This window comes from Bacillus sp. FDAARGOS_1420, from assembly GCF_019344915.1.
In the GTDB taxonomy this organism is placed as follows: domain Bacteria; phylum Bacillota; class Bacilli; order Bacillales; family Bacillaceae_G; genus Bacillus_A; species Bacillus_A mycoides.
The window spans coordinates 1,384,116-1,499,458 of the sequence record NZ_JAHWJB010000002.1 but is presented as its reverse complement, the minus strand read 5'-3'; the positions used below and the strand labels follow the sequence as shown (position 1 = coordinate 1,499,458).

Sequence of the window (115,343 nt, the reverse complement as noted above, 5' to 3'; positions counted from 1 at the left end):
TGGTTATCTTGCATAAATCGTTCTAGCTGCCTGGAATAAATGCCTGTTGCTTCGAACACAATTTCAGGTGATTTGCCAGTTTCATTGGTAAGCTCATGTATCTTTTTTTGTAGCTCTTCAAATTCAGACTTTGAATGTTTGATTTCTTTTTCAAAGATACATTGTTTTTGTGCATTATAAATGACCATATAACTTTTACCCATACTGATATCAAATGCAATTACGTGTCTCATAAGGTTCCTCCTGACGTAAAGTTGAAGTCTTCATCTTACACTTATCGATTCCCATTTCTTATACACGATCTCGAGGACCAACATACTAAAAACTGATTCAAATAAGGTAAGTGAAGAAGGTCAGTTTTTTTTACGGATTCAGAATCCTAAAGCATACACGACCCTTTCTTCACTTCTACTATATAAAAAATAGTAGTGCGAACCAATGCCTTGGCCTGCACTACTAATCTTAGTATGTTTTCTTTTTTCAACTGTTCAATTGCTATAGGATAAGCCGGGTTCTTATCGACTGTTATAACACGTGGCTTTGAAACATGAAAAGACCGCAAAGCTTTCTTGAAAAAGCGCTTTGCAGCCTTATGATTTCTTGTTTTGCTTAGGAAAAAATCGATTGTTTTTCCTTTCGAATCAACAGCACGATACAGGTACATCCATTGACCTTTTACTTTAATATATGTTTCATCGACTTTCCAAGAGTCATTTGTTTGTTTGAGGTAACGTCGGTTCCGTTTGTCCAATTCAGGACCATACTGATGAACCCAACGCATAATCGTTGTATGAGAAATGGATAAACCCCGTTCCTCCATCATTTCTACCAAATCACGAAGGCTTAAATTGTACCACAGGTACCAACGTACAGTTAACAAAATAATATCAGGTTGATAGTGCTTCCATTTGAACAAATTTTTCTTTTCCATACCAATCACACACCTTTTTAGAGTAGTAGTATCAGTATGTCCAAGACTTAGAGATTACTTGCAATTGCCTTGAAGTTTTTGCACCAGAACCAAATATTGTCTATACATGAAGCGGATAAGCTTCATGTACAGGCAATATTACATATTAATACTTTAGGAAGTTATAAAATAAAGAGGTGGCTTTTAAATGTATAATGAGTCATTATATTATCCTTATATAAATTATAATCAATACTTCGATCGTCAATTCCCTGGTCTTCAAATTCCTGGTTTACCAGGAACATCAGGTTTTCCAGGTGGACCAGGTTTTCCAGGTGGACCAGGTTTTCCGGGTGGACCAGGTTTTCCGGGTGGACCAGGTTTTCCGGGTGGACCAGGTTTTCCGGGTGGACCAGGTTTTCCAGGTGAACAAAGTTCACAAGCTCCAACATCTCCTCCCCCATCATTTATTCCTCAACAATCAACTGCTTCACCATTTGCTGTTGATCCAGGAGCAATTTCATTCTGTTTATTTCGAAATACCTATATATGGCTTAGTAATGGTGAACAATTTTGGTATTTTCCAATTTTTGTAGGACCAAGGTCTGTTGCTGGTTTTAGATGGAACGGTAGGTTTTGGGTTATTTTTGGAATTGATACGAGAAGGATTATTTCATTTACATGCTTTTAAAAATTGTAGAGTAGCGATAAAGGCTTAATTATATAAACAAAAGAGGTATTAGAATGAAAAACTTTCAATCATTTGAGGGTACAATAACTATGATTAACGATTTTGTAACAGGATCAAATGAAGAAATGGGATGTAATAAGTTAATATCCGTAAATAATGGTTATGGAACTCTAATAAATTTTGTAGTGAAACCAAATACTTATTTTATTGACTATGCAACAGTAGTAATAGGAGATAAAATAAGTGGATTTTATGATGCTAACGCTCCTGTTCCTCTCATTTTCCCACCACAATTTCAAGCAATTGTTATGGCTAAATATACACCGCATCAAAATGTAAAAGTAGACTATTTTAATGAACAGTTGGAGAGTGGTGATGGAAAATTAAAATTAAATATTTCTCCTTCTACTCAAATTTTATTAACAAACGGTCAATTGTTTACAGGGAATCTTGTGAATCGAAATTTAATAGCTATTTACGGTTTTACAACAATGAGTATACCAGCTCAAACTACACCATATAAAATCATTGTTTTGTGTTAAAAGGGATGCAGACCGATGCTCATCAAGCTAACAAAAAGAAACACCCTATTAGCAAAGATGAGATTTCATTTTTAGAAATTGTCTTTGCCTATAAAATTCGGACTTATCTTAATTTCAATGTGAGAACTATTGGATTATCAATGGTTCTCACATTGTTTACATGTATTAAACGAAAGTTTGGTTTCTTCTTAAGACTCAAGCGTATAAACAAGCTTTTACATTAATATGAAGTCCAATCAATTAGTTTAGATTTTGAAAAATAATATTTTAATGAAATCCAATATATAAAACATGGTTATCAAGTCGGAGGAAGACACCTTAGGGCGTTTATTCTTTATTTTCAAAAAGACATGCTAAAAGAAAACGAATTTTGCAACAGAATGCTCTGAATCATCTTTTTCACTTAACTTAGTGTCCAATTTAGTGTCGCATCTCCAATTGCTGCGTAATTTTTCTGTCTAACTTTTCGGGTTCAGTTCATTATATTTTCTACTTTATCTTTATATACAACATATTCTTTCCCATCCACTACTGCTACCACCGCAACTTCATCTTTTGGATTGAATGACAGCCAATCAGCCCACATATTTGTATTTGGCCCTCCACCCCACATATTATGAACCGTTTTTTTAGTTAAATTCATAACTTTATAAGACGCATATACATTTGATCCAGTCTTTATTTCAAATGTATATGCGTTATGAATTTTTTTACAAAAGTAGAAAACGCTGGATGGACGAAGCTGATTCATAAAATCCTGTTCTTTTTTCTCTGCAATTTTTATCCCTTCTTGTAATGTGACAACATCTGTTCGTAATGTTTTCCAACTGTCTTTCGCTGCATTCAAGTTAGGGGTTAAGAATTTATATCTATTTTGATCCGCTTTTTGATCCGCTTTATCAATATGTCCCAGTACGCCCGAATATTGAGAGTCTAAATCATCCCATTGCGTGGACATATAAGTAAGAGAAGTAATAGCATTATCAATCGCACTATGCATATCACTAATATTATGAAACGCAACTCCTACTACACGATTTAATGTTATCTTATAATCTACATTCTGACGTAATTTTGCTAATTCCGGCTCTAGCCAGCCTAACTTACCTCTTGCATCACCTATCATTATCCCACCAGCAATCAATGTGGGAAGAAAGGGGATTTTTACCATGTCTAATCCCTTAGATTCTATGTCTTTCTGATAGTTTACTTGGCCTAAAAGGTCCTCCAGACGCTTTTGATCATCCTCAACCGCAGCTCCTTGGTTTTTTAAAATAGACTGCAAGGTCTCTTTATGGCTCCCAAATACTCTAACATCTTCTCCAATAGCATTTTTAAATTTAGTTAATTCTTCTATTAATACTTTTGCAGACTTTTGATTTTGTTGAATTTCCCCCTGTAAATCTGTAATCCCTTTTTTTAAAGTATCTCCATTCCCAGTATTGATCGCCTCTACTAATGTTTCATAATCATTTTCAAATTTTGTATCGTATTCAATAATACCTGTCAATGTATCTAAAAGCTGTTTTTTTACTTTCGTATTCCATGAAACTGCATGTCCTCTTGCATTCTTTTGATCTTGTACAATTTTACTAGGTAAATCTGCATACCCATTAATAGTAATTCCTTCAAAACTCACATCCGGATTATTAATTAACAAATAAGAATATTCATTCATAGATTTTACAAATAACCCAGCATCTTGCACAGTTTTTTCATCTGTTCTTCATTTGCTGAAAGAGACATATCTCCATTGTTAGTTTGTTCAATTTCATTTGCAAAAGCTGCTACTGGTGTAACTGCATAAGTTGTTGTCATAGTTAAAAATGTCGATACAGCGAGTATTTTATAAGGGATTTTTTTCATCATTTTATACTTCTCCTATATAGGTTTTGATTTTTAATTCTATTCTTCTTTAAAAGCAACGTCTTTCAAATTTTTAAAAAATCTGTAATACAGCACGGTTATCTTGGTATCTGGGTACAAATTTTATAAAGACGAAAGGCGAAGTCTTTAATGAGACTCCGCCTTTTTGATGTATAAGGAATTATTAATTGTTGCATTACTATTTAACAACGTAATCATAGATTCTCTATGTTTTAGGTGAGTTTGCAACAAAACTAATATTTTCTTATTTTTGCGGAGTAACAGGCTCCACTTTTAATTCTTTGATTCCTTCTTTTAAAGTGACCGCATCTGTGTGTAATGTTTTCCAACTGTCTTTCGCTGCATTCAAGTTAGGTTTTAAGAATTTAAATTTATTTTGATCAGCTTTTTGTGATGCAGTTTCAATATGTCCAAGTACTTCCGAATATTGAGAATCTAAATCATGCCATTGCGTGGACATATAAGTAAGGGAATTAATAGCATCATCAAGCGCCTTATGCATTTCACTAATATTATTGTAAGCCACTCCAACTACACGATTTAATGTTACTTTATAATCTACGGTCTGACGTAATTGTGCTAATAAAGGCTCTAACTTACCTAAATTATCTCTTGCAACACCCACTATGATACCGCCGATTATTGGTAGACCCAAAATGGCACCCTTCATTACATTAAACCCATCAGATTCTAATTGTTTATAATAGTTTACTGATCCTAAAACTTCATCTAGACGCTTTTGATCAACCTCAACATCTACACCTTGGTTTTTTAAAATCGACTGCAAGAGATCTTTATTGCTTCCAAATGCTCTAACATCTTGTCCAATAGAGTCTCTTAATTTAGTTAATTCTTCTATTAATTGTTGTGCACACTTTTGATTTTGTTGAATTTCACCTCGTAAATCTGTAATCCCTTCTTTTAAAGTATCTCCATCTCCTGTATTAATCGCATCTACCATTGTGTCATAGTAATTGTCAAATGTTGTATCGTATTCAATAATACCCGTCAATGTATCTAAAAGCTGTTTTTTCACCTTCGTATCCCATGTAACAGCATGTGCCCTTGCATTCTTTTGATCTTGTACAATTCTACCAGGTAAATCCACATATCCATTAATAGTAATTCCTTCAAAGTTCACATCTGGATTTTTAATTAACATATAAGAATAGGCATTCATAGATTTTGCAAATAACCCGGCCTTTTGCAAGGTTTCTTTCATCCTCTCTTCATTTGCTGAAAGAGCCGTATCTCCATTGTTAGTTTGTTCAATTTCACTTGCAAAAGCTGCTACTGGTGAGACTACAGAAGTTGTTGTCATAGTTAAAAGAGCCGATGCAACGATTAGTTTGTACGGGATTTTTTTCATCATTTTATATTCCTCAAATATAGGTTATGATTTTTAAATTCTATTCTTGTTTAAAAGCAATATCTTTCGAAATGAATTCTGCATCTTTATGAATATCATTCCAACTTTGTTTAGCAGCCTTTAAATCATCAGGTATTAACGAGAGTTTATGCTCTTGCATTTGGTCGATATTATCATACAAATCCGTATAATTAGCCCCCATTTTATTCCATTGTTGTTGAATATTCGTTAGAGACAGTATCGCTTGATCCACTGTCTGATACAGAAATGCCAAAGTGTCTTTCGCGTTAGTAAGCGAAATAACAGCTTGGCTAGCGAGATCAGCTTTTGTACTTAATTGTCCGATTTTGTTAGAAATTTCGTTATAGGAGTCCATATGCTTAGATGCCGTGACACCAGCTGCTGTACCGCCAGTCACAACAATCACTACCGCTCTTGCAATAGCGCCAATAACTAAAATGACTGCTCCTAATCCACCGCCAATTGACCATGCTAATACATTGTCAAAATGTTCTTTCTGAGTAGAATGTAGCTTCTCAATTTCAGCTTGAAGTTGTGGAATTAGCGCTTGTTGACCCGCTAATAGTGCCGTTAATCCACCTTTTCCATCTGGGCCGCCTACATTATTTTTAAAATCTGTAGAATTTGTATATAGTTTTGCTTTGAAGTCCTGTAACATCTTAATTACTTCTGTAACCTCTTTTGAATTTGTATTAATTGTAGTGATTAAATCATTTATACCCTCTTTTAAGCTTGCCTTATCTTTCTTTTGTACAGTATCTACTAATGTGTCGTAATAATTTTGAAATTGTTCATCGTAATTTACAATATTACGTGCTGTTTTTTGAATCTTTGGTTTCGCTGTATCTAGCCAATAATTAGCATTGATTCGCGACAGTTCCTGATTAAGGTGAATAGTTTTGATTAATTCTCCTCCTTCTGAACCTAAATCAATATTGGATAGATTTACATTCGGTTGTTTAATCATTGTTTTTGCGTATAAATCCATTACAAGAATATGAGATCCTGTTTCAGCCAATGCTTTCTTCAGTCCTTCAGGCCCTAATGTATAATTCTCTACTTTTTGTTCTTGAGCGGTCTTTTCTTGTGCAAATGCATGAATAGTGTTACCGGTAGTAGCAGTTATAACCGTTGCCAGAGTAGCTAAAGTCAACACTTTAAATGGAATTTTTTTCATAACTATTCTCCTTCTCATTCTTTCGCTAGATTCTTATAATTTTTTTAGATTTCCAAAAACATAATATTAGAATTCATAGACCTGTTCTTCAAGGTAACTTATTACATTTTTTAATTGTCTTAATGTATCTTTTTGAGACTGCTGGTTAGTTGTATCAACATTAGTAGATAATTTTGTAATGCTATTTTTTATTAGACCCAAATCTTCCTTATAGCGCTTTAGTAGGTCAAGTTCTACATCTACTTGATATGCAAATGTATGTAAATCATTTTGCATAATAAGTAACATTGATTTTTGTAAATCTGCTATTTTTAGGTTCTTAGTTAAATCATAAAATTTTTGGTTTTGTGTCTCTAAATCTGCTAAATGTGTTCGCTGTTCTGCTGTTAGTTTATTTACTTCAGCGAAAGCACTATATGTTTTCTTAATTTTTTCAGGGTCAATAACTTTCGTAAGGTCATACTCTTTTGTTTTTGCAACTGCAGCTGCAGCTATTTCAGCTTGTTTGCTTTTCTCAATTGCTTCACGGGCTTCTTTTTTGGTAGCTTCAATCTCTAGAGCAGATTTACCCTTTTCTTTCGCTTCTTGCTCTGCTTTTTTCTCTGCTACTAAAATAGAGTTGTTAATTTCTTTGCCTTTGTTATACGCTGCTACTGCTGTTTGAGCAGCAGGTTCAATGATATCTTTTGAAAGGTTATAGACTTCTTTGAATATAACAAACCCTTGTTCATTTAAAGCTCCTGGTAATAATGCTATTTGTTGTAAATCATTTTGAATTGATTTTTGGGTATTTTGTAATTCATTTTTTAGCTGATCTATTTTCCCTGTTCCATCTGAACTTAGTACACCCTGTGCTTTTGTAACATCCATATCGAGATCTTGAAGTTTTTTATCCAGCTGTAATTTAAGATCTGTTAATTCATTAATCTGTCTTTGTACGTTTTCTTGGTTCGTCATAGTCATATCTTGAAGAACCTCAAGTCTATCCAAAAACCCTTCTTTATCTTCTTTATTGTCTACAAACTCTTTTAATGCTGGGTAATAGTTATTAAATTTAGTTACAAACCCTTTACTTTTTTAATTTACTAGAATTAAATGTGGATAAAGTTCTGATGACCATTCCTTCATATCTTGCTTGATTAGGGATTGATTTGTATTTAAAGCTGGGACTTCTGCCAGCTGTACATTAGGGCTCATTAAACCTTGATCAATATATGTTTGGATTAATTTAGATTGTGCACCTAATTTTCGTAATGATGAGGAAATATCCATGCTTTCCTGTTGAGTTTCTGCATGAACGATTGGTATTGCGAGAGTATTGATAGGAATAGTCGCCCCAGTTACAATTGATGTTATAAAAAATCCTGAAATTATTTTATTTTTCATTCCGTACGCCCCTTTACTATTGTCTATTTACAATCTTATACATACATCTTGAACGACCTAACGCTAGGCTCTTTTTGTCACATGCTCTAGGAAGGAGAAATCTTTCGGATAGAGTGTTAAACCTCGTTATTATTTACTTCTCATAGAAAGTAAGGATGTTACTTTATGATAATTTTAATATTAAGTTTTTGGGATTTAATAATAAAATTTCATCACCTATATTTGAATTAACTGCCCAATGAAAAGTAAAATATTTATTTTTCTCTTGAGTTGCTGCTGGATTTACAGGAGTCCAGATAGATAGACTCATTGCTTCTACTGCTAACCCTGCCATGACCTTTTTGATAATAATTTCATAATATCTCTCCTAGTTTTGTCGACAGGGTCCTACAAGATTACAAAAGATGAATTTATACTGTACATTGCTTATACTTTTATTACGGAATAAAATCATTTTTGCTATGTAGAAACTTAAAACACTTTTTTTCAAATGTTATACTTTCGAGATTATAGATCTTTTCAGAAGTGACGCAACATTAAGAAAATTAACTTTAACATAATGTTACTTGCAACTTTACTGCACATTTATTAGTGCAATCTTCTCTCCCCTTGAGTGGTCATACCATTTACAACTTTATTAAAACATTAAATTTTTAATACGTAACTAGTAGAATTTTGTCGATTATATTCGATAATTTAACTATTAAATATTAATACAAACGAAAATGTTATACTTATAAAATGATTTTTTAATTTCATTTAAGTAATTATAGCAGTTACAACTTGATATACTTAGTTAAAAGGAGTCATTTTTAATATATATAAAATAGTTAATATAATTTAATCACACTCTGCATATCGATCCCCTTTATTTAGATATGCATCATTACATATTTCTCCATAGATAAAAACAACAAATAAACAATAAACACAAGACGAATAAACAACAAATAAAAAACAAATAAGCAACAAATAAGCAACAAATCCAAAAATCTGAGAACAGTACAGTAATAACTTCTACATTCATTTTCCCGAAAGGATTATCACCATTTATTAACCTAAGTGGTTTATATAAACACAATGTAGAAGAAATGAGTCAGTTCAGCAAATTTTTACCGAAACTTTTTGAAGAAAATTTGTAAGGCAAGTTAACAGCTTTACTTTTAATAAGTGATTAACAAGAAAACAAATCGGTCCCCAACATTTTAGATATGTCTAAAATGTTGGGGGCCTTTCAATATCAAATCAATCACTTTCCACTTTGCTTCTTCCTGGTAATGTACTCTTCCCTTCAAATGAAAAACACCGCCGTTGAATTGACATACTTAGTATGCGAATTCAGGAGGTGTTTTTTTCATGTACCACTATTCGGGTTCACTTCATTAAAATGGTGTATTTTCTAGTCAATTATTATTTTCTATCCTTTATTTCCTCTTCAATACTTGCCACAAATATATCCAGCGAAACAACTTCCGACTTCTCTTCCCCATATTTTCGTACATTTATAGATTCGCTTTCCATTTCCTTATCACCAACAACAAGAACATACGGTACTTTTTGCATTTGCGCTTCTCTTATTTTATATCCTAACTTTTCATCTCGCATATCTCGTTCAACCCGAATTCCAGCTTGTGCCAATTTGTCTGCAACCTCATCTGCGTATTGTACATGCACTGCATTTGAAACTGGAATTACTTTCACTTGAACTGGTGCTACCCATGCCGGTAACGCGCCTCCAAAGTGCTCAATTAATATCGCTAAGAATCGGTCTAACGAGCCTAAAACTGCCCTGTGAATGACAACTGGTCTTCTCTTTTCATTCTTCTCATCTATATAATTTAAATCGAATTTCTCTGGCATTTGGAAATCGAGCTGGATTGTTCCGCACTGATGACTTCTATTTAAAGCATCTTTAATATGGAAATCAATTTTCGGTCCATAAAATGCGCCGTCACCTTCATTTAGTCTATATTTATAATTCAATGAATGTAATACATTTTCTAATGCCGCTTCTGCTTGCTCCCACAATTTATCATCACCCATTGAATCTTCTGGACGAGTAGAAAGCTCTACTTCATACTGGAATCCAAAAGTTTTATATACGTAATCAATTTGCGCCATTACTGATTTAATTTCATCTTCAATTTGTTCTGGAGTTACAAATAAATGAGCATCATCTTGGCAGAAAGTACGAACTCTTAATAATCCGTTTAATGCCCCGCTAAATTCATGTCGATGCACTTGACCGAACTCACACATACGAATCGGTAACTCACGATAAGAATGTAATTTATTTTTAAACATAAGCATATGGCCTGGGCAATTCATTGGTTTTAACGCAAAACTTTTATGATCTACTTCCGAGAAATACATATTGTCTTTGTAATGTCCCCAGTGTCCTGATTTCTCCCATAATTCTTGATTCATCATAAATGGAGTACGCACTTCTTGATAATTGTACTCATTTTGAATTTCTCTTAAAAATGCTTCTAATTCATTGCGAATAATCTGTCCTTTTGGCAAGTAAAAGGGCATTCCCGGAGCCTCTTCCGAAAACATAAACAATTCAAGTTCACTACCTAATTTTCGATGATTTCTCTTCACAGCCTCTTCAACAAAATGCAAATAATTTTCTAATTCTTTTTGTGAAGCAAATGCAACGCCATATATACGCTGAAGCACTTGATTGTTACTATCGCCTCGCCAATATGCACCAGAAACATGAGCTAATTGAAATGCTTTCAAATAACCAGTAGATGGCAAATGTGGTCCTCTACATAAATCTACAAATTCACCTTGTTTATAAAGTGTTACACTCTCATCATTAGGAATTGCTTCTAAAAGCTCTAATTTCAAACTATCATTCATTTCTTGAAACAGTTTTTTTGCTTCTTCTCGAGAGATTTCAACTCGTTCTATCTTTACATTTTCATTTATAATATTTTTCATTTCTTTTTCGATTTCCGGTAAATCTTCAACATTTACACTACTTGCAAGATCCATATCATAATAAAATCCATTTTCAATAACTGGCCCTACTCCAAGCTTCACATCACCATAAATTCTTTTCACAGCTTGCGCTAATATATGTGCCGCAGAGTGTCTTGCAATTTTTACCCCTTCATCTGAATCCATAGTAATGATTTCTACTTTCGCACTTTCTTCAATGTTTCGTCGTAAATCAAAAGACTGCTCATTAACTTTTCCTGCGACTGCTTTCTTTTTTAAACTACTGCTAATCGAACCAGCAATTTCTTCCAAAGTAATACCTTTCACAAATTCTTTAACGCTACCATCTGGAAATTTAATTTCAATCATCTGTTCTTTCATTTTTCATCTCTCCATTTCATAATAAAAAGCACACTCATCCCTAAAATAGGGACGAGTGTGCTTTTACCCGTGGTTCCACCCAGATTCCCATCGCAAACATGCAATGGCTTCTTTTACGGTAACGTCGTTTACACGGCACTAGATACTTCATTTCCCCAGTGCAGCTCTAAGGTGGTAAGTTATTTTTCTGCGTTAGGAAGTTCTCAGCTTTCCTTCCTTCTCTGTATAACCGTTTAAAATAACTCGTGTCCTTTTCTTCGCTTATTATGAAATTAAATATAAAAAAGCATATTCATCCCTAGTAAATAGGGACGAATATGCTTATATTCGTGGTTCCACCCAGATTCCCATCACAAAAAACATAATGGCTTCTTTTGCGGGTAACGTCGCTTACACGGCACTAGATACTTGATTTCCCCAGTGCAGCTCTAAGGTGGTAAGTTATTTTTCTGTGTTAGGAAGTTCTCAGCTTTTCTTCCTTCTCTGTATAACCGTTTAAAATAACTCGTGTCCTTTTCTTTGCTTTTGTAAAAAATCCATTTATTGTTATTTAATATATCCTATTCATTTTATTTTTACAAGTGTTAAAAATATATTTTTTATTCAAAAAAAGAAACCAAAAACATTTTTGGTTTCCCCTTCTCTTTTTTACCAATCTTGTGGTTCGTAATTTAAGTCTGAAAATAGGCGTTTTTTCTCTTTTTTCGATAAATCTCTCCACTGTCCAACCGGTAAATTATTCAATTCAATATTCATAATTCTCGTACGTTTTAACGTATATACTTGATAACCTAGAGCTTCACACATACGACGAATTTGACGATTTAGCCCCTGTGTTAAAATAATTTCAAACTCATATTTTGATAACTGTGTTACTTCACAAGGAAGTGTTTTTGTATCTAAAATTTTAACACCTGCCGCCATTTTTTCTAAAAACTCCGGTGTAATCGGCTTATCTACTGAAACGATATATTCTTTCTCATGTTTGTTTTCAGCACGTAAAATCTCATTAACGATATCGCCATCATTCGTTAACAAAATTAAACCGTCTGAGTCTTTGTCGAGACGTCCGATGTGATTAATTCGTAAAGGATGATTCACTAAATCGATAATGTTACCTTTTACGGCTTTTTCACTTGTACATGTAATACCTACTGGTTTATTTAAAGCGATATACACATGGTCTCGAGCAATACGAAGTTGCTCTCCATTTACTCGTACGTCATCACCTGGATTTACTTGGTCACCAATTTTTGCAACCTTACCGTTAATAATTACTTTTCTCTCGTTAATTAACTTATCTGCTCCACGTCGAGACGCTTTTCCAGCTTCACTAATAAATTTATTGATACGCAAGTTAGGCACATCCTTTTCATAAAAAATTTCAAGCTCACACTGCTTCTACCGTACAATACAAAAGGGTAAGCCTCCTATTATAACTTAAATATATTAACATGAAAGGGTATATGACGTCTTCACTTAATTACATGTTTACAAGAAAATAAGTGGTCCTCTTTTCCTTTTCACCTCAAACTGTTTAGCAGTCAATAGATTAACCCTTGAATATAACATCATTTATTTACTTTTTTCATAGATAATATACCGATATAAGTTTGATTAATAATGCCTAAATAACTCACAATATGTGAAAAGCAAAAAGAATCCTTTTGAAAATATTCAAAATGGATCCTTCTTCAGCTAAAATAATACTAGTTTTTATACAAAAGTGTTCAATAATTATAATCTTTGATAGAAAACATCGTTCAACAAACAAAATAATCTCGAACTTCCTAATTTTTTACGCTTCAATATTTTCTTCACATACTCCAAAAAGAAGCCCTTGATTATCTATACAATAAGCAAAGTAGCCCATATTAGGAATAGCAGTTTTAGGTACAACTACTTGTCCACCATTTTCAATAACTTTATTTATGTACTCATCAACTGAAGATACTTCAATAGAATTAGTCGTCCTAGTAGCACCATCAGGGGATTTCATTAATCCACCATCGATACCGGGTCTATCACTCTCACCTGTAATTATGAACCAATATTCATGTGGCCCAGGCATTTTTTCAAACTTCCATCCAAAACTATTTGTATAAAATTGAATAGCTTCTTGAGGGTTTGGGACTTGCAATTCAAATCTTAAAACTCTACTCATTTAAATATCTCCCCTCTTATTCTTGTACAAAGTAATTATACAAGAACTAATGTTCTGTATCATTTTTTTCGAAACTAGCTACTTTAATAAGTTCTAACTTTATTTAGAAGCGGCAACAGACCATTCTTCCTTCCGAATAACTTTCTTTCCATTTATATTTTCAACATACTCATTTACATTTGCCAACTGATATAACTCTGGGCAAATTTCTTTCATATAACGTCCATGTACTATTTCATCTTGCCAATAAGTTAATACTATGTAACGATTTTCATTCTTTAAAGACTTCCCTACAACTCCACCTAATATCCCTTTTGCATTTTCCATTCCTTTATTCCAAATTGTTTCTTGCGTATGTAAAAAATTCTTTTCTTTTCCTTCTTTCACATCGCAAATTGCAACTCTTACAAATGACCCTTGTGCAATTACGTCTTTCAAAGGAGTTTCTGTTATATCATACAACGTTTGAAATAGTTCAATTTCACATGAAAGAAACGTATCTTTTTGATTACTATTTAAATAAATTGTATCGTGAGCCTCATTCATAAACGATTGATATGCATTTCGATCTTCCCATAAAGTATACACACAGGCTTCAGCTTCATTCCACCCACCAAATTGTCCATAGAATCCGTCTAAATACTGTAAATCACGCCATTTTTCTTGCGCATCAGAAAACAATTCCCTTTTCTCTTCTTCCACCTTACAAAATATTGTTTTTAATAGCATTTCTACTCCCCCTTACGATAAGACCCATTTCCCTCTTGTAATAATTTGTTTACATAATAAAATTATGTAAACAAATTATATCTGCTGTTATACTCCATACACAAATAACCATTTTTAGTCACTCTAAATCTATCAAACCACCAAATTGATTTTATTTCAAATAATTCGGAATTTAAAGGGGGTATAATCCTATACAGATTACATCTCACTCTTAACTCATTTACTATTTCAAAATAAAAAATGATTGCATTTCACTAATTGTATCTCTATAATGTTTTTATTGATTCTATACACAATCAATGCGTTTAAGTTTTTAATTTTATAATTCGGATGAACCATTCAGGAGAAGGTCTATTGATCTACCGACGGGGCAAAAAGTTGCTGAACCAACTTTGAAACTCTCAGGTCTTGTTTACAAGTAGAACTGCATGGGGACGAATCTCTGGAGAGACTCCCTCTCGCTTAATATAGCGCGGAGGAAAACGAGCACCGAAGGAGCAAATCCGCTACTATAGCGGATAATCTCTCAGGTAAAAGGACAGAGACAAGCGAAAGAAAATGCCGATTTGTATCGGTTTATTTTTCTATCCCTTGTTTCTCCAGAGACCATTTCATTTCCTTGAAGTGGTTTTTATTTTTTCTAAAAAAGGAGAATACAGATGGAGACAGTAAGTAAAGTATTAGAACAAATTAATCAGTATGTGTGGGGGTTACCAACTTTGTTGCTACTTGTTGGAACTGGTATCATTCTCACAGTGCGCTTAAAAGGTTTACAGTTTAGTAAACTAATATACGCTCACAAACTAGCTTTTAAAAAATCAGAGGATACATCATCTTCTGGAGATATTAGTCACTTCCAAGCACTGATGACAGCTATGGCTGCAACGATTGGTATGGGAAATATAGCAGGTGTTGCAACTGCTGTGACAATCGGTGGACCCGGCGCAATCTTTTGGATGTGGATTACTGCTTTATTTGGAATGGCAACAAAGTATGCCGAAGCAATCCTTGCGGTGAAATACCGTGTTAGTAATGAAAATGGTGAATACTCCGGTGGACCAATGTATTATTTAGAACGTGGTTTAGGGAAAAAATGGCTGGCTGTTTTATTTGCTATATTCGGCACAGCTGCTTCTTTCGGTATCGGTAATATGGTTCAATCTAATTCAGTTGCAGAGGCAATGCGAATCAATTTTGCTTTCCCTCCTGCATTAACTGGTATACTCATGTCATTCTTAATCGCCATCGTTATTTTGGGCGGTGTAAAAAAGATTGGTAGAGTTACTGGATATATCGTTCCTATTAAAGCATTCTTTTATATAATCGCTGGCCTTATTATTATTTTCTATCACTTTGATCAAATTCCAGAAGCATTTTCACTTATTTTTTCTGGTGCATTTCAAGGTACTGCAGCTGCTGGTGGTTTTATCGGAGCAACAGTTGCATCTGCAATTCAAATCGGAATGGCACGTGGTGTATTTGCTAACGAGGCTGGTTTAGGAAGTGCTCCTATTGCTGCGGCTGCTGCCAAAACAGATTCACCTGCAAAACAAGCTTTAGTTTCTATGACTGGTACTTTTCTAGATACATTTATTGTATGTACAATTACGGGGCTAGTATTAATTACTACAGGCGCATGGAAATCAGGTAAAACTGGTGTTGAAGCTACAACATTAGCATTCCAATCCGTATTCGGTACTGCTGGTAGTATGATTCTCGGTATCGCCATTATATTATTCGCCTACTCTACTATTTTAGGTTGGTCGTATTACGGAGAGAAGTGTGTTGCTTATTTATTCGGACAAGGTGCTGTACGATATTATAAAGCAATCTTTATCGTTATGATTGCTATTGGCGCTAATTTAAAATTAGGTGTTGTATGGACATTTGCCGATATTGCGAATGGACTTATGGCGATTCCAAACTTAATTGGTCTTATTGGGTTAAGTAGTGTAGTTGTCGCTGAAACAAATCGGTTTTTACAAGCAGAGAAATTGAAAGAAAGCAATAAAAAACAGGCAAGTTAATTTGTGTTTACAATAACTTCAGTTTAAATTCCACTATAAATATTGATTTTATATAGAATAAACCCATACATTTTAAAAAAGAAATTGTTCAAAATGTATGGGTTTTAATTTTAGATTTCTTATGTTTTGAAAAATTTTCTTTATTGTACGAAACGAATGTTTTGCTTCTTCATTTCCGATTCTCTATCAGCTTTTACAATCCCTTTTTCATTCATTTCATGTTTATTTATAGTTTTATATTTTACATACGTATGAAATTCCGTTTTAAATGGAAACGATGTTATTTGAATTGTTTCTTCATCCACCCATTCAGCTTGAATAGGCTTCTCCCCCTTACTATTAAACATTTTTGTTCCTTCAAAACCCTCTTTAAATAAATCAATTTCATCTTTCTTTTTTACACCAGGTTTATTCATACATACATATAAAGAAAGTTCATCACAAAACTTTAATAATCTATAATGTTTATCAAACATCGCATATTGTTCTTTTGTTAGCGTTTTCAAAATTCTTTTTTGTCGTTCCAATTCATGTTTATAAAAAGACATCATCTCTTCATCTTCCTCATTTAATGAAAATGATAAAAAGTGCTTACTACAAAGTAGCGCCCCGTATGGATTTGACTCTTCAATTGCATTCAAACCAATCGTATAAAAAACAAAGCGTAATGAACTTGGACAATCCATAAATGTATATGGAATATTTTTAGCATCATTCAAAATTGGTACTTTATCAAGCTCTATCCATCCTCTATCATGCTCATATATAGCATCAATTGTCTCTTTTAAGTATATTTTATCTTCAAAAAAATCTTCTATTATATGTCTTGCAATTTCACCAGCTAAAAAACCATGATCATGTTGACGAATTAATATACTTTCTTTCTCATTCTTTTCACGAAAAATCATCCGTATATTCCCCCTCATCCTCATATTACAGCTTGTTGTATGCATCAATTCTTAATTAATCCCTAATTATTAGCAGGGATTCAGTTTCTTTCAACGAAATTAACATAAATATACAGCATTCTTTCTAATCACAAAGTTAGCTTTATCTTTACTAACCATTATACTAAAACATTCATTCTAAAAAAATTTTTATGAGGTGAAAACATGAACAAAACAGAATTAGTTAAAAATGTAGCACAATCAGCTGATATTTCTCAAAAGGATGCTTCTGCAGCTGTACAATCCGTATTTGATACAATTGCTAATGCATTACAATCTGGCGATAAAGTGCAACTAATCGGCTTTGGAACTTTTGAAGTGCGTGAAAGATCTGCTCGTACAGGGCGTAATCCGCAAACTGGAGAAGAAATTCAGATTGCTGCTGGTAAAGTTCCAGCATTTAAAGCAGGAAAAGAATTAAAAGAAGCTGTTAAATAAACAAGAAACCAGCCATTTTATAGGCTGGTTTCTTGTTTATTGTTTATTTAAGCAGTTCCTTTATATTCTCTGCATGATACACTTCACAAATATAAAATACACATTTGCAGTTACTTACAATTTGATATTTTCTAGTTGGATAAACATTCGCCGCAACAGAACACCCATCAAACAATTCGATAATATTTCCAGATGGCTGATATCCTTCATATAATACGTTTCTTCTTATTTCCATCTTTTCTATAAGGTTTTCAACAGGAATATTTCCACTCTCTAATTCACTCTTTATTGTATCCGGTAAAAACGAAGTGTCCGCAAAAATTAGATTTTCAGATAATACCTTACCTTTATAACTAACATTGGATACGCGGTAAAGAAATGTTCCATTATTATCAAAGAAATTCTTTGCTTCTTTCGGAATGTATTGTCTATCAAGAGCTTCCTGTTCAAGTACATCAAACTGAACTGTATCTTTTACAAGTTTTTCTAAAGCTAGAATAGATGACGTATTTCTAGAAAACAACATATCTTTAATTGCCTGTACATTATAAGTTAATTCAGTTTTTCTATTTTCCGCTACTAACATGAGGAACACCTCTTCTATAAGAATTTTTATTAAAAATTAACGATGATTTAATAGCAATCCCGCGTCTAACTGCGTAATTTCAGTTACTTCTTTACTAAATATTGCAATGGAAGCCATATAATCTAAACTAGGTCTTACATCTTCCATCATTGTATTTTCTGCTAACTCTTGTCTATCTTTAAAAACCAACAATTTTGGAGGGTCATTTGGAGCTGATACTGTAATTTCTACTGGTGGGATCAATAGTCCTTCACCTGTCGCTTTCAGCACTGCTTCTTTTCGAGTCCAATATGTTAAAAATCCTTCTAGTCGCTGCTCATCAGGTAACTTCATAACTTGTGCTATTTCAATGTCTGTTAATACGCCCTCTGCCATTTTCATAACATCTACATTTGGATTCATTTGCTCAACATCAACACCAACAGGTGCAGATTTAGTAAATGCAACAACAACCCACTCACCCGAATGTGAGACTGATATTTGCGGCATACCTTCTGGTAATTGAGGTCTACCGTGTTGTAACTTACATACTGGACACATTCGATCAATCGGTACTTGAACTGGCGACATAGAAAGTATCTTTCCAAGAACTAACCTACTAATTACACAACCTATTATAAAACGTGCACGATCTGCTGAATGGTGATATGAATTTGCTTTCTCTCGCTCTACATCATTTAGTAAATTGTTATGCCATAATTGTAAATCTGAAATTTTCGCCCACCATATTTGACAACTATTCTCATTAAGAGTTAGTACAGAATCTACAACTTTACTCTCTATCATGTAAACTCTCTCCTTTTAAATGCCAATATCACTTTATTTTAAAAGAGTATTAGCATGCTACAACTCATTCATTTACAACTTCTTTCTCTTTTTGTAATACAGATAACGGCTTTTTATTCTTCTTTGACATTACCTCTTTATCGGAAATACGTAAAGAAAATAGTAATGCTATGAGTAAAAATATTGCTGATCCAATTAATGCTGCTTGATATGGTAAGAAATCTGACTGTGCATTATTCTGTACGCTATTACTTCCAAAACCAGATAGTATACTAGCTAAAATAGCAACTCCTATTGCAGATCCTAATCGGTTTTGCACATTGAATATAGTAGTTGCTCTCCCCATAGAAGGTGGTGCAATATTGTTAAAAGCAGAAAATTGAACCGCACCGACAGATTGACCTAAGAAAATACCAATGCCAAACAATAGTGCCCGAATTTGCCATGGATTCGTATCATGATTTACAAAACTTAATAAAATAAAGATAACCGCCGTACTTACTAATCCAATAGAGATTACTTTTCGAGCTCCTAATTTCTTATATGACCATGGCACAATCTGTGAAGAAATCATTAATCCAATCGCCTCTGGGAATGTCGTAAGACCGGATTCCAGCGCGGAAACTCCTATTACATTTTGATACATAAGCGGAAAAATAAATAACATTCCTAGTAAACCAGCTGATGAAAACAACGAAATAAGACTCATTTTTCTAAAGACCGGTTCTTTTAATAAGCGTAAATCTAACATCGGTTGCTTTACTTTCAGTTCTACAATAATAAACAATGTAATGAACACAATCCCAGCTATCCCAGTACTTATTATTTCTGGAGAAACCCAACCTTTTGACGGGCCTTGACTGAGTGCATAGATGAGCATCGCAAAACCTGGTGCTGAAAGAACAAAACCGAGAGAATCAAAACGACCAGCCGATTTTTCAATATGCTCTGCTAAAAATAGAAGTCCAAAGAGCAACGCAATGATACCAAACGGCAGATTAATATAAAATGCCCAGCGCCAAGACATTTGATCTACAAAGAAACCACCAATAATTGGTCCGATCGCTGGTGCTACAGCAATTGGAAGTACAATAAATCGAGAAATTTTTGGTCTTTCCTCTGGTGAAAATGTTCGGAATAACATCGCCATCCCGACTGGTGTTAAAAGCCCGCCGCCAGCACCTTGAATGATACGAAAAATGTTTAATGAAGTAATATCATTCGCAATTCCACATAATGCAGATGCAATTGTAAAAACGAAAAGGGCAGTTAAAAATACTTTTTTCGTACCAAAACGATCGCCTAACCAACCAGAAATCGGAAGAAAAACAGCTAAGCTAACTAAATACCCAACATTTACTGTCCCCATTGCAGATGGGGGCACTTGCAGTTCTTTACTTATCGTTTGCAGTGCTACATTCACAATCGTTGCATCCATCGCAGCCATAAACATCGCTGTTATATAAACGATGCTTACAACTACTTTTGGATTTATTTTTACTTTCATTATTGTTTTCCTACTAATATTTTTTCGCTAATTTGATTTTTTTTCGGCTCTAAATCATTCCAGTTAACTTCAACGTAGTCTAAGCAAACTTGTCTGCTAGCTTCTTCATGTACGACATTCCATCCAATTGGTACATCAAGAAAGGCAGGCCAGAGAGAATACTGGCCCTCCTCATTCATTAATACTTTATATGTGTAATTATCATTTTCAAATGGATTCGTCATACTTTACTTACCCCTTTCTTATTCTGCAAATATTTCGCTAGCACTTGTCCAATTTCTGTAAGTGGACCTGGCTGACATAAATCTTTATGTCTACAATCAATATCATGCTGCACGATTTCCCCGTCTAAATAATTTAGCCACGTATTTGGAGAAATAGGGTCAAACCAGTCTGGTATAACAGTAGATCTAAAGAATAAAATATCCCCGTTATAAACTTTTGGCACGTATTTCCCTAACAACCCTACTGAATTCACATATGTCTCTTTCAAGTTTAAAATAGTCTCTTCCTCAAGACTTGCTAATGCACTTCCATCTTTGCGAAGTATTGCAACCGCACTTTCCATAGTAAGTGGTTTACCATCCATGTTATCTGGATCATATCCACCTAAAGCAAGTAATGCGATTAACGCTTCTTCTTCAGTAGGTGCTTCCGTATTCGGTAAGAAGTGACCAGGATACGAATCCAGCATAACGAGTAATTCTACTTCTTCCCCTTCATTTTGAAGTTGCGCCGCCATAGCATGAACAACATTTCCTCCAAGCGACCATCCGAGTAAACGATACGGTCCGTGAGGCTGTATTTCACGAACGTGTTTTAAATAATCCGCTGCCATCTCCTCTAAGCTTTTTGGAAGTTCTTCATTTTCAGCGATACCACGTGCTTGTACACCATAGATTGGATAATCTGTTCCTAAAGATTTCATAAGTCCTGCATAACACCAACTTAATCCACCTGCTGGATGTACACAAAATAGTGGTAATTGATCTCCGCTTGCTCGTAATGGAAGCAACACATCAAGTGCACTTTGACCATTCCCCATTTCAAGTCTTTCAGCAAGACCTGCAACAGTAGGTGCTGCAAATAAAGTTCCGATATTCAGTTCAACCCCAAGTGCCTCTTTAATACGGCTCATCAGCTGCACCGCAAGAAGTGAATGACCACCAAGATCAAAGAATCCATCATCAATTCCAATTTGAGACACACTTAAAACTTCTGTAAACAAGTCGCATAGCATTTCTTCTTGCGGCGTTCTTGGTCCGCGGCTAGAAGATGATGCAATAAATTCTGGAGCTGGCAATGCCTTTCTATCTAATTTACCGTTTGGAGTTAAAGGTAACTCATTTACTACTACAAAAGCGTACGGAACCATGTAATCTGGTAAACTACCTCCTGCATGCTGACGCATTTCATTCGTATCAATCGTTTCATTATTTGATGCGACGATATAAGAAACTAATCGTTTATCCCCTGGTTGATCTTCCCGTACAATAACTGCTACTTGTTCAACTTTAGGATGTTTCATTATGACCGCTTCTATTTCCCCTAATTCAATTCGGAATCCACGAATTTTAATTTGATGATCTGCACGTCCTATATAATCTAACGTCCCATCTTGACGCCAGCGCGCTAGGTCCCCTGTACGATACATTCTTGTACCTGGCTTCCCAAATGGATCTGCGATAAAACGTTCAGCAGTTAATCCTGCTCTTCCTAAATATCCACGAGCCAGTCCAGCGCCTGCAACATACATTTCTCCAACTACTCCAGGTGGCATCGGTTGTAAATAGTTATCTAATACGTATACTTTAAGATCCGGTATACTGCACCCGATTAAACTATTTGCCCGTAAAGAGACGATGCTCTCATCTAATTCAATATAACTAACATGTACCGTCGTCTCCGTTATACCGTACATATTAATAAGCTTCGGTGAGTTATGAGGATGACGACTATACCAATCTTCTAATCGACTTAGTTCAAGTGCTTCTCCTCCAAACACAACATATCGTAAAGATAATTTCTGACCAATCTCTTCATTTTCGCGATCGGCTTGCATCAATTGATAGAACGCTGATGGAGTTTGGTTTAAAACAGTCACCTTTTCCTTAACAAGCAGTTGTAAAAATTCTTTCGGCGAGCGACTTACAGTATGTGGTACTACGACTAGACGCCCTCCATATAATAAAGGTCCCCAAATTTCCCAAACTGAGAAATCAAAAGCGTATGAATGGAACATCGTCCACACATCTTCTGCGTCAAATTGGAACCAATGATCAGTTGCTCCTAAAAGTCTTACTACATTTTGATGAGGTATCATAACGCCTTTCGGTCTACCTGTTGAGCCTGACGTATAAATAACATAAGCAATATGTGAAGGAGATAACGGCTTAATGCGCTCCATTTCATCAATATTATCTTCACTATATTTCTCAATTTCTTCTATTACTTTCACATCATCAACTAAAATCTGTAGTGCCTCATCACATTCAACTTCCACATCTGAATTTGTTAAAACACATGATGGTTTCGCATCGCGTAGCATAAATGAAATACGATCTGACGGATAATCCGGATCTAACGGAAGGTATCCCGCACCAGCTTTAAGAACAGCTAGTAAGCTTACAACCATGTTTAAAGATCTCGGCATCGCTAAAGCAACGAGTTGATCAGGACCGATTCCTTTCGCTATTAACAAACGAGCTATTTTATTCGCTTTTCTATTTAACTCTTCATAAGTTAGCTTTTCATCTTCAAAGACGACAGCAATAGAATTTTGATTTACATGAGCCTGCTTTTCAAATAATTGTGGCAATGTCATTTCAGGTACAATTTGAAAACCACCATTCCACTTTTCTAAAACTGTATTTCGCTCTGCTAAAGTTAATATTTCTAATCTACCAATTGATTGATCCGGATGTTTCTCTGCATCATCTAATAATAGAATGAATCGTTCTATTAGTTTTTGAACCGTTTCACGTTTATATAAATCGGTACTAAACTCTAACAATCCGTGTAAGCCATTTGGCGTACCATCAGCTCCATTACTTTCACTAATCTCAAATGTTAAATCAAATTTTGCAGAACCAACACTTTGAATTTCAAGGCTCGCTTCTAAATCCGGTACATCAAACGTTGCTTCTGGCGTATTTTGGAAAGCTAACATAACTTGAAACAGCGGATGACTATTTCGAGTTCGTACTGGGTTTAACACTTCAACAAGTCGTTCAAATGGAACATCTTGATTTTCATAAGCTGCAAGGTTTACCTGCTTCACTCTATCCAATAATTCTTTAAAGCTTGGATCTCCTGATGTATTTGTACGTAACACTAATGTATTTACAAATAAACCGACTATATCCGAGAGTACATCGTCGTTTCTTCCAGCAATCGGGCTACCTAATGGTATATCAGTTCCAGCACCTAATCTTGTAAATAGTGCACTAAGTCCCGCTTGCAACACCATAAACAAACTAACTCCATTTTTACGACCAAGCTCTACTAACCTACTATGCATACCTTTATCTATATGAAAATGAATTGTTTCTCCGCGATAACTTGTTTCAATTGGACGCTGATAATCTATAGGCAACTCCATTTGATCTGGTAAACCTTTTAATTCCTCTTTCCAAAAATCTAATTGTGTTGAAATAAGACTTTCTGGTGTCTTTTCATCACCTAGTAATTGCTGTTGCCAAAGTGAATAATCTGCGTATTGAACTGGAAGGGTTTCTAATTGAACACTATCACCTTGACATCGTGCTTTATAAGCTACTGTAAAGTCTTTCGTTAACGGTTGTAATGACCAGCCATCTCCTACAATATGATGTAAAAGAATTAGTAATACATGCTCATTTTCACTCACTTTAAAAAGTTGCAAACGAATTGCTGGTTCGATATCAAGATCAAAGCTATATCTTACAGCTTCAGACAGTGTACTTTCTAATTCATCCTTACATGTATTTGTTATAATCATTTTTAAATTCAATTTATCCATTTCTAGAATTCTTTGATATGAACTGCCAAGTGAATTCGGGAAAATCGTTCTAAGTGTTTCGTGTTTCTCAACTACATCATAAAAGGCACCTTGCAGTGCTTCCTCATTCAATTTTCCAGACATACGAATGACTAACGGAATATTATAAGTAGGACTTGGACCTTCTAAACAATTTAAGAACCATAACCTGCGCTGTGCAAATGAAAGTGGAACTTCATTTGGCCTACTTACTTTCTTAATAGCTGGTCTTGCGCTTTTTGCACGATCTAATTGTTTCGCTAATTCAGCAACAGTTGGTGATTCAAATAGCTTTCCGATCCCTAATTCTACACTTAACGTTTCACGAATTCTTGCCATTAAACGAGATGCAAGAAGCGAATGGCCACCCATTTCAAAGAAATTATCATCTATACTAATTCGCGAAACACCAAGTACTTCTGCAAATAAATCACATAGTATTTCTTCTTTCGGATTTCTAGCAACTCTCTCATTGTTCATTCCATTAAAATCAGGAGCAGGTAATTTCTTTCTATCAACCTTACCATTTGGTGTTAATGGTAATTCTTCTAGCACAACAAATGCTGATGGTACCATATAATTCGCTAAACTTTCTGAAACATAAGAGCGAATTTCTGAAAGATGAATCGTTTCCTTCTCTTCGGCAACGATATACGCAATGATTCGTTTATCATTTGGACGATCTTCTCGTACCATTACCACTGCTTGTTGTATATTTTCATGTTGTTGTAAAACCGTTTCAATTTCAGCTAATTCAATCCGGAAACCACGAATTTTAATTTGATGATCTGCACGACTAATGTACTCTAGCACACCATCGTTACGCCATTTCACAAAATCACCGGTGCGATACATACGTGCTCCTGGTTCTCCATAAGGATTTGCAACAAACCGTTCAGCCGTTAACGCTGGTTTTCCTAAATATCCGTTCGCAAGTCCTTCTCCTGCAATATATAATTCACCGATAACTCCAGGTGGAACAGGCTGTAACCCTGCATCCAAAGCGTACACCTCTGTATTCCAAATTGGTCTTCCAATAGGAGGTATACCATTTTCACTGTCATCAATGTTCATGAAAGTAGACCAAATAGTCGTTTCAGTTGGTCCATATAAGTTAGTTATAGAGCAACCTAATTCTTTTAATTTATTTGCTAAATGTGCTGGAAGTGCTTCACCACCAACGAGCACATTTAACCCTCGTAACCTCTCTGGATATTCAGTTACTAACGCTTGCCAGAGCGTCGGTGTAGCTTGCATAATTGTCGCTCTTTCTTCTAGTAAAAGTGTAGTTAACGCAAAAGGCTCTTGGATTACCTCTTTTTGAGCAATTGTTATACTTGCACCACTAATAAGAGGTAAATAAATTTCTAGAGCAGAAATATCAAACGCAAACGTTGTAACTGCTAATAAATGATCGTTTTCATTTAATGAAAACGTATGTTGCATGGCTAATAAGAAGTTACTTAAACCTTTCATAGGAACAATTACACCTTTTGGATTTCCAGTGGATCCTGAAGTGTAAATTGTATACGCTGGGTTTAAAAGTGATTCATCATTTTTAAATGGTATATTCATATGAGAATATGTTTTTAACACTATTTTCGTTTCTTCGCTATCTAATATGATTTTTTTAATATCATTTTCTATAACTAAAGAGGATGAAACAGATGAATGTGTTATGATATACACCGGTTTTGCATCATTTACTATATAACTAATACGTTCAACTGGGTATTCTGGATCTATCGGTAAATACGCTGCACCCGTCTTTAGAACTGCTAACATACTAACTACCATTTCTATTGATCTTGGAAATACTAAGGCAACAAACTGATTTGGTCGTATTCCTTCTTCTAATAAATAGTGTGCTAGTTCATTCGCTCGTTCATTTAGCTCTTTATACGTAAGTTTTATCCCGTTACAAGTAACTGCTATTTTATTTGGATTTTTTTGTACTTGTTTTTCAAATAATATAGGTAGATTAATTAGCTCTTCAGCTTTCTTCGTTTCATTCCATTCCAATAAAACTTTATGATTTTCTTCAGGAAGAGTAATGTTTATTTTTCCAATCGGCTCGTCTTTGTGATAATTATTTATCACTAATTCTAATAGATTCATAAATCTTTCTTTATGCAATGCTAGTTCCGTATCGCTATATACTTCCGGATTCGCATCAAAATGAATCATTAACTCATTTTCATCGAAACGTTTATATACATTTATCGATAAATCATCAACAGGTCCTGCTGATAAATTATGTGTAATACCACGATTTCCAGCAAAGTTAAGCCCGTAATCAAAAGGCATAACATTCACTAACGGCCCAAACAACCTTTGATTTTCACCTAGTAACTTTAAGTCTCTTCTTAATTCCTCATGACGATATTTATGATGATGACGTACGTCTCGAATTTCTTTAGAAACTTGCTGTATTAATTCTGCAAACGTTATATTTGGAGTTAACTTTAGACGAAGTGGAACTAAATTCATTACCATGCTAGGTGTATGAATAGATACAGAACCAAGACGCCCCATCATCGGTAAACCTAAAACAATATCATTTGCACCTGTTAATTTATGCATATAAATACTTGTTACAGCTACAACAAATTCGGGCCAACTCGTTAACGAAATATTAATATCTTCTAGTAAAGTTTTCGTACTAGCATTTGATAGATAAGCAGTTTCTCGTAAAAATCCATTTGATGTTCTCGGCGCTCGTTCTGCTAAACTTATAACTTCCGGTTCATCTGCAAACTTTTCTAGCCAAAAAGTACGATCTTCCTGAAATTGTTTAGATTCACGATACTCATTATCTTCTTGTACAATTTTTGCAAGAGAACCAAATGGCTTTTCATTCTTGTTTGTTTCTTCTATAAGTGATGTATACTCATTCGCTACCTTTTGGCTAAGAAGTGAAAATCCATAGCCATCCATCACAATGTGATGGATGCGCTGATACCAAAAGAAACGATTATTTTCAACTTGAATAAGTACTTCAGTAAATAATTTATCCTCTGTTAAATCCACGGGCATAGATAAATCATTTTTCATCCATACTTTAGCAGCTTCTTCAGGATTTTCCTCTTTACGAACGTCAATAAAATGCATATGAAACTTTGACGATTCCTCAATAACTTGCCATGGGCCAATTTCATCCTCTTCGAAACGAACATGCAGTGCTTCTGCTTCTTTTACCACTTTACGTACAGCTAACTCGAAAATTTCTTGATTAATATTTCCGTTTATTTCTATATATTCCCCAGTATTATAAATCGGATTAAGCGGATCTAATTGCTGCGCAAACCACATACCAAACTGCGCAGATGATAACGAATGACGAATCTTTTGACTGTTAGGCATTCTTTACTACCCCTTTATTATGTAGTCTATTTGTTACAGCACTTGTGCTGCTTGTGAAGATAGTAAACGGTACCAATCATCAACAGTTGGACGTTCTGCTAAATCTGCAAAAGTGATTTCTTTCCCTTCGCGGCGCCACTTCTCTACTAAACTCATAATTCTGACCGAATCAAGTCCTCTATTTAATAAGTCTTCATCAACTTCAATACTCTCTACTGGCTCACGGAGTAGTTGTGCAACTAGTTCATGTACTTCCTGTAAAGTGATTCCTTCACTGTCATCGCCTTTTACACTTTGTAAATCTTTTAATAGTAAGTTTGTTGATGTCGTTACTGCACATCTATTAGATGCATACTCCAATGCTTGTTTATGATGCTCTAGTGAAAAATCAGCAACTGCATCTGCTACAAAAAATGGCTGGATACCATCCATAAAGGCTTCACAAGCTGTTAAAAGGCAGCCAATATGCGCATAAATACCGCAAATAATAAGTTGATCTCTTCCCTGTTCATTTAAAATTTCTAATAGATTCGTCTTTTTAAATGCACTATATCTCCATTTTGTTAGGAATATATCATCCTCATCTGGAGTAAGTTCATCGACAATTTTCTTTTTATCTGGTCCAGCAGGAATACCGTCACCCCAAAAGTCTTGTAATAACCCTCGTTGTTCCAACGTTTGTCCACCAGGTTGTGCTGTATAAACAACTGGTATACCTAGTTCCTTACATCTTTCTCTTATCACCTTAATATTTGAAATTAGTTCTACTTTTGGCGATTCTGTATCGCTATATGCATCAAGAAAGTATTCTTGCATGTCATGGATTAGAAGAACCGCACGTTTCGGATTTGGCGTCCAATTCACTTTATTTTTTGGTAGTTCTGATTCAATTGGCATTTTATATACTGAAATAGATGGGATAGCCATCTAATCACTTCCTTCCAAATTTTAATAGTTTTTTATCGTTTTACTGTAATAAGTTTTTCAGCAATGGCTTTACGTAATTCTTTTTTGCTTACTTTTCCAACACCTGTTTGCGGGAATGATTCAATAAATTCAATTCGATCTGGAATCTTATAAGCCGCTATACCACGTGCTCTTAAAAACGTTTTTAATTCACTTACAGTTGGAGATTGTCCGCGAGCTATAACAAAAGCGCAAGTACGTTCTCCTAAATAATCGTCAGGCATAGATACAATTGCTACATCATGTACTGCATCATGCGCTAATAGATGATTTTCAACCTCTTCCGCAGCAACCTTCTCACCGCCACGATTAATTTGATCTTTATCTCTGCCTTCTACAATGATGTAACCTTGTTCATTTACTTTCACAAGATCTCCTGTACGATAAAATCCATCCTTTGTAAATGATCTTGCATTATGCTCTTCCGCTTTATAATAGCCACGAATTGTATATGGCCCTCTTGTTAATAAACTTCCTACTTCACCGGGCTTTACATCGTTATCATTTTCATCAACAACCCTTACTTCATCGAATGTAGACATCGGTCTACCTTGTGTATGAATAATGATTTCTTCAGGATCATTTAATCTTGTGTAATTTACTAACCCTTCTGCCATACCGAACACTTGCTGTAACGTACATCCAAATGTAGGGCGTATACGCTTCGCAACTTCGGCACTAAATTTCGCACCGCCTACTTGAATAACTTGCAAGCTCGATAAATCGTCGTTACGAGAAGATACCGCATCAAGCCAAATCATTGCTAATGGTGGAACGAGCGCTGTAATCGTAACTTTTTCTTTTTCTATAAGAGCAAATGACTCATCTGGACTACCTCCAGTTGCCAATACTACTTTTCCAGCCGCATAGAAAGTTCCAAATGTTCCTGGAGAACTCATCGGGTAATTGTGTGCTACTGGAAGAACTGCCATATAGACGCTTTCTGCATTTAAATTACAAATGTCAGCGCTAATACGTAAACTATAAATATAGTCATCATGTGTTCTAGGAATTAATTTAGAAAGTCCTGTCGTCCCTCCTGATAATTGGAGAAACGCAACATCACTTGGCTGAACTTCTGGTAACGGAACGGGATTCATGTAAAGTTCATTTATACTCACAAACTCTTCTTCTTCCCCTACTACGATTACATGTTGTAAAGTAGGCACTTTTTCTTTTACTTCTCTTGCTAGTTTTCGGTAATCAAAGCCGAGAGCCTTGTCTGAAATAACGTAAGCACTCGCCTCACCAAACTCACAAAAATAACTAATTTCACTGCTTCGATGTGAAGGTAGTGCAAAAACAGGAAGCGCTCCAATTCGAAATAGTGCAAAGCATATTTCGAAAAACTCTATAATATTAGGTAACTGGATTACAACTCGATTCTCTTTCTTTATTCCTAAATTCAGTAAACCTGAAGCTAAGCGATCTACCTGTTTATCAAGTTCACTATAGGTTATTTGTGAATTACCACTTACAATCGCAATTTGATCTCCATGTTTTTCAGCGCGTTCTTTTAACATCGAACCAAATGTTTCTCCAAGCCAACACCCTTCTTCTCGATAGCGATTGGCAAATTCTTTTGGCCATTCCGTATAACCTATTAACATTCTTTCTTCCCCCTATTTTTCATTCAGCGAATTATCTCTTAACCCTAAAGCCTTCAACATTGTTTGGAACTTAGCTGATGTTTCTGCTAACTCATCTTCTGGCTTTGATTCAGCAACAACTCCAGCACCTGCATATAAGCGAAGTGTATTCTCTTGCACTTCAGCACAACGAATTGTAACAATCCATTCGCCATCTCCATTTAGATCGCTCCACCCTAACATTCCTGTAAAGAATTCACGGTCAAATGGCTCAATTTTTTGAATAGCCTCTCTTGCTTCTTCCATTGGAGTTCCGCAAACTGCTGGCGTAGGATGAAGAGCAATTGCTAATTGTAAAGAAGAAGTATTTGGATCCTTAAGTTCACCTTTCACTTCTGTAGACAAATGCCACATTGCTTCACTATGAATAACTGATGGTTTTTCTGGCACATGCAATGTATGACAGTACGGACGAAGCGCAGCAGCAACCGCTTCAACTACTACCGCATGTTCATGTAAATCTTTTGGAGAAGAAAGTAATTCTTCTGCTCTTCTTTTATCTTCTACTGGATCCTCACTTCGTGGTCTTGAGCCAGCCAACGGATTTGAAATTACTTGCATACCACTACGTGAAACAAGCAATTCAGGGCTTGCTCCAATTAACGTCTTATTGTTCTCGTTTTCATCTTTCGGTAAATTCACAGCAAATGTATAACCGTGCTTATTATGCTCTGCTAATTCGCGAAGTAGTTTTTGTTGATCAATTTTCTCGGAAAACTTAACATCCAACGATCTAGATAGAACGATTTTCCTTAAATCTCCATCCTGAATTTTTGCTATTCCTTGCTTCACACCATCCATATAAACTTCAGGAGCTGGAACCGGTGTCATTTCAAATGTTAGTTTCTCATTTCGTTTTATCTCATTTGTTGTCTCTAACTGTAAACGCTCAGTAATTCTACTATGTTCTGATACGATAAGTTGAACTTCTTTTCTACGATCAAAAGGCAAAGCACCAACAACGATAGGATTCGGATTTCCGGCTTGTTTTGCATTACTTAATACCGCTTGTACAAGTTCTGGAAAGCTTTCAATTTCACGATGTTTCACTGTAGTAAACTCTCCTTCTGCTAATATTGTTCGAGTTGGTGAAGCGAAAAAGAATGAAGATTCTGTCTTATAATCTTCTAAAAGTTCTTCTGACAGTTCCTTTACGGCTGTAAGTTCATTCATAGTATAATAACCTCCTGAATTTTTTATTAAGCTCCTAATGTAGCTCCGCCATCGACACATAAATTGTGCATTGTAATATGACTTGCTTTATCAGAAGCTAAAAACAATACTGCTTCAGCAATTTCTGAAGGTTGTGCAATTTTTTGTAACGGAATACCGAGTCTATATGTATTTTGAGAACCAGCAATTATATTTTCAGCTCCATTCTCATCAGCCCATAGTAATCTTTGCATTTCAGTTTCAGTAGAACCAGGAGAAACTAAGTTGCAGCGAATATTGTATGCTGCAAGCTCTAATCCTAAACACTTCATAAACATTGTCGTTGCGGCTTTTGATGCAGCGTACGCAGCCATTTCCATTCTCGGAGTATTTGCCGCATTTGAACCAACTGTAACAATTGCCCCTGACTTTCTTTGCATCATATGTTTACTTACTGCTCGAGACATATAGAAAACTCCTGTAGAATTTACAGAGAAGGTTTTATTCCAATCTTCATCACTTAAAGAGTGAATTGGTCCCATACGTAATACCCCTGCAACATTTATTAATATATCTATTGGTGCTATATCATTTTCAATACCGTTTACCATATCTTCAACAGCGGTACTATCACTCACATCTAAATGAAATGTTTTCATACGTGTTTCATTTAATTCATTTTCATTTAAGAGTACGTTTAACCCCTCTTCATTTTGATCAACCGCAATAACTGTAGCTCCTCTTTCTAAAAACATTTTGGCAACAACACTGCCTATACCTTGAGCTGCACCTGTTACTAAAACCGTTTTTCCATCAAATTCCCCTAAGTTCATTTCCTCTATCCTTTCATTTGAAAATTAATCTAATTAAACAAATAGCTATAATGATAACGATTATCACTATCAATGTAAAAAATAATACACTTACTAAACTAATTGGTCAAGTGTACTTTTCATCAAAATATTATTCATTGATAATGTTTTTCATTTAATATTCTTACATCGAAATGATAATCTTTCTCAATAAACTTGTCAACCTATTTTTATTTTTCAGATAAAATATTTTAGTACTTCTCAATACAATTACATCTAAAAGCATTAATAAGTACTTACATTAAAAAATTTAATTCGTACTCCTCTTTTTAAAATTGAAGAAGATAAACTGTAGATACCTTCATTTACAAAGCCTTACCAAAAACTCAAGTATATATTTTCTCAACATTTTTCTGAAAATATCGAGAAAGTATATCTTGCAATTACTGATGCATGTCGTGTTTATAATTTAAGATTTAATAAGTATTTCGAATATAATATATCAATTTATGATATTCCAATATAATCCAAACGGATACTTTACTCATTTTTTTGCCTCTAGAAAATTCCACATGTTGTAATTCATAAAAAAGCACCCTATTAAATAGGGTGCTTTTTAGTAAACATAGTGTTAAAGAAGATTTATATACTTACGCTACACTGCGATACTCTTCTTCTTTTTCTTTTTTCTGCTTAGGCACTTGGATTAAAAGTGCGATAATAAATGATACGACACATAATACGCCGATCACCATGAAAGTTGGTTTGAATCCACCTAGAACTGCACCGATAAAGGAACCAGCGAGCGCTCCAAATCCAAATCCTTGATACACAATTCCGTAGTTTTTACTATGGTTTTTCATACCGTAGAAATCACCAACGATAGCTGGGAAAATAGTGATATTTCCACCAAAGCAAAACGCTACACTTGCTACACATACGAAGTAGATACCATAATTTAAATCTACGAAACTTAAAACCAAGACTGAAGCTGCCATAGCAACAAATGTACCAGTAACGATTTTTAAACGGCCGATTTTATCTGATAACGGTCCTAAAATAATACGACCTAATGTATTGAAGATTGCAACCATAGCCACCGCATTAGCTGCTGTCGCTGCGCTAAGCCCTACAAGTTGAACACCAATGTCTTTTACCATACCAATTAAGTATAAGCCACTCATACATGATGTAAATAACATAATAAATAATAAGTATACTTGTTTTGTGCCTAACATTTCTTTCGTTGTATATTCCTGAGTTTTTGTTTCATGAACTGCTCCTTGATCTGCAGCTTGATGGATTAAACAAGCGCCAAGGACAATCATAGCTGTAACAATTAACCCCCAGTATATAAACGCTTGTGATACACCAACTGATTCAATTAACTGTGCGTTAATATATTTAAAAATTAAGCTACCCGAACCATATGCAGAGACAGAAATACCAGCAATTAAACCTTTACGCTTTGGAAACCACTTTATTAAATTGGATAATGAAGTGATATATGCTGTACCATCTGCATAACCTACAACAACTCCTGCTAGTACATAAAGCAATATTAATGAGGAAGCTTGTGAACTAAGTATTAATCCTAGTCCTAATGCTAGTCCAGCTATCATAATAAGTTTTCGAAGTCCCCACTTTTCTTGCAATTTACTCGCAAATAAAGTTGAAAACGCTAAGGAAAGACTAGTAATTGAGAAAGTTATAGCAACAGCGTTTAGACTCCAACCATATTTACTAACTAAAGGCTGATTGAATAAACTCCATGTATATATCGTCCCAAGTCCCATTTGTACTATGACTGTGCCAAGGACAACAAGCCATGGATTAACATTTGATTTTTTCATATCATTCCGCCTCCTCTTTCTATTTCAATGCTATTCGCTAAATATGCTTTTTTTATTTTTATTTTCGCCACCTCATTCGACTTAACAACTTCATTGTATAGGATGTTCCCGCTCATGTAAGCACTTACAATACGGAGCGTCAAAAATATGGAATCAGTTACAGAAAACGAAGGGTGAAATACAAAAAACTACTTGTTAAATACGTAGTAGTTTTTATAATGTTTTACATCAATACGACTTATGTGTGTTTTCATATCCTCTTTTATACAAAGTTATGCGCCCTGTTACACCATGGCTGGACTTCAAAATTTTGATTATCCTATACAAACAAAAAAACACCATATTCTTTTTAACTCTCCAGCTTTATAACATGTTGCGTCTATATTTCTTAATACAAATCATTTAATAGTCTTGTAATCTGGCTTCTCGTTACAATGCTTGTAATCAAAAATCCCATCTTTTATACATTTTAACTTCCATATATCTTGTTTTTTTAACGAAACATACAGAATTACAACGTTTTTTACAATTTTCTACATAAAAACAGAAAATATATAATTCATTTACATAATGTTGCACTTTAATTTTTATTAAACAACAAATATTTTATTGATAAATAAAACTAAACATTCACTAATATATCTATACGTGGTTTAATATATATAATAAACAAACATTTCTGACTTTTATAAGGAGGTACTATGAAAGCAAACGTAGGCGATACTATACTATTTCAACGAAATAACTTAAAGATCACAGCATCTGTACTAAAACTATACACTGAATCGGTCTTAGTTGAAGTTACAGATGTAAGCGGTGGTACTTTTGAATTTGACCGAACAATTGTAAATCATAAAAACTATAAAATTTTAAATGCAAATAAATAAAACAATACAAAATAGCCCCTGCTTAACAGCGGAGGCTATTTTGTATAATAACAATTCATTAATTTATATATCCTAAAACACTAACAATCTTGCTTGCTTTTAAATTATTAATATAATAATAAATTTCTAACCCTCTTCTCTCAGCTCTTAGCACTTTACCTTTCATTTTTGATAAATGCTGCGAAACAGTCGATTGAGGAATATTTAATATTTCTGTTAATTGTGTTACATTACAAGTTTTGCGTGCACTTAATTCATTTACAATTTGTAATCGTATTGGATGTGCCATTATTTTTAAAATATCCACATCTTCTTCAGTTACTAAACTTTTTTTTATCTCGCTCGTATATGTTGTCATAAGACATTCCCCTTTTATTTGAATTCCTTTTTATTAAAATCTGCTTCTAAATAAAATATTATCTCTAATACACAATTAAGACCCTTATATAGAAATAATAGGATTTTGATTATTTAAAAACAGCAATACTATACAATTTCATCTATTTGGTACATATACATAATACAATTTCAATTTGTGCTCTATGTGAAGTTAGCATAAATTTATAATGAAGATTTTTCAAACAATTCACATCTAACTATATACTTCCTCATAATACTATCCAGTGATTTTAACATATTTTAGGCATTTGTATATACTATCTACAAAAGAAATGTTGTTTAGGGGGAATTCAAATGCCAACAATGTTACAAGAAGAAGTTGAAGAAGCGCGCGAAACATATGTCAGTCGTATCATATTGGTCGGCGGATCAGCTTTATTTCTAGTAGGTGGTGTTATATCAGCAATTTCGGCTTTTAAAACTTATAATCGCTTGGAAAATACGCCTCCTTCTACAGATAACTCGTAGGTGAATTATGTAGTTTTGAATAAAAAACAAATGCCATCTCTATAATGAGGTGGCATTTGTTTTTTCGTAAGTTCTATACTAGAAAATTGCAAACAATACTTTGAGCATGAATTATAATTGAACTTACTTCACCACAAATCTCGTCTGACTACACCCATCCTTCTGCTTCGTTACTTCTAATACAGCTGGCATTGCGTTTTTCAGTTCTTGAACGTGTGAAATTACACCGATAAATCGGCCTGATTTTTGTAAGTCAATTAAGGCGTCGACTGCTTTCGTTAATGACTCTTCATCTAATGAGCCGAATCCTTCATCGATAAACATCGTTTCGATGGAAATACCACCCTCATACGCTTGAATTACATCTGCCATTCCAAGCGCTAAGCAAAGCGATGCATTAAATTTCTCACCGCCAGATAATGTTTTTACATCGCGTGTTTGGCCAGTGTATGCGTCGTATACATCTAATCCTAATCCACTTTGTCGATTTCTCTTTTCAACTCGTTCGCTTCGTTTTAAATAAAATTGTCCATTTGATAATTTACGTAGTCGTTCGTTCGCAATTTGAACAATTTGTTCTAAATACTCAATTAAGATGTAACGTTCAAAGGATATACGACTATCGTTATCCCCTTTCATTACTTCATATAAATCAACAAGTTCTTGGAATGCTTTTTCTTCCTCATGAATTTGTTCATCAATTCGTTTAATATTTTCATGTAAATCCGTAATATATGATACGGCGTTTTGAGCACGTTGTCGTTTTTCTTTAATAATATCAAGGCTAATTTCCAATTCTTTCACTTGCTCATCTAATGAAGAAATGTCCATATACTCTTTATCTTTTAAGTCTGCTTTTAATTCTTCAATTTGTTTTGTAAGTACTTCTAGAGATGAGTAATAACTTTGGATTTCTTGTTGTAACTTATCCATCTCAGCATCATTTAATTTGGATTCTTTATATGTTAATTGATCTGTAAATCCGCTTTGTTCTAGCTCTTTCATAAAGCGTGTGAACGTCTCTTCTTTCTTCTCTTTTGCACTATTAAATTGATTAGAAGCATTATCATGTTCTGCTTGAATACGTATATTTTCATTTTGCCAATGTTGATACGCCTCTTGTACTTTCTCCCATTCATCTTCCATTAACCTAAGTTCTTGCAGAGCTTGGTCAAACTGTACTTTCCAAGCTTGTACCGTTTGCAAGCTTTCCGGAATATTTTGCTTATCATGTTCATATGACGTACGAAGCTGCATACACTCCATTTCAGTACGGTGCTGCACAGTTTCTACTTCACGCTTTTGTTTCTGGAGTTCTTCTACTTTTTCTTCTACGCTTTTTATATTCACAGCAATTTGCTTACGCGTTTCTTCACTTGCTTTTAACGCATTAACTTCTGCTGCTAATTGCTTTCCTTTTTGAACGAGCGCACTATATGTTTCTACTAATTCTTCTGAGCGATAGCCTCGCTTTAGCACTTCTTCTATCACTTGTTCATATTGAACTCGATAGAAATTCCACTTTTCTTCTAATTGAACATGTAATTTTTCCGCAATATTTTTCTTTTCTCTTAGCTCATTTAACTCTTTTTCATCAATTGCATTACTTTGCTCTGTAGCTTTTTTCGGGTGGTCCATACTACCACATACTGGACAAGATTCACCATCATGTAAATGAAGAGCTAATATACCAGCTTGTTCACTTAACCAGCGGCGTTCCATATTTTCATATGTACTAACTGCCTGTTGCATCTTATGAAACGCACTTTCTTTTTCTAGCTCGTATTTTTGTTTTTCTTGCCATACATCATATGCCTGCTTTAATACTTTTGCATCTTCTCGCATATTCGTTAGTTCTTCTACTTTAGCTACATATTGTTCAAGCGCTGCTTCTAATTGCTGTAATTCGCCAGACATTCTTTGTTTTTCACTTTTATGCGCTTCTAGTTGTTCATCTAACTTTTGCATACCTTCTTTTAATTTTCCTATTTGAATTTCAGCATTTTGCAAATTTAACTTTTTCTCAGCTAATGATGCAATAATTGGCTGTAACTCTTCTAGTCTTTGAACTTGTTTTTTAGCATTTTCTCGCTCGGATGCCTTATTCTTTAATGCTTCATATTTCTCCTGAGCAAGTGCAAAACTGTTCATTATATGCTCTTTTTTTGCGATTATCTGTTTTAACAAACTTTCAGACTGCTGTTCATATTGCATCGCTTCCTCATACCATTGCTCAAATGGTAATAATCGCTTCGCCTGTTCCGCATGTTTAAAAGATTTTTCTTTCATTTCGATTACGGCACGGTTTTCTTGTAAAATACTGTACTTCTCATTCTTTTGTTCTAAATCTTTGAATTTCTCATTTACAGCTTTTGCTGCATGAAAACGTTCCTCTGCTTCTTTTAATTGTTTCGTTTTGTCATTTTGTTCTAAGTGTAATTGCTCAACCTCTGCATTGTACCAAATTGTTTCTTGTTCTAATGCCTCTACTACTTGATGTGTATTTACATGCTCTTGCTCCACTAATGTCTCTAATAATGCCCCATCACGTATTGGTAATTTAAATACATTACGGAAATATAGCTCACGTTCTTTTTGTTTTTCTTGTAAGACGTCTTTCCATTGTTTACGCTTTTGATCTAATATCTCACGCATTAATTTATAACGATCTGTTTTAAAAATGCGGCGTAGTATTTCTTCTTTATTTTCCGTTTCAGATGTTAATAATTTTCGGAACTCTCCTTGCGGTAACATGACAATTTGGCTAAATTGATGTTTACTTAATCCAATTAAATCTTCAACTTTTTTATTTACATCCGTTACATGAAAACGATCGACACATGGAACTTTTTCCTCATCAATTACTTCATATAATTCGACTGCATGTCCTGTAATTGTTTTATTTCCTTGTTTTTTATGGCCCAGTTGTCGTTTAATTTCATAACTTTTTCCTTTTAATTGAAAAGTTAATTCCACACTTGTATAAACATCATCATCAGCAAATTGGCTACGAAGCATGTTAGTATCACTGCGCTCTTCTCCACTAGCCTCTCCATATAATACATAACAAATCGCATCAAAAATCGTTGTCTTTCCAGCTCCTGTATTTCCAGAAATAGCGAAAATACGATGCTCACCAAGATCTTTAAAATCGATTATTTCTTTCTGTTTATATGGACCAAACGCGGTCATTATAAGCTGAATCGGTCTCATCCTCGCTCACCTTCCCGTTCTTGCACTGTTTGCAAAACATCTAAAAATAGACGTTCTTTCTCTTCTGATAAATCTAGCCCTTTCATTTCTTTATAAAATGCTTTTAAAAGAGATAAATCATCCGTTTTATGTCTTGAAACAGTTACTTCATTTTCATCTGTGAACTCTCGTCTTTGAATAGATCTTTCAACATGCATTGCATTTGGGTATACAGAACGTATTTTTTCCATCGGCTGCAAGACAGGGTTTTCATCTAATAATTTCACAAATACATAATCTTCACTCACTGGATGAAGCAATAAATCGTCTATTTTCGCTTCTACTGTACGCATTTTACGACGCGGTGTAAGTAAACGTTTTTCAATTGTTGTTTCACCTTTTTCATCCAGTTCCACAATATAATATCCTTTTTTATGCTTTTCTTCAGAAATAGAATATGCAAGTGGTGAACCTGAATAACGAATTGTCTCATTACGTACAAAATGCGCTTGATGTAAATGGCCAAGCGCCGTGTAATGAAACTTATCAAAATAATGGCTATTTACATATTCAGCACCACCAATTGAAAGTGGTCGTTCCGCATCACTCGTATTTTCCTCTGCCTCTCCTGAAGAAGTTACAAATGCATGTCCTACAAATATGTGTCTCGCTTCTTTATCCATCGTTTCAGAGAGTTCGTTCATAAAAATACGCATCGCATCATCATGAGAACGAACATCTTCATTTTTCAATATATGTCTAACAATACTTGGATCTGCATACGGAACGAGATGGAAATGAACCTCTCCGTATTCATCATTTAAAACAACAGGATTGTATGGAAACTGGAATTGTCCAACAATATGTAATCCTTGTTTTTTCATTAAATTACTACCAAAATGTATGCGGTCCGGACTATCGTGGTTTCCTGCAACTGCAATTATTGGTGTTTGTAAATCAATAACTATCTTTTGTAATACATCATTTAATAAGTCTACTGCTTCTGTAGGTGGAATTGCTCGGTCATATAAATCTCCTGCAATAATTACAGCATCCGGTTTTTCCTCTTCAACAGCTTGTACAAACTGATCTAACACAATTTTTTGATCTTCAGTCATATATACACCATGAACAAGCTTACCTAAATGCCAATCCGCTGTATGAAAAAACTTCATATTACCCTTCTCCTTTTAGTTTACTGATTGTAGTGAAACAAGCTGATAGTTTAGTGTAGTTTTTCCGTTCTCCCATTCTAACTTTTGGACAATTGCACTACCGATTCTTTCTTCGTTTGATTTATATAAAGGCAATATTTCTTGAATAGTAAATAGATGATAACCATCTAAAATTAATTGAAATAAATTATCTTCTATATGTAATCTTACTTCTTTTTCATTTGAAATAATTTTTGTATGCATCTCAAATTTCATGCTAGATACAACCCCTTTTTTCTAATCTCTACATTTTAATAGTATAGTGGTCATGCAAGATTGACAAGTAAATACACCGCGATGTACATACTTTTTTAATTATAAATATTTTATGTTTTTTTGTATAAAATACGGTATGTGAAATTATCATTTTACAAAAAATAAAAATACCCTTTCAGGCATCCTTATTTTTGTAAGTACTCTTTCATAACGTAGTACAATACAGTTATTAAGACAATCGCTACAAAAAACGCGAATACGGCCACAACATACCCATCTTTATTTAATAAAAAACATATGGAAATAGATATTATAAAAATCGGAAACACGAGACGTACCTTATCTTTCACTTCTTCTGTCGTATCTGTATGATGAAAATACTGTGTAATTCCTACCATAAGAGATGACAAAATAATTACCGACAATAGTAAAGGTCCTGGCATTCCGATCTCTCCTTTCTCTATTTCTAATTATATACAAACCCCTCGCTCTTTAAAAGTTAGATAATTCAGCCTTTTGATCTTTTCTACATCCACTCTTTAATGCATTGTTACGCCACGTATACTAACTCAATTTAAGTTATACATATAATAGCGCCTTCAACACTATGATTTCAAATAATTGCGCTTACAGTAATGTTGTAATATTCCTCTTCATTCTCTGAAATCCTGCAAATATAACTCGTCAAAATATGCGATAAATACTAACATTAAGCACCTAATTTAGACAAAAATTATAGAGGACATTTCAGCATGTATCAAGAAATAAGAATAGAAAGATAAGTAAGGGAGGATTTATAATGACTGAACACGTTTTATTTTCTGTTAGCGAAAACGGCGTTGCATCTATTACTTTAAACCGTCCAAAAGCACTTAATTCTTTATCCTATGACATGTTACAACCAATTGGGCAAAAACTTAAAGAATGGGGGCAAGATGAGTGTATTGAACTCATCGTTTTAAAAGGAGCTGGTACGAAAGGTTTTTGTGCAGGTGGTGATATTAAAACGCTATACGAAGCACGTTCTAACGAAGTTGCATTACAACATGCAGAGCAGTTTTTTGAAGAAGAATATGAAATTGATACATTTATTTATCAATACAAAAAACCAATTATCGCTTGTTTAGATGGAATTGTAATGGGCGGTGGTGTCGGTCTGACAAATGGAGCAACGTATCGAATTGTAACAGAGCGTACGAAGTGGGCAATGCCTGAAATGAACATCGGTTTCTTCCCTGATGTCGGTGCTGCTTATTTCTTAAATAAAGCGCCTGGATATACTGGTCGATATGTTGCTTTAACGGCATCTATTTTAAAAGCTCCTGATGTATTATATATTAACGCTGCTGATTACTTTATGACATCAGATTCATTACCAAATTTCCTTACCGCACTTGAAAATGTAAATTGGAAAAAAGAAGATGTACATACTCATTTAAAAGAAGTTATTCGTACATTTGCAACTGCTCCAAACTTAGATGGCAATCTTTCTTCTTCAGTAGAAGAAATTAATTCGCATTTTGCATTCGATACAATTGAGGGAATCATTCAATCGTTAGAGAAAGATCAAAGTCCATTTGCCCAAACAACGAAAGAAAAGCTATTATCCAAATCGCCTGTTTCATTAAAGGTAACATTAAAACAGTTTATTGATGGCCAAGAAAAGTCAGTTGAAGAATGTTTCGCGACAGATCTTATACTCGCTAAAAACTTCATGCGACATGAAGATTTCTTTGAAGGAGTACGCTCCGTTGTAGTTGATAAAGACCAAAATCCAAATTATAAATATAAACAATTAAGTGATGTTTCAGAAGAAGATGTAAATCGATTCTTTAACTTACTTAACGCTTAAACAAAGAGGCCATATATTGTAGCACACTCTCAGCTACTCTATATGGCCTCTTCTTTTTAGTTAAATAATTTTAAATATAATTTAATTTTATTTAACTGAAATGTATGTTAAACTAACGTTAATCGAATTTTCTAAAAACAACAAAGGAAGGCGGATAACATTATGGAAAATTTTTTTCTGTTTATTATTATGTCTATATGTCTTATTATTCTACCCGGTCCTGATACAGCAATGGCTACGAAAAACACATTGATTGCCGGCAAAATCGGCGGCGTAAAAACTGTTTTTGGTACTTGTGTTGCGCTTTTAATTCACACTTTAGCTGCTGTAATTGGTCTTTCAGCACTTATTGTAAAGTCTGCTCTTTTATTTTCTATTTTTAAATATGTTGGTGCTGTATATTTAGTCTATATTGGTATTAAAGCCCTTTTAGCAGTAAGAAACACAGAAGACTTAAATACAGATGACATTCCAATAAATAATGATAAACATACTTCTTGCTTTCGCCAAGGGTTTCTTACAAATTTACTAAACCCTAAGGTTGCAGTCTTCTTTTTAACTTTTTTACCACAGTTTTTAAATCCAAATCATAATACATTTATACAACTTCTCGTTATGGGACTTACTTATCTCATTTTAACAGTCATTTGGTTTGCTTTTTATATATTTTTAATTGATAAAATTAGTGCTTTTATGAAAAAACCGAAGACACAGCGTTATATTCAAGGGATTACAGGAATCGTCTTAATTGGGTTTGGTATTAAATTAGCCTTTGAAAGAAATAGCTAACACAATACAAACGAAAATACACTACTCATAATGAAGTAGTGTATTTTCGTTTGTATTATTTTGATAATGAGTGGGAATGCACCCCACTCATTATCATTTCACTTTATTAAAACCAGCGCTCAGTTACAACTTTTTTACGTGTATAAAATTGAACGCCATCCGTACCATTTGTACCAAGATCTCCAAAGAATGAAGCTTTGTTTCCTGCAAATGCGAAGAATGCCATTGGTGCTGGAACATTAACGTTTACACCAATCATACCAGCATCAATATTGTCTCGGAATCTTTGTGCATGTTTTCCATTTGATGTATAAATAACAGCACCATTCGCAAATTTCGATTGATTTGTCAGCTTAATACCTTCTTCTAAATCTTTTACTCTTACAATACTTAATACCGGAGCGAAAATTTCATCTTGCCAAATTTTCATTTCTTGATTTACACCATCAAAGATTGTTGCACCAACAAAGTAACCTTCTCCAACTTCTTCATTGATTTTACGGCCATCTACTAGTAAAGTTGCTCCATCTGCTACACCACTATTAATATAGCCTAAAACACGTTCTTTATGAGATTCACGGATTAATGGTCCAACATAATTATCTTCGTTGAAACCGTCACCTACTTTTAACTTCTTCGTTTCCGCTACTAATACATCAATGAATTCATCAGCAATTTCATCAACTACTGCTACTACTGAACATGCCATGCAGCGCTCTCCACTACTTGCAAACGCAGACCCAATTACACCTTGTACTGTTTTCTCAAGGTTGCAATCTGGCATTACAATCGCATGGTTTTTCGCACCTGCTAACGCTTGTACACGTTTACCATTTTTTGTACCAGTTTCATATACGTAGCGTGCCACTGGCTCAGAGCCAACAAACGAAACTGCTTGAATATCTTTATTTTCTAAAATACTATTTACAACATCTTTTCCGCCTTGTACTAAATTTAATACCCCTTTTGGAAAACCAGCTTCATAGAATAACTCTACAAGTCGCTCAGCTAAAAGTGGCGTTCTTTCAGATGTTTTTAATACGAATGTATTACCGCAAGCAATTGCAAGTGGAAACATCCATAATGGAATCATCATCGGGAAGTTAAACGGTGTAATACCAGCAACAACTCCGATTGGGTAGCGCCAAATCGATCCATCAATTCCACTAGCAATATTCGGAAGAGCTTGTCCCATCATTAAATTTGGTGCTGATGTTGCAAGTTCTACCGCTTCAATACCACGCTGTACTTCACCAGTTGCATCCGTTAGCGTTTTACCGTTTTCTAGCGTAATGATTTTTGCAAGCTCTTCTTTATTTTCTTGTAACAGTTGTAGATATTTGTATAGTTGTCTTGAACGATTTGGAACTGGCACTTTAGACCATGTTTTGTATGCCGCTTTTGCCGCTTCAACAGCTTTTTCAACATCTTCTTTTGGAGAAAGTGGAACGTAAGCGATGATTTTTCCAGTTGCCGGATTCGGAACCGCTTCTACTTCCGTACCAGTAGATTCTACCCATTCGCCATTAATATGATTTTTCACTCGTTTAATTTCAGTTGTAATCATTATATTCTCTCCTTTTTTATCATGGTTTTTATAAGTGCACTATTTTTGATTAGAAATTAATTGTTCGCTAACTTTCTTATATAAAGCAGCCATATCGTTTTCACCATATCCTGCCTCACTCGCTTCTTCATATACGTTTAATAGCATCTCACTTACTGGTAAGTGAAGTTCACTTTCTTTAGCTAAATCTACTGCAAATCCTAAATCTTTCTTTAATAAATTTACAGTAAAGCCTGGCTCATAATTTTCTGATGCAATGAAACTTTTATAATTACGCTCATAAATTCTACTTTGACCGTAACTTACATTTAAAATATCAAACATTTTATCTAAATCCATATTGTTCTTTTTCGCTAATGTTAAAGCTTCACTCACACCAGCTGTATAAAAACCAATTAATAGATTGTTAATTAATTTAACAGTTGTACCACTATCAATCTGCTCACTAACATGGAAAACATTCGCTCCAAGCACTTCCATGACAGATTCAGTTTTCTCATATACTTCTTTCGATCCACCAACCATAAACGTTAATGTACGGTTTTCTGCACCAATTACCCCACCACTAACAGGTGCTGCTAAAAAGTCTACTTTCTTTTCCTTCGCCGATTCCTCTAATTGTTTGTTTAATTGTGGAGATACTGTACTTGTATCAATTAAAGCTACATTCGAGTGGCTATTTTCAAATAATCCTTCTTCCCCAAAATATACCGCTTCCACAGCACGAGGTGAAGGCAAACTTGTAAAAATCACATCGCATGTCTCTGCTAGTTTTGAGATCGATAGGCCGATAATTCCTCCTTCTTTTTCAAAGGAAGCTTCCGCCTCTTTATTCAAGTCCACTCCATATACTGTGTAGCTAGATTTAACTAAATTTTTAGACATTGGAAGACCCATGTTACCTAAACCGATAAAACCAATCTTTTTCATATCGCTTTCCTCCTATTTACACAATATATTTCCCGCGATTTATAATAACTTTCGCAATATCTCTCTTTTTCGTAAATAAGTTTGAGTATAAAGGCACTAATAATTGACGGATTTCAGCTAATATTTCTTGTCTATTTTGTTCTTCTGTGACAGCTGCTGAAAGAATGGAAATCGCGGATTCTTCTACTTTACGATATCCTTCTTCACAAATAACATCTGTTATCATTTGCTTCGTACGCTCTTTTTCCTCACCATTTTTACTAACTGCTTTCCTCGTACGTAAAAATGCTGATTCCATGACGTACACGTCCGTCAACATATTTGATAATACGCGTGAATATTCTTGCTCTTGCTCAATTTTTATTCCTGGAGTTTTAGAGAGCGTTTTCAAAGATTGTTTCAACAATTTTTTCGCTAATAAAATGTAACGATGGTTTCTTTCTACATTTGCTACATCAATTTTTACTTCAGCATCTTCTATTTTCTCGATTTGCTTCATTAACATTTTTGCAACTGTTAATCTATTAATTTCATTCGTTCCTTCAAAAATACGACTAATTCTAGCATCACGATATAATCGTTCTACTTCGTATTCTTGCATATAACCGTAACCACCATGAATTTGTACAGCTTCATCTACGATATAAGCAAGTGTTTCAGAAGCGTTTACTTTATTCAGTGCACATTCAATTGCAAATTGGGACATTTTTTTCATAAGATCTTCATCACTCTCATGAATTGCTTCATCAATTACACCCGCTGCACGGTAAGCTGCACTTTCTGCTCCATATGTAGAAATAATCATATTGGCAATTTTCTCTTGAATCATCGTAAAATCTACTAATTCCGTTTGGAACTGTTTTCGCTCTTTTCCATATTGAACTGACAAACCGATTGCTTGTTTTGCTGTTCCAATATTTCCAAAAGCAAGTTTTAGTCTAGCGAAGTTAAGAATATTAAGAGCTACGTGATGCCCTTTCCCAACTTCCCCTAAAATATTTTCAGCGGGGATGACAACATCTTCTAAAATAAGCGTCGCTGTTGAAGAACCTTTAATCCCCATCTTCTTTTCTTCTAATCCTATTGATACACCTTCACATGTTCTTTCGACAATAAACGCTGTCATTCCTTTATTTGTCTTCGCAAAAACAACGTATACATCTGCCATATGAGCATTTGTAATCCACTGCTTCTCACCATTCAACTTCCAAGCAGTACCCTCTTCATTCAATACTGCACTCGTTTTTGCACTTAATGCATCCGAACCAGCATTTGGCTCAGTTAAAGCATAAGCCCCAATCCATTCTCCCGATGCGATTTTCGGTAAATATTTTTCTTTCTGTTCTTTCGTTCCATAATATATGTAAGGCAATGTACCTACACCGGCATGTATATTAAAAGAAACGCTAAATGCACCAGCGTAACCCATTTTCTCTGCTACAAGACCTGAGACAGCCTTTCCTAACTCGAATCCGCCATAATCTTCTGGTACCTCAATGCCTAATAATCCAAGTTCCCCAGCTTTCTCAAATAATTGACGAGAAACTTTATAGTTATGTTGTTCAATATTCTCAATTTGCGGGACAATTTCTTGTTTAACGAATTGTTCTGTCGTTTTTGCAATTAAATCTTCATCCCCTGAAAAATCTTCTGGTGTAAAGAAAGTATTATTCACATCTTTATTGAGTGAAAAAAATTCATCCCATGGTAACTTTGTTTTCTCCATCTGAATCCCCCTATCATTTCGGCCTTCGTTGCTCTTTGCATATGCTCGTCTACGATGAGTGGAATATCTTATTATTGAAAACAGAAGGCGATGATTTTTCACATCAAGCAGTTCGTTTTGCCAAAGATGTATTTTCATCGCCTAAATCCTTCTACCTATTGATCTTCAGATAATACTGTTTTTGCAATTCCAGTATCTAACTCTTCAAAGTCATGATATGAAATTGTTTCATATAATTCACTTCTCGTTTGCATATTAGAAAGTGCATCTTTTTGAGAACCCGTTTCCTTAATTAGCGTAAACACATTCTCATATGCTTTTGCGGCAACACGAAGTGAAGTTACAGGATAAATTACCATTTGGAAGCCCATATTCGCAAATTCCTCTGCACTATAATATGGTGTTTTTCCGAACTCAGTCATATTTGCTAGTAAAGGTGCATTCACTTTGCTAGTAAATAAACGGAATTCTTCTTCCGATTGAAGCGCTTCTGGGAATATTGCATCTGCCCCTGCTTTTACATATGCATTCGCTCTTTCAATCGCTGCATCTAATCCTTCCACGCCGCGAGCATCTGTGCGTGCTACAATATATAAACTTGGCGCAACTTCTTTAATCGCTTTAATTTTTTGAACTAATTCTTCTGTAGTAACAAGTTTCTTACCGTTTAAATGTCCACATTTTTTTGGTAATTGTTGATCTTCAATTTGAACAGCCGCTACTTTCGCTTCTACCATTTCTACAGCTGTTCTCGCTACGTTTAGTACTCCACCAAATCCTGTATCAATATCAACAAGAACTGGTAAATCTGTAGCTCTAATTAGATCTCTTGCTCTTTCAGCTACTTCAGTAGATGTCACGATACCTAAATCTGGTAGACCTTTACTTGCAGTGTAAGCAGCTCCCGATAAATATAGAGCTGAAAAACCTGTATTTTTCGCAACAAGAGCCGCCATTGCATCATGAGCACCTGGAATTTGCAAAATTTCATTTGCTTCTACCAAAGCTCGGAAGCGATTCGCAAGCTCCTCTTGTGTTGACTGTTTATTCACAACCCAAGCCATTATAAATTCCTCCTATTATTAAATTAAGAATAGATCTACAAATTCGTTTACATTCATATTTTCTAGTTTTTCTTCATTTAGACAAGCTTCATGGATTTTTTCTTGTTGCTTACTAGAATAATGACCTGCCATATTTGCAGTGAATTTCCGAACAACTTTTGGAATTGCTTCGTCTCTACGGAAACGGTGGCCAAGTGGGTATTCACATTCCACATTTTCTGTTACAGTACCATCTTTAAAATGAACTTGAACAGCGTTGGCGATTGAGCGCTTGTTCGGGTCAAGGTAATCTAAACTGTACTGTTTGTTTTCAACAACAACCATCTTATTACGTAATTCATCTACACGTGGATCATTCGCTACTACATCCTCATAATCATCCGCAACGATATCTCCTTTTAATAAACCTATTGCAGTAATGTATTGTAAGCAATGATCGCGATCAGCTGGGTTATTTAATGGACCTTCTTTATCGATAATACGAATTGCTGACTCATGAGTTGTAATTGTAATACGATCAATTTCATCTAATCTTTCTTTAAGTTCCGGATGTAATTTCACAGCACATTCTGCAGCTGTTTGTGCATGGAATTCTGCTGGGAATGACACTTTGAATAATACATTTTCCATTACATAAGATTCTAGCGGTCTTGCTAATTTTAATTCCTGTTTATTAAATAATACATCTTGGAATCCCCATCCTGGCGCAGATAATGCTGTTGGGTAACCCATTTCACCTTTTAGAGCAGTCATTGCAAGATGAACACCGCGGCTCGTCGCATCTCCTGCTGCCCATGATTTACGTGAACCAGTATTTGGAGCATGACGATATGTACGAAGACTAGAATTATCAATCCACGCATGTGATAATGCATTAAAGATTTCTTCACGCGTTCCGCCAAGCATTTTCGCAACTACTGCAGTTGTTGCTACTTTTACGTATAATACATGGTCAAGACCAACACGGTTTAAGCTGTTTTCTAAAGCAAGTACACCTTGAATTTCATGTGCTTTAATCATCATTTCTAGTACTTCACGTACTTTTAATGGTTCTTTTCCTTCTGAAATACGAACACGGCTAATATAATCTGCTACTGCTAAAATTCCGCCTAAGTTATCAGATGGATGTCCCCATTCTGCTGCAAGCCAAGTATCGTTATAGTCTAACCAACGGATCATACATCCGATATTAAATGCGCCTTTTACTGGATCTAGCACATAAGATGTTCCTGGTACACGTGTACCATTTGGCACGATTGTTCCTGGTACAACTGGTCCTAATAATTTCGTACACTCTGGGTATTGTAGTGCTAAAATTCCACATCCAAGTGTATCAAGTAATACGTAGCGAGCCGTACTGAATGCCTCTGCACTTGTAACCTCTTTATTTAATACATAGTCCGTAATTTCTTCTAATAATGCATCTTTTTGTTTAATTTCATTTGTTTTAATCATGCTATTCTTCCCTTTCTGTCGAAAATTCGTTATTATTAATGATGGGTGTCGGTCAAACACCCATCAGGCGGGCGGCGCTAACAACTCCCCAGTTGTTTTTATTTACTAAATGCATGTCGCTCGCCAATATAATTTACACGTGGACGGAACAAACGATTGTTCGCATGTTGCTCAATTACGTGTGCACATAGCCCTACTGTTCTAGAACTAAAGAAGATTGGTGTGTAAAGTTGAATTGGAATACCAAGCATCCAATATACTGGAGCAGCATAATAATCAAGATTCGGATAAATTCCTTTTTCCTTCTCCATAATTTTTTCTCCAGCTTCACACATTTCATATAGTGTATAATCGCCTTTCACATCACATAACTGCTTTAATGCTTCCTTCATCATAAGTGCTCTTGGATCCATCTTTTTCATATAAACACGGTGTCCAAAGCCCATAATTTTTTCTTTGTTATATAGTTTCTTCTGTAATAACTCTTCAAATTTCTCAACATTACCAGCTTCTAAAAGCATGTACATAACCGCTTCATTCGCACCGCCATGAAGACTTCCTTTTAAGGATGCAACTGCTCCTGTTAAAGCACCGTATAAGTCGGATTGCGTTGATGCAATAACGCGTGCTGTAAATGTAGAGTTTGGCATTTCATGTTCACTATATAAAACAAGGGAACGATCAAAGATTTTCTCTTCAAGTTCAGTTGGTTTCTTTCCAGTTAACATATAGAAGAAATTCGCACTATATGACAATTCTTGAAGAGGCTCAATTGGTTCCTCATTATTTAAAATATGGTAGCTATTCGCTACAATATTTGGCACTTTACTTAAAAGCTTGTATCCTCGACTTTTATTCACTTCTAACGAGCGGTTTTCGATATCACTATCGTAACCAGCTAATGCGGACACACCTGTACGTAGCCCATCCATAGGATGCGTTTCCTTAGGCAATGCCTTTAGAACATTGAATACACCTTCTGGCACTGCATATTCTTCTTTTAATTTCTTTTCAATTGTTGCTTTCTCATCCTCATTCGGTAAACGTTCTTCTAATAAAAGGTGCACAATGTCTAAATACTCTTTTGTTTTTGAGAGTTCGATTAAATCATACCCTTGAATTACAATTTCACCTTTTACTGTGTCAAGAAACGAAATTTTCGTTTCCGCTGCTACTACACCATCTAATCCCGGGGAAAATTTTTCTTCAGCTTTCATCATTATTTCCTCCAATCCTAATAGATCTTCGTGCACATAACTGTAAGCCTTTACAATAATATGAAACTACATTTCTATTTCAATGTATCAGAGTTTTTAGAAGATTTCAATTTATTTTATAATAATAAGTATCCTATACTTTTACCGATGTAATAATACTATTTTTCAAAAATAACTTTCATCTTTTATAAAGAAAGGACAGACATCCTTTTACAATTTTTTAAAACGAAATATAACAATTATCCATATAATCCCACTAAATATACCTTTAATCCCTTTTTCTTCAACAAACATAAAAAACCGAGCTGCACTCATGCACAGCTCGGTTTTTTATAATATTTATTTCATATTCCCATAAATATAATTCTTATATAAAATTTATTTATTTTTAATAAAATTATTATTTTACATAATTAAATTAAATTTCTTCCGTTTCTTTACGATAGCTTACAACTAATTCATAGTTTTGAAAGTACGAAAGATCATCAAAATCTATAAAAATAAACTACCGTCTTTCTCAACTGGCACTATTTCCCGAACTGGTTTCTCAGAAACAATCCCTAAAGAATATCCGGGCTGAATTGAGCTATTTCCTCCGTACCTTACAATACATCAAATAGATTCATCATGCTTTATACGCAAAATCTTTTTTGCCTAATCGTTGTTTTACAAAAATGACAAATATAATTAAAGCTATTAATCCTGAAATTGCACTACCTGCGAATAAAATACGGTAACCAAACATTTGTGAAACAACTCCAAGTAAAATCGCACCTAATCCAATCCCTAAATCAAAAGCGGTAAAGAATGAAGCGTTAGCAACTCCTCTTTTACTAGGATCAACAATTGTCAGCATCGCTGCTTGTAAAGCGGGCTGTGCTGAACCGAATCCAACACCATATAATGCCGCTGCAATCATTACACCTATCAAACCATTTGAAATCGTTAGTACAACTATCGCTAAAATAGTAATACATAGTGCCGGAAGTATGATAAAAACTTCTCCATACTTATCTAATAGTTTTCCTGAAATAGGTCGTACAATTGTTAAAGCAATTGCATATACAAGAAAGAATGTCCCAGGATTCACATCAATTGATGACGCGAATAACGGTAAAAATGTTGTTATTCCTCCATATGCAAATGATAAAAAGAAAACAACAACCGTTATTGATAAAACGGATTTTTCAAACAGCTGAATTTTCCCTTTTTCTTTTTGTGGCGTGAATGGCATTTTCGTTATTAACGATAATACGACTGCCATAAAGGATAAAAGAGTTGCTAACAAGAATAGACCATGAAATGAATAATTTTGTACAACCCATAATCCAATCATCGGGCCAATTGCCATCGCGATTGTCATCGCCATGCCATACCAGCCCATCCCTTCACCACGACGTGAATCTGGAATAATATCAGTTATCGCTGTTCCAACTGCTGTTGTAGAAACAGCCCACGTCACTCCGTGAATAACGCGTAAAACAGCTAAAAGGACAATAGTTGATGCTAAATTATACGAATACATCGTTATTCCAAAAAAGATGAGTCCGAAAATAATAAAAGATCTTCTACCATATTGATCTAACATACCTCCAATAATCGGTCGTATTACAACTGCGGCTATCGTAAACATTCCCATCATCAGCCCAACTTGTGATTCATTTCCACCAATCTCTTTAATAAAGAGCGGGAGCGTTGGAACAAGTAAATAAAACCCTGTAAATAAAAATAACATCGCGATAGTCATTTGTATAAATGATTTCGTCCATAATCGTTCCATTAAAATCCCTCCATAAACACGTAAAATATTACGATTAACACATCCATTGTATATGTTTCATATTCCTTTTCCCTCCGCTAATAGGCGTATCTTTTCGTAATAAATGGTCCACCATCAATTCACATTGGTCTTACGACTTTGTACGTATGTTTTAACCGAAAATCCTATCTATATGTACCTTTATAAGCATTAAAAGAATATACTACTTTATCATTGAAACTTAGGAGTGATCGTTTTCATGTGGGTATCACCAAGAATAACCGCCGTTGTCCCAGCAGCTCCCTCAATACATGTTCCTGCCGTTCATACAGCAAGTTCTGATGTTGGTATCGAACTTCCTGCCGCTTGGCAACAATATCAATCGACTGACCAAGTCACCCCTTCATTTTGGCATCATGGTACACACCCTAGTAGTACTACTTTTTATAGCCCTAGTTATCCAATACCACCAACTCAAATTTTTTATCATTTCCCATCAATTTACTTTCAAAATTTTTATGGTACTTTTAACATTTAAAAATAATATTCTTTATAATACAAAAAGCACCAAAGAAACCGTTTTCCCGGTACCTTTGGTGCTTTTAAAATGCATTATTTATTGTCCATTATTGGAAGGAGCCTCTCCTGTGTTCCCGCCAGTAGTTGGTGGGGTTGGAGTTTCCTGGCCACCTCCAGTGGTTGGTGGATTTGGAGTTCCTTGGCCATTTCCATTAGTTGGCGGATTTGGAGTTCCTTGACCATTTCCATTAGTTGGTGGATTTGGAGTTCCTTGGCCATTTCCATTAGTTGGCGGATTTGGAGTTCCTTGGCCATTTCCATTAGTTGGTGGATTTGGAGTTCCTTGACCATTTCCATTATTTTGTTCATTTTGCTTATTCTGTTCATCTTGTTTCTTTTGCTCTTCTTGCTTCTTAAGTTCATCTTGTTTCTTTTGCTCTTCTTGTTTCTTAAGTTCTTCCTGTTTCTTTAATTCCTCTTGATTTTTCTCTTCTTCAGTTTTTTGCTGTTGATCTTGTTTTGGTTGTTCCGTTGTATCCGGTACGCTAGTATTTGGAGATGAATCACGTTTTTCACCTTTTATACGCAATTCACTACCTTCTTGAATAACACTACTTGGCATTTTAAAGCGTGATTTATCTGTAGCCATCTCGCTCATCATTTCTTTAAAGATCAACTGTGCAATTTTCGTATTTTTACTACTAATATACTCGTCTTTACCATCTTTCGTATATCCAGTCCATACTGCCATCGTATATTGCGGTGTATATCCTGCAAACCAACTATCACGAGTTGCACTTTCTGGAATTCCATATTGTGCTAGTTGTTTTGAAGAATAGTTAGTTGTACCTGTTTTACCAGCTACATCTAAAGAGGCCACATTTGCCGATGTACCAGTACCTGATGTAACTACAGAACGAAGCATATCAGTAATCATATATGCTGTAGAATCCGCCATAACTGATTTTGGTTTTTGTCCAAAACTTTGTGACTTGCCGTCTGGATAAACTACTTTCTTAACAAAATGCGGCTTCGTATACTTACCGTCATTCCCAAATGCCGCATAAGCACCTGCAATTTCAGTTGGTGACGCTTCATTTGTACCGATCGCTGTTGATTCTGTCGGTGCTACATTAAATGTAATACCTAATTTCTCAGTGAACTCTTTCGATTTACTAATACCTACCTCTTTAGCTGTTTTAATAGCTGGGATATTACGTGACTTTGTTAGTGCTTCACGCATTGAGATTGGCCCTAAATGACTTCTATCTGCATTTCTAACTTCTTGGCCAGTTGAATACTTAAATGGAGAGTCATCAATTTGATGATAAGTAGCCCATTTTAAATATTCAATTGCAGGAGCGTAATCAAAAATTGGTTTCATCGTTGAACCAGCTGCACGATCTAATTCAATCGCCATATTATGCCCTTTAAATACTGCTTTATTTTCACCGCGCCCACTACCTATAGCGCGAACTTCTCCAGTTTTCGTATCCATAAATGTGAAAGCACCTTGGAATTTATCATTTGGATAATTAATAATATTTGTATTCAAAATATTATCAGCTAATTTCTGTGCTTTTGGATCCAATGTTGTATAAATTTCTAAACCATCAGATCCAATATTAACATCTGGTATTTCCTTTTCTACTTCTTTCACTACTGCATCCATAAATGCAGTATATGGCATCGCTTGTAGTTCAGCTGCACTCTTAATATTTTTATCCACTGGTACTTTCGATGCTTCTTCCATTTCTGCCTTTGTAATATAACCATGTCTATTCATTAAGTTTAGTACAGTATTTCTTCTTTCTGTTGCCCTTTGAACATTTTCTTTTTTCGTTGGGTCATAGTTATTCGGTGCTTTTGGTAAGCCAGCTAGCATCGCAACTTCTGGTAATGTCAAATCTTTCAATTCTTTACCGTAGTAGTTTTGTGCTGCTGTTGCGATTCCATATGAACGATTACCTAAATTAATTTTATTTAAATACATCTCTAAAATTTCATGTTTTGAATACTGTTGTTCTAACTTATACGCTAAATATATTTCCTGAACTTTACGTTTTGATGTTTTTTCCATCGATAAGAAGTAGTTTTTAATAACTTGCTGCGTTATCGTACTACCACCTTGAGAGCCATAATCCCCCTTAAGACTAACTAAAACTGCACGAGCAGTACCTTTAAAATCTACTCCGCTATGCTCATAAAAACGCGAATCTTCTGTTGCTAAAAATGCATTTTCTACTAATTTTGGGATTTGATCATACGTAACATTCGTCCGCTTTTCTTTCCCATATTCATATACCAAATTCCCGTCTTTATCATAAATTTTTGAGGATAACGGATTAACAAGTTTTGCTTTCTCAAGTTTTGGTGCATCCTTAATCATTACGAAAAAGGTAGCAACCCCTGCCACTAAACCTACAATACCAAGTAGTAAACAACTGATTAAAAATTTACGAAAAAACGATGTTTTACCTTTTGGTTTTGTTTTTTTAGAAGCTGGCTGTTTTTTCTTTTGAACTTGTCGTCGCTCCTCTCGAGAACGATAATTTTCTGACATGTTACTTTCTCCTGCCTTTCAATTCTCCCGTTGATTTACTTGAAAATATTGAGGTCACTTTCCCAAATACATTTAATCAAGAAAGTATATTGACCTGGAGCATTCAATATTTTCCCAATTCACAGATTATACATTTTAGAATACTTCTTATACAAACTATTTTCACTTCTATTTTTTCTAATAATACTGCCCCTTAAAGCATAGAATGTAAGAAGTGGATTTTTAATACCTCGTATAAATAATATACCTTTTTTTCAAATGGTCAATATTTTCTTATTTATAAATCAAAGGTGAAATAAAAATAGCACAACGATATGTACTTCGTGTGAACTTCCTTATAATTACGTATAACAAACATTTGATATATTGCATATAAGTATAATACTCCTTTAATTATTAGGATTTCAACACGACAATCCCCTTCTCTACAAGAAACCATCTAAAATGAAAAATAAGGAGTTGCGTAATGATGAAGCTATCTCCCGTTATTTCAAAAAAATTAGTTGCTGTTGGCTATAATCCTTTTTCTATGATTTTACGTATTCAACTAAAGAATGGTATGTATGATTTCTTCAATGTGCCAGAAAGCATTTACACCGGTTTATTAAACGCACACTCTAAAAGTTATTATCATAATACTTATATTAAAAATTCTTACCGCTATACTAAAATTTAAACTTGATTGGCATACAAAAAAGAAAGGCGAATCAAATCCCCTTTCTTTTTTGTATGCCAATCGCAATTTATCTTCTATTTCTTTTATTAATTTCATCATACGCCTGAACTTGTTTTTTAAGTCGCCTGTCGGCTTTTTTATCATGTACGACAAGAACTGCGTGTATCGCTCCTGGAACCCAAAAAATTAAGGTTAAAATGAAATTAATAATCGCTTGAAACGGCTTTCCGCAAAATAAAACAGCTACCGGCGGAAGTAGAATTGCTAATAAGTACATCATGTCTGAAAAACTCCTTAATGTTTATTTTTCGCTTCTTCCCCATCCATCTCCTACACTATCAAACCTATGAAATCATGTTATTTCTAAAAGCGTATATAAGAACTCATCATTACAAAAATCACATATAATAGTATAACTAAATAAGAAGCCTCTCACTAACGTTAACAAGTTATTTTCACCTGTTCGTTTATATGTATATTCTACGCCTATATGAAAAAGCCTACAAAAACAATTAACACATCCATCTTGTCCTACTTCTAAAATTGAAATACTCCAAACTTCATTGAAATGAGTATTTCATCACCTTTTCTTAGATTCCAATCGTTGTTCCTCTACTATTTCGGTTAATCCAATTGCTGAAATTACAGTACCTATTGCCTGTATCCAAATACCTATTAGCCCTAGTATACGTTGATCTTCTTTATCTATATTACTGTCTTCTTTTCCCTTTTCTTCTTTTGATATATTTTTAATACCTTCATATGCTTGTAATCCCGCACCTAAACTTTGCATTGAATTCCCTAATACGATAATCCACTGTATTCCATTTATCTCATTCAATGCTACTTCTACTCCTAAAAAAGCGCCAATTGATTGCAAACTATTTCCAGTAATTATAAGGAAATCATTTTCTTTCATTTGTTCATTGAGATTAAAATACGTTCCTATTACATTTGAAATATTACCTAAAGCTAATAACTCAATCCCCGTTTTCGCTAGCGCTTTATTTTTATTATCTATAGTTACCTCTTGCTTCTCACATTTATCTTCATCCTTCGCATCATTAGTTGCTATAATTTGTAATATATATCCGAGAGCTTGTAATGAACTCCCTACAATAACGAGATCCGACTCAATCTTTTCTTCCCCTGCAAACCCTCTAGTTGTTCCAATTGCTGCTATAAGATTTCCTCCTACTTGAAACCAGGCACCTGTCAATTCTAAATCGCGTAGGTTCATTTCCCATCACCTATATTTAAATTTTCTAGTACATTCAAAACAAACAAATATCACCTTTAATTCATTATTCTATTTTTCATATGTAATTTTGTGCATCACATAATGTACTAATATACAAAAGAGCACCTTTCAGGCGCTCTTTTTGACAAGGAGTTTCTCAATGAATGTATGCCGGACATGTCAATGACTCACCGTTTTTATCTATTGATATATTTAATATATAATGAATTGCTTTATGTGACCACATTTCAGGTGTCGAAGATACTTTTACATATTGAGGTGCACATAAGTCAAGCATTGGAGTGCTAATACTGCCACCTGGATCTAAAGCAACTACTGCCATACCATTTGGTAGTTCCATTGCCATTGACTGCGTGATACCTTCAACAGCAAACTTCGAGGCACAATATGGCGCAAGTTCAGCCTCGCCTTCTCTTCCCCAACTAGAGCTCATGTTAATAATAATTCCTTCTTTCCTAGCTATCATCGCCGGGACGAACGCCCTAATGACATTTACTACCCCGTTCACATTTACACTCATTACACTTTCAAATTCTTGTGCAGTAACTTTCCATAGAGGTGCATTTTTATTAACAATCGATGCATTATTTATTAACATATCGGGAGCCCTATACTTATTAAGAATACGACTTGCCCATTTACTAACTTGGTGATGATTTGAAACATCAATTATTTGAAAATCATGTGAAGCACCGTAATATTTATTAAGCTCTTCAATTTTATTTTTTGAGCGTCCACACCCTACTATGTTCCACCCCAATTCATGAAACCTATCAACCATTGCACGTCCTAACCCTTGCGTTACTCCAGTAATAATTACAAGTTTCCCAATGTCGTTTCGCTCCAACTTCATCTCCTCCTTTCCATTAATATTACTCTTTTTATTCTTATTCAACTTCTCACTTAAGTATCAATTCATTTCATACTTTAGAAGTATTTTTAATATTACATATTACAAACAAAAAGAGTAACCATCATAGTTACTCTTTTTGTTTGTATCGCTATTATTTTTAAATTGTATCTTCTATTCCCTACATTTCTCACATCGATAAATATAGGTTACACCTTAATGAAAGTATATTTATGTTTACGGTTCGATTTATCCAAATACTTTTCAATCCACTTTTTCAACTTAACAGATCCCACCTCTATCAAAGAATTTCCACCTAGTCTTATAACATACTTTTATTTAAATTCTCAATCTCATTTTGCAACTTTTTAAATTGCTCAAAATGCATTGTTATAGATTGAATACTATTCCTTTCAACATTTTGCTTTACTAATAAAACGCCTGTATCGTGAAAAATCGCTTCAAGTTCTTTCCTTATAGATACTTTCGTAATATATGCGGTTTTAATTGCCGATAAAATTGCTATTTCATTAAAATTTAATTTTATTTCATTAGGACAAAATGCTTTTTCGATCAATGTGACATCATTACTATAAATAAAAGCAACAAGTTTACTTGATTCTGCATCTGTTAAATCCACTGTTTTTATAACATTATCCATTACATTTTGCCACCTTTAATTCCATATATATTAATTATTCAAATTTATTCTTTTTAAAATTCAGCTCTTCATTAATTTTAACATACTTTTTGCTCGATTGATTAAACAAAGCTTCAAACATTTTTCTATTCCGGAATATTTGTCAAATGAACCAATTAGACTGTACCTTCATATAGTAATGCAAACAATTACTTATAAAGTAGGTGAAAATTATGCCCTCAGTTGTTGGGAATTTAGTTGTACAAAATAGTAACGGATCTTTCAACTTAGGTGATTTCTACAATGTTTCCCCAAAAGAGAATACGAAAGCTTATAACGGCTCTGGCGCATCTAACGTTGGTTTCGTAGTGAACACTTTTAGTGGGGTTAGCGCGACTAATACATTTGATTCTGATCTAGCAGATCAAAACCAAGTTGGTACGGCCTAAACAACTCTGTAATCATTTTTGTATAACATTTTAAAATTTGTCTATACTATACTCAGGCTGATACACAGCTATCGTCGATTTTTTGAGTGCCAATCTTTTTCTCCCTTTCCCTGGGACTAAGCAGCTAGCTTGCATCTAGCTGCTTTTTCATTTAGTTCTTCACCTCTTCAAAAAATTAGGTTTTTACAGATAGCCTGACTCACAGCCGAATTTTGAGGTGTAAATCTAATTGTCCGCAAATAGCTGGCTAAATTAAAGAAGCTAAACTTCAAAATTCAGCTTCTTTTAGGTTACATCAATTATGTCCATTGCAGAAAATATATATGTTTTATAAAATGCATCTGTACATTTTACAATTTGTTGAATCGGATTTATATGAACCACTGTCATATAACTCGTAAGTATGTATCCTTCTTCAAAATATGTCACTAACATCTCTTCTTCAGACAATAATGAAGTTAATAATTTGTCTGAAATGCTGTCTTTCGCTTCATTTGTTATTAGCGGTCTTTGGACTTTTAATTTCTCTCCAATAATTTTTTTCATACTTAATAATTGCTCCGACATTACTGTAAACGGAACCCACTCTCTTCCTTTTTCCTGTACCTTTACATAATTCATTTTCTTTACTCCTCAATTTTCTACATCTATCCATTCATAAGAATAGAAATTTCACTTCTAGATACACTTTATCCATCTCTTATTTATATGTAGCGTAGCTTTCCAATTCAAAACTATTTATGAATTTGTAGAAATCTCCACTCCGAAAGAACATTCGTTCTAATTATACACGAACGAACGTTCTTTCGGAAGTGCAACATGTAAATTTTTCAAACAAAATGCAACTTTAATATATGAAGTTTATTCATACTCATTTATTACTCCCTTTTATTAATCAAATTTCTTTGCACTTCCTATCGCATCATAGAATACGTGTAGCAACAATAAAAGCGACTCCACCTAATGTGAAGTCGCTTTTATTGAACTAATTATATTTCTAATTTTACTTTTCTATCCTAACTAACGTTCTTTCTGGAATACAAATTTCAGCTATATCTCATTAACCATCCTTCAACAAAAGCATACACTTTTATTATGAACGAACTCACAAAGCTTTAGAAACTTATGATGTAAAACAATTCATCCCTCATAAGTTTCATACATATCGACAATTACTACCATTTATCCTGCTATTTGCAGGCAGTAAGATTCACACTCATTAATTTTTCACTTTCTTTATTGAATATGCTTGGGTTGCATTATAATATGTAATTCTCTCTCTGTTTCTGTTTTTTTCGGATTCCGATAATATTCCAGTTTATATTCTAATACTTCATACTCAACCATCCCAATCTTTATCCCTTTTGTTTCTTTTAATACAGCTAATAGAACGCTTACATTTTCATTAGATGATTCAAAAATTTTCCCCCCGCCTTCTCTCTTAAAAATAACTTTCATATATTCTCCCCCAAATTAATTTAATAATCTAGTAAATATAAAAATATTCATCCTATTTTAATAAAGTGAAACTTTAATCAGTGGGGGTTTTGTCCATCACCCACTGATTATTAGCCTTCACCAATCGGGCTTTTACGAGCAGTTGATGTCCCACCTAATTCCCTCGCATTCCCGAATTTTGAGGTGGGAGTCTTACTGCCCACAAATAGCGGGATAAATAATTCTTATCATCATTAAGAACATCCTTTTGTACTAAATGTTCAACATGTCACTTCCTATAAAGTTAATTTATACTCCAATAAATATGATATGTACCATTCTTTAAATTATGTCCTCAATTCACTCTCCAAGAAAATATATTTAGTTTATATTTAACAAAATTAATTAACTAAAACATTATCATTTCAGCATTTTGCGAATTTAATTGCTTATTCCTTTTATCTACATCCAAATTTTCCTATTGTAATTCTTAATATTTAAATGTAATATTGTATTGTCTTACTATCTATTTATAACTCACACACTAATGCGAAAAGGGAACTCTATATGAGTTCCCTTTTCTATTGAAAATAAAAAAACAGAAATATAGCATTATGCTAAATCTCTGTTTTTCTTCTAAACCTTATTTCTCATCTAAGAATTTAAATGTATCTTTAAACTCTTTATCTGTTACTTTAATATCTGCTTCTTTCAATAGATCATTGATTACTTGTTGTTTCCATTTACCTGTCGCATCTTGCAGTCTTTGTTGTTCTAAATCTTTTCGAATCGTATCTTTTACTTCATCAAATGGTTTCAATTCTTTTTTATCCGTCACTTTTATTATATGATAACCATAAGATGTTTTTATTGGCTCACTTACTTGTCCTGCATCTAATTTATACGCAGCTTCCTCAAACTCTTTCACAGTTTGACCAGGAGCAAAACCAGCTATTTCTCCGCCCTGTTCCTTTGAACCAGTATCTTCCGAATACTGGTTCGCTAAAGCAGTAAAATCTTCACCATTATTTATTTTCTCTTTTACTTCTTTCGCAGTTTTTTCATCTTTCACTAAAATGTGACTTACCTTCATTTCAGGTTTATGGTTATCTTTCACATCTTTATCTGTGACAGTCGCTCTAATCGCTTTCTCAAGTGCAATTTCTGGCTTCATTCTCTCTTTTAATTCATCTTCATTCTTTAATCCTACTTGCTCTAAAGCCACTTTAAACTTGTCACCCATTTGTTCCTTCGCTGCTTCTACTTGTTTTTTAGCTTCTTCATCTGAAACTTTATATTTATCTAGCAATGCCTTATTTAACATCATTTGAGATAAAGTACTTTTTCCATATGTTTGCCTTAATTCTTTACTTAACTCTTTCTCTGTCACGTTTCCTACTTTTGATGTTGCAACATTTTCTGAGGAACCACACGCAGACAATGTTAGCGCCACACATGCAATAATAGTTCCCATAAATAGCTTTTTCTTTTTCAATTCAAATACCTCACTTTGATAAATGTATATTAGGAACTATACAGCGCTATTGTGAAATCAATGTGTTTTCTGCAAGTATTTCTCTTCATGCCAGAGACAAGCTTTATTAAATAAAAAAGCCGGCATAAAGCCGACTTTTTAACATCATTTAATCTGTACATGTTCTTCTTTGATCCATTTGTTCCCACCTATATCTATATATCCATCCTGACGATTCCAAATACGATAAGGGACCTTCCCATCGACCGCACCTGTATCATTCCCGTTTGGCCCATCGTACGTTCTAATTTCATATCCAGGTGTGTACTTTGAATATGCATAAAACCATTGTACATTAAAATGTTCTAACTTAGCCCACTGTTGTTCACCACCTAAACAAATCATATCTTTTTCGCCACCTCCCCAATAACCTTTATAGATTAAATATGGGATTTTTTTCGTAAGTCTTCCTATAAACTGCGGATTCGCAGGATTTTCATATAAATTAATGCCGTATCCATCATCATATTTTGAAACTGCAATACCAATTCCATTTGGTTGCTTACTGTCTCCAATACTAGATTGATTTGTTTGATTTGAACCTATAAACCAAGAAAGATTTTTATTCCCAATTAATTGATTCAAATCACATTTTCCAATACCAGGAACATTTCCTGAATCAGTATATTGCCAAATATCACAAGGATATGCTGGCTTATTCCCTCCATAACGAGGGATCCAAATAAAATCAGCATCAATATTGCGAGCTCCAAATGATACATACGTGTGATGTCCTACATATAAACCAATTTTTTTTGCTCCTAATCGGCGTAATTCATCAATAAATGCTTGAGTCCCGCCTTGCATATCTACCATTGTTTGAACTTCTACATCTGCCACCCAAAATTTAGCGTTTTTATCGCCACGATTCCAAAAATCTTGCGCTTCTTTTTTTGCATCTGAAATAGATATAAAACGGCAAAATGCATAATTCCCAAATGGGATACTACGTTTCTTCATTTCTTTCACATAACCTTGATACATAAAATCGACCGTATTCGAACCATCTTGAACTCTAGCAATAACTAAATCTAGCTGAGACGCTGCAATATCCCAATTAATATTTCCATTCCATTTCGAAATATCTACAATATAACCCATTACTAATCAACTCCTTTTTATTATCTTATTCAAAGCTTGTATTATTGTTAGACTCATACGCCTAATACAAACTCTCCATAAAATAAATAAATATAATCTCATCATTTTTTCAAAATATATAACCTATCTAGAATATTTTTCTTTAAATTAAATAGACAAATTTAACTTTCTTACTATAAATATCGGGATAAAACTATAAATAGTGTGCATACTATATGTAAGCTATTTTAGCTTATACTCATAACTGACCTCCAATATTTTTCAATCTCCCTGTAACTAGGCAGCTAAATAATAAAAGCTGTCTAGTTATTTTTTTCTTTATGTACAAGAAAAAGACATTTTCGATTCAGGAAAATGTCTTTTCAGATTTTAATAATACAGTTTTGGGGTTATATCCTTATTTTGTATATTCCCTTCAATAACAAATCGTTCATCACTAGTGCTTGTAACGCAGCTTGTAGAGAATAAAATAGGGAAATCGCACACAACGTCGTTCATTACATCATGAAATACATTGGCAGCAACACCTGTAAACGTTTGACAAAGGTTTGAAATATCATCGTTAAAAAATTGAATAACTTTCGCAGCAAAAACTGGAAAAATAACATTCGCTCCACCTGGTAGCTGTGGTTGTACAACAACTTGTTGAAAATAAGGATTATTTTCTAACGCTACTTGAAATAAATGTGCAATTTCAAATGCATCTAGTGGACATGGAAGCGGATTTACAATCACACTTTCTTCGTTACTAACAACAACCGTTACACTTACATTTCCAAATTCCACGAACGGTTTAAGAAGCGTAGCTAATGCTATCGCTTTTTCATTACTCATAGCTTGTACTAAAATAATAAAATTCCCACCAACTGGAATAAGTGGACCAACTGTTACAGTTGGATCAGCACCTATAGAATTTTTAAGCTCATTAAAATACGTAATCCACGGTGGTAAAAGCTCAACTTGTACATTTTCTTGCATTCTTTCATTCTACCTCCTTATACAATTCTTATTACCATAATATGTAACTACTTTAAAATTGCATAAGGCATATATACTATTTTCTTACATTCATTATTTATAGTAATGAAGCAATTTAAGGAAAGTATTCTATGTTTCTTTCCTAGCTTCAAGTAATGTGCTTATTATATTTAAATGTCTTCACATTCAAAAGAAGATTAACACATAAACCTTCTATAAATAAGGAGTTTATTTAATGAAAAAAATCCCTATCGTATTCAAAGTCCCCCCGAATTCAAAGCTAAAAGTTACATTCTACGGTCCTTGTAACGAAGTAATTACAAATGTATCTTTAATTAATCAACTACTCACCCCTACCTGCAAAACTGTATCTCAATATCCAGACTTTAAGAAATATATAACTGAAGTCCGATCATTATCAAATTATTAATCGTATAATTTTATGATTTATCGTTTCGAACAGTACGATAACGAAGTAATAAAAAGAGCCGCATCTTTCAAAAGAAACGGCTCTTTTTTCATTTCACAAAAACATGACTTCACTAAAAAACTAAAATAACTCATTAATTGATATTCTATTGATATTTTGTTGATATTTTACACATATTAATGAAATGAGCATATATTATCGTATGGAGATTCTCCACTCATAAAGCCTATCTTTTTTTGAGCATACTTTATTTGTATGCTCCTTTTTTATTCTTTACTTAACGGGTTATCCTGTTAGCATTTCCAAATATCCACCTATAAAAACATTGAATATTCCAAAAAACTCTTTTCTTATTATGCACTATGAATATAAGTTTAATAATTTATCTGTAGCTACATTTTCAGTATCACTTAAATCGACAAAATAATGAAGTTGCCACAGTTGACTCTTCTTAGCTTGATTACTAACAGGCTTATCCCAAATAGGGTAAACCCTCATAGCCATTTTCCCTTTTTGGTTTTGAGTTTTTAATATTTTTTCTTTTAGAAGAATCTCTTTTGGAAAAATAAATTGTCCTAGTTTATTATCCGCTATACAAGTGATAACTAAAAGGTTAGGAGCTGAATCATAAGAAAATGCCTGATTGCTCATGGAGGCATTCTTCTCCCAAAAAGAAACAAATTGTCCCATCTTATTAGGCGTAATTTTTGATACCCTAAATCGGATGCTTCTATTATTTAGATGGAATACCCCACCTGCATATTCTGAATTTTGCTTTTCTTCTTTTCTTTTAGTAATTAATAGATTATTAGGTTTGTAAATCATTTCATCTAGTTTTTCAATTATATTACTAAAATTTGTCATGTAAACGCACCTTTTTTATTTTCCAGTATACCAAGAACATTCGTTCTTGTATATTAAACTTAAACAAATGTTGGCTTTGAATAGTCTTTCAAAGATTATTTTATCTACTCCATCCATAACTTCAAATTTTCTTTTATAGTATTTATTACATTACTCTTCCAATTCCTTGTATTTTTCATTATTATATTAATATAACAATATAAAACGAGGTAAATATTACATGAATCCATCCAAAATTGACTTCGGCTCCATAGAGCAACCTTTATTCCTATTAATTTTATATCTTATCGCAATTCTTTTAACACTCGGCATTACATTTAGTATATGTCATTCCCTTTTACTAAATTTAAATGCACCGAGATGGGTAGCACAACTGTTAGCTATCGTATTAACTCTAGGTGTTGCTTATCAAGTATTTATGAACTTATTTTAATATATTACCAATTTAACACCTTTAACTAAAAGGCCCTACCATAAGGTAGAGCCTTTTTTAAAAAAATAGTCCATAAATCACAAACATGTCTTTTATTTTATTGGAGATGGAAATCTTGCAGCTTCAAAATGCGTACTAATAAATCCTGGATCATTTTGTATAATCAGTCCATCTACATCACTCTCAGCAAAAATTTCAACTACATCTCCTGCATGTAATTGAAGTATTGTTGAAACAGCTACGACATTTGCAAAATTGGATGGACCAAAAAAATCATTATCTATCGCTATAGCTGGATTATCATTTACCCGAATTTCTACACGCGCTCTATAATTCGTATTACTATCATTAGGTGCAAAGCTGATTGGACCAATAATAGAATAAACCCCTCTAGTCTTCGGAATAAAATCTGATGTTACTGGATTATATTCATCCGCTAAATCAAACTGTTCATTTTGGAATAATACTTTAACAAAAGTATTTGCAGTGACATTTTGATCTACTGTACTAACCGCTCTAAAAGCAGATGCCCTTACAAGTTTATCTTTCTCATTATCACAACACTTATCGTAATAATCTGTACTCTTCTTACAACAAGTATGCTTTGTCTTTTTATAGCCATTGCAATGCTTACAATAATAATAAGACATATTTATATCCCCTTTCTAAATCTATTGTTGTATACTATGCAAAATAAATTTAAAAAGTTTGGACGAGCTATTGCTATTATGAAATTAAAAAACTCCACCGAAAAGCAGAGTTAATAATTTTTTTCCTTTTTAATATTTATACAATTGGAGATGGGAATCTTGCAGCCTCAAAATGAGAACCGTCTTCTGTACTACTAATAACCCCATCTATACTACTTTGTGCAAAAATCTCGACAATATCACCTGCATGTAATTGAAGTATTGTTGAAACACTTACGACATTACCGAAATTTATTGGACCAAAAAAGTCGTTATCTATAGCAATTGCCGCATTTCCATTCACTCGAACTTCTACACGCGCTCTATAATTTAAATTTGTATCGTTCGGAAAGAAACCAATCGTCCCAATTACGGAATAAACTCCTCTAGTCTTCGGAGTAAAATCTGATGTTGCTGGGTTATATTCGTTCGCTAAATCAAATTGTTCATTTTGAAATAATACTTTAATAAAAGTATTAGCTGGAAGGTTTTGATTAACTGTATTTACAGCTCTAAAAGCAGATGCTCTTACAAGGTTATTCTCCTTATGATCGCAAGAACAGTCATCACATCTTTTACCGTACTTATTATAATAATCACTTCTTTTTTTACAGCAATCATGATTTTTCTTTTGGTAACTCTCACAATTCTTACAGTAGTAATAACAAGACATATATAGTGCTCCTTTCTAATCTACTACTGCATAATATGTATGCTAGACTTGGAAAGTTTGGACAGGTTATTGCGATTACAAAAATAAAAATGCTCCACCATAAGGCAGAGCGAAGAGAAAGTATAACTTTTAAAAACAAAGCACTCATGTAATATTATGGTTAAATCAGTAATACAAATTATCTAGTTTCATCAACTCGGATTTTCAGAAAAAACTCCTCTGTACGATTTTATTATTATTGAATAGATTATATTGTTCAGTGAGATATGCAATATTTCGTATTTTGTTATTTCAATATTCCTTTATTATCGTTGAGTTGTAAACATTCTCTTAAAAACATTTTAAAATCAACACTTACTCTATAACAAATACTTTTTCATCCTTTAGAATTACCTATAAGCATTATATCCAAATATTATTATTGTAAATTATCGACCTGTACAAGCGTATAATTTTTGTGTATTCTATGGACAAGGAGTAAGGTAAGAGTTACTCTTTGCCATTTTAGGAAAGCATCCAAAATTTATAAACGCTTGGCAATAATTTTTGCCAAATTCCGCTCTCATCATTCTTATCGTCACCTTTCATTTTGGAAAAATAATATCCCCCACTTAAGAATCCTTGCGTTGCATATAACTCATGAGGTTGTAACATCCTCATTCCAATATCTAAAATTTTATAATTGTTCCCTAGATACGAATCATTTCTTATAAGGACGCTCTGTACTTGCGCCCTTATATAAATACTTAAATGTATTCCCCCGCATATTTTTATAAATTGTATACAGTTCCATATGGAATTGTTGAAACAGAAATTCCGTATGGTGTAATATGATGCATTGGGTAATAATACTCCATAGATGGATAGTACGGTTGTATGCCTTGCTGTATTTGTTGCATTTGTTGCATTTGCTGCTGTGCTTGTAACGCTTGTTGAACAGCTTGAATTGTAGTTTGTGCTCCGCTATACGTAATACCCGCCGTACCATACGGACGCATTCTATCTCGGGTATCAAAATATGAATAAAACATTATTATTCAACTCACTTCCATATAAGTTATTACAAAGTATGTTATGATTCTTAATTTCAGTGAGTGTTAAAAACTAGTCCACTAGCTTTTATTCAAATAGCATTTTTGTTCACCTTCCTTCTTTTGACCCTCACTCTTTCCTGAAATATTCCGGCGATTTTTCGCATTCAAGGCCAATCTTTTCACCGACAATCAATCGGTCTACATTTGCAAGCATCCACGGGTATTCAGGATGCTGCAGGATTGCATTTCTGCGTTGTACCTTTAAATCCCGTACGCTTGGAATCGACTTATGGCATCATCTTGTAACTTTTCGGCATCGATAGACATTGTCATGATACCTTCTTGCTCCTGTGGATCAGCTTTACCATAGCCATTGTGCATGGACATCTGGTTTTCTAGCATCTAGCTCACATCCTTAAAAAATGCAGGATTTCCCTTTCCATTATCGAATTAGTAATGTTTGGAAAGGGGGTGTAACATGGCAGAAATTAAAGTAGGACTTACACAATTTTTAGACTTCACACTGAAAAGTAGTGCAGCTAAAACAAACTTTGTAAAAAATCTAAAATCTCAACCTGAATACCAACCAGCTTTTGATTACTGGAAACAATTACGAGACACTGTTATTAAATTTCATCAAAATGAACTACCTTTTGAATGTTTCGAAACATTAGTGCAAACGGTTGATCAAAAGAAAAAGCAAAACTATATCGATGTCATAAAGCAGTACAAAAAATTTATTAAAAACAACGACGTCTCTTGGTTCGATCCAGGAAAATCACATTGGATATCAGATAATTTAATCGTCCGCTCATCACCTGAACTCGGTTTGCTCATTAATGATGAGCCGCATCTTATCAAACTATATTTCAAAGGAAAAAAAGAGCGAATTGATAAATACAACATCAACTCAACACTGACATTATTAAATGAATCAACATTTTCAGATGAACATAACGATGTGAATTATACGGTTCTTAACATCCAAAAGAACAGAATGTATACGAATAACTCTATTAATAATGATCATTTAATAGCGCTTGAATCAGAAGCTAACCAGCTTTTTTATATATGGAATAAGGTGTAAAGGGTACTATCCATCTCTTTCAATACCTTTTCCATGCATAATTTGAGCACAATTTTCACAAATCCTATCAGTTTCATTTAATTGAAGCTCACCTTCTTGTTCCTCACAAACAATGCAGGGTGGGCGTTTTTGCGAAAATAGTTTCTTTAACCATTTCCGCATCCTAACTCACCTCCTCCGAAAGAGTGATATAATGAGCTCTCTTCACTAAATCAGCGTTACCCCCCTGGTTTTTTAACCGATGAAGAAGATCTTCGTTTTTTAGAACATGCAAAAGAAAACCGTTATTATATCGCTTATCTTCTTGCTATTACATGTGGAATACGTAAAGGTGAAATCTTAGGTCTACAATGGAAAGAGATTGCTGATTTTACCTGCCATTACTTTAATGGCACTAAATGACCATCTGCAAAAAATCTCTGAGGAAAAAGAGCGATATGATGAAAGCTATAATGACTACGATTTGGTCTGCCGTTTCAGAAGTTTGACACAGCTCTGGAAAAAGCTTATAAAGAAAAGTGAGGTTCCCGATATTCGGTTCCATGATCTGAGGATTATGTTAAAGCAAGGTATACATCCGAAGATTGTGAGTGAACGATTAGGACACAAAAAAGTAGGTATCACCTTGGACACCTACTCACATATTGTACCAGGACTTCAGGAAACTGCGGTGGATCAATTTGCAAACGAATTATTCGGAAAGAAAAACTTTTGTTAGAAGTTTTCGTTTCTAGGCAAAAACACCACCTAAATAACCCCAAATATTATAAGTGAAAAAGGAGAAACAAACATGAAAGAAATCAAAGCTGAACAAGAATTCAAAGACATCATCGCAAGCGAGGAGCCAGTAGTTGTTAAGTTCTTTACTACATGGTGCCCAGATTGCGTGCGTATGGACAACTTTATCGGAGATGTAATGGAAGAGTTCAATAAATTTGAATGGTATTCTATTAATAAAGATGAGTTCCCAAGTATTGCTGAAGAGTATCAAGTAATGGGTATTCCAAGCCTACTTGTATATCAAAATGGCGAAAAGTTAGGTCACTTACATAGTGCAAATGCAAAAACGGAAGAGCAAGTTACTGAGTTTTTAGAAGCATACTAAGAAACGAAAAACCTCTGAAAAATCATCAGAGGTTTTTTCGTTTTCAAATTGTTCTTTACCTTTGTTCTCTTTCTGGAAAGTAAATATTATAATGCTTTCTCCTCTTCTTATTGAAGAATTTTGTTATCATTTCTTATATATTACTCACACGAGGAATTACAAAGAGTCATTTTGCGAAAAATATATATGAAAAAATTTTTGAGAATCGTTATTCTCGCCCTCTTTCCATTTGCCATAATCATCATTACTTGTTTAATAAAGTGAAACTTTAATCAGTGGGGGTTTTGTTCATCCCCCACTGATTATTAGCCTTCACCAATCGGGCGTTTACGGGCAGCCCCACTCCCACCTAACTTCTTTGCTCCAACTGAATTTTGAGGTGGGGGTCTTACTGCCCTCAAATAGCGGGATAAATTTCTACTTTGTACGTTTCAACATATTTTTCCTTAACGAAACTTTGTTATCCCCTTCTTAAAAAGCTATAAAACGTCAACAATGTTTGTATAGACCCACACGAGTTTCGTTTGATACTCTATGTATAGAAAGAAATTCCTTGTAGAAAGGCGAGTGATTAAAATGGATTCTCTTTCTCATAAAGAAGCTGATAAAGGTGCTATTGTCAGCATTATAGCCTACATATTTTTATCCTCTATGAAAATCATCATCAGTTATATTACCCTCTCTAGCGCATTACGTGCTGACGGTTTGAATAACTTAACGGATATTGGTGCTTCTTTAGCAATATTAATTGGCCTGAAAATTTCTCGTAAGCCTCGTGACCCAGATCATCCATATGGGCATTCGCGTGCAGAACAAATCGCATCACTTGTTGCTTCCTTTATTATGGCAACGGTCGGATTAGAAGTTGTTATTAGTGCAATTCAATCGTTTTTCAATCCGAAACAAGCAGCACCTAATGTACTTGCTGCATGGGTGGCTTTATTTTCTGCTGTCGTTATGTACGGTGTATACAAGTATACGAAAAAGATTGCAATGCGAACAAAAAGTAAATCATTAGAGGCTGCTGCAAAAGATAATTTATCAGATGCTCTTGTAAGTATTGGTACAGTAGTAGGTATAGTCGGAGCACAGTTCCAAATGCCTATTTTGGACCCTATTGCTGCTTTACTTGTCGGTCTTATTATTTGTAAGACTGCGTGGGAAATTTTCGTAGAAGCTTCTCATATGCTAACGGATGGAATTGATCCTGAAAAAATGGATGAATACGCTGATGCTATCGGGCATATTTCAGGTGTAGAACATATTGTAGATATTCGCGCTCGTATGTATGGGAATCAAACGTATGTAGATATTACAATTGAAGTAGATGCTCGAATAGATGTTAGAGAAAGCCATTGTATTACTGACAATATTGAAGATATGCTTCGAAAGAAATTCGGGATTTACCATGCTCATATTCATGTGGAGCCCATGCAAAAAGAACCTATTATGACATAGGTTCTTTTTTAATGAACGCCTTATGAAATATAACACATAAAACGAGCCAGCTACCTCCCGCTGCCCATCCGGCTAATATGTCAGATGGATAGTGCACGCCAAGATAAATTCGGCTAACTGAAATAGATAATACAACGAAGCTTGCTATAAAAATAATCAGCAACTTTTTATGCAATGAAATACGATCTTCTGTAATTGTGACGTATGCAATAAATCCTAAAAAAGCAGTAGCATTCATCGTATGACCGCTCGGAAAGCTATATCCAGTTGCTGTAACAAGCTGCGTCACATCAGGTCGTGCTCGTTCATACCATAGTTTGAGCATACTGTTCAAATAACGTGATCCGTAATAATTAATTGTTAGAAGTAATGCACTTAATATTTTTTTTCTAAGAAGAAAATACATTACAAGTATAATGAGTAACGGGAAATATATTCTTTTTGAACCGATAAAGGACACCCAAGTAAAATAGGTTGTCAAATACTCGTTTCGGAAACTTTGAATAAAGTGTGCGACTACATTATCAAATTTTTCAATACAAGCGGTATGATACGAAAGTGATAGTGCGACAAAACAAATGAGTAGTGTACAACTTAACAAGTATAAATGTCGGTATCGTTTCACATACATAACCTCACTATGCAAAAAAATGGAGCGGTTGTTTTAGTTTTCCTCCCCATTTCTTTTTTATGCATAGTTTATTAAAAAATATTATTGTTAATTTTTTGCTGTATCGTTGGAATATCTTCGTTTGTTACTGTAAAGCGAATAACCTTCTCATCAAGATCAAGCGCTTCTGCGAATAAACCAGCCAATCCACGTGATTTTCTATCTACTTCCATAATAATTTCTAATCGGTCGTGGGCACTTGGCAAAATTAATAATTCTAATTCATCTAATTTCCCATAATACTCTCCGGAAACTGGAATAAACTCAAATTCTTGCGCGAATGGAACTTGCTTACGTAATCGATACGGTAATTCTTCGCATTCTACATGACGCGCTTTAAAACCTAATTGATTTACACTATTTAATACACTGTTCAATAGCGCATTCGGCAACACTTGAATATAATCACGGTCACTTGGATCAATACTACGTTTAATATCAAGGCCTGTATGAACCCAAACCGTTTTCATTCCAAGTGTTAGTGGTACTTCAATTGGCATTAAAAACGAAAATGGGATTTCCACTTTTTCATTTGGCTCTACAGAAAATGGATCTGTTAAACGAACTCGCTCCAAATCATACGTTGCCGTTACTTTTTTATCATCCACTTCTCTTACATATGACGTCGACAACGTTAAGTAAATGCTTTCAATTTCTTGGTTAACTGAACCTCCAGTTATATGAACCTTCCCTACTATCTCTTCTCCAACTATATACTCATCTTTTTCAAGAACGGTATCTACTTTTGCACTACCAATACCAACGCTTGCTAAAAACTTTTGAAACATGAAGTCTCCATCCTTTCTAAAGCGTAAGCTACATCTTTTTTCAAATCTTGTACATTTTCATAGTATGGAGCTTTCATTTGTAACATTCGCATTAGCATGTCGCGATTATATTCTTCCAGCGCTAACTCTTCATACCAAGGTTTTTCCTTTTTTTCAGTCGATTCATAACTAGCATACAATAAAAATAATACGAAATGACCGAGCGCATAAAAATCGCTACGAAAGTGAACTTCTCGCATCAAAGCTTGTTCACCTTCATAAGTTATAGCACGCTCATCACCCTCATCACCCTCATCACCCTCACCTTTCAATTTAGCCAATCCAAAATCAATAATACTAATCTGATTTTCTTTCATTAATATGTTTGGAATACGTAAATCTCGGTGAATGATACCTTTACTATGAAAATACGAAACAATTCCTAGTACTTCATATAAAATTCCAAAAACTTCACGTTCATCATATACTTGGCCATCTAAGAAAATACAATCTTCGAAATTTTCCCCCGGCATATACTCCATCACCAAAAAGTTCTTTTTCTCCCATATGAAATGATCATGTAGGTTAGGAATTGATGCATGATTTAATGTTTGTAAAATCACTTTCTCTTGCTCAAATGATTTTCTACCAGACTCATATCTTTGTTTACTTTGCCTTAATTGTTTTAAGACTTTATATTTATTTATTTGCAAATCATTAACGATATATGTAACCCCATAACTGCCCATTCCAATTACTGATTCAATCTTATAACGCTCTGCAACGATTGTATTTTCTCGCAGTGGTCTATCAAATAAAGCTAGTATACGACGCCATTTCATCAGCTACTTGAAAAGAAACTACGGCTTTTACGTTTTCTTTTATAATGCTGATGCCCATAACCAGATGAACGTCGTTTATTATCGCTACTTGAATATGAGCGCCCTCTATGACGATAATCACTACTTGAATACGAACGATGTTTTTTCTTTCCTAATAAAGAATCAATAATTTTTTTGAACATCCCTTCACCTCTTGTATAAAATTTTCTTTTAATTATACCAACAATTCTTGTCTATATTTGTGACAAGTTTGTAAAGAGTAAAAAACGACGAGTTAAGCCCGCCGTTACTTTCAATCTTCCTCTTCATCAAAAACTTCATCAATCATGCATTTCTCTAATAAATACTCAAATGTAATATCTGCCAGGTCCTCAATTTCTTCTCTTTTTGGAACGTACCCTCTTTCAATTAGTCGCTCATAAAAAAACTCCGCAATCTCTTCCGTGTCAATTACGACTTCAATTTCCTTCATGAGCATCACTCCTTTATTTCTGTTTTATGAAAAAATCTCAAAATTATGTATATGAGATTAGAAAAATAGTTTTTCTTTTTTTATAAGTCATATCATGTAGGTAAAGGGCATACGATGTTAGTACAAGCTATCCAAAGGGGGAAATAATAATGGAATACCAATATGAAGTAGATCAAGAAGTAGGGCAAACAAAAGAAGAGTTCATGCATGAAGATCAATGGGCAGACTCTCTTATTAAATGGCTTTTTATTTTTTTAATAATTGTAGGCATACCTTATACTGCATATGTTGTTGTTCAATTTATTCTCTCTTTCTAGTTAACTATTTTTTCTCTGTCAATTTAACTAAATAATTTTGAACAACATCCATAACAATTTTATATTCTTCATCTTTAAATGTATCGAATAATAAATGATAATCATTATAAATATCTAATAACCCATCAATAATTTCTTGGCGATTCGTCTTTACACTTACTTTTTTCGAATTGTTAATCGACTTCAATTTTCCTAAATCCAATTTATTCATACCAGCTTTATCTTGTTTCATTTTCTTCAAAATTGCATTTGCCGTTTGTGCATTGGCAAGTAATGTTAAATCTGATTCATCAGCTTCTAACCATTCACCATCAGTAATTCGTGACAATTCATATATAGTATCTTCCCATGCATCATTTTTATATCTCCATACTTCTGTACGAAAACCAACAATACGAAAAACATCTTTATCATATCCAGTTACTTGCACGAGATCACCAAAAGTAAAGTTATAATTTAATTCAATCCACTCTGTGTCGCCCTTTTTCATTTCCTGCTCTGTAACATGCTGTAAAGTTTGCTCAACGTAAAACCCATCGTGATTATTTACTTCGTATACGTAAACTCCATCTAAAACTTTCATATTTGTAACTTTCCCAACGGTTCCATATAGCGTAATCACGACTATGTCTCCTACGTTATATTTAGGTTGTTTTTTCCTTGCCATCAATATCTCTCCTTTTTTAAACGTCGTGATTTTGATAACAGTATATGCAACCTACATAAAAACGCTTATCACAGAAGCTTATATTCATAAATTTTTTCAATAAAAAAGTAGAATTTGTATATAACTTAAAAAAGCTAGTATTTAAACTAGCTTTCACTTTTCATTTATGTTCTAACAACAAGACGTATTGTAAATAAAAAAGCATAATGAATACTTCACTTCTTTCAAAGTAATGTATTCATTATGCTTTCATTTTCCTAAAACTTCATATCGTTATCTCTCTTGTATATATAAATCCCATGCATCATCAAATATAGACATACTTTCTAGCATTCCACTTAACTCTAAGTATGAACTAATTACATCATAGTCTTCAGATTGCTTCGGAAAACTTAAATCATCATACATCGCCTCTGCTAAATCTGATATTTCATTTTTAAATAAAGCTGCACGGTGCTTCATCATATAATGGTAAAATGTCTTTTTCAAAAATATTCCCTACCTTTCTAACTTGGGTACATTATACAAGGCAAAAAAGAAAAAAACCAGCATAAAAGCTGGTTAGAAGTCGAAATAATTCCTTTTTAATAAACGTGGTCTTCCCATTAACTCTTCGTATGTTAGTTGTTTTGGCAAATCTTTCGTATAAATTAAAAACAACTGATCTTCAATTTCTTTTACAGTATGGTCTGCTTGATAGTCCATTCCACATGAGGAACAAGTAATACATGGTGTCTCTTGGATTTCAATGGCTTTCGTACCATCTGGTAATTCCCAATATACAGTATTCAAGCTTTCTTTCGCTTCTGTACTGTCACACCACATACAATTCATACTACGTCACCCTCATTTTTTGTGTCATCATCTAACTTTGCTATTTGTGCTTGATATTTTTTATCTTTTAATTGATCACGCTTATCACGTTTATCTTTTAAAGAAGCATGCGTTTCATTGACTTCATAATCTTTGCGGCGATTCATACGTTGTAAATCATCTGGAACAAGATTAAATTTCTTATCACTCATCAATCCTGCAACGCCGATATCAGAACGTTTTTCTTCATAAGTCGGATAAATTTCTTTAAAGTAGCCTTCTGCTCTTCCTGGGATATAGTTTTCTGGTTCTGGATACGTTGTAATAACCCCTTCAAAGTTACGAAGAACAACTTTATCCGCACTTTGTGAAATTAAATAGTTTGGCTGAAGCGCAATTTTTCCGCCTCCGCCCGGTGCATCGACAACGAAAGTTGGTACTGCATAACCAGACGTATGTCCACGTAAGCCTTCAATAATTTCAAGACCTTTCGAAACTGGTGCACGGAAATGACCGATACCTTCTGATAAATCACATTGATAAATGTAATATGGACGAACACGAATTTTCACTAAATCATGCATAAGTTTTTTCATAATTGGAACGCTGTCATTAATTCCAGCTAAAATTACAGCTTGGTTTCCAATTGGAACACCTGCATTTGCAAGCATTTCACATGCTAGTTTCGATTCTTCTGTAATCTCAATAGAAGTGTTAAAATGCGTATTTAACCATACTGGATGGTATTTTTTAATAATGTTACACAGGTTTTCTGTAATACGCTGCGGGAATACAACTGGTGCTCTCGTTCCGATACGAATAATCTCGACATGCGGGATTGCTCGTAAATTCTTTAATACATATTCTAAAATTTTATCATTAATTAGAAGTCCATCACCGCCAGAAATTAAAACGTCACGTACTTGTGGTGTTTCACTAATATAAGCAATCGCATCATCTAATTGCTTTTTCGGTACGCCCATTCCAATTTGTCCACTAAAACGACGACGTGTACAGTAACGACAATACATAGAACATTGATTCGTTACTAAAAATAGTACACGGTCTGGATAACGATGAGTTAATCCTGGAACTGGTGAATCTTCATCTTCATGAAGAGGATCTTCTAAATCATATTTTGTTTTATATAACTCTTCCGAAATCGGTACTGATTGCATCCGAATCGGACAGCGTGGGTCATCAGGATTCATTAGCCAAGCATAGTACGGTGTAATGTTTAACGGGATCGTTTTCGTTGAAATTTTAACGCCTTCTTCTTCGTCAGGTGTTAAGTTAATTACTTTCTTTAAATCATCTAAAGTTTTGATCGTATTCGTTAATTGCCAAACCCAATCATTCCATTGTTCTTCTGTAACATCTTTCCATAATTCAATATCCTTCCAGTGACGATTTGGTTTGTATACATCATGTAACATTGCTATTCCCCCTTTTTATACGCTCATCCTTTATATAAGCAATAATTATGCCAACTTCATATTCTTGATAAGTAAATGCGAGAAATACCCTATTATATAAGAGAATAAATATTTTTAAGTGCTGTACTAAAACGCTATTTACTATCATATTCATTACTTGTTATATATGTAAACGCTCTTTTATTGGTGCAAACACACAAAAACCGCCGATTATTCGGCGGTTTTGTCGTACTTGCTCAGTTTATATTGAAGCGTTTGACGCGGAATACCTAACATTTTTGCTGCTTGCAAAATATTACCTTCCGTTTCAATTAACGCTTGATCTATTAATTCTTTTTCCGTTTGATGTAGAGCTTCCCTAAGTGGTAATATACTTTTCTTCTCCTGAATTTTCTCTTTCCGAAATGTTCTTGGCAAGCAATTTGCTGTTAACGAATTCCCTTCTGTAATAATGACGGCATGTTCAATCGTATGCTTTAACTCACGAACATTTCCAGGCCATTGATAAGCTTGTAATCTTTCTTTCGCTTCCTTATCAATTTGAAGTACACCTTTTTTATAACTTTTATTATATTCTTTCAAAAAGTAAGACGCTAATAACAGTACATCCTCAGTTCTTTCGCGAAGCGGCGGGATATATAATGAAAACACATTTAATCGATAGTATAAATCAGTGCGAATTTTATTTTCTCTTAAACATACTTCTGGAGGCTGATTCATTGCAGTAATAACGCGAACATCTACTTTTCTCGTCTTATTATCACCAATGCGACGAATAACTCCATCTTCTAATACACGTAGCATTTTTGCTTGTAAATCAAGCGGCATTGAATTCAGTTCATCTAAAAATAATGTCCCTCCATCTACAAGTTCAAATAATCCTGCTCGTTCGATTGCCCCTGTATAACTACCTTTTGTCGTGCCAAACAGCAAACTTTCTAATAGCGACTCTGGCAAAGCTGCACAGTTTTGTGCAATAAACGGCTTATTTTTTCGTTTAGAAGCTTCATGAATCGCTTGCACAAATAGCTCTTTCCCCGTTCCAGTTTCACCATATATTAAAACATTCGCATCGGTTGGCGCTACTTTTTGTGCTAACTCTTTCGTCTGTTTAAAGCGGGAATCATCAGTTACAATTGTCTCGAATGCAACATGCTTTTTCACCGTTTTTTTGCTAGTCGATCGTTTTATTTTCGATTGTAGATCTACAATCGTATCAGTAAGCTTTTGAATAGTAGAATAATCTTTCGCAATTTCTACAGCACCAGCAATATTTCCATCTATTAAAATAGGTAACGTTGTATTGACTGTACAAACGTCTTCCCCATTTAAATTTTGGTAATGTTGAACTTGGTGTACGATTGATTTTTTTGTATCTAATACTTTCATCAACGTACTTGTTTCTCTGGATAATGACGGGAATGCTTCTAATAAATGCTTTCCTAGTACATTTTCAATTTTAGATCCATCATGTTTTGCAGCAACTGTATTATAAAAGATTGTAATCCCATTTTCATCTACTGCATGTATGGCCTCATCTATACTGCCCAAAATCGCTTCAATGACTTCCTGTGTCGAAACTGCTAGCAATGTCATCCCCCCTTTTGCCGAAAATCCAGCAAATTCATCGCCGAATTTTCGGCACCCTCTGTGCGATTATAAGCATGACGATTCCGTTCTACTATTTTGATGAAATGTGTATATATTTTTATTGCTTATTTATGGTTAAGTGACACTTTAATCAGTGGGGCTTTATTCACCCCACTGATTATTCACCCGACTCCCACCTAACTTCTTTGCTTTACAGCCGAATTTTGAGGCGGGAGTCTTACTGCTTTCGAATAGCTGGATAAATCTTTCACCCATATATTCATATCTTCCAACTTATCAAAAATATAGCAATTATTCGCAAGCCTTCCCGTATATGTATAGCCTAATTGATGAAAGGCTGCATTCATACCGAAAGATAGCGAGCGAGCAATTGTATAAGAACAAAAAATAGATTTTTCTTGGAGCTCTTCCTCCAATTTAATTAACAGACTTTTCATGAAACCATGTTTTCGATATTCAGGTAATGTAGCACAATTCGTTAATTCTGCATTACCTTCTTTCACGTTCATTTCAGCAGATGCTGTACTAATAATTTTCCCCTCGAATTCATAAACATAGTAAATTGTATCGTCTTCCTTCATCGTCTGCTTTACATAATTCCTATCATTTAAAGGTGTCGGATAAACTTCAAATACTTTTCCAAAGACAATTGCTAATTCTTCCGCATCCTCTTCTGTCGCTTTTCTTAACACAAATTCCTCTGGGACTATTTTTTCTTTCACTTCTTTTTCTTTTACACCACTTAAAATAGTATCTTCCTCAGTCCAATGAATACTATTTCGTCTTTCATCATTATGATATTTCACGAAGAAGTGCGCATCGTGCCCTTGAAAATAATGAGGTATCGTTGCTTCCAGTAAGAAACCGAAAGAGAGCCATGTTGAAACATGCTCTCCCTTTCCTTTAATAATACATTTAGTGAAAGAATGTTTCTTTGCTAATTCATCGATTGTTTGTATGATGCTTTCAACATTTCCTGTATAGTGATCAACTCTAATACGTTTATTAAAATAATCTAAAACCCCTTCTACTGTATAATGCTTTGTCTGTTCACTAAAAGATTCATAGTATTTCATTTTTTCACCTCACACCAATCTAGTAATGTACATGCAATTATTTTTGCGGCAGCAATCATTTTATCAACTTCTATATATTCGTTTGGATAGTGTGCTACTTTCGTCTCTCCTGGACCAAATACTATCGTGGGTACGTTAGCGATTTGTGTGAACAAACCTCCATCTGTTCCCCATGGCGAAGCTTCTATAATCGGCTCGTTCCCTTCGATTTCAACAAAGTTATGTTGAAGCGTTGTAATAAGTGGATGATTTTCTTCTAGTTCACCAGGAACCCATCTAGCCCCAAACCATTCTACTTCTACAGGATTTTTTACAAACCAACTATCCACATCTTTTAATTCACCAATCCAGCCCTCAAACTCTTCTTTTGCTGCCTCTATAGTCTCATTCGGCGCAATACCACATCTTCCTTCTAAAATTAATGAATCGGGAACAGAACTTGGCCAGCTTCCCCCTTCAATTTTCCCAACGTTAATTGGAATTGGAATCGGAATCCCCTTAAATAACGGATCTGTAATTCTACCATTTCTCTTCTCTTCTAATTTTCTCAAATGCTCTACAACAAACATACTTTTTTCAATTGCACTTACTCCCTCATAACGTGTACCACCGTGTGCTGCTTTTCCTTTTATATGTAGACGAAACCACATTGATCCTTGTTGTTTCAGAAAAAACTTCATATTCGTCGGCTCAGGAATAATAACGCCATCTGCCTTATATCCTCGTAAAATAGCAGCTAATGTTCCTGCCCCACCGCTCTCTTCTTCTATTACACTTTGAAAATGTATATCACCTTTTAGTTCAATACCAGATTCAATAATCGCTTCCATCGCAAGCATAAGTGAGACATTGCCGCCTTTCATATCTGTTGTTCCACGTCCATATATGCGGTTTCCTATTTTCTCTCCACTATATGGATGATGGTCCCACTGATTTACATCCCCTTCTGGCACGACATCAATATGCCCGTTTAAAATCATAGATTTCCCTTCGCCACTTCCTTTTAAAGTCGCTACAATGTTCGGGCTATCTGTAAAACTTATACGAGGTGATACGAAATAAGGGTGATCTTTCATTTCATTAAAAGCAGGCTCCCAAATATCAAGATCTAGACCTAACTCACGCAACTTTTCAATAACAATTGCCTGCGCACCACTTTCATCACCAGATACGCTCTTTTCTTGAATTAATCGTGTTAAAAATTTTACACTCTCTTCTTCATGACCCTCAATATAATCACAAACTTGTTTTTTTAATTGCTCCATATATTACAACTCCCCTCATTCAATTACTAGTAAATTTGAGCTTATATGAAAATCAGCTGTCGTATGTCGTTTTACATCTTCTACAGTATATGGACTCATTAATTCTTGTAAGACAAGTCCTCTTTGGGTCACTTCCATGACAGCCATGTCTGTAATAATTAAATCTACACATTTTTTCGAAGTTAATGGCAATGTACATTCCGAAACAATCTTTGCATTTCCGTATTTATCAACATGATTCATCACAACAACGACCCGCTTCGCTTTTTGCGCTAAATCCATCGCTCCTCCAATACCTGGAACGCGTTTTCCTGGTACAATCCAGTTCGCTAAATCACCATTTTCACTTACTTGTAACGAACCAAGTATCGTAACATCAAGTAATCCTTTTCGAATCATGCCAAACGCCATGCAGCTATCAAAATAACTTGCTCCTGTAATAAGAGATGTTGGTAAACCAGCTGCGTTACATAAATTCTCATCTTCATTCCCTTTACTTGGCGTTGGTCCCATACCAACAATACCGTTTTCTGCATGAAACATAACATTCATATCTTCTGGCAAATGATTCGGTACAAGCGATGGAATTCCAATACCTAAATTTACAAGCATACCATTCTGAATTTCTTTCGCTGCACGTCTTGCAATCTCATCTCTTACTTCTACGCCCATACCCATTTCCAATTCACTCCTTCCGATGGCACGATATAATTTACAAATACACCTGGGACGACAATTTCTTCTGGATCTAAACTTCCAAGTGGAACAATTTCTTCTGCTTCTACAATCGTTATGTCACCAGCCATAGCTACGTGAGGATTCATATTACGAGCGCTTTTATCAAATACAAGATTTCCAAATGGATCCGCCTTTTTCGCATATACAATTGCGACTTCAGCCGTTAAAGCTGTTTCAACTAAATATGTCTTTCCATTCATTTCAACTGTGCGCTTTCCTTCTTCTACAATCGTATCAACACCAACGTCAACTAAAATACCACCAAGCCCTACACCACCAGCGCGAATACGCTCTGCGAGTGTTCCTTGCGGAGAGAATTCAATTTGCAATCTTCCTTCATTTAATTGTCTTCCCGCATTTGGATTTGACCCAATATGAGAAGTAACTAAAGATTTAACTCTTTCATTCGTAACAAGACGACCGATTCCTACATCAGGAAATCCAGTATCATTTCCTATTAAATTTAAATTTGTAATGCCTTTATCTAAAACAGCTTGAATTAAAGATGGAGGGGATCCGATTCCTCCAAATCCCCCAAACATTAATGTCATATCATCATGGAACAAAGAAATTACTTCCTCTATTTCTTTTAATTTACCGAATGTATTTGTAATAGTTGTCATGCGATACTATGCCCTCCTTTTTGCATCATCTCTTCCACGCTCTTTACAAAAATTGAAAGTAATTCATCTAACTCGGAATATGTAGTTGTCATTGGTGGTGCAACAAGCAGTGCACTATCCTCTTTTCCTGCTTGCCCTGAAACAGCTTGGTATAAGAGAAGTCCATTTTTAGCAGCAACTGAAATAAGCTCCGATGCTTTTGTAAACGGTTGCAATTCTATTCCAATTAGCAATCCTTTTCCACGCACATCGGCAATGATTGTCGATTGTTGCTGAACTTTCTGCAAACCTTTTAATAAATACTCTCCCTTTTCTGCTGTTTTTTCAGGTAAATTATGTTTCTCCATATATTCAATAACAGCTAAAGCCGTTGCTGCAGACAATGGATTTGCACTAAGCGTATGCCCGCTCATTACAGAACGTGATCCATGTAAAATCGGCTCCATAACACGGTCACTTACTATTGTCGCTGCCATTGGTGTATAACCCGCTCCTAGCCCCTTACCAAGCGTCATAATATCCGGTTCTACACCCCAGTGCTCCATAGCAAACCATGCACCAGTACGACCAAGTCCAGTCATTACTTCATCCGCAATAAATAATATATCGTAATGACTACAAATATCTTTAATTACTTTATAGTATTCTTTCGGCGGAACAACCGCGCCTCCAGCAGCTCCGATAATCGGTTCAGCAATAAAAGCTGCAATATGTTCTGCACCAATTCGATCAATCGCTCTTTCTAGTTCAGTCGCACAAGAAAGTTGACATGTTGGATATACCTTTTGTACAGGACATCTAAAACAGTATGGAGCTGGAATAGTCGGATAATCTTCCAAAATAGAAACGAAACGTTGTCTGCGCAGTGGATGCCCAGACATAGATAAAGCTCCCATTGTAATCCCGTGATAGCTCATCCACCGTGACAAAATTTTATGTTTCCCTTGAATGCCACGCTCCTGAAAATGCTGAATTGCGATTTTCATAGCTGTTTCATTTGCTTCCGTACCACTATTCACAAAAAAGCTCCAGTTCAAATCTCCTACACATAAATCACTTAACTTCTTCGCTAATTTTTCAGCTGGTTCACTCGTAAACTGTGATCTATAAACGAAAGCGATCTCCTCTGCCTGTTTTTTAATAACTTCTGCTATCTCTGCTACGCCATGTCCAATACCTGCCGTAATCGCTCCAGACGAACCATCAAAATATTTATTTCCGTTTTGATCATACAAATACACACCTTTTCCATGTGAAATCATCGGATACGGCTGACCAACAAGTGGTTTAATTAAGTAATCGCGCATAGCGCTCCCCCATTTCTCCAATTTGTATATGTATATGAAGAAAATTGACGTTTCTTTCATAAAAAAGAATCCTCTGCAAAAGCAGTGAATTTTTCAAAAAACTATTATAAAATATACAAATGATTGCTAAATATTATTTCGAAAACAGAAAATTCAGAACTAAAAATGAAGACCAACCTTACCTGTACGCTTAAATACCCCTTCCTAATTTAAGATAACAGCAAATTGAATATTTTTTTAATATAATATCAACTTCCCTCAATTGCTGACATTGTGTAAACTTCGACGGAACTCCCGTTATTCTCCTTCCTATTATCCTACTTTATATTGCATATTTTCAAACAAAATTCGACATTTTACTCCGCCTCATTTATCGTAACTATTTCTTAACAAATAGTACCACCTGTTTAGAACAATAAAAAAAGAACCGATTAACCACATTAATCAGTTCGGCACGACGCTCTTTTATCGGTATTACCTTATCCAACGCATCACTAAAATTAATAGCAATACTCATAATACAAATCCATAATTCGTCCCACAGCCTATAGCACCAAATCCTCCATAACTTCATTCCAAATAACTATGGGGATATCCCCATCCCAATGGTTCCACTCCTTCCATCAAAGTCAAACTACCTTTCCTTTATAATTTATGTAGGACAATTATCGATTTGTATGTGTGTTTGCCTATAAATAAAAAAATCCCCATTTTAACTTTTCTTTCTAGAAAGGCAAGTTTTTTGCATAACCTCTTTCTAGCTTCGCATATATTTGTAATGATGATAAAGGAGGAATGTTCATGACTCAATCCGAAATTGAAAAATACGGCCAAGAAGCTGCACGTTACGAACAGCTCGCTCGTTACTATCAATATAGCAATCCTAAAAGATATGTAGAACTCTATATGAAATACTATGATGCAATTACAAAACTTGTACAAGCATATGAAAAGAGAGATTCACAAGAAGCGACTTTACCGTCACATATGAGAATCTTCCACACAGCTCCCCATACACCAGCAGTTGATATTATAATAAACGGACAAAAGGTTATTAAAAATATTTCTTTTAAACAATTCAGTCCGTATTTATCATTAGTGCAAGGTAAATACCGTATTGATATTGTCCCTGTCGGAAACGAAACTCCAATATTTTCAGCATTAGTACCGATAATGGGGAATCACACTTATACCCTTGCAGCGGTCAATAGCGATAATCATCTCCAATTACAACCCATTCTTGATAATACTCATTTACCATCTGGTCAAGCAAAAATACGGTTTGCACATTTTTCACCAGACACTCCAGTTGTAAATGTAAATTTAAAAGATGGGGATCATTTATTTGAAAATGTACTCTTTAAGCAAATAACAGATTTTTTACAAGTTAGCCCTGGTACAGCAGATATTGAAGTTTCACTTGCTGATACAAAAAAAGTATTATTAACCATTCCAAAATTCAACGTTGAACCAAATACAATTTACACAATTTCAATAGTTGGTTATTCAACTGAGGATCCAAAATTAGAGACCGTTATACTTACAAATTAAAACAGTCTACACCATTCGTATGGTGTAGACTGTTTACTTTTGAAACGTAATTTGAAATTCTGTCCAATCGTTATCCGAACGACACAATATGGATCCGTTATGTTTTTCTACAATTTGTTTACATACAAATAGTCCAATACCAGTTCCTAGCTTTTTAGTAGTTACAAATGGCTCAAAAATGGTCTCTACATTGTCTGCTGGAATCATAGGTCCATTATTTTTTATAACAATGCGAACAGCCTGATCTTCTTCAAATACATCAATGATAATTTTTCGCTCTTCTTTCACCGATTCAAGAGCATCAATCGAATTCATTAAAATATTTAAAACTACTTGCTTCACTTCACTCCGGTAACCAACGAGTGGAATAGGATACGGCAAATTCTTTTCAATCAAAACGTTTGCATTAACTAAACTTGGATATAAGAATTGTATAATATCTTGAAATAAGTCATTTACCCAAAAACGTTCAGATTCATTCCACATTTCTTTTTTCGATACAAGTAAAAATTGCGAAATCCTAAAATTTAATTGATCTAATTCATGTGAAATAATATCTAAATATGATAGATTAGGGTGATCTGTCTTCAATAACTTTACAAATCCCATAATCGAAGTTAGCGGATTACGAAATTCATGCACAAAACTAGCCGACATTTGCCCTAGAATCGTAAGCCTTTCTTTATGTGTTTCATTTATATATTGCTGTTTTTCTTCTAAATTTCTCGATATAATTTCTGAGTATTTTAAAACGGTATAATAAATTAATTTGTCAAAACAAGTATGTATTTTGGCCATAATCGGTTTCAGTTCACGAGCACTTACATCCAATTCGCACATTGCTTCAAAAAGTTCATTTCTTCCCACATTTGCATTGTAAACAAAATCTCCAATATTCGCATCTGCCCCTGCACGCTCAATGGCAATTTTCTCACATAATGGCTGAAGATAATTAATGTCTTTATCTTCCATAATGAGTTCGATAATTAACTCTAATAAATTCGCTCCATTTTGAACTACCTCTTGTTTAAATGGATCTTTTTCGGAAATTATCATTTTGTTTTTCCAGTTCTCTACGAATTGGTGCCTGTTGTTTTTCAAGTGCGAACAAAATACTTCTTTAATATCCTTATCGATTGGAAAAACCTCCATTCCCTCCATTTCCATACGACGAATACCCTTTATATTTTGAATATTAACACAAAAAATACATTTCGTTAATAGATTGTTGTCACATTTTGTTAATTTCTGTTGATAAAATTTATTTTTCCTTTCTTATTTAAATAAGTTTTATTCATATATCCCTTTTCTCTTCTCATTTTTTTAATTATTTTCCTGTTCAAAACTACTTTTTTTGCATCCTTTTTAATTCTTGCGTACAATAAGAAGTGAAAGGTGTGAAAAATATGGTAAATAAAAATGTGGAAGACTATCTCCAAGAAGGCATATATGGCCAAAAGCAAAACAAACCAGAAGAACGTAATATGTACTTAACTACATTACGTGAGCGTGTAGAAATCGCTTTAACAATCGGTCAAGTAATGCAAAGTAATGTGTATACAGAAGTAACGGGTAACATACGTTCTTCTCAATCATTACAACTATTCCTAAATGGAAGCATTGCTTACCCACATTTATCAAAATACATTAAATTAGCAACTGAAAAAAATATTCCTTTTACAATTGTTCAAAATAAAGGTACTGAAACACCAATCGGTTTAGTACTCTCTCATAGCACTGCTGTAGATAAAGAACATATTTATGTCGAAGATAATATTTTCAAACAAGAAATGAAGTAAAAGGTACACTTGATTAAATGTAATCGTTCCGAGAAACGTAAAACAAACAATAAAAAACGAGTATGGAATCGTAAACATTTCCTGCTCGTTTTTTATTGCGGTGTTTAAGCTCGATCTACTTTATTTTTTAATACACACTAATTTCATTTCTGTCATTTCTTCTATTGCATATTTAATCCCTTCACGGCCTGTTCCACTCTCTTTCACACCGCCATAAGGCATATGATCTACTCTGAACGTTGGAATATCATTAATCATGACACCACCGACTTCTAATTCATCAATTGCACGCATTGCCTTACATAGATTGTTTGTAAATACACCTGCTTGTAATCCATAACGTGAATTATTTACTTGTTCTAAAGCCTCATCAAATTCTTTAAATGTATTTACAGTCATAAGTGGACCAAATACTTCTTGGCACTGAACAGATACATAATCTGGAACATTTGTTAATACAGTTGGTTCAAAAATCCTTGCATCACGTTTGTTACCACCGTATACAACATTAGCTCCTTCCTTAACTGCCTCTTCCACCCATGAATTTATACGTTCTACATCTTTTTTTGAAATAAGTGCTGATACATCTGTTTCTTCATGAAGCGGATCTCCTACTACAACGTTTTCCATTGCTTTCGTTAATTTTGTAATAAACTCTTCCATTTTGCGTTCATGCACAAAAACACGTTGTACTGAAATACAAACTTGTCCATTATTCACAAACGCGCCCCATTTTACACGTTCAATTATTTCGTCTGTCAATTCAACATCTTCATCAATAATTACTGCAGCGTTCGATCCTAATTCTAACGTCACTCGTTTCAACCCGGCTTTTTCCTTAATTCCAATACCTACTTTCGGACTTCCTGTAAAAGTAATACTAGCAACGTTCTCATCTTTTATTAATGCCTCACCTACAACAGATCCAGGTCCAGAAATTATATTGAAAGCTCCCTTTGGTAAACCAGCTTCTTCAAATAATTCTACCAATGCATACGAAGAAAGTGGCGTTTGGTCGGCAGGCTTTAGCACAATAGTATTTCCAGCCGCAATTGCTGGGCCTACCTTATGTGCTACTAAATTAAGTGGAAAATTAAACGGTGTAATAGCACCAATAACCCCGATTGGTTGTCGAATTGTATACGCTATACGGCCACCTGCTCCTGGTGCAGCATCTAATGGTAACGTCTCACCATATATTCGCTTCTTCAGCTGCAAACTTATATGTTTGAACAGTGCGATCTACTTCTCCCCGTGCAGCACGAATTGGTTTTGCAGCTTCTTTTGCGATAATCTCTGCAAACTCTTCTCTTCTCTCATCCATTTTTTGTGCAACCTTTTCTAAAATAGTTGCACGGTCGTATGCGGATAATTTTTTCATTTCTTTCATTGCATTTTTGGCCGAAACTATTGCTTCCTTAACATCATCTTCTGTACCTTGCGCAATCTCCGCTAATGTTTCTTCAGAATATGGTGCATACAATGGTTTATACGTCTCTACTGATTTCCATACCCCATTTATATATAAATGTTTTTTCATAGTGGTTCTCCTTCCGAATATATGTATACAATAATACATTTCATTTATTTCACCTGGTGAAAGGTCTGACTTGTGTAATTGTATCATAGCCCTAATACATCAAAAAACATTTTGCTCAAAAAAACTCTGCTACAAAGCAGAGTTTACGAACTAATTTGTTCTTGGAGCGAAATCTTTTTTTCATCTCCTACAATAACAATCGATTCTGAAGGTTTCGTTACTTCTAATCTCTTAATATAGTGTCCATCTAATTTTTTCACGCAAAATTTATAATTTTCAATCTCAATGGTATCGCCCTCGGAAATCTCAATATTTTTTGTTAGGATCCAACCGCCAATCGTATCGACATCATCGTCGTCAATAGCCAAACCTAATAATGCGTTCACTTCACTAACAAGTACTTTTCCCTCTAAAATCGTTTTCGTCTCACTAACTTGTTGGATTTCCGGTTGTTCATCAGTATCGAACTCATCTTGAATATCCCCTACAATTTCTTCTAAAATATCTTCAACGGTTACAAGACCTGATGTACCACCATATTCATCAATTAATATAGCGATATGTGTTCTTTCTCTTTGCATTTTTAAAAATAGATCATGAATTGGGATAGATTCAATAACTAAAATAATTGGCCTAATATATTGCTCCACTGTCTTTTCACTAACAACTCGGTGCTTCACAAAATCTGTAAATATATCTTTAAAATTCACAAAGCCTATTACATGGTCCTTATCACCATCAACAACCGGATACCTCGTATATTTTTCATGAGACATTTTTTGTAAAGCCTCTTCAGCAGGCATTTCTTTATTTAAAATATTCATCTCTGTTCGTGGTACCATTATTTCTTTCGCAATACGATCATCAAATTCAAATATTTTATTCACATACTTATATTCAGATTGATTAATCTCACCATTTTTATAACTTTCTGAAACTAACAACCGCAATTCTTCTTCTGAATGCACTTCATCATGCCCTTTTGGTGGTTTCAACCCAAGAAACTTTGTAATTAACCGAGCTGATCCATTTAAAATCCAAATGAATGGGAATGCAATACGATAAAACAAAATGAGTGGCTTAGCAACAAAGAAACTCACTTGTTCTGCTTTTTGAATCGCAAATGTTTTTGGAGCTAACTCTCCTACTACCACATGGAAAAATGTGATAAACAAAAACACTAAAATTATAGCTATAATGTCTGCGAGTTGAGTAGGGACGTTCCAATTTGCAAACAACACATCAAACATGTGCTTTAGCGCAGGTTTACCCGACCACCCAATCCCAAGAGCTGTAACAGTTATTCCTAATTGACAAGCTGATAAATATTCGTCTAAGTTTGTAATGATTGTTTTGACAGATATTGCACGATTATTTCCTTCTGCAATTAAATAGTCAATTCGTGAACTCCTCACTTTAACAATTGCAAATTCTGCTGCAACGAAAAATGCCGTTAAGGCAATTAAAACAATCACTATACTTATACTATATATGTCCAAATACTTTTCCTTACTTACAGTGTAAGCAAGGAAGCCACCTCCTACTTAAATTTATTCAAGTGAAGTAAGCATTCTTATACTCTAATAAAATTCTACATTAGTAACCACCTTTTTATATATTATATGCATACATAAAAAAGATATTTATAATTATGATAATCTAATTAGCTTATTATCGTCAAACTATAATAAGCCCAATTTTCCGATAACTAAAAATGATTTATATAAATAGTATGTGCTAAACAGCTGAACTTCGTGAAAAAACACTTTCTTTGCCGATTCCACACTTCTTTTGTCACACCTGAAGGGAACTTGCTACATAACTAGAAATCATTCAACAGGATATATATAGGAGGGATTATTTTGGAATATAAAACACCATTTATCGCAAAGAAATTAGGTGTTAGCCCAAAGGCTGTTGTCCGGATTGCACAACAATTAAATCTTACGATTAAAAAAAATAAATATGGTCATTTTATTTTCACACAAGGTGATTTAGATCTAATGCTAGAATACCATCGCTCTCAAATGGACCAGCCTCAAAACTCTCAAACTACTCAAAAACCATCTTCAAATGATGTAGAAAAATTAAAAACTCAAGTAAACACAATTGTTCAAAACACATCATCGAATGATTTTGAGCAATTAACAGCTCAATTTACCACAATTACGAGAAGACTAGATCGAATGGAAGAACAAATGCAAGATAAAGCAAATGATGTCGTTACATACCAACTTTTACAACATCGCCGCGAAATAGAGGAAATGTTAGAACGAATTCAAAAACTAGAAGCTGCCCTAAAAAAAGAAGAACCAATATACATTACTCCTGATGCAAAACCAACATATGAAAGAGAAAAGAAACCGAAGCGTCGTAAAATGATTTTCAGTATATTTGGACTATAATATTGTAGACCCTTATTCTGAGAATAAGGGTCTACCTTTTGTATGAAAACAGATGCCTGTAATAAGTAACTCTTCTTCATACTATACATATTCATATATTTTCATTTTGTTAACATAATATTTTTACTGTATTCTGCAATAAGTGCCTGCGCATGAGCATTCCCTTGAATAATATCACGGAATTCTTTCAAAGAATACAGATGTGTAGCCCCTTTTCGAGCATGAATTCGCACTGGTACACCTTGTAAAGTATCATGAAACTGGAATGGACTATCTATCGGTTCGATTGGAAAACCGAGTGTAAGTAAATACATATACATTCTTTTTGTAACTGCTGCAATATACCATTCCACTTTCGTCTCTAACGCATGCATAAATAAAATAGCTGCCAGCCTTTTGAAATGTCCTCTCCCCCGAGACGTTTTCGCAATACTTAACTTTCCTATTTCATACACATTTTTCAAATCTTTCACTAAATCATTTTTAGAAAACGGATAGAAAAACTCAGAATTTGATTGTTCAGGTACTGTAAACTTAATACATTCAACTGTACCAATATGATGTTCATCTTCTATTAATAAACATCGTGATGGATTTAAATTACGTTCTACAAACATTAAGTTTCTTTCTTCACAAAAATCTCCCCACAGTTGCTCGAACCAAAAATGCTCTTCCTTTGTTTGAACACGCTGGAACATATTTAACCGCCTTTCCCATCGCCGCTCTGTTTTTGATAACGCTTTCACTTACTATCATATAAGAACAAATCTTCGTATGCAACTAAAAATATTTATGTCTTATTATATTCTGCAAAATGAATTAAATTCCTACTTATTAGTCATTCATACACATGTAAAAACCCTTAATTCCCAATACTGTTACAAATATAAAAAGATCCAATTACTCTAATAAAAAAATGATAATCACTATCAAGTTCGAACCGTATAATGTGTCTTTCCGTACTGCATATAATTCTTCTTAACCTAAAGAAATCCTTCATTAAAAAGGATTTCTTTTACATTTTATTACTTTTTAACCATTTCTCAAAAATTTGAATCATCCCATGCTTCCCAGCCAACTTCTCTTCTCCTTGTTTCGTTTTATATGGATATAGTTGTAAAAACACTCCACATCCAGATTCAATTTTTTTACTATGCATATGGCTACCTGGATATACACAAATCACTTCATAAATCGCTCTTCGCTTAAAAATTCGTTTACCATTCTGTTCTTCTACATACTTAATAGACCAGTATTTATACATTTGCTCCGTTGCTTTCGTATTACCTACAGGCTGAAAAATATTGTACATAGGGCTATATTTCACTTCGATAATAATAGAAGATTTATATACATACTTCTCTTCTTCCTTTACATAACAATCTAAACGAATATCCGGCTTCTTTGTGTCCTCTCCGTTATAAAAATTACTTCCTTTGCTTAGTGCAATAAGAGGGTGTGTTTCAATTAAATCATTAAACGCGACATGCACTTTTATATCATCTCGATGTAAAATCACTGTCGTTCCATCTTGTAATCCGTCTAAATAAAAATGTTCTTGTATTTGTTCACGGATAGGATTCTTATCTTCAAATCCGATTTGTTCTAATATAGAAATAACGATAAAAAAAGCGTAATACTCATACACTAAAAACGTTGGTTTATATACGAATAATAAAGATGGAGGTTGCTCGGTATGTTGCGGTAACAATTCTAAATGGTGGATTAATTGTTGATGCGGTATAGATAAAGTGTTCGAATTAATGGTAGCTGTTTCAGAAACTTCCCTCCAAAATGGAGAATACAATAAATGTCGAAAGTATTGTACGCTTTCATATAAGATATGAGCTAATATTTTATATTCTTGCATTTTCACAGAACTTTTCCGTAAATCTGCTTCTTTCAGTAAATGTAGATTTCTATATTTTTGTTTTTCCCTATCCGTCACGGATCCATTTCGTTCAATCGTTTTAATAATTGTTTTAACAGCTTGAAATTCATCTGACTTTTTCTTCTTTTCTCCTTCTAGTATTTCAATAGTTTTACGTACAAAACTTTCTGCTTCAATTAAATAATAATAGAATTGCATCATTTTAAATTTAAGAAATGCATTTTCAATACTATTTTTTTGCTCCTTAAATTTACGGTTGTAATATTTCGCATAAAGCTTTCTTTCTGTCATAATGGCAGTTTTTCTCGTTGTCTTCCGCGCTTTCGTTTCCCATTCATATTCGTGTACAAATTCCGCATTCGATTCTACTTTTTTTAAAATTTGTTTTATTCTTTTCATTTTTTGTGGCAACTTTCTTAACAATACCAAATAAGAAGAATCTTCAATATCGCTAAGTGCTGAGAAAGTTTTCTTGTAATAACCTCTATCTAAAATTAACTCGTTCAAAATTGACTTCACATAATCTTGAATCATTTCAAATTGGTCATCAAAAAAGTTTTTAGGAACCACTTGAAACGCACCATAATAAGTTTTATCTTCTATACGCACTTCAAAATGGTATAAGCCACAGCGCCACGGATAAAAAAATTCAGTTTTTCCATGTTCATACACTAATACTCTTTGTTTTTTTTCATTTAATTCATATTGTGACTCTTTTATATTCTTTTGTCCCTCATATACTTTATTCCATATGAATGTAATATCCATTGGATTTTGATAATGGAAATGTAATTTCAGTGGTTTTAATTCCTGTACTTTATAAATACATTGAACTAATGCTGTAGTAGACGTACAAAGCCGGTTTAAAAGGATAAAATCGCCTTTCCCCTCAGTACCAATAATTAGCTTCAATACAAACGGGAGCGTTTCTTTCGTATCGACGATTGCTGTTTCATAAGGCTCCTCATTTTGCATAGCCATACAGCTCCAGTTCTCTACGCTTTTGTCTTATATAAGCTAAAGAATGTTCAAATGTAGATACACGATTTGCAAGCGGAGACTGTAAAAGTGGTATCAATGTCGCTCCCCTTTTTGCTTCCTCAAAAAGTAGAGGGCCCACTGTCATTTCTGTCCCCCTTAATTTCGTTAATACACGCTGCTTTATTTGCAAATCAAAACCTTCTTCCCTGCTAATCATATAGGACTGATTATTTTGGAACGGTATATTTTGCAAATACGTAGCGATTGCGCTTGCACATCGGAAAGAAATTCCTTTTGATATATCGTGTGATGATAATACATCATGTAACTTATCCAATAACTCTAATTCCTCTTCAGTATACACTTCGATCATCTCTTTATTCCTAAACCAATTGAGTCGAAATTCTCCCGTTGTTACTTTCAACGGGGGTTGCTGAACAACTTTCTCATGTTCTATACTCATCTCGCAAAACGGAATTTTTTGTAATGTAATCAAATTTGTTCGATCTAATAATCGATCGGAAAGCTCTTTCGTCGTTTCATCAAAATTTACAGTGCCTACGAAAATAATATTCTCACCAATTTCCACTGAAGGTGGAATTTGATTTTCTATTTCTTGTACTTTCTCATACAAACTCAAAATACGATTTTTCTTTTCAAGTTGAAGAACGGATAGAAACGGAGTAAACCAATGCTCAATATGTGACATGTTCATTTCATCGAACACAATTATATACAATTGATTTGGATTTTCTTTAGCCTTTAACAATGTCCGAACTAACTTCGTTTCACTTTCAATAAAATTACCATTCGGATGAAGGTAACCGAGAATATCATGTGGTTCTTGATACGATGGTGAAATCGGAATCCAAATTAATTCTTCCCCATAACGTAACCCAAGTGATTCTGCATAAGCTTGCACAAAGCGTGATTTCCCAACACCTGGTATACCACCAACAATTGTTAACATATTGGTTTTAATACTAATGTGAAAATTATATATATCTGTATCATCCAAATATAACCCTTTATTACGAACCATACTTTGTACATACTGCAAAAAAGAGGATTCACGCTCATCCCATTCCCAGTCATCCTTTTGCATTTTAATATCTTCTACTTCAACTAACTTACCTTCTTCAGCAATTCGTTTATTTAGTTGGTCATACACATTTTCACTTACAAAATATAAATGATCATCTACTGCTATTTCTACATGTTTCATCCAATCGTTTATTTCAATATATTTGCATTCTTTTCTTTGCTCAAAATATGAAATTGAACTTATTGATGATTTTAACGATAAATTTCCATATAGCCTTCCTTCATGCCACAATAATTCTGGAGGCTCAAAGTCTTTTGGTAATTTAGGCATAAGAAATGATAAATAACCGTTGCTTAACTTCCGTTCCAAAGACGCTCTCTTTTTATAATTTGAGACCTTTGGTGAAGGAATCAATTTATATGAAGATGCTATTTCCCGAGGCTCTTCTGTGCATATTAATTCCAGAAATAAATTTCCACGATCATAATAAAGACGAAACATAACCAGTTGCTTTTCTAATTTATGCTTCTTTAAATCAGTAAAGATTTTTTCATTCTTTTTATTACTGCATAATCCTTCAAACAAATATTTTCCAGTCGGAAATAACTCTTGTAAAGTTAAAGGTATTGAAGAAAGACATTGTACAAAGAAATTTTCTCCATTCTTCTCTCCCTCAGCTTTTGCAAACTTCCCAATAAACCTCATATAATACATTCGCTTTATAAAACTTGGATGAAGAGCTTTATGTAATTTCAACGTAGTCACCTTCTTTTTTTCATACTATTCTTATTGTATGAACTACAATCTAAAACTAGAAATAAAAAACCTGACGTCATCCGTCAGGTTCAAAATTAAAACGTATATTAATGAGAAGGAAATGCTTTTTTTTCTTGTAAAATGGCATTATGAGCGATTTTCATTTTAGCAAGTACGTACCGTAATCGATCTTCGGCATTTTCATCTTTATTTTGCTGCAGACTCGCCAAATTCTCTACAGAACTCGCTAAATTTTCAATCACGCCTCGAAGTTCAGGATGATGATTAAAAAAAGATTCTTGTACTAATACTTTCCTTAAATCACTAGCTAAATCCATAATTCTAGACAACTGTTCTTTTTCTTCCATTTTCATCCCTCCTGAATATCTTATGTATTAAATATTCTCTAGACAAGGAAAAAAGCCCTTTAAATTAAAAGGACTTTTACATTTTTATAGTTCCTGTCAGTAACATATAAAGTGATGTAATAGCTGCAATAACAATTGCCCACATCACATATCGCTCTTTGCCTGAAAAACAACGATTCCCTTTTTCTTTTCTTGCAAACATATACACGAGAATCCCAATACCATATACGATTGAAACAAGCAATAAATTCTTTAAACCAGCTGCATAAATTAGCCATACAGAGTATAGGGAAGCAATTAATGCTAACAATCCATTTTTTACTCTCGCAACTTTCAGCTCTTTCGTGATGACTAATTTCAATTGAAATAGCGCTGATAATAAGTACGGCAGTAATATAGATGTTGACGCAATAAAATACATAATTTGATATGTCGATTGTGAAAACAGAACGATTATAAATATAGTTTGGGCAACGATATTTGAAATCCACAATGCCATATGCGGCGTTTGTTTCTTATTTGTTTTCGTAAAGACTTTCGGAAACACGCCGTCTTTTCCTGCTACGTGAGAAATTTCAGAAACAAGTAAAAACCAGCCAATTAATGTACCTACAAGTGACGCAACTAATCCAATATTAATTGCCATTGCACCCCATGGCCCAACAACATGTTCTAATACATGTCCCATTGAAGGAGTCTCTAATACTGAAAGTTCTTTTCTTGTCATGGCTCCCATTGACAGAACAGAAATTAAAATATAAATAGACATTACTAAAATAAGTCCAAGTACTGTCGCTTTTCCAACGTCTCTACTATTTTTAGCTCTTCCTGATAATACAACTGCTCCTTCAACCCCAATGAACACCCAAAGGGTTACAAGCATTGTATTTTTCACTTGACCTAGTACAGAGGAAACTGAGATAGTTCCTTCGCCCCAAAAGTCATGTGTAAATGTATCCCAGCGAAACGCTGTTACCATCACGACAATAAATAATAAGATCGGAACTAATTTCCCAATCGTTGCGATAACATTCATAATGGAAGCTTCACGAATTCCAAATAAAATTAGAAAATGCAATGTCCATAATAAAAGTGATGCACCTACGATTGACGCAACATTATTTCCGCCTTTAAAAATTGGGAAGAAGTAACCTAATGTACTAAACAGTAACATAATTGTTGCAACATTTCCTAAAATCCCTGCTAGCCAGTATCCCCAAGCACTGTTAAAACCAATATATTCACCGAATCCAGCTCGTGCATAACTATAGATTCCGCCCTCAAGCTCCGGTTTTTGTCTTGCTAACGTTTGATATACGAGCGCAAGTGGAATCATTCCCATTGCTGTAATACACCAACCAATTATCGTTGCACCACTATTTGCTCCTACTGCTAAATCATGCGGTAAACTAAAAACACCGCCACCAACCATCGTTCCAACTACTAATGCGATTAACGGAAAAAATCCTAACTTCTTTTCTATTTGTACCACCCCATCTGTCATTCTAGGTGTTATGTTCGTTCAACTATTAAAGTCACCTTTTTCTCTAATAGACGTTTCTCTTATATTTTTTCAGGAAAACATTACTTATTCTAAAAGAAAATGAAGAAAAATGGAATACTTTTTTGAAAAAATGTATAAGTATGCACAAAAAAAACCGTTCATTTTGTAATGAACGGTCATTTCATACATATAAAATTGTATATTTATTGTAAAATTAACGAAGTAACTTCTCTTTTTGTAAAAATTGTTTTGCGACTTCTTCGCTACTTTTCCCATTCACATTTACTTCATAATTCATTTTTCTCATTTCTTCATCTGTAATCTTTCCAGATAATTTATTTAATACTTTTTCGAGTTCAGGATATTTCTGTAACGTCTCTGTTCTTAATAATGGTGCTCCTTGATAAGGCGGGAATAGTCCTTTATCATCTTTTAGCACTTTAAGACCATATTGCTCCAATTCACTATCTGTTGAATATGCATCGATTACATTAACATCTCCCGATTGTATTGCACTATAGCGCAGTTTCGGTTCCATCGTTTTAACATTTGAAAACTTATAGTTATATAATTTTTGCATTCCTTTATAACCATCTTCACGATCAGCAAATTCTAATGTAAATCCTACTTTAGCTTCCTGTGCACTTTTTCCTAAATCAGAAATTGTATTTATGTTATTTTGATCTGCTATTTTTTTCGGCATGGCTAGTGCGTATGTATTGTTATACTCCATTGGCTTTAACATAACCATATTATATTTCTTTTCCATTCCAATACGAGCTTGTTCATATACTTCATCACGATTTGTACTTTTCGGTTCTTCTTTCACGAAAGTAGATAAAGCTGTACCTGAAAATTCCGGGTATATATCTACTTCACCTGATTTTAACGCTTCAAATACAAATGCTGTTTTTCCAAGGCCTGGCTTTAATTCCACTTGTAAATCTGTATCCTGTTCAATAAGTTGCTTGTACATTTGAATTAATATTTCTGGTTCAGATCCAAGTTTACCAGCAATAACTATGTCTTTCTTTTCGGTATTCCAAAGAAATGGAGCAGCTATCATTACTACAACTATACATATCGTCAATATAACGCGCTTAGAAGAGCGTTTCGGGCTCTCAAGTATGCGAAGTACTATATCAAAGAATAAAGCGAGTAACGCAGCTGGTACGGCCCCTAAAATGATAAGCGCATGGTCATTTCGATCTATGCCTAATAATATGAGCTTACCGAGCCCACCAGCGCCTATTAAAGCAGCTAATGTAGCCGTTCCAACAATTAATACCATCGCTGTACGAATACCAGCCATAATAATTGGCAATGCGAGCGGAAGCTCTACCTTCCATAATCTTTTCCAGCTATTCATCCCCATAGCTCTCGCCGCTTCTATAAGTGATTCATCTAATTCCCGTATTCCTGTATATGTATTTCGTAAAATAGGTAATAGTGCATACACAACTAATGCGATTATAGCTGGCAGTTTTCCAATTCCTACTAACGGAATTAATAGTCCAAGTAAAGCAAGTGAGGGCACTGTCTGCATAACAGCAGAAGTCCCTATAATAAATTCAGCCATTCGTTCTTTTCTCGTTAATATAATGCCGAGCGGCACTGCAATAATTACTGCAAAAAATAGTGAAATAAGCGATATTTGTAAATGCTCACTTAATGCACTTAGCAATTCTACTTTTCGTTCTTGGAACGTTTGAATAAAATCAGTCACTGTTTAGCCTCTTTCCTTCATTTGTTCAACAATGTAATTGACAATATGACGACTTGTTAACGCTCCAACATATTGACCATGCTCTTCAACCGGCACTGACTCTTCAGTTTGTAAGCGGACTAGTGCTTCTTGTAATGACGAATGTAAAGATAAAGCATTCCCTTCAACTCGTATACCCTCGTCTAGCGGCAATACCTCTTCTATACTCTTCCCCTCATACCAAGGTCGTCCACGATTTCCAATGAACTCCTCTACAAACTCATTTTTCGGGTTATGTATAATTCCTTCTGGCGTATCTAATTGAACAACTTTTCCTTCTTTCATTACACAAATACGATCACCAAGTGATAAAGCCTCTTGCATATCGTGCGTTACGAACACGATTGTTTTTTGAATCTTTTTTTGCAGTTGTACGATATCCTTCTGGAGCTGCTCCCTACTTAACGGATCTAACGCACTAAATGGTTCGTCCATAAGTACAATTTTCGGGTTTGCGGCTAATGCCCGTACGACACCAACACGTTGTTTCTGCCCTCCCGACAATTCATCTGGCATACGATCACGATATACACCTGGATCGAGCCCAACCATCTGTAGCAAGTCATCGACACGTGCTTTTATTTCCTTTTTGGTCCATTTTCTCATTTCAGGGACAACTGCAATATTTTCAGCAATTGTCATATGTGGAAACAGCGCAATCTGCTGCAACACGTACCCTATATTCCAACGTAGTTCGTTTATGTTATATTGTTGAATATCTTTTCCATCGATTAAAATTGATCCTTCCGTCGTTTCAATTAAACGGTTAATCATCTTCATTGTCGTTGTTTTCCCGCAACCACTCGGACCAATGAGAACAAAAAATTCTCCTTTTTTAATTTCTAAATGCAATGAATCCACTGCTTTTGTGCCATCTTCATACGCTTTTGACACATGATTAAATTGAATCACAGACACAACTCCTTTCATGTTGTTTCCTTTATTTTGATGGAATATAGCATTCATTTCAAATGATACGCTTTATTATACAAAAAAAGAGCTCTCATTTGAGCTCTAACGGTCGAACAATATTGTTTTCACAATTGCAGCATATTCACGCACATACGCTTTTTTCTTAGAGCGTCTCGGTGTTTCAGCAGCCAAAGCTTCCATCTTTATCCCTAAACGCTTTGCAATTATTTTCGTTCGATATAAATGATACGTATTACTTACAACTACCGCATGCTTTACATCATATAAATCCATACTAAACTTTAAATTTTCATACGTATTTGTAGAGCGGTCTTCAATTAAAATGCGATTCTTATCTATACCATGTACCATTAAATAGTTTCTCATACTGTGAGCTTCCGGTATATCTTCATCTTCCCCTTGACCACCTGAAACAATTACTTTCACCTCAGGGTGAGCATGTAAATATTCCAACGCTATATCCAAACGATTTTGAAGAGATAAAGACGGTCTATCTCCAAATAACTTTGCACCTAATATAAGAACGTATGGAGAGTGATTACTCAATGTTTCACGAGCAACTTTATTCATTCGAAACGTCATATAAATGATGTATATCGGAGGTAGTAATAAGATTATAAGCAATATCCATTTGTTCATAAATAAGTTAACACTCCCTTTCTTTTTATTATATAGAAAAAGAAAAGGAGGCAGAAGTATTTTTTAAACAATTGATTTATTAGACACATTCGCTTCCGTTTTACGTTTTGAAATTACATAATAAAAAGCAACCCCTAATGATAGGATCAATATACAGCTCAGTACATAAAACGGGATCATTACCCCTGCTTTAGATACACCTGCCGTAAACAACATTAATAATACAATTCGAATTCCTGTGCCAATTAATCGAAATAAGCTGTCCACACGTCCCATTACTTCGTTTGGGATTTCTTCCATCATCAATACATTTCTCGCCACTCGTGTTCCAGCATTTCCAATCGCATGGAAAATCGCAAGTCCATATAATAACATAATGGAAGGCTCAATAATCATTGCGGTAATTGAAATTACATAAATAACCATCGTCATAACGATTGAAATTTCTATTTTGACATATTTCATCATGATTGGAATACTTATTCCCGCAATAACAGCCCCAACACCATACATCATACCTTCTATCGCGTATACAGAGGCATTAGCTTTGAGTATATCTGAAATATAAACTGGGATTAAATAATTTGCCATCATAACACCGATAAACGGCATATAAGTGGCAAGTAAAAACCAAAAGAACTTAGGGCGAGTTTTCATAAAGTGAATTCCTTCGAACAATTGCTTCTTAAATGTTACTTTCCCTTTTACTTCTTTTTTCTTTACATACGGTATACATAAGAACAGGAAAAATGCTCCTGCAAAAGTTAACATATCCACTAACAAAATCCATTTCAAAGAAATAATCTCAATTAAAAAGCTAGCGGCCGCTCCTGAAATAACTTGCGTTAATTGTCCTTGTATCTCCATCGTGCCACTTAAACTTTTATAATGTTCAGATTGAAATATTTCTTGGTTAAATGCAAAAATTGTAGGATAGAATAATAGATAATAGAAAGAACCTGCTATATAAATAATAATGTAATGAATAGAATTGTATGATTGCCCAGCAAATCCCCAAATGGCCATCATTCCTATAATGGCTATCCCGATACCTTCGTTACATAACAATAAAGATTTTCTTGAAAAACGATCTATGCTTTGCCCAATAAATGGCGTTAATAAAAACATTATGAGAGTCGCAACGATAGAAACATAACCAAACGTTGTCTCTCCTCCACTTTCCTTAATTAACAACCACGGAATCGTTATCATAACAATCCCAGAGCCAATAGCAGATAAACTATTGGCGCCTAGAATGTAATACAAGCGAGAATCATGATAAAGAGAGGACATATCACTCAACTCCTAATTGTTTTTTCACCTCTTTATATACGCTCATATATGCTTTTAATTCTTTAACTAAATCATGAATTAATGGTTTTGCATCTTCTCCAAGTTCACTATCTTGCACATGTAATCCATCAAGCACGACTTGTTTTGGAATTGCGTTTGCGTAAACGCCTCTAGCGACAGTGCGCATACTATTTAATGCGTTTATTCCCCCTTTACCGCCTCCAGCAACTGCTAGTAATGCGACAGGCTTATGGATGAATTCACTGCTACTTAAGTAATCTAACGAATTTTTCAGCGCTCCGCTCATCGCATTATGATATTCTGGTGTACATAGTACTACACCGTCTGCTGCTTTCACTAAAGCTTTTAATTTTTTAACTGCTTCCAATTCACGTTGTGATTCTTCCCCATTATATAAAGGCAATTCCGCTACTGCTAAATCGTATAACTCCCCTTCAAATTGCTCTGCAATATATTTTGCCACAACGCGAGTTCTACCGAATTTTCTTGGTGTACCGTTAATAACGACTAGTTTCATAATTATTTCTCCCCTTTGTTTTCAAGTTATATTTATATATTATCAGAAATTTCTATACAAAATACAGTAAAAAGGGGTAATAGTTTTCATAAAATAGTATGAGAAATAAAAAAAGAACTCATACTTTCGTATGAGTTTCACAAAACTAATATTCCCTATTTTTTCACAACCTCATGTCCACCGAATTGATTACGAAGTGCAGAAACCACTTTTCCGTGGAATGTATCATCTTCTTGTGAACGGTAGCGCATAAATAATGACATAGCGATAACTGGTGCCGCTGCTTGTAATTCAAGTGCAGTTTCAACAGTCCATCTCCCTTCTCCTGAAGAGTTCATTACACCTTTAATACCATCAAGTTTCGGATCATCTGCAAATGCCTTTTCAGTTAAGTCCATTAACCAACCACGGATAACTGATCCATTTGCCCATACTTTTGCAACATCTTCATAATTGAAATCAAAATCACTTTTATCTAGTACTTCAAATCCTTCAGCGATTGCTTGCATCATTCCGTATTCAATACCGTTGTGAACCATTTTTAAGAAATGCCCACTACCGACGCGGCCTGCATATGAATAACCATTTTCTACTGCTAAATCTTTAAATAAAGGTTCTAGTTGATCATAAATTTCTTTTTCTCCACCAACCATTAAGCAAGCACCGTATCTAGCTCCTTCCACACCGCCTGATGTACCGATATCTACGTAATGTAAGCCAAAGCTTTTCGCTTCTTCAGCACGGCGTAACGTATCTTTATAGAATGAATTTCCACCTTCAATAACGATATCGCCTTCCTCTAATAATGGATATACATCTTTTAGTACTGACTCAACAACTTCTCCTGCAGGTACCATTACCCAAATTGTACGAGGTGCTTCTAGTTCAGCGATCATTTCTTTTAACGTATGACGTGCAGTAATCCCTAGTTTTCCTGCCTCTTCAACAAGTTCATTATTTACATCGTATACAACTACTTCATGCTTGTCTTCATATAAGTGTTCAGCTAATGGGAATCCCATTTTTCCTAATCCAATTAAACCTAGTTTCATATTAATCAATCTCCCATTCTATACAAATATATTTAATAACGAAATTAGCCCAAGTGCTACAACAGATAATATTGTCTCCATTGCAGTCCATGTTAATAATGTTTCTTTCACAGTCATTCCAAAATACTCTTTAATCATCCAAAATCCAGAATCATTTACATGCGATAAAATTAATGACCCTGCACCTGTTGAAAGTGCCAGTAACTCTACATTAACTCCTGGTGTACTTGCCGCAATCGGTGCCACTATTCCTGCTGCTGTCATCATGGAAACAGTAGCAGAGCCAGTCGCGATTCGAATAAGTGCAGCAATTCCCCAACCTAATAATATCGGTGAAATATGTGATTCTTTCGCCATCTCCGCAATTGTAGTTCCAATTCCAGAATCTAATAACACTTTATTAAAGGCACCACCTGCACCGATAACTAACAGTATGTTTGCAATTGGGCCTAAACAATCATTTGTAACTTGTAAGACTTTGTCTTTAGAAAACCCTTTTGCATAGCCAAGACTAAAGAAAGAATATATCGTGGCAATTAATAATGCGACTATTGGATCTCCAATAAAATGCAATACTTGTGCAAGTTGGCTTGTTTTATTTAATGCTACTTCCGCTATCGATGCACCTAGCATAAGAAATACTGGAAGTAAAATAGTAAACAATGTATTTCCGAAGCTAGGAAGTTCCTTCTTCTTATCTCTTTCAATAAATTGCTCCGCTATATCTAACGGTACTTCTTTATGTATACGAGCACCAATCCATTTCCCGTAAAGCGGACCTGCAATTATTGCAGTTGGAAGTCCGACAATTAATGCATACAAAATTGTCTTCCCTACATCTGCTTTAAATATACCTACCGCTGCCATAGCTGCTGGATGCGGTGGAACAAGTCCATGTACAACCGAAAGACCCGCTACTAGCGGAATACCGATTGTAATAAGTGATACCCCTGTTTCTAACGCAATTGTAAATACTAACGGAATTAATAGTACAAATCCAACTTGGAAAAATACCGGAATCCCTACTATAAATGCAACGAACATCATTGCCCAGTGAACACGCTTTTTCCCAAAACGTCCAATTAATGTGTTAGCAATTCGTTCAGCACCGCCAGACTCAGCCATCATTTTTCCAAGCATTGTTCCTAAAGCTAAAACAATCGCCAAAAACCCTAACGTATTACCAAGACCTAATTTAATAGAATCGATAATCCCTGGATGTTGTGGTGAAGTTCCAATTAAGGGCATCCCCATTGCTAGCCCTACACCGATTGCTGTTAAAATTAACGCGACAAATGGATGCCATTTTACTACCGTAATTAGTAAAAGTAATATAACAACAGCCGCTAGTACGATTCCAACTACCATTTCTCCCAATCCCCCTATTGTTTACGTTGGAAAGCAGCTATACAATCAAATTCTTCTTTCAAACGATTGTAAAGTCGTTCATACATATAAAACATCTCTAAATATAAAGCCGTATTTTCTTTATTCGGTACATGGTGATGGACAATATCAATCCAATCCTTCACCTCTTCAAGCGAATCAATTTTCCCAATTGCATACAAAGCAAGTGCCGCTGCCCCAAGCGCAGATGCTTCATGACTTTCTGGAACAAGTAATTCTTTCCCCATCATGTCAGATAACATTTGTCTCCAAAATGCAGATTTCGCAAAGCCTCCTGAAACACGTATTTCAGTAAGTGGCCCTGTACAATCTCGAATGGCAAGTGCTACTGAATACACACTCATACAAACACCTTCCATAACTGCTCGTATAAAATGTTCTCGTTTATGCTGAAGGTTTATACCGAAGAATGTACCACGAGCATTTGCATTCCAGTAAGGTGCACGTTCCCCAGATAAAAACGGTAAAAATAGCAATCCTTCTGCTCCAGCTGGTACACTTTCTGCATACTTAATTAATAAATCATAAGGATCAATCCCAAGCTTCCTTGCAACTTCTTGCTCTGGACTACCGAATTCATCACGTAGCCATCTTAATAAAATCCCGCCATTATTCGTCGGTCCACCGATTACCCAGTGCTCATCTGTTAATGCGTAACAAAAGGTTCTTCCTTTTTCATCTGTATTAACACTTGATGAAATTGTTCGAACCGCACCGCTTGTCCCAATCGTAATTGCAGCTGATCCAGGTGATATTGCACCGACACCTACATTTGCAAGAACACCATCACTCGCACCAATAACAACTGGAGTATCTTCATGAATGCCCATCTTTTGTGCTAATTCCGGTTTCATTCCCGATAAAATATATGTAGTTGGTACAGGTGTTGATAATTGTTCTGGTGACATATTTAACATAGTTAAAACATCTTCATCCCAGTTTAATGTTTCTAAATTAAATAACCCAGTAGCTGATGCGATTGAATGATCAACTACATAGCGTGAAAATAATTGATAAATGACATACTCTTTAATAGAAATAAATTTATAAGCAGTTCTGAATAAATCCGTTTCTTCTTCTTTCATCCACAGTAATTTAGAAAGTGGTGACATCGGATGAATTGGTGTACCAGTTCTTCTATAAATGTCATGACCATTCATTTGTTGTAATAGTTTTTCTGATTGCTTTGTGCTTCTATTATCTGCCCAAATAATAGAGCGCGTTAACGGCGCACCGTTTTCATCTACAGCAATTAAGGCATGCATCGCTGTACTAATACCGATTGAAGAAATATCTTCCGGTGACACATTACCATTTTTAATGGCAACGCTTACAGTTTTATATACAGCAGCACATATTACATCAGGATCTTGCTCAGCCCATCCGACGTTCGGTTGAATAATTGGATAATCAATTGCATGTGAAGCAACGACTTTTCCTTTTTCAGTGAATACAACCGTTTTCGTACTTGTGGTACCGATGTCAACCCCGATTACTCTCCCCCTTGTTTCCATGCGAACCTTCCCTTCGTTTCTAGCAAAATACGATCTAGTAAACCGTTTACATGAATTAGTATATAAAATATTTTTTCATAAATCAAGTTATTAGAAGAAAATTTTTTTCAAATCAAAATGTACCTCTCATCTTCTAAATCATTCTCTTTATCTTTTTTAAATAACCTTTTTAATTTATCAAACATTCTTTCCCCTCCACCTAAAGATAATAATATATAAGTTCTCGTTTTCTTAGCTTGATGGACATAGGGCGTGGCTCCCTACTATCACTTTTTTACCTTGTAAATATATGTTCCATACTATAAAATCTAATAGTATTTATATTTTTCAGAAAAATCAAAACAGAATATGAACTTTATTGTATAATGTTGTAAAAAGATGTCGGAGGGATTTAATGTTAAATACAATATCTCAATTCACAATTAAGCTTTCATCAATTCTTTTATCACTCTTACTGTTATTAAATTTACCTTATTTATTTATCACTCAACAAGGATTTACCTTTCAACCAATTTACTTTTTTAATCAGATCGTTACTATGTTAAAAGAGGTTTTCTCCCCTGAATCATTAGTGGTTATCGGATCAGACCCGAAATTTGGTAGTTTCAAAAAAACACCATTATTTCCAACTGTTTTAGAACCTTACCTATATTCATTTACTGTATTATTTATAGCCTTTTTGCTTGCACTCTTTCTATCATCTAGTATGGCATTTTTTTATTTTTTAGCAAAAGATTATATAAAAAAATGGATAAACCGAATTGTGTTCATATTAGAAGCTGTCCCTGATATGATGATGATGATTTGTTTGCAAATATTTTTCATATGGGTACTTCAGAAATTCGGAGAATCTCCTGTCACCATTATTTCTTTTAATGAAAATCGAGCTTATTTACTCTCTATTTTATCTTTAGCAGTCTTACCTACATTACAAATGTTTCGGATGATGGTGTTATACATAAAAGAAGAACATGAAAAACATTACGTAGAGGTTGCATATGGAAAAGGACTTTCATCAAGTTATATACTATGCATTCATTTATTCAAAAATATATCTATCCACTTCTTTCATCATTTAAAAACGATTTTTGTTTTCTTACTTTCTAACTTATTCATTTTAGAATTTGTTTTTAATATGGAAGGCATTATTCAATTTTTATTTAAGAAGGCGTTTATTTCACCTCCAGCTGCATTTATCATACTTGTTATGATTATCTTACCGTTTTATGCCATTTTTCAAATAATCTCATTCATGATGAATAGATGGCAAAAGCAATTGAAAGGAGCAGCATTATGAAATCTATTTGGAAATCAAAACGATTTTTAATCGGCTTTACTTATCTATTCATACTTGTTTCAGCTAGTTTTATTTATAGTTGGTTCTTTAAAGATAACATCCCAAAACCTCCTCAGTTACTTTACAATGACAATAACGAATTACTTGGAAAGGCCCCCTTTTCGCCATCGTTAGTGCCGCCTTTTGGATCTGATCGTTTTGGAGATTCTGTTTTCTTACAAATTGTAGAAGGAGCAAAATTCACCATTTTATTAGCCGTGGCAATTAGCTTCTTTCGAATTTTATTCGGAACATGTATAGGAATCCTCTTAAGTTTATACGCTCCAAAATTCAAGAGATTTTTCCAGTCATGCTCAGAAGTTTTTTATTATATTCCAACTCTATTTATCGCATTTATACTCATCACGCCCGTTAATATTGTAATCACATCAAACGCTGATAGATTAGACCCAAATATTTCATTTATGTTTTATCAAGTACTCGTACTTATTTTCGTCGCTCTACCTACACTTTCTTTATATATATCCTCAGAGGTTGATGAATTTATGAAACAAGATTACATTTTAAGTTCTCAATTGCTGGGTGCTAGCCGCTTTCATATTATCAAAAAACACTTACGAGTCTTATTACTTGATCGCTTATTTGTGTTATTCATGGAACATATCGTCCAAACACTCATACTCGTTATCCATTTAGCGTTGCTTAACATTGTAATTGGCGGGATACAAATGCGGGAACTCTATGACGGAGTGCCCAAACCTGTTTCTCTATCTAATGATTGGGCAGGTCTTATTGGATTAAATCGTTATGAAATGAATCTTTCATGGTGGATTATTTTTTATACTCTCGTTTCATTCTTTATTACGATTCTTTTTATTAAGCTTATGACAATCGGAATTCAAGATGCACTGAAAGCAAGAGATTCGCAAGTTGTAGCAATTCAAACCGTTCCAAATCATAAAAAATTTGTTGAAAATAAAGATTCTTTTTCGTTTGCAAATAAAGTGAATTTTTAATCATGTCTCATCAATCAAGTATTAATTGGCATTGATATTAGTAGAATATAAAAAAGATGATCCCTATTGAATACGAGGGATCATCTTTTTTATGCCGTCTAACTTTTTTACATGTCCTTTGCTAGACTCATGCTTTTTATATTTAAAATGAATTATTTACAATCACAATTATGCTGTTTAAAATCGATTACCATACGTCCTTGAATTCTACCTTGTTCCATTTCTTCGAATACATTTTGTACTTTATCTAGAGAACACGTTTGAACAACCGGCACTACTTTTCCTTCTGCGCCGAACATAAATGCCTCCTCCAGATCCTTACGAGTACCAACTAGAGAACCAACTACTTCAATCCCGTCTAATACAAGTCGTGGAATGTTTAAATCCATAGTTTCTACTGGTAAACCTACCGCAACTACTTTACCGCAAGCACGTACTGCATCAACTGCTGAGTTGAAGGCTACTTTAGAAACTGCTGTTACTACAGCAGCATAAGCACCACCAAACTCCTCTTGAACAATTTTATCAGCAGGACCTTGAGAAATTGGATTGATAGTCATATCAGCACCAACTTCTTTTGCTAAGGCTAATTTGTCGTCATTGATATCTACTGCAATTACCTTTGCACCAAATACGTTTTTAGCATATTGGATAGCTAAGTTTCCTAATCCACCGCAACCATAGATTACGATAGGTTGACCAGGTTTAATGTCTGATACTTTTATAGCTTTATATGTAGTTACGCCCGCACATGTGATTGATGATGCTTGAGCAGGATCTAATCCTTCTGGTACCTTCACCGCATAATCAGCTGTAACAATACATTGTTCAGCCATACCACCATCTACTGAATAACCAGCATTTTTCACTTCACGGCAGAATGTTTCTCTACCCGTTACGCAATATTCACAACGTCCACAAGATTGGAACATCCATGCAATACTTACACGGTCACCTATCTTTAGTGAAGTAACATCATCAGCAATTTTAGTAACAATACCTACACCCTCATGACCAAGGATGCGGCCATCGGTGTTTCCAAAATCATGATTTGCAACGTGTAAATCAGTGTGGCAAACTCCACAATACTCTACATCTACTAGCGCTTCACCCGAATGTAGCGAACGTAATTCCTTTTCAATAACTTCAATGTTTGCTTTGCTGTTTTTATTAACTACTACTGCTTTCATATGTGATCTCCCCTTTAGTGTTTTAGAGTTTTAATGAGTTTATCTCACAACTACTGTCCTCACTATTTTGGCTAATTATTGTGCCAAATTTAAGTGTTCAATCATCATTACAGGTTCATCATAACATGGAATTTCATAAGATTATTGTGAAATATTGAACAATATTTGAATTATTAACCAAGTATTTTCTTACTATATTTGAAAGGAAAACTGAAATTCCATCATATTTACATTGAAATTTATCAGGCATTTCTTTTTGGTTTATATGCAAAGAATATAGAGGTTTAAAAAATATTTTTTAAGCTTGGGAGATTATAAGTAATATATTTCTATAGACAATTAGAACCATTAAATCTAGCGGATATATCAACAACTATTCACCAATATAAAAAGCCTTCTATTATTATATTTAGGTCATACACTTTAGACTCAATAAAATCAAAGACAGGAACATATTTGTTCCTGTCTTTTTATAATGTGGTGGGACCCCGCATCCATCTATTTAAGAAATTTCTCCTATAATCCCTAGTATAGAAACGGAATAATTCGCCAAGTCTTGGACTGATATTGTTTATATTGTTCACCAAACAGCGTAATAAGAATTCTCTCTTCAATTTTTATACGATACGAATACACAAGGAAAAATAAAATAATATTTATGATAATGGCAATGAATGAAGATGAAGATATAGCAAATCCTAAAAAGGTCAAAAAAGACCCTAAATAACCAGGATGGCGAACATATTTATATAGACCGTTTTGAATTAACTTATGTCCCCCTTGCATTCCGACATTCCTACTGTAAAATCTTCCTAAGATTTTCATTGAAGAAAATCTTATCCATACACCAATTAGCCCGATAATAACACCCAAAAACAGCAATGAATTAATCTTATTTACTGTAATGAAATACATAATCTCTGGAATGGTTAACATCAATGCAAAAACTATTCCGATAAAAAAACTAGAACCACGATTTTGTTTTTCTTCTTTAACAGGTGAACTTCTATAAAATTCTAATAATAAATACAGAAAAATAGGTAAATACGCTATGAGAAACATAATTCTTTTTCCCTTCAATAAAAGTATTTTATAATTAACTCACTTATTTTTATCAATTAGGTCACAAAATTTGGAGATTCCTTCAGAAATAGCTAATTACTCTTCCTTGTTCAATGCCTTTATTTTTGCAAGTAATGGCACAAAATAATCAGAGATTAACTTTTTCAATATAGTCTTTAACTTGTTCTAAAATGTAAAGACATGTATATCCCCGATCTAATTTATCAGTTTTTCGTTCTACTAAATTTTGTTTTTCTAATCGGTCTATTACTAAGCTACTGATGTAACAGGTACCCCCTCTGAATCCACTAGTAGGAAAGCTTTTCTTTTTACCAATGTTTATTTCTTTAACCCTCATTAAAACACTCTCCGAGGCTTTGTCCCCCTCCCAAAAGCCAAACAAACGATTCAAATTCCATATCTACATTATACTAATCGAATTGAATATTCATTCTTTTTATTCATTATGTAAATAAAAAGGATAATCAGCCCCGTAATGGACTAACTACCCTATAAGTTATTATCTAAATTTAACATTTGAAGAGCCCTTTATATTCGTTTCATCGAAATTGTTTCACGTATACTTTGTAAATTTTGTAGTGTTTCCTCTTGTCGCTGCAATGACAATCCCACATACAAAGTATCTAATAAACTAAGCTGCGCTAATCGTGACGAACTTGCTTCTGTACGAAATTCCGTCTCACGCGTCGAAGTATATAGTGTTATATGAGCAAGTTGGCTTAGTGCCGATTTTTGATAGCTTGTAATCGCAATAATGCGAGCCCCTCTTGCTTTCGCTACTTCTAATGCTTCAAGTAATCCTTTATTACTGCCCGAATGAGAAATTGCAATGACCACCGCTTCTTTTGTCAGCAAGCCAGCTCCCATAATTTGAAAATGTGAATCCGTATGAGCAATACAAGAAATACCCGTCCTCATAAACTTATGATAAGCATCCATCGCAATAATACCCGAACCACCATTTCCATAAAACTCAATTCGTTTCGCTTCATTCAGCGCACTTACTGCCTGTTCCAACGCGTTATCATTTAACAAATGTAATGTATCTTGCAGTCCTGTAATATGTGAATGAAAAACTTTTTTAGCAACAGTGACCATATTATCTTCTACCGATACTTCCTCATGAATATTTTGCATCGGGGTATGTACAATCTCACGAGCTAATGTAATTTTCAGGTCTTGAAACCCTTGAAAACCTAGGTGTTTGCATAAGCGGAATATCGTTGCTTCAGAACTATTCGTAACTTCCGCTAACTCCGTAATTGATTTATGTACAACATCTTGTGGATGTTTCAAAATATGTTCGGCAATACTTCGTAATTTCGGTGATAAACCATTTAACGAAGCCTGAATCTTTCCAATCCCACTTTTTGTACCAGGCATATCGTATCTTCCCCTTCCATAGTAGCTTTATCCCGTAAAAACCCGATTGGTTCAACTAATAATCAGTGGGGATATCCCCCCCACTGATTAAAGTTTCACTTTATTGTACCTAATTATTGAAAGAAGAAAAACCTCTATTTGGCGCATCACTATACATTTTATTTGCTCCTATGTATTCTACCGTAACATATGACACAATTATTCATACTTATTTCTAGTTTTCCCCATGCTTTACTGCGTATAAGGCAGCTTGTGTACGATCATCTACTTCCAATTTAGCCAATACGTTAGAAACGTGTGTTTTCACAGTTTGTTCTGTAATATGAAGTTCTGCTGCAATCTCCTTATTGCTTCTTCCTTTCGCAATTTCACGAAGTACTTCTTGTTCCCTTTTTGTTAACATAGAAAAAGGATTCTCTTGTTCTTTCTTGACTGCTGATCGTCCTAATAGTGCTGGTGTTACTTTCGGGTGAAAATTTGCATTTCCTTGATATACCGCAACGATTGACGCAACGAGTTGATCTGGCTGCACTTCTTTTAATTGATAACCATCTGCCCCAGCTTCTAATGCTGGTAAAACGTAATCTTGTTCTGAAAAACTACTGAGCATAAGAATTTTTATTGTCTCATCGTATTGTTTTATACGTTTTGTCGCTTCAATACCATCCATTTTCGGCATTGATAAATCCATTAATACTACATCCGGCCTTTCTGTTTGGACGAATGTTAATGCTTCTTCACCATTTGCTGCTTCCCCAATAATTTCAAATTCTTCTCTCGTCTTCAAAAAGAATACGAGTCCCCTTCGAACGATATGATGATCTTCTACAAGTAATAATTTAATTTTCACTGACGTTCTCCCTCTCAAACCGGTAATTGAATTTCTATCTTTGTCCCCTTTTCCGGTTCTGCTTTTATTCGAAAAATCCCCCTCATTAATTCAATTCGTTCTTTCATACTTTT

General features: G+C 34.4%; 105 protein-coding genes, 7 pseudogenes, 1 riboswitch and 2 other annotated features (2 of these 115 cut by a window edge). Of the genes and pseudogenes, 24 read left to right on the top strand and 88 right to left on the bottom strand.

Annotated elements, in window-relative coordinates; translation table 11 throughout:
• Positions 1–233, bottom strand: partial view of an IS110 family RNA-guided transposase gene (locus tag I6L50_RS17955; protein ID WP_219302052.1) — the 5' portion only. It extends 979 nt beyond the left edge of the window; 233 of the gene's 1,212 nt are visible here — the first part of the coding sequence; it begins with the start codon at positions 231–233; its stop codon lies beyond the left edge, outside the window.
• Between the two features lie 203 nt (positions 234–436).
• A pseudogene (locus tag I6L50_RS17950) lies at positions 437–931 on the bottom strand (IS6 family transposase); the annotation flags it as partial.
• A 187-nt stretch (positions 932–1,118) separates the two neighbouring features.
• On the opposite strand from I6L50_RS17950, the gene I6L50_RS17945 reads away from it, so the two are divergent.
• Together I6L50_RS17945 and I6L50_RS17940 are read left to right on the top strand one after the other, a co-directional pair.
• Positions 1,119–1,601, top strand: coding sequence for a collagen-like protein (locus tag I6L50_RS17945; RefSeq protein ID WP_219302225.1), 483 nt, complete (start codon positions 1,119–1,121; stop codon positions 1,599–1,601).
• A gap of 53 nt (positions 1,602–1,654) precedes the next feature.
• Positions 1,655–2,143, top strand: coding sequence for a hypothetical protein (locus I6L50_RS17940; protein WP_219302224.1), 489 nt, complete (start codon positions 1,655–1,657; stop codon positions 2,141–2,143).
• Positions 2,144–2,615: 472 nt separating this feature from the next.
• On the opposite strand, the pseudogene hblB reads toward I6L50_RS17940, so the two are convergent.
• The 5 genes and pseudogenes from hblB to I6L50_RS17915 form a co-directional block, all read right to left on the bottom strand.
• Positions 2,616–4,012, bottom strand: a pseudogene (gene hblB, locus I6L50_RS17935) (hemolysin BL regulatory component HblB).
• Between the two features lie 262 nt (positions 4,013–4,274).
• Positions 4,275–5,402 (bottom strand): hemolysin BL binding component B, encoded by a 1,128-nt coding sequence (gene hblA, locus I6L50_RS17930; RefSeq protein ID WP_219302223.1) that lies wholly within the window; start codon positions 5,400–5,402, stop codon positions 4,275–4,277.
• A 37-nt stretch (positions 5,403–5,439) separates the two neighbouring features.
• Positions 5,440–6,597, bottom strand: a complete 1,158-nt coding sequence (gene hblD / locus I6L50_RS17925) for a hemolysin BL lytic component L1 (RefSeq protein ID WP_219302222.1) — start codon at positions 6,595–6,597, stop codon at positions 5,440–5,442.
• Positions 6,598–6,663: 66 nt separating this feature from the next.
• Positions 6,664–7,983, bottom strand: a pseudogene (gene hblC, locus I6L50_RS17920) (hemolysin BL lytic component L2).
• Between the two features lie 163 nt (positions 7,984–8,146).
• Positions 8,147–8,317 (bottom strand): hypothetical protein, encoded by a 171-nt coding sequence (locus tag I6L50_RS17915; RefSeq protein ID WP_219302221.1) that lies wholly within the window; start codon positions 8,315–8,317, stop codon positions 8,147–8,149.
• Positions 8,318–8,963: 646 nt separating this feature from the next.
• Between I6L50_RS17915 and I6L50_RS34915 the strand changes: the two are divergent.
• A pseudogene (locus I6L50_RS34915) lies at positions 8,964–9,125 on the top strand (DAPG hydrolase family protein); the annotation flags it as partial.
• A gap of 268 nt (positions 9,126–9,393) precedes the next feature.
• Here I6L50_RS34915 and thrS read toward each other — a convergent pair.
• From thrS to I6L50_RS17895, 4 genes are all read right to left on the bottom strand, one after another.
• Complete coding sequence (thrS, locus tag I6L50_RS17910; RefSeq protein WP_219302220.1) at positions 9,394–11,313, bottom strand: threonine--tRNA ligase; 1,920 nt, start codon at positions 11,311–11,313, stop codon at positions 9,394–9,396.
• A gap of 44 nt (positions 11,314–11,357) precedes the next feature.
• Positions 11,358–11,580 (bottom strand) — a binding site (T-box leader).
• 37 nt (positions 11,581–11,617) lie between these two features.
• Positions 11,618–11,842 (bottom strand) — a binding site (T-box leader).
• A gap of 119 nt (positions 11,843–11,961) precedes the next feature.
• A complete protein-coding gene (locus tag I6L50_RS17905) occupies positions 11,962–12,669 on the bottom strand; it encodes a pseudouridine synthase (RefSeq protein ID WP_002141694.1) in 708 nt (235 codons plus the stop codon).
• 442 nt (positions 12,670–13,111) lie between these two features.
• Positions 13,112–13,477, bottom strand: a complete 366-nt coding sequence (locus I6L50_RS17900; RefSeq protein ID WP_219302219.1) for a VOC family protein — start codon at positions 13,475–13,477, stop codon at positions 13,112–13,114.
• A 99-nt stretch (positions 13,478–13,576) separates the two neighbouring features.
• Entirely contained in the window at positions 13,577–14,206 is a 630-nt protein-coding gene (locus I6L50_RS17895; RefSeq protein ID WP_219302218.1) for a YdbC family protein, read from the bottom strand.
• A gap of 432 nt (positions 14,207–14,638) precedes the next feature.
• Positions 14,639–14,758: riboswitch (glycine riboswitch) on the top strand.
• A 107-nt stretch (positions 14,759–14,865) separates the two neighbouring features.
• Between I6L50_RS17895 and I6L50_RS17890 the strand changes: the two genes are divergently transcribed.
• Complete coding sequence (locus I6L50_RS17890) at positions 14,866–16,233, top strand: alanine/glycine:cation symporter family protein (protein ID WP_219302217.1); 1,368 nt, start codon at positions 14,866–14,868, stop codon at positions 16,231–16,233.
• Between the two features lie 140 nt (positions 16,234–16,373).
• On the opposite strand, the gene I6L50_RS17885 is transcribed toward I6L50_RS17890, so the two are convergent.
• Positions 16,374–17,141, bottom strand: a complete 768-nt coding sequence (locus tag I6L50_RS17885) for a DUF3891 family protein (protein WP_219302216.1) — start codon at positions 17,139–17,141, stop codon at positions 16,374–16,376.
• A gap of 204 nt (positions 17,142–17,345) precedes the next feature.
• On the opposite strand from I6L50_RS17885, the gene I6L50_RS17880 reads away from it, so the two are divergent.
• Positions 17,346–17,618 carry an HU family DNA-binding protein gene (locus I6L50_RS17880; protein WP_002012780.1) on the top strand — a complete coding sequence of 91 codons (273 nt, stop codon included), beginning with the start codon at positions 17,346–17,348 and terminating at the stop codon, positions 17,616–17,618.
• A gap of 43 nt (positions 17,619–17,661) precedes the next feature.
• On the opposite strand, the gene I6L50_RS17875 is transcribed toward I6L50_RS17880, so the two are convergent.
• From I6L50_RS17875 to I6L50_RS17830, 10 genes are all read right to left on the bottom strand, one after another.
• Positions 17,662–18,204, bottom strand: a complete 543-nt coding sequence (locus tag I6L50_RS17875; RefSeq protein ID WP_219302215.1) for a cold-shock protein — start codon at positions 18,202–18,204, stop codon at positions 17,662–17,664.
• Positions 18,205–18,240: 36 nt separating this feature from the next.
• Positions 18,241–18,990 carry a 4'-phosphopantetheinyl transferase Sfp gene (gene sfp / locus I6L50_RS17870; RefSeq protein ID WP_219302214.1) on the bottom strand — a complete coding sequence of 250 codons (750 nt, stop codon included), beginning with the start codon at positions 18,988–18,990 and terminating at the stop codon, positions 18,241–18,243.
• Positions 18,991–19,054: 64 nt separating this feature from the next.
• Positions 19,055–20,497, bottom strand: coding sequence for an MDR family MFS transporter (locus I6L50_RS17865; RefSeq protein ID WP_219302213.1), 1,443 nt, complete (start codon positions 20,495–20,497; stop codon positions 19,055–19,057).
• On the bottom strand, positions 20,497–20,721 hold the full coding sequence (locus I6L50_RS17860) for an MbtH family protein (RefSeq protein WP_002136206.1): 225 nt from the start codon (positions 20,719–20,721) through the stop codon (positions 20,497–20,499). Before I6L50_RS17860 ends, I6L50_RS17865 begins: the two co-directional genes overlap by 1 nt.
• Complete coding sequence (locus I6L50_RS17855) at positions 20,718–27,878, bottom strand: amino acid adenylation domain-containing protein (protein ID WP_219302212.1); 7,161 nt, start codon at positions 27,876–27,878, stop codon at positions 20,718–20,720. The genes I6L50_RS17860 and I6L50_RS17855 overlap by 4 nt, the downstream gene beginning before the upstream one ends.
• A gap of 33 nt (positions 27,879–27,911) precedes the next feature.
• On the bottom strand, positions 27,912–28,805 hold the full coding sequence (locus I6L50_RS17850; protein ID WP_002136203.1) for an isochorismatase family protein: 894 nt from the start codon (positions 28,803–28,805) through the stop codon (positions 27,912–27,914).
• Positions 28,806–28,837: 32 nt separating this feature from the next.
• On the bottom strand, positions 28,838–30,454 hold the full coding sequence (locus I6L50_RS17845) for a (2,3-dihydroxybenzoyl)adenylate synthase (RefSeq protein ID WP_219302211.1): 1,617 nt from the start codon (positions 30,452–30,454) through the stop codon (positions 28,838–28,840).
• A gap of 12 nt (positions 30,455–30,466) precedes the next feature.
• Complete coding sequence (gene dhbC / locus I6L50_RS17840; RefSeq protein ID WP_219302210.1) at positions 30,467–31,666, bottom strand: isochorismate synthase DhbC; 1,200 nt, start codon at positions 31,664–31,666, stop codon at positions 30,467–30,469.
• 26 nt (positions 31,667–31,692) lie between these two features.
• Entirely contained in the window at positions 31,693–32,478 is a 786-nt protein-coding gene (gene dhbA, locus I6L50_RS17835; protein ID WP_219302209.1) for a 2,3-dihydro-2,3-dihydroxybenzoate dehydrogenase, read from the bottom strand.
• 629 nt (positions 32,479–33,107) lie between these two features.
• Positions 33,108–34,310, bottom strand: a complete 1,203-nt coding sequence (locus tag I6L50_RS17830; protein WP_113937825.1) for an L-lactate MFS transporter — start codon at positions 34,308–34,310, stop codon at positions 33,108–33,110.
• 701 nt (positions 34,311–35,011) lie between these two features.
• Between I6L50_RS17830 and I6L50_RS17825 the strand changes: the two genes are divergently transcribed.
• On the top strand, positions 35,012–35,197 hold the full coding sequence (locus I6L50_RS17825; protein ID WP_002012762.1) for a YkvS family protein: 186 nt from the start codon (positions 35,012–35,014) through the stop codon (positions 35,195–35,197).
• A 58-nt stretch (positions 35,198–35,255) separates the two neighbouring features.
• On the opposite strand, the gene I6L50_RS17820 is transcribed toward I6L50_RS17825, so the two are convergent.
• Positions 35,256–35,555 (bottom strand): ArsR/SmtB family transcription factor, encoded by a 300-nt coding sequence (locus I6L50_RS17820; RefSeq protein WP_097832019.1) that lies wholly within the window; start codon positions 35,553–35,555, stop codon positions 35,256–35,258.
• A gap of 335 nt (positions 35,556–35,890) precedes the next feature.
• Between I6L50_RS17820 and I6L50_RS17815 the strand changes: the two genes are divergently transcribed.
• Positions 35,891–36,064, top strand: a complete 174-nt coding sequence (locus tag I6L50_RS17815) for a hypothetical protein (RefSeq protein WP_001142748.1) — start codon at positions 35,891–35,893, stop codon at positions 36,062–36,064.
• Positions 36,065–36,187: 123 nt separating this feature from the next.
• Here I6L50_RS17815 and I6L50_RS17810 read toward each other — a convergent pair whose 3' ends face one another.
• From I6L50_RS17810 to I6L50_RS17795, 4 genes are all read right to left on the bottom strand, one after another.
• Entirely contained in the window at positions 36,188–39,277 is a 3,090-nt protein-coding gene (locus tag I6L50_RS17810; protein WP_219302208.1) for an AAA family ATPase, read from the bottom strand.
• A complete protein-coding gene (locus I6L50_RS17805) occupies positions 39,274–40,431 on the bottom strand; it encodes an exonuclease SbcCD subunit D (RefSeq protein ID WP_002012752.1) in 1,158 nt (385 codons plus the stop codon). The genes I6L50_RS17810 and I6L50_RS17805 overlap by 4 nt, the downstream gene beginning before the upstream one ends.
• A 15-nt stretch (positions 40,432–40,446) precedes the next feature.
• Complete coding sequence (locus tag I6L50_RS17800; protein WP_002085739.1) at positions 40,447–40,686, bottom strand: DUF2584 family protein; 240 nt, start codon at positions 40,684–40,686, stop codon at positions 40,447–40,449.
• A gap of 185 nt (positions 40,687–40,871) precedes the next feature.
• Positions 40,872–41,129 (bottom strand): hypothetical protein, encoded by a 258-nt coding sequence (locus tag I6L50_RS17795; protein ID WP_001119412.1) that lies wholly within the window; start codon positions 41,127–41,129, stop codon positions 40,872–40,874.
• Between the two features lie 356 nt (positions 41,130–41,485).
• On the opposite strand from I6L50_RS17795, the gene I6L50_RS17790 reads away from it, so the two are divergent.
• Together I6L50_RS17790 and I6L50_RS17785 are read left to right on the top strand one after the other, a co-directional pair.
• The gene (locus tag I6L50_RS17790; protein ID WP_219302207.1) at positions 41,486–42,538 is read left to right on the top strand and encodes an enoyl-CoA hydratase/isomerase family protein; all 1,053 of its coding nucleotides are present in this window, start codon (positions 41,486–41,488) and stop codon (positions 42,536–42,538) included.
• Positions 42,539–42,697: 159 nt separating this feature from the next.
• Complete coding sequence (locus tag I6L50_RS17785; protein ID WP_181777947.1) at positions 42,698–43,327, top strand: LysE family translocator; 630 nt, start codon at positions 42,698–42,700, stop codon at positions 43,325–43,327.
• A 106-nt stretch (positions 43,328–43,433) separates the two neighbouring features.
• Here I6L50_RS17785 and I6L50_RS17780 read toward each other — a convergent pair whose 3' ends face one another.
• The 8 genes and pseudogenes from I6L50_RS17780 to I6L50_RS17745 all read right to left on the bottom strand — a co-directional run bounded on the left by I6L50_RS17780 (position 43,434) and on the right by I6L50_RS17745 (position 53,066).
• The gene (locus I6L50_RS17780) at positions 43,434–44,894 is read right to left on the bottom strand and encodes a CoA-acylating methylmalonate-semialdehyde dehydrogenase (RefSeq protein ID WP_219302206.1); all 1,461 of its coding nucleotides are present in this window, start codon (positions 44,892–44,894) and stop codon (positions 43,434–43,436) included.
• A gap of 39 nt (positions 44,895–44,933) precedes the next feature.
• Positions 44,934–45,824 carry an NAD(P)-dependent oxidoreductase gene (locus tag I6L50_RS17775; RefSeq protein WP_002031851.1) on the bottom strand — a complete coding sequence of 297 codons (891 nt, stop codon included), beginning with the start codon at positions 45,822–45,824 and terminating at the stop codon, positions 44,934–44,936.
• A gap of 16 nt (positions 45,825–45,840) precedes the next feature.
• Positions 45,841–47,550 carry an acyl-CoA dehydrogenase family protein gene (locus I6L50_RS17770; RefSeq protein WP_219302205.1) on the bottom strand — a complete coding sequence of 570 codons (1,710 nt, stop codon included), beginning with the start codon at positions 47,548–47,550 and terminating at the stop codon, positions 45,841–45,843.
• Between the two features lie 155 nt (positions 47,551–47,705).
• A complete protein-coding gene (prpB, locus tag I6L50_RS17765; RefSeq protein WP_002136186.1) occupies positions 47,706–48,614 on the bottom strand; it encodes a methylisocitrate lyase in 909 nt (302 codons plus the stop codon).
• A gap of 18 nt (positions 48,615–48,632) precedes the next feature.
• Positions 48,633–50,069 (bottom strand): 2-methylcitrate dehydratase, encoded by a 1,437-nt coding sequence (gene prpD, locus I6L50_RS17760; protein ID WP_002085755.1) that lies wholly within the window; start codon positions 50,067–50,069, stop codon positions 48,633–48,635.
• A gap of 98 nt (positions 50,070–50,167) precedes the next feature.
• Complete coding sequence (gene mmgD, locus I6L50_RS17755) at positions 50,168–51,289, bottom strand: citrate synthase (protein ID WP_002127276.1); 1,122 nt, start codon at positions 51,287–51,289, stop codon at positions 50,168–50,170.
• Positions 51,290–51,704: 415 nt separating this feature from the next.
• Positions 51,705–51,931, bottom strand: a pseudogene (locus tag I6L50_RS17750) (HesB/YadR/YfhF family protein).
• On the bottom strand, positions 51,912–53,066 hold the full coding sequence (locus tag I6L50_RS17745) for an MFS transporter (protein WP_002031843.1): 1,155 nt from the start codon (positions 53,064–53,066) through the stop codon (positions 51,912–51,914). The pseudogene I6L50_RS17750 and the gene I6L50_RS17745 overlap by 20 nt, the downstream one beginning before the upstream one ends.
• Before the next feature lie 238 nt (positions 53,067–53,304).
• Here I6L50_RS17745 and I6L50_RS17740 point away from each other — a divergent pair, with 238 nt between their 5' ends.
• Positions 53,305–53,583, top strand: a complete 279-nt coding sequence (locus I6L50_RS17740; protein ID WP_219302204.1) for a hypothetical protein — start codon at positions 53,305–53,307, stop codon at positions 53,581–53,583.
• A gap of 78 nt (positions 53,584–53,661) precedes the next feature.
• Here I6L50_RS17740 and I6L50_RS17735 read toward each other — a convergent pair whose 3' ends face one another.
• A complete protein-coding gene (locus I6L50_RS17735; protein WP_219302203.1) occupies positions 53,662–56,127 on the bottom strand; it encodes a PBP1A family penicillin-binding protein in 2,466 nt (821 codons plus the stop codon).
• A 466-nt stretch (positions 56,128–56,593) separates the two neighbouring features.
• On the opposite strand from I6L50_RS17735, the gene I6L50_RS17730 reads away from it, so the two are divergent.
• Complete coding sequence (locus I6L50_RS17730) at positions 56,594–56,803, top strand: KTSC domain-containing protein (RefSeq protein ID WP_002085762.1); 210 nt, start codon at positions 56,594–56,596, stop codon at positions 56,801–56,803.
• Positions 56,804–56,870: 67 nt separating this feature from the next.
• Here I6L50_RS17730 and I6L50_RS17725 read toward each other — a convergent pair whose 3' ends face one another.
• The 4 genes from I6L50_RS17725 to I6L50_RS17710 all read right to left on the bottom strand — a co-directional run bounded on the left by I6L50_RS17725 (position 56,871) and on the right by I6L50_RS17710 (position 59,575).
• Positions 56,871–57,083, bottom strand: coding sequence for a YqaE/Pmp3 family membrane protein (locus I6L50_RS17725; protein WP_002085763.1), 213 nt, complete (start codon positions 57,081–57,083; stop codon positions 56,871–56,873).
• A gap of 300 nt (positions 57,084–57,383) precedes the next feature.
• Positions 57,384–58,043: a DUF6944 family repetitive protein gene (locus tag I6L50_RS17720; RefSeq protein ID WP_219302202.1), complete on the bottom strand. Its 660-nt coding sequence runs from the start codon at positions 58,041–58,043 to the stop codon at positions 57,384–57,386.
• Positions 58,044–58,200: 157 nt separating this feature from the next.
• A complete protein-coding gene (locus I6L50_RS17715) occupies positions 58,201–58,911 on the bottom strand; it encodes an SDR family oxidoreductase (RefSeq protein WP_219302201.1) in 711 nt (236 codons plus the stop codon).
• Between the two features lie 325 nt (positions 58,912–59,236).
• Positions 59,237–59,575: a hypothetical protein gene (locus I6L50_RS17710; protein WP_219302200.1), complete on the bottom strand. Its 339-nt coding sequence runs from the start codon at positions 59,573–59,575 to the stop codon at positions 59,237–59,239.
• Between the two features lie 212 nt (positions 59,576–59,787).
• Here I6L50_RS17710 and gerPF point away from each other — a divergent pair, with 212 nt between their 5' ends.
• Positions 59,788–60,003: a spore germination protein GerPF gene (gene gerPF, locus I6L50_RS17705; protein WP_001141569.1), complete on the top strand. Its 216-nt coding sequence runs from the start codon at positions 59,788–59,790 to the stop codon at positions 60,001–60,003.
• A gap of 285 nt (positions 60,004–60,288) precedes the next feature.
• On the opposite strand, the gene I6L50_RS17700 is transcribed toward gerPF, so the two are convergent.
• From I6L50_RS17700 to I6L50_RS17680, 5 genes are all read right to left on the bottom strand, one after another.
• The gene (locus I6L50_RS17700) at positions 60,289–60,624 is read right to left on the bottom strand and encodes a YolD-like family protein (RefSeq protein WP_113937814.1); all 336 of its coding nucleotides are present in this window, start codon (positions 60,622–60,624) and stop codon (positions 60,289–60,291) included.
• Between the two features lie 615 nt (positions 60,625–61,239).
• Positions 61,240–61,461: a hypothetical protein gene (locus I6L50_RS17695; RefSeq protein ID WP_219302199.1), complete on the bottom strand. Its 222-nt coding sequence runs from the start codon at positions 61,459–61,461 to the stop codon at positions 61,240–61,242.
• Between the two features lie 622 nt (positions 61,462–62,083).
• A complete protein-coding gene (locus I6L50_RS17690; RefSeq protein ID WP_219302198.1) occupies positions 62,084–62,935 on the bottom strand; it encodes a peptidylprolyl isomerase PrsA in 852 nt (283 codons plus the stop codon).
• Between the two features lie 144 nt (positions 62,936–63,079).
• On the bottom strand, positions 63,080–64,075 hold the full coding sequence (locus I6L50_RS17685) for a glycoside hydrolase family 25 protein (RefSeq protein ID WP_002136170.1): 996 nt from the start codon (positions 64,073–64,075) through the stop codon (positions 63,080–63,082).
• Between the two features lie 369 nt (positions 64,076–64,444).
• Complete coding sequence (locus I6L50_RS17680) at positions 64,445–65,053, bottom strand: hypothetical protein (protein ID WP_219302197.1); 609 nt, start codon at positions 65,051–65,053, stop codon at positions 64,445–64,447.
• A gap of 235 nt (positions 65,054–65,288) precedes the next feature.
• Between I6L50_RS17680 and I6L50_RS17675 the strand changes: the two genes are divergently transcribed.
• Positions 65,289–65,483, top strand: coding sequence for a hypothetical protein (locus I6L50_RS17675; protein ID WP_219302196.1), 195 nt, complete (start codon positions 65,289–65,291; stop codon positions 65,481–65,483).
• A gap of 360 nt (positions 65,484–65,843) precedes the next feature.
• Here I6L50_RS17675 and I6L50_RS17670 read toward each other — a convergent pair whose 3' ends face one another.
• Complete coding sequence (locus I6L50_RS17670) at positions 65,844–66,347, bottom strand: MepB family protein (RefSeq protein ID WP_219302195.1); 504 nt, start codon at positions 66,345–66,347, stop codon at positions 65,844–65,846.
• Positions 66,348–66,567: 220 nt separating this feature from the next.
• Here I6L50_RS17670 and I6L50_RS17665 point away from each other — a divergent pair, with 220 nt between their 5' ends.
• Positions 66,568–66,780 (top strand): hypothetical protein, encoded by a 213-nt coding sequence (locus I6L50_RS17665; protein WP_219302194.1) that lies wholly within the window; start codon positions 66,568–66,570, stop codon positions 66,778–66,780.
• Positions 66,781–66,872: 92 nt separating this feature from the next.
• Here I6L50_RS17665 and I6L50_RS17660 read toward each other — a convergent pair whose 3' ends face one another.
• From I6L50_RS17660 to I6L50_RS17645, 5 genes and pseudogenes are all read right to left on the bottom strand, one after another.
• Entirely contained in the window at positions 66,873–67,430 is a 558-nt protein-coding gene (locus I6L50_RS17660) for an ABC transporter permease (protein WP_219302193.1), read from the bottom strand.
• Positions 67,431–67,566: 136 nt separating this feature from the next.
• Positions 67,567–68,142 carry a C1q-like domain-containing protein gene (locus I6L50_RS17655; RefSeq protein WP_219302192.1) on the bottom strand — a complete coding sequence of 192 codons (576 nt, stop codon included), beginning with the start codon at positions 68,140–68,142 and terminating at the stop codon, positions 67,567–67,569.
• A gap of 770 nt (positions 68,143–68,912) precedes the next feature.
• A complete protein-coding gene (locus I6L50_RS17650; protein WP_215574935.1) occupies positions 68,913–69,173 on the bottom strand; it encodes a DUF3947 family protein in 261 nt (86 codons plus the stop codon).
• 133 nt (positions 69,174–69,306) lie between these two features.
• Positions 69,307–69,441: pseudogene (locus I6L50_RS35860) on the bottom strand (YqaJ viral recombinase family protein); the annotation flags it as partial.
• Complete coding sequence (locus I6L50_RS17645; protein ID WP_181777946.1) at positions 69,438–69,578, bottom strand: hypothetical protein; 141 nt, start codon at positions 69,576–69,578, stop codon at positions 69,438–69,440. The pseudogene I6L50_RS35860 and the gene I6L50_RS17645, both read right to left, overlap by 4 nt.
• Before the next feature lie 76 nt (positions 69,579–69,654).
• On the opposite strand from I6L50_RS17645, the gene I6L50_RS17640 reads away from it, so the two are divergent.
• Positions 69,655–70,263, top strand: a complete 609-nt coding sequence (locus tag I6L50_RS17640; protein ID WP_219302191.1) for a hypothetical protein — start codon at positions 69,655–69,657, stop codon at positions 70,261–70,263.
• Between the two features lie 6 nt (positions 70,264–70,269).
• On the opposite strand, the gene I6L50_RS17635 is transcribed toward I6L50_RS17640, so the two are convergent.
• A complete protein-coding gene (locus tag I6L50_RS17635) occupies positions 70,270–70,425 on the bottom strand; it encodes a hypothetical protein (RefSeq protein WP_219302190.1) in 156 nt (51 codons plus the stop codon).
• Between the two features lie 199 nt (positions 70,426–70,624).
• Between I6L50_RS17635 and I6L50_RS17630 the strand changes: the two genes are divergently transcribed.
• The 3 genes from I6L50_RS17630 to I6L50_RS17620 all read left to right on the top strand — a co-directional run bounded on the left by I6L50_RS17630 (position 70,625) and on the right by I6L50_RS17620 (position 72,826).
• The gene (locus tag I6L50_RS17630) at positions 70,625–70,981 is read left to right on the top strand and encodes a site-specific integrase (protein WP_113937808.1); all 357 of its coding nucleotides are present in this window, start codon (positions 70,625–70,627) and stop codon (positions 70,979–70,981) included.
• A gap of 72 nt (positions 70,982–71,053) precedes the next feature.
• Positions 71,054–71,368 (top strand): thioredoxin family protein, encoded by a 315-nt coding sequence (locus I6L50_RS17625; RefSeq protein ID WP_002012639.1) that lies wholly within the window; start codon positions 71,054–71,056, stop codon positions 71,366–71,368.
• Positions 71,369–71,944: 576 nt separating this feature from the next.
• Entirely contained in the window at positions 71,945–72,826 is an 882-nt protein-coding gene (locus tag I6L50_RS17620; protein ID WP_219302189.1) for a cation diffusion facilitator family transporter, read from the top strand.
• Here the strand turns inward: I6L50_RS17620 and I6L50_RS17615 are convergent.
• The 5 genes from I6L50_RS17615 to I6L50_RS17595 all read right to left on the bottom strand — a co-directional run bounded on the left by I6L50_RS17615 (position 72,816) and on the right by I6L50_RS17595 (position 75,577).
• The gene (locus I6L50_RS17615) at positions 72,816–73,451 is read right to left on the bottom strand and encodes a phosphatase PAP2 family protein (protein WP_016094107.1); all 636 of its coding nucleotides are present in this window, start codon (positions 73,449–73,451) and stop codon (positions 72,816–72,818) included. The two genes, I6L50_RS17620 and I6L50_RS17615, sit on opposite strands and share 11 nt — an antisense overlap.
• 77 nt (positions 73,452–73,528) lie before the next feature.
• Positions 73,529–74,284 (bottom strand): sporulation protein, encoded by a 756-nt coding sequence (locus I6L50_RS17610; protein WP_219302188.1) that lies wholly within the window; start codon positions 74,282–74,284, stop codon positions 73,529–73,531.
• On the bottom strand, positions 74,266–75,105 hold the full coding sequence (locus tag I6L50_RS17605; RefSeq protein WP_219302187.1) for a serine/threonine protein kinase: 840 nt from the start codon (positions 75,103–75,105) through the stop codon (positions 74,266–74,268). Before I6L50_RS17605 ends, I6L50_RS17610 begins: the two co-directional genes overlap by 19 nt.
• Entirely contained in the window at positions 75,105–75,287 is a 183-nt protein-coding gene (locus I6L50_RS17600) for a hypothetical protein (RefSeq protein WP_002141661.1), read from the bottom strand. The genes I6L50_RS17605 and I6L50_RS17600 overlap by 1 nt, the downstream gene beginning before the upstream one ends.
• Before the next feature lie 110 nt (positions 75,288–75,397).
• Positions 75,398–75,577, bottom strand: a complete 180-nt coding sequence (locus I6L50_RS17595; protein ID WP_002012644.1) for a YozD family protein — start codon at positions 75,575–75,577, stop codon at positions 75,398–75,400.
• A 149-nt stretch (positions 75,578–75,726) separates the two neighbouring features.
• Between I6L50_RS17595 and I6L50_RS17590 the strand changes: the two genes are divergently transcribed.
• Positions 75,727–75,894, top strand: coding sequence for a DUF3930 family protein (locus I6L50_RS17590; protein ID WP_000456534.1), 168 nt, complete (start codon positions 75,727–75,729; stop codon positions 75,892–75,894).
• Between the two features lie 4 nt (positions 75,895–75,898).
• Here the strand turns inward: I6L50_RS17590 and I6L50_RS17585 are convergent, their stop codons facing one another.
• The 10 genes from I6L50_RS17585 to I6L50_RS17540 all read right to left on the bottom strand — a co-directional run bounded on the left by I6L50_RS17585 (position 75,899) and on the right by I6L50_RS17540 (position 85,430).
• Positions 75,899–76,561: a hypothetical protein gene (locus tag I6L50_RS17585; RefSeq protein ID WP_002012647.1), complete on the bottom strand. Its 663-nt coding sequence runs from the start codon at positions 76,559–76,561 to the stop codon at positions 75,899–75,901.
• 273 nt (positions 76,562–76,834) lie between these two features.
• Positions 76,835–77,050 (bottom strand): YozE family protein, encoded by a 216-nt coding sequence (locus I6L50_RS17580; protein ID WP_002085796.1) that lies wholly within the window; start codon positions 77,048–77,050, stop codon positions 76,835–76,837.
• A 72-nt stretch (positions 77,051–77,122) separates the two neighbouring features.
• Positions 77,123–77,395 (bottom strand): YokU family protein, encoded by a 273-nt coding sequence (locus I6L50_RS17575; RefSeq protein WP_002085797.1) that lies wholly within the window; start codon positions 77,393–77,395, stop codon positions 77,123–77,125.
• Positions 77,392–78,810 (bottom strand): lysine 2,3-aminomutase, encoded by a 1,419-nt coding sequence (gene kamA / locus I6L50_RS17570; protein ID WP_219302186.1) that lies wholly within the window; start codon positions 78,808–78,810, stop codon positions 77,392–77,394. Before kamA ends, I6L50_RS17575 begins: the two co-directional genes overlap by 4 nt.
• Before the next feature lie 210 nt (positions 78,811–79,020).
• On the bottom strand, positions 79,021–80,406 hold the full coding sequence (rocR, locus tag I6L50_RS17565) for an arginine utilization transcriptional regulator RocR (RefSeq protein WP_219302185.1): 1,386 nt from the start codon (positions 80,404–80,406) through the stop codon (positions 79,021–79,023).
• A 191-nt stretch (positions 80,407–80,597) separates the two neighbouring features.
• Complete coding sequence (gene ablB, locus I6L50_RS17560; protein WP_219302184.1) at positions 80,598–81,497, bottom strand: putative beta-lysine N-acetyltransferase; 900 nt, start codon at positions 81,495–81,497, stop codon at positions 80,598–80,600.
• Positions 81,494–82,762, bottom strand: coding sequence for a peptidase (locus tag I6L50_RS17555; protein WP_219302183.1), 1,269 nt, complete (start codon positions 82,760–82,762; stop codon positions 81,494–81,496). The genes ablB and I6L50_RS17555 overlap by 4 nt, the downstream gene beginning before the upstream one ends.
• A 15-nt stretch (positions 82,763–82,777) precedes the next feature.
• Complete coding sequence (locus tag I6L50_RS17550; RefSeq protein WP_219302182.1) at positions 82,778–83,440, bottom strand: CoA transferase subunit B; 663 nt, start codon at positions 83,438–83,440, stop codon at positions 82,778–82,780.
• A complete protein-coding gene (gene atoD, locus I6L50_RS17545; RefSeq protein WP_002085805.1) occupies positions 83,425–84,123 on the bottom strand; it encodes an acetate CoA-transferase subunit alpha in 699 nt (232 codons plus the stop codon). The genes I6L50_RS17550 and atoD overlap by 16 nt, the downstream gene beginning before the upstream one ends.
• On the bottom strand, positions 84,120–85,430 hold the full coding sequence (locus I6L50_RS17540) for an aspartate aminotransferase family protein (RefSeq protein ID WP_002136137.1): 1,311 nt from the start codon (positions 85,428–85,430) through the stop codon (positions 84,120–84,122). The genes atoD and I6L50_RS17540 overlap by 4 nt, the downstream gene beginning before the upstream one ends.
• A gap of 801 nt (positions 85,431–86,231) precedes the next feature.
• Between I6L50_RS17540 and I6L50_RS17535 the strand changes: the two genes are divergently transcribed.
• Entirely contained in the window at positions 86,232–86,981 is a 750-nt protein-coding gene (locus I6L50_RS17535) for a DUF4397 domain-containing protein (RefSeq protein WP_002012659.1), read from the top strand.
• 33 nt (positions 86,982–87,014) lie between these two features.
• On the opposite strand, the gene I6L50_RS17530 is transcribed toward I6L50_RS17535, so the two are convergent.
• A complete protein-coding gene (locus I6L50_RS17530; RefSeq protein WP_337460022.1) occupies positions 87,015–88,148 on the bottom strand; it encodes a BA2291 family sporulation histidine kinase in 1,134 nt (377 codons plus the stop codon).
• Between the two features lie 239 nt (positions 88,149–88,387).
• Between I6L50_RS17530 and I6L50_RS17525 the strand changes: the two genes are divergently transcribed.
• The gene (locus I6L50_RS17525) at positions 88,388–88,780 is read left to right on the top strand and encodes a YueI family protein (protein WP_219302181.1); all 393 of its coding nucleotides are present in this window, start codon (positions 88,388–88,390) and stop codon (positions 88,778–88,780) included.
• 120 nt (positions 88,781–88,900) lie between these two features.
• Here the strand turns inward: I6L50_RS17525 and I6L50_RS17520 are convergent.
• Together I6L50_RS17520 and I6L50_RS17515 are read right to left on the bottom strand one after the other, a co-directional pair.
• Positions 88,901–90,320 (bottom strand): annotated as a pseudogene (locus I6L50_RS17520) (aldehyde dehydrogenase family protein).
• A 143-nt stretch (positions 90,321–90,463) separates the two neighbouring features.
• Positions 90,464–91,819 carry a hemolysin family protein gene (locus I6L50_RS17515; RefSeq protein WP_219302180.1) on the bottom strand — a complete coding sequence of 452 codons (1,356 nt, stop codon included), beginning with the start codon at positions 91,817–91,819 and terminating at the stop codon, positions 90,464–90,466.
• A 363-nt stretch (positions 91,820–92,182) separates the two neighbouring features.
• On the opposite strand from I6L50_RS17515, the gene racA reads away from it, so the two are divergent.
• Entirely contained in the window at positions 92,183–92,725 is a 543-nt protein-coding gene (racA, locus tag I6L50_RS17510) for a chromosome-anchoring protein RacA (RefSeq protein WP_002012665.1), read from the top strand.
• Between the two features lie 101 nt (positions 92,726–92,826).
• On the opposite strand, the gene I6L50_RS17505 is transcribed toward racA, so the two are convergent.
• From I6L50_RS17505 to gntK, 13 genes are all read right to left on the bottom strand, one after another.
• Positions 92,827–93,423 (bottom strand): hypothetical protein, encoded by a 597-nt coding sequence (locus tag I6L50_RS17505; RefSeq protein ID WP_219302179.1) that lies wholly within the window; start codon positions 93,421–93,423, stop codon positions 92,827–92,829.
• Positions 93,424–93,740: 317 nt separating this feature from the next.
• A complete protein-coding gene (locus tag I6L50_RS17500; RefSeq protein WP_219302178.1) occupies positions 93,741–95,591 on the bottom strand; it encodes a hypothetical protein in 1,851 nt (616 codons plus the stop codon).
• Positions 95,581–97,398, bottom strand: coding sequence for an AAA family ATPase (locus tag I6L50_RS17495; RefSeq protein ID WP_002085823.1), 1,818 nt, complete (start codon positions 97,396–97,398; stop codon positions 95,581–95,583). The genes I6L50_RS17500 and I6L50_RS17495 overlap by 11 nt, the downstream gene beginning before the upstream one ends.
• A 107-nt stretch (positions 97,399–97,505) precedes the next feature.
• Entirely contained in the window at positions 97,506–97,766 is a 261-nt protein-coding gene (locus I6L50_RS17490; RefSeq protein ID WP_002085825.1) for a hypothetical protein, read from the bottom strand.
• Between the two features lie 76 nt (positions 97,767–97,842).
• A complete protein-coding gene (locus I6L50_RS17485) occupies positions 97,843–99,270 on the bottom strand; it encodes a basic amino acid/polyamine antiporter (protein WP_002031795.1) in 1,428 nt (475 codons plus the stop codon).
• A 214-nt stretch (positions 99,271–99,484) separates the two neighbouring features.
• Positions 99,485–100,996, bottom strand: coding sequence for an ABC transporter permease/substrate-binding protein (locus I6L50_RS17480; RefSeq protein ID WP_113937798.1), 1,512 nt, complete (start codon positions 100,994–100,996; stop codon positions 99,485–99,487).
• Positions 100,997–100,999: 3 nt separating this feature from the next.
• Positions 101,000–101,947: an ABC transporter ATP-binding protein gene (locus I6L50_RS17475; RefSeq protein WP_219302177.1), complete on the bottom strand. Its 948-nt coding sequence runs from the start codon at positions 101,945–101,947 to the stop codon at positions 101,000–101,002.
• Positions 101,948–102,049: 102 nt separating this feature from the next.
• Positions 102,050–102,607, bottom strand: a complete 558-nt coding sequence (locus tag I6L50_RS17470) for a YdcF family protein (RefSeq protein WP_219302176.1) — start codon at positions 102,605–102,607, stop codon at positions 102,050–102,052.
• A 63-nt stretch (positions 102,608–102,670) separates the two neighbouring features.
• Positions 102,671–103,900, bottom strand: a complete 1,230-nt coding sequence (locus I6L50_RS17465; RefSeq protein ID WP_113937796.1) for an MFS transporter — start codon at positions 103,898–103,900, stop codon at positions 102,671–102,673.
• 1 nt (position 103,901) lies between these two features.
• A complete protein-coding gene (locus I6L50_RS17460; protein WP_002031805.1) occupies positions 103,902–104,438 on the bottom strand; it encodes an NADPH-dependent FMN reductase in 537 nt (178 codons plus the stop codon).
• A gap of 155 nt (positions 104,439–104,593) precedes the next feature.
• Positions 104,594–105,490, bottom strand: coding sequence for a phosphogluconate dehydrogenase (NAD(+)-dependent, decarboxylating) (gene gnd, locus I6L50_RS17455; RefSeq protein ID WP_113937795.1), 897 nt, complete (start codon positions 105,488–105,490; stop codon positions 104,594–104,596).
• A gap of 18 nt (positions 105,491–105,508) precedes the next feature.
• Complete coding sequence (locus tag I6L50_RS17450) at positions 105,509–106,858, bottom strand: GntP family permease (RefSeq protein ID WP_002136120.1); 1,350 nt, start codon at positions 106,856–106,858, stop codon at positions 105,509–105,511.
• Between the two features lie 14 nt (positions 106,859–106,872).
• Positions 106,873–108,411, bottom strand: a complete 1,539-nt coding sequence (gene gntK / locus I6L50_RS17445; protein WP_113937794.1) for a gluconokinase — start codon at positions 108,409–108,411, stop codon at positions 106,873–106,875.
• A gap of 394 nt (positions 108,412–108,805) precedes the next feature.
• Between gntK and I6L50_RS17440 the strand changes: the two genes are divergently transcribed.
• Positions 108,806–109,708, top strand: coding sequence for an ABC transporter permease subunit (locus I6L50_RS17440; protein WP_219302175.1), 903 nt, complete (start codon positions 108,806–108,808; stop codon positions 109,706–109,708).
• Entirely contained in the window at positions 109,705–110,724 is a 1,020-nt protein-coding gene (locus tag I6L50_RS17435; protein ID WP_219302174.1) for an ABC transporter permease, read from the top strand. The genes I6L50_RS17440 and I6L50_RS17435 overlap by 4 nt, the downstream gene beginning before the upstream one ends.
• A 152-nt stretch (positions 110,725–110,876) precedes the next feature.
• Here I6L50_RS17435 and adhP read toward each other — a convergent pair whose 3' ends face one another.
• The 5 genes from adhP to I6L50_RS17410 form a co-directional block, all read right to left on the bottom strand.
• Positions 110,877–111,914, bottom strand: coding sequence for an alcohol dehydrogenase AdhP (gene adhP / locus I6L50_RS17430; protein ID WP_113937791.1), 1,038 nt, complete (start codon positions 111,912–111,914; stop codon positions 110,877–110,879).
• A gap of 525 nt (positions 111,915–112,439) precedes the next feature.
• Positions 112,440–112,976: a methyltransferase family protein gene (locus I6L50_RS17425; RefSeq protein ID WP_219302173.1), complete on the bottom strand. Its 537-nt coding sequence runs from the start codon at positions 112,974–112,976 to the stop codon at positions 112,440–112,442.
• Between the two features lie 549 nt (positions 112,977–113,525).
• Positions 113,526–114,380, bottom strand: a complete 855-nt coding sequence (locus I6L50_RS17420; protein ID WP_001119626.1) for a MurR/RpiR family transcriptional regulator — start codon at positions 114,378–114,380, stop codon at positions 113,526–113,528.
• A 214-nt stretch (positions 114,381–114,594) separates the two neighbouring features.
• A complete protein-coding gene (locus I6L50_RS17415; protein ID WP_219302172.1) occupies positions 114,595–115,230 on the bottom strand; it encodes a response regulator in 636 nt (211 codons plus the stop codon).
• 14 nt (positions 115,231–115,244) lie between these two features.
• Positions 115,245–115,343 carry the end of a GAF domain-containing sensor histidine kinase gene (locus I6L50_RS17410; protein WP_113937788.1) on the bottom strand. 1,020 nt of this gene lie beyond the right edge of the window, so 99 of the gene's 1,119 nt are visible here — the last part of the coding sequence; the start codon falls outside the window, past its right edge; it ends in the stop codon at positions 115,245–115,247.

Bases quoted from the DNA above. Each gene is read 5' to 3' on its own strand.
- I6L50_RS17745 (WP_002031843.1), bottom strand. From the start codon at position 53,066: ATGGAACGATTATGGACGAAATCATTTATACAAATGACTATCGCGATG.
- I6L50_RS17775 (WP_002031851.1), bottom strand. From the start codon at position 45,824: ATGAAAAAGATTGGTTTTATCGGTTTAGGTAACATGGGTCTTCCAATG.
- I6L50_RS17800 (WP_002085739.1), bottom strand. From the start codon at position 40,686: ATGAAATTTGAGATGCATACAAAAATTATTTCAAATGAAAAAGAAGTA.
- sfp (WP_219302214.1), bottom strand. From the start codon at position 18,990: ATGATAGAGAGTAAAGTTGTAGATTCTGTACTAACTCTTAATGAGAAT.
- I6L50_RS17780 (WP_219302206.1), bottom strand. From the start codon at position 44,894: ATGATTACAACTGAAATTAAACGAGTGAAAAATCATATTAATGGCGAA.
- I6L50_RS17675 (WP_219302196.1), top strand. From the start codon at position 65,289: ATGAAAAAAATCCCTATCGTATTCAAAGTCCCCCCGAATTCAAAGCTA.
- I6L50_RS17700 (WP_113937814.1), bottom strand. From the start codon at position 60,624: ATGAATTATGTAAAGGTACAGGAAAAAGGAAGAGAGTGGGTTCCGTTT.
- I6L50_RS17685 (WP_002136170.1), bottom strand. From the start codon at position 64,075: ATGGGTTATATTGTAGATATTTCGAAATGGAATGGAAATATTAATTGG.
- I6L50_RS17485 (WP_002031795.1), bottom strand. From the start codon at position 99,270: ATGACAGATGGGGTGGTACAAATAGAAAAGAAGTTAGGATTTTTTCCG.
- I6L50_RS17850 (WP_002136203.1), bottom strand. From the start codon at position 28,805: ATGGCTATCCCATCTATTTCAGTATATAAAATGCCAATTGAATCAGAA.
- I6L50_RS17720 (WP_219302202.1), bottom strand. From the start codon at position 58,043: ATGAACCTACGCGATTTAGAATTGACAGGTGCCTGGTTTCAAGTAGGA.
- I6L50_RS17790 (WP_219302207.1), top strand. From the start codon at position 41,486: ATGACTGAACACGTTTTATTTTCTGTTAGCGAAAACGGCGTTGCATCT.
- hblD (WP_219302222.1), bottom strand. From the start codon at position 6,597: ATGAAAAAAATTCCATTTAAAGTGTTGACTTTAGCTACTCTGGCAACG.
- I6L50_RS17535 (WP_002012659.1), top strand. From the start codon at position 86,232: ATGACTCAATCCGAAATTGAAAAATACGGCCAAGAAGCTGCACGTTAC.
- I6L50_RS17470 (WP_219302176.1), bottom strand. From the start codon at position 102,607: ATGAACAAATGGATATTGCTTATAATCTTATTACTACCTCCGATATAC.
- I6L50_RS17440 (WP_219302175.1), top strand. From the start codon at position 108,806: ATGTTAAATACAATATCTCAATTCACAATTAAGCTTTCATCAATTCTT.
- I6L50_RS17770 (WP_219302205.1), bottom strand. From the start codon at position 47,550: ATGGAGAAAACAAAGTTACCATGGGATGAATTTTTTTCACTCAATAAA.
- I6L50_RS17940 (WP_219302224.1), top strand. From the start codon at position 1,655: ATGAAAAACTTTCAATCATTTGAGGGTACAATAACTATGATTAACGAT.
- I6L50_RS17465 (WP_113937796.1), bottom strand. From the start codon at position 103,900: ATGTCCTCTCTTTATCATGATTCTCGCTTGTATTACATTCTAGGCGCC.
- I6L50_RS17945 (WP_219302225.1), top strand. From the start codon at position 1,119: ATGTATAATGAGTCATTATATTATCCTTATATAAATTATAATCAATAC.
- hblA (WP_219302223.1), bottom strand. From the start codon at position 5,402: ATGATGAAAAAAATCCCGTACAAACTAATCGTTGCATCGGCTCTTTTA.
- I6L50_RS17805 (WP_002012752.1), bottom strand. From the start codon at position 40,431: ATGAAGTTTTTTCATACAGCGGATTGGCATTTAGGTAAGCTTGTTCAT.
- I6L50_RS17665 (WP_219302194.1), top strand. From the start codon at position 66,568: ATGAATCCATCCAAAATTGACTTCGGCTCCATAGAGCAACCTTTATTC.
- I6L50_RS17575 (WP_002085797.1), bottom strand. From the start codon at position 77,395: ATGAATTGTATGTGGTGTGACAGTACAGAAGCGAAAGAAAGCTTGAAT.
- dhbC (WP_219302210.1), bottom strand. From the start codon at position 31,666: ATGAATGAACTTACAGCCGTAAAGGAACTGTCAGAAGAACTTTTAGAA.
- I6L50_RS17885 (WP_219302216.1), bottom strand. From the start codon at position 17,141: ATGATTTTTCGTGAAAAGAATGAGAAAGAAAGTATATTAATTCGTCAA.
- I6L50_RS17460 (WP_002031805.1), bottom strand. From the start codon at position 104,438: ATGAAACTAGTCGTTATTAACGGTACACCAAGAAAATTCGGTAGAACT.
- I6L50_RS17815 (WP_001142748.1), top strand. From the start codon at position 35,891: ATGCCAACAATGTTACAAGAAGAAGTTGAAGAAGCGCGCGAAACATAT.
- I6L50_RS17555 (WP_219302183.1), bottom strand. From the start codon at position 82,762: ATGGAGCAATTAAAAAAACAAGTTTGTGATTATATTGAGGGTCATGAA.
- I6L50_RS17670 (WP_219302195.1), bottom strand. From the start codon at position 66,347: ATGACAAATTTTAGTAATATAATTGAAAAACTAGATGAAATGATTTAC.
- I6L50_RS17845 (WP_219302211.1), bottom strand. From the start codon at position 30,454: ATGTTAATAGGTTATACGGAATGGCCAAAAGAATTTGCCAATCGCTAT.
- I6L50_RS17640 (WP_219302191.1), top strand. From the start codon at position 69,655: ATGGCAGAAATTAAAGTAGGACTTACACAATTTTTAGACTTCACACTG.
- I6L50_RS17915 (WP_219302221.1), bottom strand. From the start codon at position 8,317: ATGGCAGGGTTAGCAGTAGAAGCAATGAGTCTATCTATCTGGACTCCT.
- I6L50_RS17860 (WP_002136206.1), bottom strand. From the start codon at position 20,721: ATGACGAATCCATTTGAAAATGATAATTACACATATAAAGTATTAATG.
- I6L50_RS17730 (WP_002085762.1), top strand. From the start codon at position 56,594: ATGATGAAGCTATCTCCCGTTATTTCAAAAAAATTAGTTGCTGTTGGC.
- I6L50_RS17620 (WP_219302189.1), top strand. From the start codon at position 71,945: ATGGATTCTCTTTCTCATAAAGAAGCTGATAAAGGTGCTATTGTCAGC.
- I6L50_RS17450 (WP_002136120.1), bottom strand. From the start codon at position 106,858: ATGGTAGTTGGAATCGTACTAGCGGCTGTTGTTATATTACTTTTACTA.
- I6L50_RS17595 (WP_002012644.1), bottom strand. From the start codon at position 75,577: ATGAAGGAAATTGAAGTCGTAATTGACACGGAAGAGATTGCGGAGTTT.
- I6L50_RS17660 (WP_219302193.1), bottom strand. From the start codon at position 67,430: ATGTCTTATTATTATTGTAAGCATTGCAATGGCTATAAAAAGACAAAG.
- prpB (WP_002136186.1), bottom strand. From the start codon at position 48,614: ATGGCTTGGGTTGTGAATAAACAGTCAACACAAGAGGAGCTTGCGAAT.
- I6L50_RS17795 (WP_001119412.1), bottom strand. From the start codon at position 41,129: ATGCCAGGACCTTTACTATTGTCGGTAATTATTTTGTCATCTCTTATG.
- I6L50_RS17830 (WP_113937825.1), bottom strand. From the start codon at position 34,310: ATGAAAAAATCAAATGTTAATCCATGGCTTGTTGTCCTTGGCACAGTC.
- I6L50_RS17875 (WP_219302215.1), bottom strand. From the start codon at position 18,204: ATGTTAGTAGCGGAAAATAGAAAAACTGAATTAACTTATAATGTACAG.
- I6L50_RS17680 (WP_219302197.1), bottom strand. From the start codon at position 65,053: ATGCAAGAAAATGTACAAGTTGAGCTTTTACCACCGTGGATTACGTAT.
- I6L50_RS17880 (WP_002012780.1), top strand. From the start codon at position 17,346: ATGAACAAAACAGAATTAGTTAAAAATGTAGCACAATCAGCTGATATT.
- I6L50_RS17825 (WP_002012762.1), top strand. From the start codon at position 35,012: ATGAAAGCAAACGTAGGCGATACTATACTATTTCAACGAAATAACTTA.
- I6L50_RS17420 (WP_001119626.1), bottom strand. From the start codon at position 114,380: ATGCCTGGTACAAAAAGTGGGATTGGAAAGATTCAGGCTTCGTTAAAT.
- I6L50_RS17600 (WP_002141661.1), bottom strand. From the start codon at position 75,287: ATGTTCAAAAAAATTATTGATTCTTTATTAGGAAAGAAAAAACATCGT.
- mmgD (WP_002127276.1), bottom strand. From the start codon at position 51,289: ATGATGAAAGCTGAAGAAAAATTTTCCCCGGGATTAGATGGTGTAGTA.
- I6L50_RS17650 (WP_215574935.1), bottom strand. From the start codon at position 69,173: ATGTTTTATTCATATTTTGATACCCGAGATAGAATGCGTCCGTATGGT.
- I6L50_RS17655 (WP_219302192.1), bottom strand. From the start codon at position 68,142: ATGTCTTGTTATTACTACTGTAAGAATTGTGAGAGTTACCAAAAGAAA.
- ablB (WP_219302184.1), bottom strand. From the start codon at position 81,497: ATGAAATACTATGAATCTTTTAGTGAACAGACAAAGCATTATACAGTA.
- I6L50_RS17625 (WP_002012639.1), top strand. From the start codon at position 71,054: ATGAAAGAAATCAAAGCTGAACAAGAATTCAAAGACATCATCGCAAGC.
- rocR (WP_219302185.1), bottom strand. From the start codon at position 80,406: ATGACATTGCTAGCAGTTTCGACACAGGAAGTCATTGAAGCGATTTTG.
- I6L50_RS17695 (WP_219302199.1), bottom strand. From the start codon at position 61,461: ATGAAAGTTATTTTTAAGAGAGAAGGCGGGGGGAAAATTTTTGAATCA.
- atoD (WP_002085805.1), bottom strand. From the start codon at position 84,123: ATGACAACTATTACAAATACATTCGGTAAATTAAAAGAAATAGAGGAA.
- I6L50_RS17740 (WP_219302204.1), top strand. From the start codon at position 53,305: ATGTGGGTATCACCAAGAATAACCGCCGTTGTCCCAGCAGCTCCCTCA.
- I6L50_RS17425 (WP_219302173.1), bottom strand. From the start codon at position 112,976: ATGTTTCTCATAGCGTATTTACCTATTTTTCTGTATTTATTATTAGAA.
- I6L50_RS17505 (WP_219302179.1), bottom strand. From the start codon at position 93,423: ATGTTCCAGCGTGTTCAAACAAAGGAAGAGCATTTTTGGTTCGAGCAA.
- I6L50_RS17435 (WP_219302174.1), top strand. From the start codon at position 109,705: ATGAAATCTATTTGGAAATCAAAACGATTTTTAATCGGCTTTACTTAT.
- prpD (WP_002085755.1), bottom strand. From the start codon at position 50,069: ATGATTAAAACAAATGAAATTAAACAAAAAGATGCATTATTAGAAGAA.
- I6L50_RS17550 (WP_219302182.1), bottom strand. From the start codon at position 83,440: ATGGGTATGGGCGTAGAAGTAAGAGATGAGATTGCAAGACGTGCAGCG.
- dhbA (WP_219302209.1), bottom strand. From the start codon at position 32,478: ATGAACTTAGGGGAATTTGATGGAAAAACGGTTTTAGTAACAGGTGCA.
- I6L50_RS17820 (WP_097832019.1), bottom strand. From the start codon at position 35,555: ATGACAACATATACGAGCGAGATAAAAAAAAGTTTAGTAACTGAAGAA.
- I6L50_RS17890 (WP_219302217.1), top strand. From the start codon at position 14,866: ATGGAGACAGTAAGTAAAGTATTAGAACAAATTAATCAGTATGTGTGG.
- I6L50_RS17900 (WP_219302219.1), bottom strand. From the start codon at position 13,477: ATGAGTAGAGTTTTAAGATTTGAATTGCAAGTCCCAAACCCTCAAGAA.
- I6L50_RS17810 (WP_219302208.1), bottom strand. From the start codon at position 39,277: ATGAGACCGATTCAGCTTATAATGACCGCGTTTGGTCCATATAAACAG.
- I6L50_RS17710 (WP_219302200.1), bottom strand. From the start codon at position 59,575: ATGGATAATGTTATAAAAACAGTGGATTTAACAGATGCAGAATCAAGT.
- I6L50_RS17525 (WP_219302181.1), top strand. From the start codon at position 88,388: ATGGTAAATAAAAATGTGGAAGACTATCTCCAAGAAGGCATATATGGC.
- I6L50_RS17725 (WP_002085763.1), bottom strand. From the start codon at position 57,083: ATGATGTACTTATTAGCAATTCTACTTCCGCCGGTAGCTGTTTTATTT.
- thrS (WP_219302220.1), bottom strand. From the start codon at position 11,313: ATGAAAGAACAGATGATTGAAATTAAATTTCCAGATGGTAGCGTTAAA.
- adhP (WP_113937791.1), bottom strand. From the start codon at position 111,914: ATGAAAGCAGTAGTAGTTAATAAAAACAGCAAAGCAAACATTGAAGTT.
- I6L50_RS17500 (WP_219302178.1), bottom strand. From the start codon at position 95,591: ATGCAAAATGAGGAGCCTTATGAAACAGCAATCGTCGATACGAAAGAA.
- I6L50_RS17490 (WP_002085825.1), bottom strand. From the start codon at position 97,766: ATGGAAGAAAAAGAACAGTTGTCTAGAATTATGGATTTAGCTAGTGAT.
- I6L50_RS17585 (WP_002012647.1), bottom strand. From the start codon at position 76,561: ATGGCAAGGAAAAAACAACCTAAATATAACGTAGGAGACATAGTCGTG.
- I6L50_RS17590 (WP_000456534.1), top strand. From the start codon at position 75,727: ATGGAATACCAATATGAAGTAGATCAAGAAGTAGGGCAAACAAAAGAA.
- I6L50_RS17605 (WP_219302187.1), bottom strand. From the start codon at position 75,105: ATGAAATGGCGTCGTATACTAGCTTTATTTGATAGACCACTGCGAGAA.
- I6L50_RS17540 (WP_002136137.1), bottom strand. From the start codon at position 85,430: ATGCGCGATTACTTAATTAAACCACTTGTTGGTCAGCCGTATCCGATG.
- I6L50_RS17855 (WP_219302212.1), bottom strand. From the start codon at position 27,878: ATGCCTAACAGTCAAAAGATTCGTCATTCGTTATCATCTGCGCAGTTT.
- I6L50_RS17735 (WP_219302203.1), bottom strand. From the start codon at position 56,127: ATGTCAGAAAATTATCGTTCTCGAGAGGAGCGACGACAAGTTCAAAAG.
- I6L50_RS17895 (WP_219302218.1), bottom strand. From the start codon at position 14,206: ATGCTATTAAAAACAATATTTTGTAAGGTGGAAGAAGAGAAAAGGGAA.
- I6L50_RS17645 (WP_181777946.1), bottom strand. From the start codon at position 69,578: ATGCTAGAAAACCAGATGTCCATGCACAATGGCTATGGTAAAGCTGAT.
- I6L50_RS17635 (WP_219302190.1), bottom strand. From the start codon at position 70,425: ATGCGGAAATGGTTAAAGAAACTATTTTCGCAAAAACGCCCACCCTGC.
- I6L50_RS17530 (WP_337460022.1), bottom strand. From the start codon at position 88,148: ATGGAAATGGAGGGAATGGAGGTTTTTCCAATCGATAAGGATATTAAA.
- I6L50_RS17610 (WP_219302188.1), bottom strand. From the start codon at position 74,284: ATGTTTCAAAAGTTTTTAGCAAGCGTTGGTATTGGTAGTGCAAAAGTA.
- gerPF (WP_001141569.1), top strand. From the start codon at position 59,788: ATGCCCTCAGTTGTTGGGAATTTAGTTGTACAAAATAGTAACGGATCT.
- gnd (WP_113937795.1), bottom strand. From the start codon at position 105,490: ATGAAACTAGGTTTAATTGGATTAGGAAAAATGGGATTCCCATTAGCT.
- kamA (WP_219302186.1), bottom strand. From the start codon at position 78,810: ATGTTACATGATGTATACAAACCAAATCGTCACTGGAAGGATATTGAA.
- I6L50_RS17865 (WP_219302213.1), bottom strand. From the start codon at position 20,497: ATGAAAGTAAAAATAAATCCAAAAGTAGTTGTAAGCATCGTTTATATA.
- gntK (WP_113937794.1), bottom strand. From the start codon at position 108,411: ATGGAAACAAGGGGGAGAGTAATCGGGGTTGACATCGGTACCACAAGT.